Source organism: Winogradskyella ludwigii (genome assembly GCF_013403985.1).
GTDB classification, from domain to species: Bacteria; Bacteroidota; Bacteroidia; order Flavobacteriales; family Flavobacteriaceae; genus Winogradskyella; species Winogradskyella ludwigii.
Map to the genome: position 1 here is coordinate 115,343 of NZ_JABFDF010000003.1, position 115,343 is coordinate 230,685.

The 115,343-nt window shown below is 33.2% G+C and carries 73 protein-coding genes and 3 tRNA genes (2 of these 76 running past the window's edge); 41 read left to right on the top strand and 35 right to left on the bottom strand.

The features are described 5' to 3' along the window. The 11 genes from nhaA to HM981_RS09050 form a co-directional block, all read left to right on the top strand. Window positions 1–199, top strand: the end of a protein-coding gene (gene nhaA, locus HM981_RS09000) for a Na+/H+ antiporter NhaA (protein ID WP_179338458.1). Its footprint begins 1,106 nt before the window's first position; 199 of the gene's 1,305 nt are visible here — the last part of the coding sequence; the start codon falls outside the window, past its left edge; the stop codon is at window positions 197–199. A 63-nt stretch (window positions 200–262) separates the two neighbouring features. Beyond that, window positions 263–1,354, top strand: a complete 1,092-nt coding sequence (locus HM981_RS09005; protein ID WP_179338459.1) for a sensor histidine kinase — start codon at window positions 263–265, stop codon at window positions 1,352–1,354. Between the two features lie 9 nt (window positions 1,355–1,363). After that, window positions 1,364–2,692: a sigma-54-dependent transcriptional regulator gene (locus HM981_RS09010; RefSeq protein WP_179338460.1), complete on the top strand. Its 1,329-nt coding sequence runs from the start codon at window positions 1,364–1,366 to the stop codon at window positions 2,690–2,692. Window positions 2,693–2,881: 189 nt separating this feature from the next. Beyond that, entirely contained in the window at window positions 2,882–3,046 is a 165-nt protein-coding gene (locus tag HM981_RS09015) for a hypothetical protein (RefSeq protein ID WP_179338461.1), read from the top strand. Between the two features lie 175 nt (window positions 3,047–3,221). After that, on the top strand, window positions 3,222–4,526 hold the full coding sequence (locus tag HM981_RS09020; protein WP_179338462.1) for a Glu/Leu/Phe/Val family dehydrogenase: 1,305 nt from the start codon (window positions 3,222–3,224) through the stop codon (window positions 4,524–4,526). Between the two features lie 18 nt (window positions 4,527–4,544). After that, complete coding sequence (locus tag HM981_RS09025; RefSeq protein WP_179338463.1) at window positions 4,545–4,976, top strand: GreA/GreB family elongation factor; 432 nt, start codon at window positions 4,545–4,547, stop codon at window positions 4,974–4,976. 114 nt (window positions 4,977–5,090) lie between these two features. Continuing rightward, the gene (locus HM981_RS09030) at window positions 5,091–5,513 is read left to right on the top strand and encodes a hypothetical protein (RefSeq protein WP_179338464.1); all 423 of its coding nucleotides are present in this window, start codon (window positions 5,091–5,093) and stop codon (window positions 5,511–5,513) included. Between the two features lie 34 nt (window positions 5,514–5,547). Continuing rightward, the gene (locus HM981_RS09035) at window positions 5,548–5,913 is read left to right on the top strand and encodes a hypothetical protein (RefSeq protein WP_246286198.1); all 366 of its coding nucleotides are present in this window, start codon (window positions 5,548–5,550) and stop codon (window positions 5,911–5,913) included. Window positions 5,914–6,079: 166 nt separating this feature from the next. Then, on the top strand, window positions 6,080–6,910 hold the full coding sequence (locus tag HM981_RS09040; protein ID WP_179338466.1) for a universal stress protein: 831 nt from the start codon (window positions 6,080–6,082) through the stop codon (window positions 6,908–6,910). 933 nt (window positions 6,911–7,843) lie between these two features. Next, entirely contained in the window at window positions 7,844–10,420 is a 2,577-nt protein-coding gene (locus HM981_RS09045; RefSeq protein ID WP_179338467.1) for a T9SS type A sorting domain-containing protein, read from the top strand. A 319-nt stretch (window positions 10,421–10,739) separates the two neighbouring features. Continuing rightward, window positions 10,740–11,849, top strand: coding sequence for a formylglycine-generating enzyme family protein (locus HM981_RS09050; protein ID WP_179338468.1), 1,110 nt, complete (start codon window positions 10,740–10,742; stop codon window positions 11,847–11,849). 110 nt (window positions 11,850–11,959) lie between these two features. Here the strand turns inward: HM981_RS09050 and HM981_RS09055 are convergent, their stop codons facing one another. The 6 genes from HM981_RS09055 to HM981_RS09080 form a co-directional block, all read right to left on the bottom strand. After that, a complete protein-coding gene (locus HM981_RS09055) occupies window positions 11,960–13,798 on the bottom strand; it encodes an arylsulfatase (RefSeq protein ID WP_179338469.1) in 1,839 nt (612 codons plus the stop codon). Window positions 13,799–13,835: 37 nt separating this feature from the next. Then, on the bottom strand, window positions 13,836–15,224 hold the full coding sequence (locus HM981_RS09060) for a sulfatase family protein (protein ID WP_179338470.1): 1,389 nt from the start codon (window positions 15,222–15,224) through the stop codon (window positions 13,836–13,838). 7 nt (window positions 15,225–15,231) lie between these two features. Beyond that, on the bottom strand, window positions 15,232–16,782 hold the full coding sequence (locus HM981_RS09065) for a sulfatase family protein (RefSeq protein WP_179338471.1): 1,551 nt from the start codon (window positions 16,780–16,782) through the stop codon (window positions 15,232–15,234). A gap of 4 nt (window positions 16,783–16,786) precedes the next feature. After that, on the bottom strand, window positions 16,787–17,941 hold the full coding sequence (locus HM981_RS09070; RefSeq protein ID WP_179338472.1) for a putative glycoside hydrolase: 1,155 nt from the start codon (window positions 17,939–17,941) through the stop codon (window positions 16,787–16,789). Window positions 17,942–17,951: 10 nt separating this feature from the next. Continuing rightward, window positions 17,952–19,688, bottom strand: a complete 1,737-nt coding sequence (locus HM981_RS09075; RefSeq protein ID WP_218846366.1) for an alpha-L-fucosidase — start codon at window positions 19,686–19,688, stop codon at window positions 17,952–17,954. 177 nt (window positions 19,689–19,865) lie between these two features. Then, window positions 19,866–22,997, bottom strand: coding sequence for a TonB-dependent receptor (locus HM981_RS09080; protein ID WP_179338473.1), 3,132 nt, complete (start codon window positions 22,995–22,997; stop codon window positions 19,866–19,868). Between the two features lie 216 nt (window positions 22,998–23,213). Between HM981_RS09080 and HM981_RS09085 the strand changes: the two genes are divergently transcribed. From HM981_RS09085 to HM981_RS09145, 13 genes are all read left to right on the top strand, one after another. Next, a complete protein-coding gene (locus tag HM981_RS09085; RefSeq protein ID WP_179338474.1) occupies window positions 23,214–24,737 on the top strand; it encodes an alpha-L-fucosidase in 1,524 nt (507 codons plus the stop codon). 33 nt (window positions 24,738–24,770) lie between these two features. Beyond that, entirely contained in the window at window positions 24,771–25,955 is a 1,185-nt protein-coding gene (locus HM981_RS09090) for a putative glycoside hydrolase (protein WP_179338475.1), read from the top strand. A gap of 29 nt (window positions 25,956–25,984) precedes the next feature. Beyond that, window positions 25,985–27,877 carry a sulfatase gene (locus HM981_RS09095; protein WP_179338476.1) on the top strand — a complete coding sequence of 631 codons (1,893 nt, stop codon included), beginning with the start codon at window positions 25,985–25,987 and terminating at the stop codon, window positions 27,875–27,877. A 47-nt stretch (window positions 27,878–27,924) separates the two neighbouring features. Continuing rightward, on the top strand, window positions 27,925–29,853 hold the full coding sequence (locus HM981_RS09100; RefSeq protein ID WP_179338477.1) for a sulfatase: 1,929 nt from the start codon (window positions 27,925–27,927) through the stop codon (window positions 29,851–29,853). 117 nt (window positions 29,854–29,970) lie between these two features. Next, window positions 29,971–31,464, top strand: coding sequence for an arylsulfatase (locus tag HM981_RS09105; RefSeq protein ID WP_179338478.1), 1,494 nt, complete (start codon window positions 29,971–29,973; stop codon window positions 31,462–31,464). A 204-nt stretch (window positions 31,465–31,668) separates the two neighbouring features. After that, a complete protein-coding gene (locus tag HM981_RS09110; protein ID WP_179338479.1) occupies window positions 31,669–32,841 on the top strand; it encodes a DUF6786 family protein in 1,173 nt (390 codons plus the stop codon). Window positions 32,842–32,843: 2 nt separating this feature from the next. Next, a complete protein-coding gene (locus HM981_RS09115) occupies window positions 32,844–34,439 on the top strand; it encodes a sulfatase family protein (RefSeq protein WP_179338480.1) in 1,596 nt (531 codons plus the stop codon). Window positions 34,440–34,468: 29 nt separating this feature from the next. Next, window positions 34,469–36,328, top strand: a complete 1,860-nt coding sequence (locus tag HM981_RS09120) for an alpha-L-fucosidase (RefSeq protein ID WP_179338481.1) — start codon at window positions 34,469–34,471, stop codon at window positions 36,326–36,328. 8 nt (window positions 36,329–36,336) lie between these two features. Next, window positions 36,337–37,944 carry a sulfatase family protein gene (locus HM981_RS09125; protein ID WP_218846369.1) on the top strand — a complete coding sequence of 536 codons (1,608 nt, stop codon included), beginning with the start codon at window positions 36,337–36,339 and terminating at the stop codon, window positions 37,942–37,944. Window positions 37,945–37,976: 32 nt separating this feature from the next. Continuing rightward, window positions 37,977–39,473, top strand: a complete 1,497-nt coding sequence (locus tag HM981_RS09130; RefSeq protein ID WP_179338482.1) for a sulfatase family protein — start codon at window positions 37,977–37,979, stop codon at window positions 39,471–39,473. Between the two features lie 15 nt (window positions 39,474–39,488). Then, window positions 39,489–40,631 carry an alpha/beta hydrolase fold domain-containing protein gene (locus tag HM981_RS09135; protein ID WP_179338483.1) on the top strand — a complete coding sequence of 381 codons (1,143 nt, stop codon included), beginning with the start codon at window positions 39,489–39,491 and terminating at the stop codon, window positions 40,629–40,631. Window positions 40,632–40,700: 69 nt separating this feature from the next. Next, window positions 40,701–42,230 (top strand): sulfatase family protein, encoded by a 1,530-nt coding sequence (locus HM981_RS09140; protein WP_179338484.1) that lies wholly within the window; start codon window positions 40,701–40,703, stop codon window positions 42,228–42,230. 53 nt (window positions 42,231–42,283) lie between these two features. Then, a complete protein-coding gene (locus tag HM981_RS09145) occupies window positions 42,284–43,480 on the top strand; it encodes a putative glycoside hydrolase (RefSeq protein ID WP_179338485.1) in 1,197 nt (398 codons plus the stop codon). 101 nt (window positions 43,481–43,581) lie between these two features. Here HM981_RS09145 and HM981_RS09150 read toward each other — a convergent pair whose 3' ends face one another. The 6 genes from HM981_RS09150 to HM981_RS09175 form a co-directional block, all read right to left on the bottom strand. Then, on the bottom strand, window positions 43,582–44,733 hold the full coding sequence (locus HM981_RS09150; RefSeq protein ID WP_179338486.1) for an adenylyltransferase/cytidyltransferase family protein: 1,152 nt from the start codon (window positions 44,731–44,733) through the stop codon (window positions 43,582–43,584). A gap of 484 nt (window positions 44,734–45,217) precedes the next feature. Continuing rightward, the gene (locus tag HM981_RS09155; RefSeq protein WP_179338487.1) at window positions 45,218–47,962 is read right to left on the bottom strand and encodes a T9SS type A sorting domain-containing protein; all 2,745 of its coding nucleotides are present in this window, start codon (window positions 47,960–47,962) and stop codon (window positions 45,218–45,220) included. A gap of 57 nt (window positions 47,963–48,019) precedes the next feature. Next, window positions 48,020–50,836, bottom strand: a complete 2,817-nt coding sequence (locus HM981_RS09160) for a chitobiase/beta-hexosaminidase C-terminal domain-containing protein (RefSeq protein WP_179338488.1) — start codon at window positions 50,834–50,836, stop codon at window positions 48,020–48,022. Window positions 50,837–50,866: 30 nt separating this feature from the next. Beyond that, window positions 50,867–52,459, bottom strand: a complete 1,593-nt coding sequence (locus HM981_RS09165; protein ID WP_179338489.1) for a glycoside hydrolase family protein — start codon at window positions 52,457–52,459, stop codon at window positions 50,867–50,869. A gap of 25 nt (window positions 52,460–52,484) precedes the next feature. Further along, window positions 52,485–55,037, bottom strand: a complete 2,553-nt coding sequence (locus tag HM981_RS09170) for a PDZ domain-containing protein (RefSeq protein WP_179338490.1) — start codon at window positions 55,035–55,037, stop codon at window positions 52,485–52,487. A 38-nt stretch (window positions 55,038–55,075) separates the two neighbouring features. Next, window positions 55,076–56,599 (bottom strand): sulfatase family protein, encoded by a 1,524-nt coding sequence (locus HM981_RS09175; RefSeq protein WP_218846373.1) that lies wholly within the window; start codon window positions 56,597–56,599, stop codon window positions 55,076–55,078. 326 nt (window positions 56,600–56,925) lie between these two features. Here HM981_RS09175 and HM981_RS09180 point away from each other — a divergent pair, with 326 nt between their 5' ends. The 5 genes from HM981_RS09180 (at window position 56,926) to HM981_RS09200 (ending at window position 70,634) form a co-directional block, all read left to right on the top strand. Then, window positions 56,926–59,310 carry a glycosyl hydrolase family 95 catalytic domain-containing protein gene (locus HM981_RS09180; RefSeq protein WP_179338491.1) on the top strand — a complete coding sequence of 795 codons (2,385 nt, stop codon included), beginning with the start codon at window positions 56,926–56,928 and terminating at the stop codon, window positions 59,308–59,310. A 10-nt stretch (window positions 59,311–59,320) separates the two neighbouring features. Next, window positions 59,321–60,844, top strand: coding sequence for a sulfatase-like hydrolase/transferase (locus tag HM981_RS09185; RefSeq protein ID WP_179338492.1), 1,524 nt, complete (start codon window positions 59,321–59,323; stop codon window positions 60,842–60,844). Window positions 60,845–60,868: 24 nt separating this feature from the next. Next, window positions 60,869–62,707, top strand: coding sequence for a sulfatase (locus tag HM981_RS09190; protein WP_218846375.1), 1,839 nt, complete (start codon window positions 60,869–60,871; stop codon window positions 62,705–62,707). 374 nt (window positions 62,708–63,081) lie between these two features. Further along, window positions 63,082–65,034 (top strand): T9SS type A sorting domain-containing protein, encoded by a 1,953-nt coding sequence (locus HM981_RS09195; RefSeq protein ID WP_179338493.1) that lies wholly within the window; start codon window positions 63,082–63,084, stop codon window positions 65,032–65,034. A 224-nt stretch (window positions 65,035–65,258) separates the two neighbouring features. After that, the gene (locus HM981_RS09200; protein WP_179338494.1) at window positions 65,259–70,634 is read left to right on the top strand and encodes a sulfatase-like hydrolase/transferase; all 5,376 of its coding nucleotides are present in this window, start codon (window positions 65,259–65,261) and stop codon (window positions 70,632–70,634) included. A gap of 121 nt (window positions 70,635–70,755) precedes the next feature. Here the strand turns inward: HM981_RS09200 and HM981_RS09205 are convergent, their stop codons facing one another. The 4 genes from HM981_RS09205 to HM981_RS09220 form a co-directional block, all read right to left on the bottom strand. Next, a complete protein-coding gene (locus tag HM981_RS09205) occupies window positions 70,756–73,470 on the bottom strand; it encodes an outer membrane beta-barrel protein (protein WP_179338495.1) in 2,715 nt (904 codons plus the stop codon). A 225-nt stretch (window positions 73,471–73,695) separates the two neighbouring features. Next, window positions 73,696–75,039, bottom strand: a complete 1,344-nt coding sequence (locus HM981_RS09210) for a T9SS type A sorting domain-containing protein (RefSeq protein WP_179338496.1) — start codon at window positions 75,037–75,039, stop codon at window positions 73,696–73,698. Window positions 75,040–75,343: 304 nt separating this feature from the next. Beyond that, the gene (locus tag HM981_RS09215) at window positions 75,344–76,111 is read right to left on the bottom strand and encodes a T9SS type A sorting domain-containing protein (RefSeq protein WP_178984318.1); all 768 of its coding nucleotides are present in this window, start codon (window positions 76,109–76,111) and stop codon (window positions 75,344–75,346) included. A gap of 180 nt (window positions 76,112–76,291) precedes the next feature. Continuing rightward, window positions 76,292–78,205, bottom strand: a complete 1,914-nt coding sequence (locus tag HM981_RS09220; RefSeq protein ID WP_218846378.1) for a sulfatase — start codon at window positions 78,203–78,205, stop codon at window positions 76,292–76,294. A 382-nt stretch (window positions 78,206–78,587) separates the two neighbouring features. On the opposite strand from HM981_RS09220, the gene HM981_RS09225 reads away from it, so the two are divergent. After that, on the top strand, window positions 78,588–80,510 hold the full coding sequence (locus tag HM981_RS09225; protein ID WP_179338497.1) for a T9SS type A sorting domain-containing protein: 1,923 nt from the start codon (window positions 78,588–78,590) through the stop codon (window positions 80,508–80,510). A gap of 70 nt (window positions 80,511–80,580) precedes the next feature. Beyond that, window positions 80,581–82,614: a hypothetical protein gene (locus HM981_RS09230; protein WP_179338498.1), complete on the top strand. Its 2,034-nt coding sequence runs from the start codon at window positions 80,581–80,583 to the stop codon at window positions 82,612–82,614. A gap of 469 nt (window positions 82,615–83,083) precedes the next feature. Here HM981_RS09230 and HM981_RS09235 read toward each other — a convergent pair whose 3' ends face one another. The 6 genes from HM981_RS09235 to rhaD form a co-directional block, all read right to left on the bottom strand. Continuing rightward, window positions 83,084–83,434: a DUF4047 domain-containing protein gene (locus HM981_RS09235; protein WP_179338499.1), complete on the bottom strand. Its 351-nt coding sequence runs from the start codon at window positions 83,432–83,434 to the stop codon at window positions 83,084–83,086. A gap of 109 nt (window positions 83,435–83,543) precedes the next feature. After that, a complete protein-coding gene (locus HM981_RS09240) occupies window positions 83,544–87,668 on the bottom strand; it encodes a hybrid sensor histidine kinase/response regulator transcription factor (RefSeq protein WP_179338500.1) in 4,125 nt (1,374 codons plus the stop codon). A gap of 41 nt (window positions 87,669–87,709) precedes the next feature. Next, a complete protein-coding gene (gene fbp, locus HM981_RS09245; RefSeq protein WP_179338501.1) occupies window positions 87,710–88,711 on the bottom strand; it encodes a class 1 fructose-bisphosphatase in 1,002 nt (333 codons plus the stop codon). A 20-nt stretch (window positions 88,712–88,731) separates the two neighbouring features. Next, window positions 88,732–90,042, bottom strand: a complete 1,311-nt coding sequence (locus HM981_RS09250) for an FGGY family carbohydrate kinase (RefSeq protein ID WP_179338502.1) — start codon at window positions 90,040–90,042, stop codon at window positions 88,732–88,734. A gap of 65 nt (window positions 90,043–90,107) precedes the next feature. Next, window positions 90,108–91,895 (bottom strand): L-fucose isomerase, encoded by a 1,788-nt coding sequence (locus HM981_RS09255; RefSeq protein WP_179338503.1) that lies wholly within the window; start codon window positions 91,893–91,895, stop codon window positions 90,108–90,110. Window positions 91,896–91,909: 14 nt separating this feature from the next. Further along, a complete protein-coding gene (rhaD, locus tag HM981_RS09260; protein ID WP_179338504.1) occupies window positions 91,910–92,704 on the bottom strand; it encodes a rhamnulose-1-phosphate aldolase in 795 nt (264 codons plus the stop codon). A gap of 102 nt (window positions 92,705–92,806) precedes the next feature. Between rhaD and HM981_RS09265 the strand changes: the two genes are divergently transcribed. The 4 genes from HM981_RS09265 to HM981_RS09280 all read left to right on the top strand — a co-directional run bounded on the left by HM981_RS09265 (window position 92,807) and on the right by HM981_RS09280 (window position 98,115). Then, window positions 92,807–93,706 (top strand): AraC family transcriptional regulator, encoded by a 900-nt coding sequence (locus HM981_RS09265; protein WP_179338505.1) that lies wholly within the window; start codon window positions 92,807–92,809, stop codon window positions 93,704–93,706. A gap of 394 nt (window positions 93,707–94,100) precedes the next feature. Further along, on the top strand, window positions 94,101–95,540 hold the full coding sequence (gene aldA / locus HM981_RS09270) for an aldehyde dehydrogenase (protein WP_179338506.1): 1,440 nt from the start codon (window positions 94,101–94,103) through the stop codon (window positions 95,538–95,540). Window positions 95,541–95,632: 92 nt separating this feature from the next. Further along, window positions 95,633–96,931, top strand: coding sequence for an L-fucose:H+ symporter permease (gene fucP / locus HM981_RS09275; protein WP_179338507.1), 1,299 nt, complete (start codon window positions 95,633–95,635; stop codon window positions 96,929–96,931). Between the two features lie 32 nt (window positions 96,932–96,963). Continuing rightward, window positions 96,964–98,115, top strand: a complete 1,152-nt coding sequence (locus HM981_RS09280) for an alpha-hydroxy acid oxidase (protein ID WP_179338508.1) — start codon at window positions 96,964–96,966, stop codon at window positions 98,113–98,115. A 366-nt stretch (window positions 98,116–98,481) separates the two neighbouring features. Here HM981_RS09280 and HM981_RS09285 read toward each other — a convergent pair whose 3' ends face one another. The 4 genes from HM981_RS09285 to HM981_RS09300 form a co-directional block, all read right to left on the bottom strand. Then, the gene (locus HM981_RS09285) at window positions 98,482–98,742 is read right to left on the bottom strand and encodes a DDE-type integrase/transposase/recombinase (RefSeq protein ID WP_179338509.1); all 261 of its coding nucleotides are present in this window, start codon (window positions 98,740–98,742) and stop codon (window positions 98,482–98,484) included. 307 nt (window positions 98,743–99,049) lie between these two features. Next, window positions 99,050–99,123, bottom strand: a tRNA-Arg gene (locus HM981_RS09290). Between the two features lie 34 nt (window positions 99,124–99,157). Next, window positions 99,158–99,232, bottom strand: a tRNA-Pro gene (locus HM981_RS09295). A 54-nt stretch (window positions 99,233–99,286) separates the two neighbouring features. Then, window positions 99,287–99,375: transfer RNA gene (locus HM981_RS09300), tRNA-Ser, on the bottom strand. 210 nt (window positions 99,376–99,585) lie between these two features. On the opposite strand from HM981_RS09300, the gene HM981_RS09305 reads away from it, so the two are divergent. After that, the gene (locus HM981_RS09305; RefSeq protein ID WP_179338510.1) at window positions 99,586–100,179 is read left to right on the top strand and encodes a hypothetical protein; all 594 of its coding nucleotides are present in this window, start codon (window positions 99,586–99,588) and stop codon (window positions 100,177–100,179) included. 22 nt (window positions 100,180–100,201) lie between these two features. On the opposite strand, the gene HM981_RS09310 is transcribed toward HM981_RS09305, so the two are convergent. From HM981_RS09310 to tsaD, 9 genes are all read right to left on the bottom strand, one after another. Continuing rightward, the gene (locus HM981_RS09310) at window positions 100,202–101,380 is read right to left on the bottom strand and encodes a class I SAM-dependent methyltransferase (protein WP_179338511.1); all 1,179 of its coding nucleotides are present in this window, start codon (window positions 101,378–101,380) and stop codon (window positions 100,202–100,204) included. A gap of 7 nt (window positions 101,381–101,387) precedes the next feature. Next, window positions 101,388–102,476, bottom strand: a complete 1,089-nt coding sequence (locus HM981_RS09315) for an AI-2E family transporter (RefSeq protein WP_179338512.1) — start codon at window positions 102,474–102,476, stop codon at window positions 101,388–101,390. Between the two features lie 47 nt (window positions 102,477–102,523). Continuing rightward, a complete protein-coding gene (locus HM981_RS09320; protein ID WP_179338513.1) occupies window positions 102,524–103,030 on the bottom strand; it encodes a TrmH family RNA methyltransferase in 507 nt (168 codons plus the stop codon). Between the two features lie 206 nt (window positions 103,031–103,236). Further along, the gene (locus HM981_RS09325) at window positions 103,237–103,569 is read right to left on the bottom strand and encodes a hypothetical protein (protein WP_179338514.1); all 333 of its coding nucleotides are present in this window, start codon (window positions 103,567–103,569) and stop codon (window positions 103,237–103,239) included. Between the two features lie 50 nt (window positions 103,570–103,619). Continuing rightward, entirely contained in the window at window positions 103,620–104,261 is a 642-nt protein-coding gene (locus HM981_RS09330; protein WP_179338515.1) for a DUF4159 domain-containing protein, read from the bottom strand. A gap of 1 nt (window position 104,262) precedes the next feature. Further along, complete coding sequence (locus HM981_RS09335) at window positions 104,263–104,967, bottom strand: 16S rRNA (uracil(1498)-N(3))-methyltransferase (protein ID WP_179338516.1); 705 nt, start codon at window positions 104,965–104,967, stop codon at window positions 104,263–104,265. After that, window positions 104,967–105,599, bottom strand: a complete 633-nt coding sequence (locus HM981_RS09340; protein WP_179338517.1) for a peptidylprolyl isomerase — start codon at window positions 105,597–105,599, stop codon at window positions 104,967–104,969. The genes HM981_RS09335 and HM981_RS09340 overlap by 1 nt, the downstream gene beginning before the upstream one ends. Window positions 105,600–105,717: 118 nt before the next feature. Continuing rightward, window positions 105,718–106,314 (bottom strand): hypothetical protein, encoded by a 597-nt coding sequence (locus tag HM981_RS09345; RefSeq protein WP_179338518.1) that lies wholly within the window; start codon window positions 106,312–106,314, stop codon window positions 105,718–105,720. A gap of 1 nt (window position 106,315) precedes the next feature. Beyond that, the gene (gene tsaD / locus HM981_RS09350; protein ID WP_179338519.1) at window positions 106,316–107,338 is read right to left on the bottom strand and encodes a tRNA (adenosine(37)-N6)-threonylcarbamoyltransferase complex transferase subunit TsaD; all 1,023 of its coding nucleotides are present in this window, start codon (window positions 107,336–107,338) and stop codon (window positions 106,316–106,318) included. Between the two features lie 174 nt (window positions 107,339–107,512). Here tsaD and HM981_RS09355 point away from each other — a divergent pair, with 174 nt between their 5' ends. The 5 genes from HM981_RS09355 to HM981_RS09375 all read left to right on the top strand — a co-directional run. Next, window positions 107,513–111,913, top strand: coding sequence for a translocation/assembly module TamB domain-containing protein (locus HM981_RS09355; RefSeq protein WP_246286200.1), 4,401 nt, complete (start codon window positions 107,513–107,515; stop codon window positions 111,911–111,913). 137 nt (window positions 111,914–112,050) lie between these two features. After that, window positions 112,051–113,037, top strand: a complete 987-nt coding sequence (gene pfkA, locus HM981_RS09360; protein ID WP_179338520.1) for a 6-phosphofructokinase — start codon at window positions 112,051–112,053, stop codon at window positions 113,035–113,037. Window positions 113,038–113,066: 29 nt separating this feature from the next. Continuing rightward, complete coding sequence (gap, locus tag HM981_RS09365; protein ID WP_179338521.1) at window positions 113,067–114,068, top strand: type I glyceraldehyde-3-phosphate dehydrogenase; 1,002 nt, start codon at window positions 113,067–113,069, stop codon at window positions 114,066–114,068. A gap of 92 nt (window positions 114,069–114,160) precedes the next feature. Beyond that, window positions 114,161–115,024: an N-acetylglucosamine kinase gene (locus tag HM981_RS09370; RefSeq protein ID WP_179338522.1), complete on the top strand. Its 864-nt coding sequence runs from the start codon at window positions 114,161–114,163 to the stop codon at window positions 115,022–115,024. Window position 115,025: 1 nt separating this feature from the next. Beyond that, window positions 115,026–115,343, top strand: partial view of a methylglyoxal synthase gene (locus HM981_RS09375; protein ID WP_179338523.1) — the 5' portion only. 45 nt of this gene lie beyond the right edge of the window; the window shows 318 of its 363 coding nt (coding positions 1–318); it begins with the start codon at window positions 115,026–115,028; its stop codon lies off the right edge, out of view.

The window sequence follows — 115,343 nt, forward strand, 5'->3', positions numbered from 1 at the left end:
TACTTTTCGTCATATTTTGGGTGTTTCATTTATCGCAGGTATTGGTTTTACAATGGCTATTTTTATAGCGAGTTTAGCATTTGCATCTACACCAGAATATATAGATTCGGCTAAAATTGGTATTCTTATTGGGTCTTTTATCTCAGCTATTATTGGATATACAATTTTACGAATGGACTCTAAAAAAGAGATAAAATAAAAAATCGCTTAGCGTTTTTAGGTAGAAGTTACAGCATAGAATTTATAAGATTTCAAAAAAGAAATGAGCACAACAGAACAGGCTTTAAAAGAACGGATTAAAGAACTCACATGTCTTTATGAGGTATCGTCTATTATTGGTAATACAGATGAGAATCTTATAGAAGATACATTAACAGCTGTTGCATTTAGTTTAAAAAAAGCATTTCAGTATTCTGAAGATACAGAGATTGCGATTAGTACAAGTGGGTTTTTAATTTCAACTTGTAATGTCGTTGAAAACGCAGAAAGTATTCAATCAGAAATAAGTATTTTTAATGAAAACAAAGGACAATTTACGGCTTATTTAAAGCCTTCAAATGCTCTTGAAAAGGTGTTTTTAAAGGAAGAACAATTATTATTAGATAATGTTGCTATAAAAATAGGAAGCTTATTAGAACGGATTGAAATTCAGAAAAATGAAGCCTCTTTAAAACGACAGATGGAACGTGCAGATCGTTTAGGAATCCTTGGCGAAATTACCGCTGGTATTGCCCATGAAATTAATACACCTTTAGCTAATATTTTGGGCTTTGCAGAATTATTAAAAAGTGATTTAGAGGAAAGAAAAGAATCTATAGCTGATATTGATAAAATTATTCAGAATGCCATATTCTCTAGAGAAGTTGTTAAAAAATTAATGTTTTTTGCTTGCGAAATGCCTCAAGAGAAAAAACGCATTAACATTGTACCAAACATTAAAAATGCAATCAATTTACTAGATGCTACGTTTAGAAAAGCGCAGGTAAAATATATTGTAAAAATTGAAGAAGAAGAAATGTGGTTGCGAGCAGATCCCATTCAGCTTACACAAATTATTTTCAATTTATTAATGAATGCCATTTACTTTTCTCCCAAAGAAGGTTTAGTAACTGTAGAAGTCACAACCACTAAAAAAGATATTATTTTAAATATTTTGGATGAAGGAAAAGGGTTTGAAATAGACGATTTGGAAAAAATATTTCAACCTTTCTTTACCACAAAACCAACAGGAGATGGTTCTGGTTTAGGGTTAAGTGTGGTACACGGAATTGTAGCATCACATAAAGGACGGATTGTTGCCCAAAATAATAAAAACAAAGGGGCTATATTTACCATAACACTTCCAAAAGATTGATTTTTAACTATGCAATTACACAAAGAAAACATATTAATTGTTGATGATGACGTAAACATTCTCGAACTGTTACAACGTCATTTGCAATCATGGAATTACCATGTTTTCAAAGCTATTTCCGTAAAGGAGGCTGTTGTTATTTTGCGAGATACTAAAATCGATTTATTAATTACCGATTTAAAAATGCCAGAAGTAGATGGTTTTGAACTCATCCAATTTGTATCTGAGCATTACCCAAAATTACCAAAACTAGTAGTAACAGGTTATCCTTCAGTTCAAGACTCGTTATCTGCAATAAAGTCTGGAGTCGTAGATTATTTAACAAAACCCTTTACTAAAGAAGAGTTAAAATTGGCACTGACTAAGTCTATAAGTAGTCAAGATATTAAAAATGATGACTATAAGCAATCAACTAATTCTAAGGATAAAGCTTATGGAGAACTTATTGGGAATTCCGAAAAGTTAAATAACGTTATTCAAATTATAGAGCGTGTAAAAGATAATAAAGCTACCGTTTTTATAAAAGGAGAAAGTGGTACAGGAAAAGAATTGGTTGCAAGAGCTATTCATTATCAAGGTAAATTCTCTAGAGCACCATTTATTGCTGTTAATTGTGGTGCCATACCAGAAAACTTATTAGAATCCGAACTATTTGGATATTTGAAAGGTGCTTTTACAGGAGCAGAAACTAATAGAAACGGGTTTTTTCAGGCAGCAGATGGAGGGACTATTTTTTTAGATGAAATAGGAAACGCTTCGCTTGCTGTACAATCGAGATTATTACGAGTGCTTCAAGAAAAGGAAGTGGTAAAAGTTGGTGCAACTAAAGCAGAAAAAATTGACATTAGAATTATTGCAGCAACCAATAGCGACCTGCGAGAAATGATTCAGAATAAAACCTTTAGAGACGATTTATTTTACCGACTAACCGTTGTAGAAATAAACGTTGCACCATTAAGAGAACGTAAAGAGGATATAGAACCTTTGGTAGATAAATTCCTCTTTAAATATGGGGTAGAGTATAAAGATCGTTTTCTTAAAATAACACCAGACGCGTTAGCTATTTTAAAACGTTACAATTGGCCAGGAAATATTAGAGAATTAGAAAACGTTATTCAACGTGCTGTAATTATGTGTGACAAAGTTATTGATGTCACACATTTGCCAGAGCATTTAAAATATACGTTATCGTTTTCTTCAGAAAATCTTCAACCTTTAAAAGTTATAGAAAAAAAATACATCGAAAAAGTATTGAGAGCTACAGGTAATAATAAAACTAAGGCCGCAGAAATTCTTCAAATAGACCGAAAAACTATTCGGCAAAAACTCTCAGAATAGCCCTTTTTTTACTGATACAAATTTACTCAACCGGGTAATTTTGTACCACTTCATATATTACTTAAATTATATTGATTGTTATTGAAACCCTTTATTTATAAGGGTTTTTCTATTTGTAATAAACAATAGTATTTGTTTTGGCACAGCCATTGCCTTTTGGTAGGTGTATAACAGTAATACTTTTTTAATATGAATCAATTTAATATTTGTCCAAGTTGTATACATCTCCATAATTGTGTGTTAACAGCTCAAAAAGATAAAGTTTGGTCATGTAGTGAGTTTGATGAAACCCAACCAAGCAACGTCGATTTAATTAAGACAGAACAGCCAAAACGTACACTAGAATTAGTTTAATTTTTTAGAAATAGAATTATGATTTATAACGCATTAATGTCAGTGTTTAGGTCTCGCAGTTTAATAGAAAAAAAATCTGTATTGAGATCATCTAGAAGTAAATATATCAATGAGAAATATCAGGAAAGATCTATAACTAACCGTTATTTTAAATAAGAATTTTAATTATAAATAAATGACAACAATAACTGCGAATTTGAAAAAATCGGCAAAAAAAATGCCTTTAAAAGGGATGATGGATAACGTGATGGAGCAATTTAATAGTGCTGCAGATCATATTAATTTACATCCTAACATCCGAAAAATTCTAAGCATCACTAACAATGAAGTTTTGGTAAATTTTCCTGTAAAAATGGATAATGGAGACGTCGAAATCTTTACAGGCTATCGTGTACAACATAATAATGCATTAGGTCCTTATAAAGGCGGATTGCGTTATCACCCAACTGTAGATTTAGATGCCGCTCGTGCTTTAGCGATGTGGATGACTTGGAAAACTTCATTAGCAGGTTTGCCTTATGGAGGTGGTAAAGGAGGTATAAAAATAGATCCTTCAAAGTATTCAGAATCAGAATTAGAGCGCATTACAAGACGTTTTACGTTTGCATTGGCCGATAATATTGGTCCAGAACACGATATACCTGCACCAGATGTTAATACCAACAGCCAAACAATGGCATGGATTGCAGATACTTATATGAGTACAAGACCACCTGCACAACGTACTGCAAACCAGCATGTCGTTACAGGTAAGCCAGACGGAAGTGGAGGCTTAGAAGGTAGAGATAGAGCCACAGGATTTGGAGTCTATTTAACTATTAAGTTTTGGGCAGAGAAAAATAAGGTGAGTTTAGATGACAAAACATTTATTGTACAAGGTTTTGGAAATGTTGGTTATTGGGCGGCACATTTCTTAGAAAAAGATGGAGCCAAATTAGTAGCTGTACAAGATGCTCATGGAAGTATTAAAAACGCTAAAGGAATAAACGTGGAAGATTTATTTAATTATACTAAAGTTAACAATGGTAGCATTGTAGATTTTCCAAATTCTAAGTTGGTAGATAAGAAAGACTTCTTCACTTTAGATTGCGATATCTTAATTCCTGCAGCCTTAGGAAATCAAATTACAAAAGAAAATGCACCAAAAATTAAAGCAAAATTAATTGCAGAAGGTGCTAATGGTCCAACAAATGTAGATGGTGAAGCCATACTTTTAGAAAGAGGTATCGCTATTATACCAGATATTTTATGTAATTCGGGAGGTGTAATTGGTAGTTATTTTGAATGGTTACAAAACCGAAATGGTGAGATATGGCATTTAGAAGAAGTCATGGAAAAACTAAGTAAAAAGCTAAAAGGGTCATTTGATAAAGTCTTCGACTATTCTGAGCGTCAGGCGATAGATATGAGAACTGCTGCATTTTGTATCGCTATAGAGCGCATTGAAAAAGCGTATGTGCAAAGAGGAATTTTTCCATAAATCTATAAAGTATATAAAATGAAATACGGAAGTATAATTTTAGAAAAGAAAGAATACGTATACTTAAAACGCATACTTAATATATCTGGTTACGCAGGAGATCTCGAAACACAAAAATGCTTAATGTCTCTGGCCAATGAGCTTAAAACAGCTCATATTGTAGATGAAGACGAAATGCCTAAAGATGTCATAAGATTTAATAGTACAGTTACTTTGGTTTTAGAAAATGGAGTAGAGAAGGTGCTGCAACTGGTAATTCCTTCAGAAAGAGACATAAAGCAAAGTAAAATTTCAGTGCTAACTCCAATGGGTTCTGCTTTAATTGGCTATTCTGTAGACGATACTGTTCAGTGGGATTTTCCTTCGGGAAAACAGAATTTCAGTATCATTAATGTCGTACAAGACTGCACTTATAGAGAAACAGAGATTACGGAACAATTCAAAACCTAATTTAAGTAATAGGTATTAATTGGATAAATAAACACAATGTAGAGTTTAAAATTCAGCATAGCATAAAATTTTTGTTATGCTGAAATAAACGGATACTGTATTAATATTAAAACTATGGATACAACTCATAACACCGAAATATTTCACCATGATTCTGACGTCGATGTCACGCATAAAATCAACACTATGGAACTAGATAATTGGATTAACCATTTAAAATATATAAAAAAGGAATTGGTTAATCTAACTAGTATATGCTCGGAAGGTTTTAATGCAAAATTAGAAGACATTAATGTTGAAGAACGTTTTCAAAAAAAGAAAACCCAAAATAAAATATTGCTAGAAGCACTTATTAAATATTCTAATTCTAGAGTCCATATAGTGGAGTGTGAAGATACACAATGCGATATGGTATATATAAAAGAACATGAGAGTTACCGTAGAAGCTATTTGTACCATTTGGATAAATACAGAAGGTTAAAGGATGAATTCTTTAATAAAGTACAAGGAAAGTTTACACTTTTAAAAGTTAATTGATTTTAGATCATTGGACAGAGCTTTAACGTACAAAATGGAATCTTACAGAAGATTATCCATTCAAAAAGATTTAGCGGAATTGTGTTCTTGGATCAACAATCTAGAATATTTTAATACAGAGTTAGATAATTTTAAAATTGTAGAAAAACAACTTTTAAAGGACACCACCATAGCATTAAGTATACAAGCTATACGAAGAAAGAATATTCTTAATATGGCAGCTTTATGCAAATATGAGCAAGAATTAAAAGCCGAATATGAGTATGGAAAAACGGACTATGATTTTAGCAGAGCAAAGGTGCATGAGTTAAGACGAGCAAATTACAGTAAGCTTTTAAAGGATTACCAACTTTTTAGAAGTCAATTTTATACAGCATTAAAAAGACTTCATCGTAAGTAATTAGTAAACCTTCAAGTTGATTTTTTAAACTTGTCTAGGACCACAGCGACACCACAACTTAATAGTAGAGTAGAGTGATTTTTAGTTATTGCATCTGAAGCTGAAACCGCAACTGTTTTCATGGTTATTCTTAAGAGATAAATATCAATTTTAAAAGTATAGAAATATGAAGAAGATTTTAATTCCCACAGACTTTTCAATTAATAGTTTACATACAATAGATTATATCATTGATTTTTTTAAATATGAAGAGTGTCAATTTTACTTTCTTAATAATTACACCTATGATTCTAGTGGCTTAAATGCTATTGAATTACTTCAAGCAGATGATGACTGGTTCGAAAAACCAAAAAAAGAATCATTACTGCAATTAGGTAAATTGGTAGAACAACACACGTTGAATTCTAATAACTCAAAGCATGAGTTTAATGCTATTTCCAAATGTATAACTCTAGTTGATGGGATAAAAAATAGTATTGAAGAGATCGCTATAGATTTAGTGATTCTTTCTGGTAGCGTAGGGAAATCGATTAGTAAACATAATGAGAGCATATTAGAAAAAATAAGATCCTGTCCTTTTTTAATTGTGCCACCAAATGCAGCTGTTAGTAATGATGTTTATATAACTATTGCTTCAGATTTTAAACAAAAAGTTAATACAATTGAAATTGATAAATTTTGTAAAACGCTAACAAACACAAATTATAAAATAGGAATTTTAGTGCTTGAGGAATCTAACACCTTAGATATAGATGCAGCTAATAACTTAGAAATATTTACTGCTTACCTAAAGATCTATTCAGGAAAAAAAATAGACATTGAATATATACATTCATCTAAAGAGCTTAAAAACTATGCGGTTTCTCATCATGATGATATAATATGTGTGATAGACCAAAAACCGAACCTGTTCAGAATAATAGGACTTTATAAATCTAAAGTTATTTCTAAAATAGGTCAATTACGTCATAATACGGTTTTAACCATTCATCAATAAAAAAAGAGACTTATGAGTAATCGTAAATATTATAGTATTGCTATTCTCTTAGGAATTTTAATTATTGTGTTATTGTCTTGGTTGGTACCAGCACCAATTTTTAGTAATTAAAATATAAGTAGAATATATCATTCTAAGATACAAAAAAGCCTCACTATTTTTTGTAATCGCACTAGGATTCGAACCTTGGATAGCCTGCTTAGAAGACCAAAAAACTGACTAGTTTTATTAGTAATATTGTTTGTAAATAATTGATTTTGTGTTGTTTATTTGGGGTTTTAAATTGTTTGATATCAATTGTACTCAAACAAAAGTGTACGTAAAGTATGCGTGATTTTTACTGCTTATATATTTAAAGTTACGGAGAAATGGCACGAGCAAAATTAATTTTGGATACTAGTACTAAGTCAAAAACTGCGAATGAAGGGTTGTTTCCAATCCAAGGGTAAAGTTTCATAAGATTACAGGAACTTTTTTAACTGAATTTGAGATAGAACTTTAGTCAATAGGAAATTCTAAAAATGGTATAAGGTCATACGCTAGAGCAATTAGAGCTATTTATTATAGTGCAATTAAAGAAGATGTATTTATAAATATCTTTTTTATAGTTACAAAATTCCATTTACAGCGAGAACAAAAAAAAGCATTATCTAGAGAAAAAATAATTGCTATTCGAAATTTGAAGAAAACAATTCTCTGTGGTTATAAAATTTCAAAACCTTATAATCATTTTTAGGAGTAGTCCTTGGTTAACCAAAAAATAAATCTTTTTTTTTATTTTTAATAAAAAAAGTAAGATTTTTCGTTAAAAAGCATAATAAAATCGTTAAATAAATCATTTCACAAGAAATGAGTATGTTTTTGGGTCAAAAAAGCAAAGCGCAATCGTTTTAAATGCTTATTTTTGTTAAATCTTATAAATCTACTTATATTATGAAAAAACAACTACACTTTATTATGCTTTTAGTCCTCGCAGGATTAGGAAGTTCTCAACTAAACGCACAAGATGCTACTTTTGCTGAAACTACAGATGATCTTTGGACTAACAACGCAAACTGGACACCAACTACACCAGCAACAGGTATAGCGACCATGACAACTAAAGCGGACTTAAACGGTGGCACTTTTTCTTTAGATGAAATAATAATTTCAGGTACACCAATAACCATTTCCAATGGTACTTTAACAATTGGAAGTGCTGCTACAGGTAGTAATTCTATTGGTAATAATGCCAATACAGCAATAACTACTTTTGACTGTAACATAAATTTAAATACTAATAAGAGAATTAGAAATGCTAGTTCGAGTAAACTAATTTTCGCTGATGGAAATACATTGGCATTAGGAGCATCTGCTGTTTATTTCCATAACCTATCTACTGTTAATCCTATAGAATTAAATGGAATTGTTACAGGAAGTAATAGTATTAGATTCAGAAATGAATTAATTTTAGGAACTACTTCAGATTGTACAGACTTTACTGGTAGTTTTAATTTTACAGGAGGCAACGATGCGTTATTAACTGTAAATGGAGAAAACACTATTGAAGCTTCCATTTCAAATAATCAAAATACAACATCTGAAGTCGCATTCAATGCCAACCAAAACAATATGGCTAACCTCAATCTTAACTCAAATACGTTAGCGTTAAACTTTGATTCATCAGTAACAACAGTTCAGTTTTCTGGAGCTTCAACAAATGGAGGTATCGTTGATTTAAAAAATTATACATCTGGTGTTCTTAGAATAGGAACAACAGATACTAGTGTTTCTCAAACGGAATTAGATACGTGGCTTATTGATGGTGTAGAACCTGAAAATGGTACTCTTGTACAAGATGCTTCTGGCTATATTACTAAAATTATCCCAGTAGGTGTGACGTATACTTCAACAACTGGTCAGAGTATGGATTGGGAAGATGCTACCTCTTGGGTAGGTGGTGTTGTACCTAATGCGATTAATGATAATGTAATAATACATGGCCTTATATCAATAAATTCAGACGTTATTGTAAATGACTTTACCATTGTAAATATAGATGGTACGGACGTTGAAAAAGAAAGAGTAATAGTTACTCCAGGAAACTCTCTTACTGTAAATGGAGATACCGTAACAAGAAATGGTCAACTTTTTGCTCAGAGTCAATCTGATAGTTTTGGTAGTTTAATTTTTAACGGTGCCGTAGATGGAGATATTAGATATTATAGATATGTAAATATATTCTCAGATAACGATTTAATATCGACTCCTGCAACGAGAGTATTTAGTGATTTTACAGCAGAAAACGGTAGTCTTTACGAGAACCCAGCAACAACGACTGAAAAATTGTTTGGTCCTTTTGACAATACCGCTGGTGAATACCTAACGTGGGATGAAGTGGATGATGGAGCTGAAAATATAATCCCTGGAATAGGTTACAGAACAGCAACTAATGCTGGAAGTACTCTTTTAATTAGAGCTGAAGTCGCTTCACCAGCAGTAGATGTACCTGTTTCTATTTCAGATGGAGGTCACGCTACTTATGGTAAATGGAATTTAATAGGAAACCCTTTTCCTTCATATTTAGATTTTGATGCTTTTTTCACAGAGAACTCAAGTCAATTCGATACAGGAGCTTTTCAAGCCATTTATGGTTATGATGCTGATGATTCTAATGGTAGTAATTTCACTATCTGGAATGCATTTAATACGACTGATAAAATTACACCAGCACAAGGTTTCTTTGTAAGAACTAAGTCTGGTGGAGGAACTGTAACTTTCAAACCAGAAATGAGAACTATTGGAAATTCAGATGATTTTATTGTTGGTAGAACAACACCTGACTTTGTTTTATCTGAGTTATTTTTGTCTAACGGAACATCTAATTTTACTACAAAAATATATTTTGCAGACAATCAAACTCGTGGATTAGACCCTGGTTATGATGCAGGTGCTTATGCAGGGTCTGCAAAAGGGATCTTTACACATTTAGTTGAAGACAATACAAATATTGAAATGGCTATACAAGCATTATCATATGACGATTTTAACGATGTAGTTGTGCCACTTGGTGTTAAAAGTGAAGCAGGTGTGCAATTAACATTAGGGTTAAATGCTACAACGGCTACTATACCTTCAAGTGTTAATGTTTACCTTGAGGATAATGTCACTAACACTTGGACGTTATTAAATACTGGTGATTACGTATTTACACCATTGAGTACATTAAATGGAACAGGTCGTTTCTATATACATTTTTCTGCATTAACATTATCAATAAAAGACGACTTGTTAAACGGATTAAATATTTACTCAGAGCAAGTAACAAAAACAGTTGTAATTAAAGGTCAATTAAATACTAGTACAATGGCTACAGTATATGATATGCAGGGCAGAATGGTATTACAACAAGCTTTAGATACTACTAGCACTACAAATACTGTTAATGTGAATGCAATAGGAACAGGAGTTTATATAGTTGAATTAAAAAGTGAAACGCAAAACAGAACTCAAAAAATTATTATTAAATAAATCATATAAAATCAACACTTTAAATTGTTGAATATACATATCATTTTGAATTAATCAGTACCAAAAAAAACCGCAATATTTGAAAAAATGTTACGGTTTTTTTATAAGATAGAATATTTCTTTGTGCTGTCTTAGGGGTAAATTCATAAGCAAACTCAAATTATTTGGGAGCATAACTAATAAAATTAGTAGCAATAATCATAATGTTATGGCTTAAAATAGTTTATTTACAATAGGAATACTAAGTCACGTAAAGAATAACTATCAATTTGCACATTATTTAAATAAAGAAAAATAGTTTAATAAAAATTAAAACAACATGTATCATCAACACTTAACAAAACAATGGGCTTATTTAGCTTTCGTTGTATTACTGTTTTCATCAGTGAGTAGCTGTAAAAATCAAGAGCAGAAACAAGTCAGTGAGCTCGAAGTTAAAGCTGAACCAGTTTCAAAAATAGAAGCACCTGAAGGTATGGTTTGGGTGGAAACAAAAACCTTTTTACAAGGAGCAAAAGATACTGATCAGTATGCTATGTCTAGAGAAAAACCGGCACATTGGGTTACTGTTGATGGCTTTTTTATAAACATTACTGAAGTTACAAATAAGCAATTTAAGGCGTTTGTGGATGCTACAAACTATATGACCATTGCAGAACGCGAGATTGATTGGGAGGAAATGAAAAAAGAATTGCCTCCAAATACACCAAAGCCTCACGATTCTATTTTACAACCAGGCAGTTTAATTTTTAATAAAGATGTAAATGCAGTGGTAAACATGGAAAATTATGGACAGTGGTGGACATGGAAAACAGGAGCTGATTGGAAACATCCTGACGGCCCGGAAACTACTATTGAGGGTAAAGATGATTATCCTGTAGTTCATGTGGCTTACCAAGATGCTTTAGCGTATTGTGAATGGGCCAAAAGACGTTTACCAACAGAAGCAGAGTGGGAATCTGCTGCTCAAGGTAAAAACTCAAATACCATTTTTACATGGGGAAATGATGCTACTAAATTAGATGCCAATGCTAATACTTGGCAAGGTGTATTTCCTACAGATAATGAGTCTCAGGATGGATTTGAATTCATTTCACCTGTAAAATCGTATCCGCCAAATAGCATTGGGTTATATGATATGGCTGGGAATGTATGGGAAATTACGAGTGACTTTTTTAGTGTGAAATATTATAGTGAATTAGACACCTCTAAACCTATTGTAAATCCTATAGGAGCAGATACACATTTTAACCCTAATAATCCTTATCAGGTAGAACACGTAATGAAAGGTGGCTCTTTTTTATGTCATGCTTCTTATTGTGCAAGTTTTAGGATTTCGGCGAAAATGGGTGTTTCAGTAGATTCTGGGTCAGATCATATGGGCTTTAGAACAGTAGCAACACCAAATATGTTAGAGTCTAAAGAATAAGGATTGTATTTTATATCTATAAATAAAAAAAGGGAAAATTAATTTTCCCTTTTTTAGTTCTTAAAAACTATTTATAACACTTGCTTACTGTAGTAACTCTATAGAGCTGTTTAGTCTATCAAAGAGAATTCTTTAGACACTCTAGTTACTCTAATGTAGAAAGCTCCCCAATCTTCATCATCATTGGTTGTAAACCAAGCACTCATATCAGTTTCACCTTTAGTAAAATTACCTTTAAAGTTTATAACTTTTGCGTCTTTTTCAATAGCTTTAGTTTGTTCCCAAGCTCCAATTTTTACACCACCAGATTTAAAATCCATGGTTCTACCTTCACTAATGGCTTCAGTAGATAGTGTACCTTCTCTTCCGTCTGCAGTAGCATTAATAGCTAAATCAGATTCAAAAGGCCATCTGCTTAACTCAATGGTATAGGTGCCAGATTGCTCAAAGGCTACGGTAAATTCACCTCCTATTGGATTCTTTTGAGCTTCTCTAATGTAATTCTGATTCCATGGAATTTTAGAATCGTGAACATGCGTGTCATGACAAGTTAATTCTATAGGGTTTTGTGCATCTGAACCTAAAATAATAATAGGAAACTGATTAAACTCTGTAGATACAGAACTCCACCATTCATTATAGTAGCCTCGCATTTGTTCTACTTTTTCAGGAAACTGTACGGCTAAGTCATTTTCTTGACCTGGATCTTTAGAAATATCATACAATTCTGTACCATTTACCAATCTCATTTTGTCTGACATCACTGCGCTTTTTCTCCATTTTATAGGACTTTGCACACGCTGAGAATCTGTGATTAGATAATCTCTACCAATGGTTTCTTCAGTTCCTAAAAGCAGTGAAGAAATATCTGAACCATCAATTTTCTTTTGTCTTTCTGGTAATTCTAAATCACACAACGTCGCTAAAGTTGGTAAAATGTCTAAATGAGCTGTTAAATCCGTAACATCTCTACCACCTTCAATATGCTGTTCTGGATACGATATAAAAAATGGTACTCTGTGTCCGCCTTCATATTCACTGTTTTTTGTTCCTTTCATTCCTGCATTGAAACCGTATTTTTTACCTCCTACAGTTTTATACCCAGAAGCAGTTCCGTTATCCGTCATAAAAATAACAATCGTATTATCTGCAATATTTAAATCTTCAAGTTTCTTTTGAAGTTTAGCAAAGTTATCATCCACATTGGTAATCATTCCATAAAATATTTTTTGAAACTCCGGAATGTCTAAATCTTTGTATTTGTTATAATAGTTTTCTGGGACATTATAGGGTAGGTGAGGTGCATTTGTAGAAATATAAGCGAAAAACGGTTCGTCCTTTTTATCTTCGATATATTTTATAGCCTCGTCAAACCAAACATCTGTACAATACCCTTCATACTTCGTTGGTACTCCATTTTTAAAATACGTATCATCAAAATAATCATTATCCCAATAATCTGGAGTCTGGCCAACACCACCACCACCATGAGATATAGTGTATTTAAAACCTTTATCTTGTGGTCTAGAAGGGTAGGTGTCTCCTAAGTGCCATTTACCAAACATGGCTGTTTCGTAGCCGTTTTCTTGAAACACATCAGCCATAGTCACTTCATCTTCTCGTAAAATAGAAACTCCACCTATCGTATGCCAAACACCAACTCTATCTGCATATCTTCCGGTCATTAAACCAGATCTTGAAGGCGCACAAGTTGGACCCACATGAAAGTCTGTTAAACGAACAGATTCATCATGAAATTTGTCTAAAGCAGGAGTTTTAACTAAGGTGTTACCATGAGCTCCTAAATCTCCATAGCCTTGGTCGTCTGTGATAATCACAATGACATTAGGCTGCTTTGTTTTTTTAGTTGTAGCTGTCTTTGTTGATTGAGATGTACATGAAATTGTAAGTCCCACAAGTGCCATTAATACTATTATTTTTTTATTCATTTTGATGCTATTTTATTTATGCTAAACTATTTTCAATCTATTTAGGTAATTCTTTTTTCCAATCTTTCCACAAACCTTTAAGTTCACTTACAAGTTGCTCATTGTTTTCTGCTACATCAGTTTTTTCAAACGGGTCTTTAGAAATATTGTAAAGTTCTTCTTTATTAATTTTTTCATTAAATAAAAGTTTCCAATCTCCTTTTCTAACGGCTCCTTGTGCCCAGTGATTTGAATTCTCTTTTGTAAAACGCCATTCCCAAAATAATGGTTTTGTTCTTTTAAAGCTATTATTTTCCAAAATAGATCTTATATTTTCACCATCTATATTATAGCCTTTTTGCAATTCTGTTTCTGCTAGACTTGCAAATGTTGGTAATAAATCTACCGTAGATAGTACACTTGTAGAATCTACTTTGTTTTCTTGGACGTGATTTTTCCATTTTACAATGAAAGGCACTACCACACCACCTTCATAAATATCTACTTTTCTTCCTTTTAAACCTGCTGTCGATCCTGCTTCTAATGATGGTCCGTAAGCTGCTGGTCCATTATCACTTGAAAACACAATTAATGTATTGTCATCTAATCCCATTTCTGATATGGAGTTTAATAAGCGTCCAACATGAAGATCAGCATCCTTTAAAACCGCATAATACGTTTCTTTACTAGGTGATAAACCTTTAAAGGATTCGCGTTGCGCTTCAGAAGGCCATAAAGGTGTATGTGGATCTTTTAGCCAAAGGTTCACAAATAGGGGCTGTTCTCCTTTATTTCGTTTTATAAAATCTATCGTTTCATCTACAGCTATTTTACTCGAACTTTGTACCCATAAGGTGTCGGTATCCATAAATCGGGTAGTTGGCCATTTTTGATCTCCTTTCCAAGTTGGACCATTGCCGTTCCAAACTCTAGCCTCATCATAGCCATAAGTTTTAGGTTCTGGTGCTGAAGGATCTCCATGAGGTTTGCCACCACCTCCTAAATGCCATTTACCAAAATGTGCTGTTTTATAGCCTGCTTTTTGCATGGTTAGAGGTAAATAAACAGGTAAGGAATCATTTAAATAATTAGGCATGTTACGTCTGGCATTCACTTCATTCCCTGCAAAATGACCATGCACGCGATGTCTGGCTGGAAAATGACCTGTGATAACCGAAGACCGACTTGGAGAACACACTCCGCTTGTAACATGAAACTGTGTGAAACGTGTGCCTTCAGCTGCCATTTTATCTATGTTTGGAGTCACTACTTCGGTGCTTCCATACACTCCTAAATCTCCAAAACCCCAATCATCTGCAAAAATGAAAATGATGTTTGGCCTAGTGTCTTCTTTTTCTGCTACAACTTCTTTTTTAGTGTAATTGCAAGAAAGCATCGCAATTACAACGACGCCTAATGTGATGTGTTTTAATGGGCTTATTCTCATTTTAATATTAATTATTAAACGTTTCTGTTTTTTGTTCTTTCAGTAATACTGTTGCCAACTCATTTACTTTCTTTGGGAATTGACTTGCTAAATTCGTCGTTTGCCCAATATCGTCTTTAAGATTGAAGAGTTGTACGGTGTCTTTAGCCGTTTTAAAACGTTGTCCTTCAACAAACCATTCTGGTATTCTGGCGTGATAACCATCTTTATTATTGATATACAGCCAATCTCCTTTTCTAACGGCATATTTGGATGTAAACGTATTATGAATAATATTCGCTCTTACAACCTTGTTATTTTCTTCTAGCCACAACTTAGAAAAATTATAACTATCGTGTTGAAAGCCTTTTGGTAAATCGCTATTTGTAATAGTGACTAGCGTATTTAGAATATCTATTTGACTAAATAATTGAGAACTTGTAGTCCCTGGTTTTATTTTGTGTGGCCATTTTACAATAAACGGCACATGGTGTCCGCCTTCGTAAACGTCTCTTTTTACACCTCTAAATGGGTGGGAACTATCGTGATTGTAGTTTTTAATACGATCATAAGCATAACGCTCTGAGCCATTATCTGAAGTAAAAATAACAATGGTATCTTCGTCTGCATTTATAGCTTTTAAAGCTGCTAATACTTGTCCGATAGCATCATCTGTTTCATACACCCAATCTCCATAAGGACCTGCTTTACTTTTGCCTATAAAGTTTTCATTCGGAATTATAGGTGCGTGCGGAGACGGAAACGGGAGGTACAAAAAGAAAGGTTTATCTGCTTTTTCTTGATTTTTTATAAAAGTTACTGCCGAGCTTGTTATTGTAGGTAAAACGTTATAAAAATCCCAATCCTTAACTGCTGGTCCTGGTCGTAATTCCCAATTACCTTCTAAAGGCATATCTTCTCTTGGAAGTTTTAAGGTTTCTATAGGCGCTTCTGTGACCTTATCATTTTCAATCCATGTATAAGGGGGGAAATTAATAGTGCCATCTCCAAAATAAGAATCAAAACCAATAGACAAAGGTCCATTAGGAATACTTTTAGTCCAATCATAAGCCTGTGCTGGCCAGATTTCTAATTCCTTTTTTCCACGTATGACTGTTTCTTTTTGTGTAAAGTCTTTTTTTCTGATGGCTTCCCAATTCCAGCCCAAGTGCCATTTACCAATTGCAGCCGTATGGTACCCATTCTCTTTAAGAATTTTAGGTAAAGTCACCTGATTTTCTTTAAAAACAGATTCTCCCATAGAGTGTACAATATCATTGAAATCTCTCCAATGATAACGACCAGATAATAAGGCGTACCGACTTGGCGTACAAACACCAGAAGAACTATGAGCATCTGTCATGAGTAGACCTTCTCTAGCAAGTTGGTCTAAATTAGGTGTTGGAATTTTAGATTGTGGATTTTGAATTGCTAAATCTCCATAACCCATATCATCAGCGTAGAATATAATGATGTTGGGCTTATCAGACTTTACTGTTGGGTTAGTTGGTTTTGTTTGTTGATGACAAGCTGTTAAGAACACCAACATTACAAGATAAAAGTAGGCGCTTATTTTCATGGTATTAGATTTGTTTTTTCCAGTCAATGGTTGCTTTCTTGTTTTCTAAATCAACCCAAATACTAGCATGCTCGTAATTTCGGGTCAAAATCCAATCATTAACTTGCATCTCATTTAAAGGTTTACCTAAAGGTTTATCGAATTCTGGATACCATGAAAGTGATCCCATTTTTAAGCGATATCCCCAATTATAAATAATATACGAATGTTTTTGTGCACCAGCTAAAAAAGAGGCCAAAGCAAAAGTTATATGTTCTTTAGAAATTTCTTGCTTTTCTTTGTCAGATTTAGCCAAAAACTTTTTGTTAACCCAAGCATTTTCTGGCCAAGTCTTAAACACTACAATTTTTCCGCTCTTACCTGCTTTTTCCATTTCTTGAATATCTTGAAGCATACTTTCTTTAGTTTTGCTATTGAAAAACCCAAAATGTTCAATCATTATGGCATCTGTGAAATCTGGAAAATTATTTCCTACATTTCTAAGTGGAGTGGAGCGTATGCCGTTGTATACAATTAATTTATCATTACCAATTTTGGCCCTGGTTTCTTTAATTAAATCTTTTAAGCCTTGCTGAATGGCATCAAATTTTTCAGTTCCCCACAATTGTTTGTTGCCTGGGTTTGTAACCTGAACTAAAGCATCGAAGAAAACACCGTCTATGTTTTCATTCTTTAAATTATTTAAAGCAATATTAGACCACCAATCTCTAAGCTCTGGATTTGATAAATCATAACGCTTTAATTTACCATCTTTTAAATCTAAATCTCCTGTTTTTGTTTTAAGCCACCAATCTGATTTTGTTTGATAATCTTCATGCGCTTTATACATATTATAATCTAAAAAGGCATTCCAATAGAATACCACTTTCATGTCTGGATTTAAATCTTTTAACACTTTTGCATCAGCTGCAATAGCTTCTTCTGAATATTTGTATTTTGGAAAACCATGCGCCTTTTCTAACACAGTGAAATTAGAATGAGACGCTATAAATTTTGCTTCAGATTTAGTTAAGAGGTCTCCTTTTTTACCAAAGTGAAAAGCTACAGGAACTTTGTCCCAACTAAACTTTGGATAATGCTTATCGCTTTGTGAAAAGGCTGCTTGAGCAATTACCAAACTCATTAAAAACAAACTTTTATGTAAAAAGGTTAACTTCATTATGCTCACATTATTTTATTGGTAAAATTTTAATAGATTTTAGACTAGATGTTTGCGCATCACCCTCAACCAAAGACGTTTTTATTATATGATTACCTGCCGTTTTAAATTCTAAAATTCCCATTCTGCGATATGCATATTTATCGGTTGCTGCTTGCTGGTTTTGAACTTTTATACCTTCATCTGTTGTTGTTTTCCAAACCAATCGTCCTTCACCTTTGTATTCTAAATCTAGATAATAATAACCTGGTTCTTGAACATTAACCTCCCAACAAACCATGCCGTCTTCTTCCCAATTGCTTACTTGATTGGCGTGTTTCCATTCACCAAATTTTTCCATCCAACGTACGTTTTTTTGTTCTGCGCCTTCAGCTTCTCCAAATTCGGTTAATAATCTAGTCGGCAAATTTGGATAGATGCCTAAGTTTGTTTCTACAATCGGTTCTGCGTCTTTTAGCTTAACTTCAATTACAGAGATTAACTCTTCTGGAGCTTCGTAAGGCACATTTATAACCAACCAATCGTTTTCTATTTTATATGTTAAGTCACTGCTTTCTGATCCATTTAAAAGCAACACGTCTTTCACTTTAGATTTTAAACCAGGTAAATATAATTTACCATCCGTTGGCCATTCACTTACAGATAAATAAAGAGATTCATCGTTTGTAGTGACATCTCCCCAAGGCAATGCAAAACCCCAAGGCGAACTGCCTGCGTCATAAATAACTTGTGGATATTTTTGTATCCAACGACCAGATTCCTGTAAAAACTCTATCCCTATACTTGGAATCGCGCCGCTACTATCTGGACCAACATTAAATAAATAAGTACCTCCTCTAGCAACCGTTTCAATAACGCGACCTAGAATTTTTTTAGGACTTTTAAAATTGTTATCATACCAAGCATAAGACCAAGAATCGTTATTTGTGTCTGCTGTTTCCCAAAGGCCTTCCACATTTCTGGTAGGCACTTCCATATCTCCAATGCTGGCATAGTCACCCATACCATAACCAACTCTACTACACATCATAGCATTTGGTTGTAATTCTCTCACCATATCGGCTAATTCTACCACATATTCTTTTGGCATATCTCCTGGTGTATCGAACCACACAAAGTCTATTTGTCCATAATTGGTACAGATTTCTTTAACTTGAGGTTTACACTTATTATAGAAGTAATCTTTAAAATCCACTTTATTTCCTTTTTCGTCTACTTCAGGACCTCTAGTGCCTCCTGGTGCTGTCCAGTCTTGATTATGAGAATAATAAAACCCGAATCCAAGTCCTAATTCTTTACAAGCTGCAGATAACTCGTGCATTGGGTCTCTACCAAATGGAGTTGCTTTAACAATATTAAAGTCACTCGCTTTAGAATCGAACATGGCGAAACCTTCATGATGTTTACTGGTAATGATAATGTATTTCATCCCAGCATCTTTTGCAAGTTGCGCAATTTTTTTTGCATCAAATTCCGTAGGATTAAACGTTTTGGCGGTTTCCATATACTCTTTTGGAGAAATATTTGCAACACGCTTGCTCATTAGCCATTCTCCAATGCCGTAATAGGTTTTATCTTCCCATACACCACCTAGATTTGAAAATAAACCCCAATGAATAAACATGCCGTAATTTCCTTCATCAAACAATTTTGCTTTTCCACTTTTTAAGGCATCACCAGTAACACTAGTTTCACCCCACATTTCTTCCATTCCTTTTTTATCCTTCTCTTGAGAATTTATGTCCAAAACACTAATTAAGATTAGTAAAACGGAAACTATAAAACATCTATTCTTAAACATATACGTACTATTATTAATTTTAAAACTTTTAGAAGTCTTTTCTAGACTTTTAATATTTATGGCATTGATATAGTCTTGAGAGTCATTTATATTTATCAACCTAATGATCATCAAGAATTATTATTAAAACTTATATCTCATCGTTAATTTCCAAATAGGGTTTCTGCTATAGTAAGCTGAAAAATTTCTAGTATCACCTCCTTGATACCTTCGAATATCCTCACCTGTAAGGTTAGATACGCCTGCACTAAGTTGTAATTTCTTATTTAATAAACTCTTTCTAAGGGTAATCCCAAGGGTTGTGCTTCCTTCAGTATAGTGTGGTTCATCTGCACGTGTATTTCCACCGATAGCGCCTAAATTACTAAGGTAATCACCTCTATAAGCAGCAGTAAACCTTAGAGAAAAACCAGATCGCTCATAATACAAAGTTCCATTAGCGTTATGCTTAGCTGTTCCAGGAAAACCATCAGCTTGCTCCCCTAAATCTCCATCAAATTCACTTTCTACGTAAGAATAATTAGCTTTTATACCAAAATCTTTTGCAAAACCAGGTAAAAAAGAAAGGTGTTGATTAAGTCCCACTTCAAAACCATAAATTCGGCCATCTGTAATGTTTATTGGCTTGGTTATATCAAATAACAAACCAGCCAAATCATCAGTACCACCTGTGCCATCAGGTAATGCTATCCCTAATAATTCTTCTCCGGGATATGTTTGATCTGGTGTTACTGCTTTTACTATATAATTTTTAAGATCTTTATAAAAAACACTAAAAATAAAAGCACCTCCGTTATTGGTATAAACCTCCAAAGTGGTATCATACATCCATGCTGTATAAGGTTTTAAGTCAGGGTTACCAGAAACAATAGTGCCTCTTAATCCCGAATTAGCTAAGTCTGCTGCATCTACAGGATCAATATTGGTAAGAAAAGTAATCTCATTGTTTGGAATTAGATCAACAAACTTTGGTCTTGAAACTCCTCTATAAGCACTTAATCTTAACTTTACATTTCTTTTTAATGATAAATTAGCATTAAAGCTAGGTAATACGTCCCATCTTGAAGTTTCTACTTCGTAGTAAAAATTCTCTGTTGAAAACTCATCAATATCATCACCAGTATCTGCATCTTCAAATGTTACTCCACTAAATCCTCTTGATTTATTTTGTGTTCTTACAGCTCTAACTCCAAAATTTAAACTTACAGGTAGCTTAAAAATCGCTGTCTTAACGTCCATTTGTGTATAAAAATCGGTACTAGCTTCATTCGCACCATAAGATCTTCTAGCATCAAAACCTAAATTATTTTCTTCTGCCTCTACGTCTTTTAAATCTATATCAAAATCAAAAATACTCCCTCCATCAATATCAGCATACCCTGGTAATAAATCTAATACAGCTTGTCCAGGGACTTTAACCCATCCGTTTTGCAAACCAGCAACATTACCTTCATTAAAACCTTCGCCTGTAATCTCTCCTAAAAGATCACTGTAAGCACCACTTTCATTTAGTTCCGCTACAATACCTCCATACAGACCACTTAATTGATCACTATCAGTATGTGAGGAAGTTGTTTGTCTAGCTTCAAAATCAGTTACCGCATATCTCGTTCCAAAAGTTATTTTTGCATTTTTATTTAACTCATATTCAAAATCAAATTTTGTAGCATAATTATACCCTTTAGTTTTAATAAGTCTACGTGAAACTCTATTAAGGTCGAAAGAAGCTGGATCAAAAGCCTCTGCGGGTAATCCATAACTAGGAAGTTCTCCTCTCAAATCAATATCTAAACTTGTTTGATCATATCCTCCGTTACGTCCTTCAACTCTGTGAGTTATTTGTGTTAAATTTTGAAAAAAATCTAAATCTGAATACGAAATATCTGAAATGATTTTTAATTTATTTATTGGTTTAAATGTTGTATTTAAACCAACTATATTATTGGTTGACTCATTATCATAAAATTGATTTGCATTCGTAATGGTAGTCCTAGCATTGTCCTCTGAAGAAGGACTTATATACGTTAATATATTTCCATTAAAATCAAGATCTCCTTCATCAAAAATATGGTTTCCCCCTAACAATTGAGTACCTCCTGTACTACCCAAACCTATCTGGAATTGCTGTCTATTCGAATTAGCTTCTACAGTTGTTCTGGTATAGTCTAATACCATATCTATTTCTTTTATTGGTCTCCATTGTATAGCTGCAGATGTTGCAAAACGCACTTCATTTTTTCTTAACAATGAATTATTAATGGTTCTTCCAACAATTACATCAGAATACTCTGTCCCATTTTCATCCGTAAGAGTAAGACCCTGTGTAATTCCTCTTAATGAGGTTTCATCTTTAATATTGTCTTCATCCGCATAAATAACTGAAACAGCAACACCCAGTTTATCATTTATTTTCGTTCCATAAACACCTGAAAACCTTTGACCAAAATCAAGTTCATCAATTGGTGTATTAGATGCACCTCTAGCATTTATACTGGCAAAATAATTCTTCTTTCTATATTTTGCTTCTAGCGGTCTTATAGTTTGAAAATCTACAGAACCTCCAAGATTCGTTGTAACTTCTTTAGCCTGCGTTGTCTTATGAATTCTTGCGCCCGAAATAATTTCGGTAGGGATAACATTTAAATTAAACTTTCTAAAATCAGACTTACCTTCATTACCTGCAGATAAAGGTGTACGACCATTCACTGTTACACCAACAAATTGTGGCCCTATACCTCTAATAGAAACTCTGTCTCCAGAAACCCCATCAACATCTCTTTCTATTTGTACTCCTGCAACTCTTTGCAAAGCATCTGCTGCGTTGGTGTCTGAAAAATCCCCAATATCTTCTGGTGTAATAGCTTCTATAACAGTAACAGCATCTCTTTTAGCTCTTACTTCAGCTAAATGCGAAGCACGTATTCCTACATTAATAACGACTTCATTTAAAGACTCAGCGTCAGTTAACATCTGAACATTGATAATAGTTTTTCCTGTTGTAGAATATTCTACAGACTTAAAACCTAAATAGTAAAACTCTAATACAGCATCAGCATTCTTTAGTTGTATAGTATATTCACCCTCCATATTAGTCGTTGCACCATTTTTTGTGCCTTTTTCTATAATACTTGCTCCTGGTAAAGGGATATTATTTTCATCTGTAACTTTACCTGTAATAATTTGTTCTTGAGCAAAACCAATAAAGCATTGGAGCAGAATCAAAAACAATAAGCCTTTAGTTTTATTTTTTTTCATGACATGATGAGTTAGTTTGTGTTATTACAAATATGTATCAAATAAGATAAATCAGCTTGCTCAGTTCGCTTTAAAATTTTCTCAATTCAACCACACCCATTAAGAATCAGGCTATATCAGTACGTTTGAATTTTTACAGCAAAAAAATGACGGAATAGAGAAGCGTTACTAAATTAGTAAATGGTTACTTTGTATGTATACGATAAATGAACACAGATGTCTATAGAAAAGCTTACAATCATCTTTTTTTTTACATTAAGTACTTGTTTTGTTTTCGGTCAAACTAAGTCGGCTGAAAAAGTAATTGATGCGAATTGGAAATCTATGGCTGAGAACTATCAGGTTCCAGAATGGTTTCAAGATGGTAAAATTGGTGTTTGGATGCATTGGGGAATTCCGTCTTCAATTGATGAGAATAGACCAGATGATGGATCGCACTACGGAAGACGAATGTATGGTGATGAAGATTATGATGCTAGAAATGAACCAGACAGACTTAGAACGGTAAGATTAACAAAATGGCATACGGAACGTTATGGATCTCCTTCAGAATTTGGTTACGAAAAATTTATAGCAGACTTTAAAGCTGAAAATTTTAATGCCGATAAGATTGTACAGTTTGTTAAAGCTTCTGGAGCACGTTTTATAATGCCAGTGGCCACGCATCACGATAATTTTGATATGTATGATTCCTTCTTTCCTTGGAATTCGGTTAAAATGGGCCCAAAGAAAGATATACTTAGAGAGTGGAAAGATGCGGCATATAAACATGATTTAAAATTTGGAGTATCTACTCACTTATATTGGTCGCCTCGCTTTTTTAGAACGGCTCGGAAATTTCAAAAAGAAGGCACACCAGAATGGGAATTCTTTAATATGGATTATGACACTAAGGAATTCGCTAGTCAAGATAGTTGGAACGAACATTGGTACAAGCGATCTTGGGATTTAATAGAAAAATATGATCCAGATATGTTTAATAACGATTCTCCTTATCCGTCTATAAAAACCGGAAAAGGATTAGGTGTTAAACTATTTTCAGAGTATTTAAATAGAGATTTAAAAGAGAATAATGGCAAACAAACCACTGTTTTATCTTTTAAAAACGCAAAAGAGAACAAAGCTGCATTTACTTATAATTTAGAACGAGGGATGTTTGGTGAACAACAAAAACAGCCGTGGATATGGGCAACCGATTTATCTGGAAGTTGGTTTTATAGAAAAGATGCTTTCACCAAAATGTCTTTAAATGTTTTAATTGGTAATGCTATTGATGCCATCAGTAAAAATGGTATTGTAATGATTAATTTGGCGTTAAAAGGCGATGGTACGATTCCTGAGAATCAAATAAAAATGCTCAGCGACTTTGGAGCTTTTGTAAAGATTAATCAAGACGGTATTTACAATACCAGACCTTGGGAAACTTTTGGGGAAGGTCCTTTAGAAATTGTGACAAAACGCGCTGGTGAGAATTTAAAGCCATTCTCAGAAAAAGACATTCGTTTTACCACAAAAGATGGAAATCTTTACGCTTTTCTATTAGCACCACCAACAGAAGATATTTTGATTAAGTTGTTAAAGCAAGATGGGCTTTTACAAAAGAATATAAAAGAGATACAGTTGTTAGGTAGCGATGAAAACATCAGATGGAACCGAAACAAAGATGGTTTGGCTATTACATATGATTTTAAAAACATCCCAAATCAATCTGCTATTTGTTTTAAAATAATTACAGAATAGTTAAAAATAAAATTAAATTAACTAGAGGTAACTATGCGTTTAAAATCGTCCTTTTTAGTAGTTTTATTAGCCGTTTCTTTAAGTGCGTGTTCAGTACAAAAACAAGAGACACCTGTGGTAAAACAAAAATTACCAGAATTTTCATGGGATAAAATGCCTTTGTATATGCATCTGCGTAAATCTGAAGCATTTACAAAAAAAGAGCTAACCTATCTTTCAAAATTTCCTCTAATAACATTTGAAAAAACAACAGGAAGTAAAGCATATGGATCCACAGAAATAGGTACTATTAGAGCTGCTAAAGCTGTAAAAAAAATAAATCCTGATGCTAAAATATTATACTACAAAAACGTTATTGTAAACTGGGGAGGTTATTCTGAAGATGAAGAATTTTTATATAAACATCCCGAAGCTTTATTAGTTAACACTAAAGGACAAAAAGCGTTGATGCCAAACGGTAGAACGGGCTTCTTTGATATCTCTGAAGACTATGTTCGCGAATATTGGTTAAACCATGTGAAAAAAGTTACCGAAAGCCCATTTATTGATGGGGTGTTTTTAGATGCTAATATTAAAGTTTTAGTCCCTATGTTTTTTAACAATCGTGTTGGAGAAGAAAAACGAGAAGCTATTAAAACGGGCTATTTATCCATGATGGCAGATTTAGACGCTCAAATAGGAAAAGACAACTTATTAATTGCAAATATTCTTCGTGTGCGACCAGAATTTGAAGATTCAGGAAGGGAATATTTGAAATTCTTTGATGGTTCTTACATAGAAGGCTTTGAACATGAAAGTTTTGGCATGACTTATGAAGATTACCTAGCAAAAGGTATTGAGGCTGTTCAAAAATCAGCAAGAGAAGGCAGTGTCATAGCGATGTCTCTTGGTATTGGTAAAGGATTGGAAAATGCTGAAGCAGGTATTGATGATGCTAGAAAAAAAGTAACCATAAATGAAAATTTTACAAAACGCTTAGATTATCTATTGGCTATTTTTCTTGTTTGCGCTGAGGAATACAGTTATGTCTATCCACATGATGGTTATGATATTCAAAAATCTGCGGTTTGGCTTAAAACGTTTCCGCAGTATGAGAAAAACCTAGGAGCACCAAAAGGCTATGCCGTACGTGAAGGCTACATTTACACAAGGTCTTTTGAATATTTAGACGTTACCTTAGATATACAAAACAAAACAGCCCAATTAGATTGGAAATAAACTAACACTAAATTATTTATACATATAAAATGAAATCACTTTTAACAACTCTAGCAATTTTATTGTTCTTTTCTAATTATGGAATTAGTCAAGAAAAAAAGGATTTAGTAAAACCCAATATCATTATTTTTTATGCTGATGATTTAGGTTGGCAAGATACAGAAATAAATAATTTGGATGAACCAAGCCCATGGGAAACGCCTAATATTTCAAAATTAGCCAAAGATGCTGTAAACTTTACCAACGGATATTCTCCTGCACCTACTTGTGCTCCATCTAGATGTGCTGTTTTAAGTGGATTACATCCTACCAAAACAGGAGTAACACACGTTGCTGGAGGTCAAATGCCTACTGCAGAACAAAGCGCTAACTATATATCGCCTTTTTTTGAAGGAGGGTTGTTTTCAAAACATTTTACAATTGCGGAAGCCTTAAAAATGAATGGATATAACACAGGACATATTGGAAAATGGCATGCAGGACATGACGATTCTCAAAAATCAAAAAACCAAGGTTTTGATTTTGTTCATGAATCTAGAGGAGCACATCAAGGACCTAAAAAACCAGACAATCGTTTAAGTAAATTTGCGACAAAAGCAAAGAATGATCCTTACCGTTTAAGTGATGAAAAATATCCTCCTTTTACCAAAGAATCTCCAGAAGGAATTTCATATCCATATGATGAAATTACTGAGAATGCTCTTAAATTTATTGGTGAAAGTAAAAACGAGCCTTTCTTCTTATATTTAGCACATTGGATGGTTCATTCTCCAATTCATACTAAAAACCGCGAGTTATTACAATACTACTGTGATAAGTTAGGAATTGATTTCCCAACAAAAGATGTCCCTGTAACTACAGAAGGTCAAACAAACCCTTATTTTGGATCTATGGTAACAACCTTAGACTGGAGTTTAGGACGTGTTGTAGACTTACTAAAGAAAACAGACGACCCTAGAAATCCTGGTAAAAAATTATACGAAACTACTTATATCTTTTTTTCTTCGGATAATGGAGCCGTTGAACATGTAGGCAAAGAAATAGTTACAGATAATTTTCCATTAGATGAAGGAAAAAAATATGCTCAAGAAGGTGGTATTAGGGTACCAATGCTAATTTCTGGACCAAGCATACCAAAAGGAAAAGTATATGATGGATTGGTAAATCAACTAGATTTTTACCCAACAATATTAGGTTTAACAGATAGTAAGATACCAACGAAGTATAGTTCGGATTTAGATGGATTAAATATTTCAAACGTATTATTAAATACTGATGCTGTTATTAAAGATGAAAAGGGAATAGAAAGAAAAGATTTATGGTGGCATTTTCCTCACAATCGTGAATTTCAAATGCAATCTGCAATAAGAGCGGGAGATTATAAATTGTATAAAAACCATGTAAAAGGTAATTATGAATTATACCGCTTGTACAAAGATGGTAAAAGAGCAGATTTAGAAGAGAAATTTGATATTGCAGAACAGTCTCCAGAGATTGTTAAAGATTTATCTACAAGATTAGAAAAGTATTTAAAAGATTACGATGCTAAATTCCCTTATAAAAATCCTTTAAAAATAAAAGGAGAACCAGAAAATGTAGCTGCTATTCCAAAAATTAAAACAGATTCTTTTGACTCTTCATCACGTAAAGTTACGGTTACATTAGAAAAAGGGAGCTCTAAAGTTATTGAGTTTTATGGATTGATATCTTACAAAGATTTACATGCCGTTAAGAAAAATGGAAAACATAGAAAAGTTCACGAACCTTTTACAAAATTAGAAGGAGAATTTAATAAAAAGACCTCAGAATATACCTTAACGCTTCCAGTTGGAGTAACAGAAGCAGGTGTCATTTTTATAGATGAAAATAGATTTATGGTTAAAAGTAAATTTCATGCTTTAAAATCACCTAAAAAAATCTAAAAAAAAATAAGAAATAAGAAAAACAAATAAAATTTAAAATACTTAAGATGAAAAACAAAACAAATCTTTTAGGTTTATTGTTCTTATCACTATTTGTATCCAATACAATGTATAGTCAAAAGAATTCTAAATTAATAAAACCAAATATCATCATTTTTTATGCGGATGATTTAGGTTGGCAAGATGTACAATTAAACGATTTAGACGAACCTTGTGCTTGGGATACACCAAATATTGCGGCATTAGCAAAAGATGCCATCAATTTTACAAATGCATATTCTCCAGCTCCAACTTGTGCGCCTTCGAGATCTGCACTTTTAAGTGGATTACATCCTGCTAAAACAGGCATAACAAATGTAAGTGGAGGAGGAATTCCTAAGGCTCAGAGAGCTGAAAAATATATTAGTCCTTATTTTCCATCAGGATTAATGCCTGAAAACTTTACCATAGCAGAAGCTTTAAAAATGAATGGCTATAAAACAGGACATGTAGGGAAATGGCACGCAGGACATCTTGAGATTCAAAAATCAACGAATCAAGGTTTTGATTTTGCACATGAATCTAGAGGTGCACATCAAGGTCCTAAAAAACCAGACACTCGTTTGACGGCGTTTGCAACAAATGAAGCTAATGATCCATACCGTTTAAGTAAAGAAAAATATTTTCCTTTTACAAAAGAGTCTCCTGAAGGAATCTCTTATCCAACTGATGCAGTCACAGAAAATGCACTTAAATTTATTACCGAAAGTAAAGAGGAACCTTTCTTTTTATATTTAGCGCATTGGATGGTACACTATCCAATTCACACAAAAAACCGTAAATTATTAGACTATTATTGTGATAAATTAGGAGTAGAGCTTCCAGAAGTAGATGCTGAATGGACTAAAGAAGGCCAGAATAACCCTTATTTTGGTGCTATGGTCACCACTTTAGATTGGAGTTTAGGTCGTGTTGTCGATTTATTAAAGAAAACAGACGACCCTAGAAATCCAGGAAAAAAATTATACGAAACGACTTATATTATCTTTTCATCTGATAATGGTGGAGCGGAAACTCGTAAAGCAGAAGTAATGTCGGATAATGCTCCTTTAGATAAGGGGAAAAAATATAGCGAAGAAGGTGGTATTAGAGTCCCAATGCTTATTTTGGGACCAAATATTCCAAAGGAAAAAACAAAAGATGTTTTAATCAATCAATTAGACTTCTATCCAACTATTTTAAGCCTTACCAATAGTGAAATACCTTCTAAATATAGTGATGATTTAGACGGATTAGATATTTCTAATGTCTTGTTAAATAACGAAAATGATGTAAAAGACAGCAAAGGAAAACCTAGAGAAGATTTATGGTGGCACTATCCTTATGGAGACGATGTTAAAAACCAATCGGCTATTAGATCTGGAGACTATAAATTGTATAAAAACTTTAATTCTGGTAAATATGTATTGCATCGTTTGTATAAAGATGGAAAGCGATATGATTTGGAAGAACAACATGATATTGCAGCAGAATCTCCTGAAATTGTTAATAAGTTAGCTGCTAAACTAGAAAAGTATCTAAAAGATTACGATGCTAAGCTGCCATATAAAGATCCTTCTAAATTTAAAAACGAAGAGGATGCAGTCGCTATTCCAGTTATTGTGAATGATGTTTTTGATGCAAACTCTCGTAAAGTTTCTATTCAATTAGAAAAAGGAAAATCTAATGTAATTGAAAGTTATGCGCTTATTAAAATCTCTGATAAACCAAGTGCTACTGGAAAGAAAAAATTACACACAACATACATAGAAGTACCTTTAGAGTCTAGTAAAGATAAATTAGAATACACTTTTAATGTACCAAAAGATGCACATGAATGTGGAGTTATTTTTATCGATGAAAATAGATTTATGGTGAAAAGTAAATTTCATGAGTTAATAAAGACTCCTAAAAAAGGAAAGAAAAAAAATAAAAAGAAAAAGAAAAAAAAGAATTAAGCTTTTAAAGGAAGTGAAAAGATATAAGAGGTCTTTAATAGAGTTATAATCTTTTTATGGAAAAAGTCGAGTTTCAAAAAGTAAAGTAATTAAAAGTTAAATATAAAAATAGGAATCATGAAAAATGTAGTTATCAACTGTTGCTTGTGTTTCCTGTTTTATTTTCAAATTAATTACGCACAAGAAAATTTAAAAAATCTTAAAAACAGTAAACCTAACATCATTTTTGTAATGACGGATGATCAAGGTATGGGAGATTTTTCTTGTATGGGAAATGAAGTTGTAAAAACTCCAAATATTGATGCTTTTTATCAAAAATCAACACGTTTTACAGAATACCATGTAAGTCCTACTTGCGCTCCTTCTCGAGCTGCTCTAATGAGTGGTCGTCATGAATTTAGAGTAGGTGTTACTCATACCATTTTAGATCGCGAACGCATGGCTTTAGAGGTGTACACGCTGCCTCAAGCGTTGCAGTCTGCAGGTTACCAAACCGGACTTTTTGGTAAATGGCACTTGGGAGATGCAAAGGAGTATTTACCACAAAACAGAGGATTTAATGAAGTACTGATGCATGGAGCTGGTGGTATTGGACAAGTGAGTTTAGGTGATTTTCCACCTAATAAAGACAATGTTTATTTTGATAATATTTTACTTCACAATGAAACGATTGTAAAAACCAAAGGCTTTTGTACCGATGTTTTTTTTGATGCTGCCTTGTCTTGGTCCAAAGAAAAGATAGATCATAAACAACCCTATTTTACCTATATCTCTTTAAATGCACCTCACGCACCTTTGGTTGCTCCTGAAGCCTACAAAAAACGATTTTTAGAATTAGGATATGATGAAGGGACTGCAGGCAGATATGGTATGATTGAAAATATTGATGACAATTTTGGAAGATTGATGCGTAAACTTGAAGAATGGAATGCTTTAGAAAACACCTTAGTTATTTTTACTACAGATAATGGAGCAACACATTTAAGAGGCACTTTAAATGGGGAAAACGTAAAGCACTTTAATGCCAACCTTAAAGGTGGAAAAAACTCGCCAAATGAAGGTGGAAATCACGTGCCGCTTTTCTTTTATTGGAAAGGTGTTTTAACGGAAGGCAAAGATATTAACCAGCTTACAGCGCATGTAGATTTATATAAAACTTTTACGGAATTGGCAGGAGCTAAGTTACCAGAAGATATACAACCTTTAGAAGGCTTATCCTTATTGCCATTGTTAGAAAATACAACGACAACTTGGAAAGATCGTTTGATGTTTACACATTGTGGACGTTGGAAAACAGGAATGGTTAATGAAGCTAAATACACTAAAATGGCGATTAGAAGTCAGCAATGGCGTTTTGTAAATAACAAGGAATTGTATGATGTAATTAGCGATCCTGGTGAGCGTGAAAATGTGGCTGCACAAAACCCTGATGTGATTACTAAATTTGAACAACCTTATAATGAATGGTGGACCAATTCTATTCCACTTATGGTAAACGAAAACAGAAAAAGAGTAAAGGAACATCCGCTTCACATAAGGTATTATAAGCAACTAGATACAAAAGGGATACCTTATTGGAGTCCGAAAAGTGGGATTGCTGAAAAAAACTAAAAAAGTAAAATGTAATGATTTCTAGTTCATCTAAAATGATCCATTTATTTAAAAGAGATATCTTTTAGGTTGAATTAGATATGAGGTTAATCTAAAAGAAATTGCAAATTAGTAATCTTTAAAAATTTCTTTTTCGTAGAAAACGATTTTGAGATTCTAATGAATTTACAAGTACACTGGTATTCTAAAACTATGATTAATATTATGAAAAAAGAGCACGGTTTTTCTAAAGATCTTAACTTTCTTAAAAAGCATACAAATATTATGGTCTTACAAGAAGGTCAGAGTGCTGTAGTTATTGCACCTCAATTTCAAGGACGTGTTATGACGAGCACTACAAATGTAAATGAAGGCGACGGTTTTGGTTGGATTAACAAAAAAGTTATTGAAGCTGGTTTCTTATCAAAAGAAGAACGTAAAGGACGCTTAGAAAATCAGATTTATGTATTTGGAGGTGAAGAGCGTTTTTGGTTAGGTCCTGAAGGCGGTCAGTTTTCGCTCTTTTTTAAACCCGAAGACGATTTTGAATTTTCAAACTGGAAAACTCCAGCTGTTATAGATACAGAGGCTTTTACCTTGGTTTCTCATACAGATCATTCGGCGACGTTTGAACACCGTTGTGAACTCATAAATAAAAGTGGAACAATTTTTAAAATGGGTATTGGACGTTCCATTTCTATTTTAAATAAAGCATCCATTGAAAACATAATAAAAAAGAAATTTTCAACAAATGTTGAGTTTGTTGGTTATCAAACCAATAATCAAATTACAAATATTGGTGATCAACCATGGATACCAGAAACGGGCTTACCTTCTATTTGGATGTTAGGGATGTATAAACCATCGTCAGAAACGACTATGATTATTCCTTTTAAAGATGGAGAAGAAGCTATTTTAGGACAAACAGTAAATGACACCTATTTTGGTAAGGTGCCTAAAGACTATTTAGAAGTAAAAGAAAATATTTTGTTTTTTAAGGGAGATGGGACCAAACGGAGTAAAATTGGAGTCAACTCAAAACGCTCAAAAGGAATTGCAGGAAGCTATGATGCCTTAGGTAAAGTTTTGACTTTAATTACTTATAATACCCAAGAAGCGCCTCATGGATATGTGAATTCAGCATGGGAGCACCAAGAAGAACCCTTTGCAGGAGATGTATTAAATGCTTATAACGATGGTTCTCCAGAACCAGGAGTTCCACCGATGGGACCATTTTATGAGTTAGAAACGTCGTCGCCAGCAGCAGCCTTAAAACCAAATGAAACGATGGTTCATATTCAAACCACTATTCATTTACAAGGAGAAGAACAAGAATTAAGTAAAATCGCAGAAGCAACATTAGGCGTTAGCTTAGATGCTATTATAAAATCATTATAGCAATGAAGCGATTAAAAAATATATTAATACGATGTTTAATGTTGGTGTCTTATGTAAGTTTGACATTTATAGCAACAGCTTGCGCACAAGAATCTAATAAACCAAATATCATTGTTATTTATACAGATGATCAGGGCTATGGAGATGTAAGCACTTTAAATAAAGATGCTAAATTTAAAACACCAAACATGGACCGTTTAGTAAATGAAGGGATTGCCTTTACAAATGGGCACAGTGCGTCTTCAGTATGTACACCTTCTAGATATTCCTTGTTAACTGGTCGTTATAGTTGGAGAACAACACTTAAAAATGGTGTGATGAAATCTGAAGCCACATGTTTAATAGAAGATGGAAGAGAAACATTGGCATCACTTTTAAAAAATCAAGGTTACCATACAGCAATGGTGGGCAAATGGCATTTAGGAATGGATTTTCCTGGAACTCCTCAAAACAGAGATTGGTCACAGCCTATAAAAGATATGCCCTTAGACAAAGGTTTTGATTATTTTTATGGAGTACCAGCCTCATTAAATTTTGGTATTCTGGCTTGGTTTGAAGGTAGATTTGCCAAAGTTCCTCCAACAGAATATACGAATAAAAAGAAAAATGATAGGCATGTAGATTATCGAATCATGCCACCATATGATACAACTCCCGAACAGACAAAAGAGAAATTAGGAAAACCTGGTTTTGAGGTTGCTCCAGATTTTACGGATAACCAATGTCTAACTCAATTTACAGAGAAAGCCATTGATTGGATGAAAACAGTAGAAGGTGATGCTAAAAATGATAAACCTTTTTTCTTGTATTTACCATATACATCTCCACATTATCCTGTAGCTCCATTACCAGAATTTCATGGTCAAGGAGATTCAGGTGCTTATGGTGAATTTGTAATAGAGACGGATTATCATATTGGACAAATTTTAAATTATTTAAAAGAGTCAGGACTAGATGATGATACCTTGATTGTTTTTACCAGTGATAATGGTCCTGAAAAATCTTGGAGTAAACGTATCGAAGAATTTAATCATGACAGTAGAGGAGGATTAAAAGAAGGAAAACGTTCGGTTTACGAAGGCGGTCACCGCGTACCATTTATAGTGCGTTGGCCAAATGGAATTAAAGAATCTGGTCGTACATGGAATAAACCTGTAGGACAAGTTGACTTATTAGCAACTTTTGCGGATTTATTAGGAGTTGATATTTCAGACAATGCAGGTGAAGATAGTCAAAGTTTTGCTTCAGTTTTAACAACAACTCAAAGTACATATAACCGCTTACCTCTTATAAATAGAGGAGATAATGGTAAAATTGGCAGGTATGCTATTACCGAAGGCAACTGGAAATTGGTTTTACCATCTAAAAAGAAAGAAGAAGGCATTGAATTATATGATTTAGATAATGATCCAAGCGAGGAGACAAATTTAGCAAAGAAACACCCTAAAAAAGTAAAGGATTTGACAGCTAAAATAAATGTCATTATTGCTAGCGGACGCACAACTAAAGGGGTTTATCAGAATAATGATACTGGGTATTGGGATGATTTAACTTGGATGACAGCTGAAGCGTATAATACCATAGCAACAGAAAACTAGAAAGAAAGTAAACAACAACTATATTTAAGATGAAAACTAATTTAAGAATTATTTGTTTACTAATTGTACCCATTTTGGCACAGTATGGATGTGTACAAAAAGAAAAGACAAATGAATCTGAAAGTCAGGTTTTTGACCAAACTACGAATTGGGCAATATTGAATAAGGCAGATGGTGTAAAAGAAGCAAATACATACAGTTGGGATATTGAAGTCACACACCCAATTGATTATTCCGTACAAGTTGTTTTTGATGCTTTACCAACAAATTCATCCGTGGCTAAAGTTACGATAGATGATCAGGAGTTAGAGGGAGACTTTCAAAAAGATTACACCACTTATGACCATAAAATAGTTTCAGAATTCAAGAAGCCAATTAAAATTAAGGATCTCTCAGCTAAACATGTTTTAACTATAGAGACAGAAGCCAATTTTAATCAAGTACGATTGGTTCCGCATTATAAAAATTTAGTGGGTTCTGGTAAATATCACAGCGAATGGTTAACCATGCATCAATCTAATGAAAAACAAGAAGCGCTTAAATGGTTTAAAGAGGCAAAACTGGGTATGTTTATACATTGGGGATTATATTCTCAGGCAGGTGGAATTTGGAAAGGGACTAAAATTAACGATGCTCCATATCCAGGACCAAAAGTAGCAGAATGGTTAATGCATGCGTTTCAAATTCCTAGAGATGAATATGCCCAACTCGCAAAAACGTTTAACCCAGATAAATCTTTTGCGCAAAACATAGCCAAACTTGCCAAAGATGTTGGAATGAAATATGTAGTGATTACCTCTAAACATCACGACGGTTTTGCATTGTTTGATTCTGAGAGTTCAGAATACGATATGGTAGATGCAACGCCTTACAAAGCCGATGTTGTAAAAGAATTATATGAAGCTTGTTTAAACGAAGGTTTAGATTTTGGTGTTTATTATTCACATGGAAACGACTGGAATGATGGAGGTGATGGTAACTACGCTAACGTAAAAAAAGTAAATGATTCCTTAGGAATCTATACTCATAGTTCTGGTAAAAATTTGTGGGATCCAAGTCCAAATACACATGCCGAATATTATGCCTCTAAAAGTTATCCGCAAATTAAAGAGCTTATTGCGTTATTACCAAAGTTACGTTTAATTTGGTTTGATGGTGAAGGATTTACAACTGAAGAACAATCCTTTACGTTTTACAAAATGGTGTACAATGCAAATCCAAATATATTGGTAAACAGAAGAGTTGGCTGGGAGTTTGGAGATTATTTAGATGCTGGAGATAATAAGATTCCTTCGGCTTCAGAAACCCTAGAAAAGTATTGGGAAACTTGTGGTACTACGAATAATTCTTGGGGTTATAAATCTTATGATGAAGACTGGAAAAGTCCAAAAGAATTGCTGTATTATTTTGTAGATATTCTATCTAAAGGTGGAAACTACCTATTAAATATAGGTCCTGATGGAAAAGGACACGTACCAGAAGCTAGTGCACAAAACTTGCGCGACATGGGCAAATGGATTCATCAAAATGCAGATGCTGTTTACGGAACAACCCGTTGGAAAACACCAAACGAAGGACAAGAAGAAACATTATTAGATGGCACAGGTCATAGAGCTGCCAAAGGTTTCAAAAGAGATTTTACATCTAAAGATTTTTGGTTTACTGCTAAAGAAAATAAAGTTTATGCTATTTCACTCACCCAAACAGAAGGAGATATCTTAATAAAATCACTAAAAAAGGGTGAAGGAGATATTGAACAGGTAAAACTATTAGGAAGCGATAAGATCCTTAATTGGAATCAGAATAAAAACGGATTACAAACCACAATAACAGGAGTGCCTAAAGACGCACTTGGTTACGTTATAGAAGTGACTTTAAAAAATAATTAAATAAAATTATGAAAACTAAAACAACTCAAATACTTATAATTAGTAGCTTATTATTGGCATCACTTTTTATGCTTACCAGTTTTGATAATAACTATACTACAGAAGAACCAAAACCCCAAAAGCCAAATATCATATACATTTTGGCAGATGATTTGGGTATTGGTGATTTAAGTATTTATAACGAAAACAGTAAAATACAAACCCCTCATTTAGATCAAATGGGTAAAGAAGGCATGCAGTTTACAGATGCACATACCTCTTCTTCTGTGTGTACACCAACACGATACGGCATCTTAACAGGAAGATATAATTGGCGTACGCCTTTAAAAGAATTTGTGACTTGGGGAAATTCACCTAGTTTAATTCAGAAAAACAGATTAACAGTGGCACAGATGTTAAAAAATAAGGGCTATAAAACAGCAAGTATTGGAAAATGGCATTTGGGTTTAAACTGGACGATGAAAAACAACAGCAAAGAGTTTGATCATTTTTCAGATACATCAGATCGTTTAAATTTTAAGGCTATTGATTATAGTCAACCTTTAAAGTTTGGACCTAATGATATGGGCTTCGATTATTCATATATGATTTCAGCATCCCTAAACATGCCACCTTTTGTGTATATAGAAAATAATAAGGCCACCATGGTACCAACAGGAATTTCGGCTCAAACCAAAAAACAATCACCATATGCCACTTGGATTAGAGGAGACATTGCGGATGATTTTAAACATGAAGACGTACTACCAAATGTTGTAGATAAATCTATTGCTTTCATTAAGGAAAATGCCAATAAAGACCAACCTTTTTTTATGTACATTCCTTTGCCTTCTCCACATAATCCCGTGTTACCAATTGCACCATGGAAAGGTCAAAGCGATATTAAAAGTCCTTATGCCGATTTTGTAATCATGATAGATGATTTAATGGGTCGTATTTTTGAAACATTAAAAGCGCAAGGCATTGACGAGAATACATTAGTCATCTTTACTAGCGATAACGGTTTTGCTACCACTAACGATTTAAAAACTTTAAAAAAGGAAAAACACAGTCCAAGTTATATTTATAGTGGTTATAAAGGAAGTTATTTAGAAGGAGGTCACAGAGTCCCATTTTTAGTAAAATGGCCAGGAAAAATAAAACCAAATTCGGTTTCAGAGGCCACCATATGTACTACAGACTTTATGGCAACATGTGCAGACATTATCGATTATGATTTTAAGGATAATGAGGCAGAAGATAGTTTTAGCATGATGCCTTTATTAACCAATGAAGGAGATTATTTAAGAGATGCCACTATTCATCATGACAAGTATGGTGTTTTTGCGATTAGAAAAGGAGATTGGAAATTAATTGTATCTCCAAACTCAGGTATTATGGCTTCTGGAGAAACAAAAATACATAAAGATGTTACTGCGGAAGAAATTCTATACAATTTAAAAAAGGACGTCAAAGAGAGAAATAACGTTGCCGATCAATTTCCTGAGAAAGTTAAGGAATTAAAAGACATACTGATCCAACAAATAAAAGAGGGCAGAAGTACGCCTGGGAAAGTTCAAGCAAACGACCCTATTTTAGGAGAATGGCCTCAAGCAAAGTTTGCTTTAAAAAAATAATTTAAGCAACAATAATTATATTAAAAGAACGAATGAACGTATTAAAATTTCTTTTCATATCAGTTTTAGTAACATCCTGTAAGTCTAATGCGACTGTCCAAAAGCAAGAAGTTCCTATTAAAAACACAACTCCTAATATCGTATACATTTTAGCCGATGATATGGGTTATGGAGACCTTTCGGCTTTAAATTCAGAATCCGGAATTCAAACTCCACACATGGATAAAATGCTATCAGAAGGAGTTCATTTTACAGATGCACACACAAATTCTTCAGTGTGTACACCTACTAGATATGGCATCATTACAGGGCGTTATGCTTGGAGAAGCTCACTAAAAAGAGGTGTTTTAAACGGTTATAAACCTGCCTTAATAGAAGAAAGCAGGCCAACAGTAGCTTCTTATCTTAAAAATAATGGCTATACAACAGCATGTATTGGAAAATGGCACATAGGCTTAGATATGCAACCAAAAGATGGAGATAAGACTATAAAAGCAAAAGACGGAGTTAGTAATGTCGATTTTAGTAAACCCATAAAAGACCCTAGTTATTTAGGCTTTGACTATTCGTATATCATTCCTGCATCATTAGACATCCCTCCTTATTTATATATCGAAAATGGAAAAGCTGTAGAATTACCTACGGAATATACAAACGTAAAAAGAAAGGGGCGCGGTCTTAGTTGGAGGCCAGGGGAAAAAGCACCTAATTTTGTTTTTGATCAAGTCTTAGACAATTTTACAAAAAAATCGGTTTCTTTTATTGATGATCAAAAAAATACAGACCAACCTTTCTTCCTTTATTTTGCGTTAACAGCACCTCATACACCTTGGTTACCAATAGGTGATGCTGTTGGTAAATCTGAAGCAGGCGATTATGGTGATTATGTTACTATGGTAGATGATGCTGTTGGTGCAGTTGTTACTGCCTTAGAAAAAGCAGGAAAACTAGATAACACCTTAATTATTGTGACTTCTGATAACGGCTCTAATTGGACAGAAAGAGATAAAGAAAAATTTGCGCATCGTGCAAATTATATTTATAAAGGGCAAAAAGCCGATATTTATGAGGGAGGTCATAGAGTCCCTTATATTGCAAAATGGCCAGGTGTCATTCCTGAAGGATTGGAATCGAATCAACTCATGTGTACAACAGATTTGTTTGCTACCTTATCTGGTGTATTAAATCGACCTAACTTAGAAAAAGGAGCTGAAGACAGTTACAATCTTTGGCCTGCTTATACATCTAATATAGAGACACCAATCAGAGAAGCCGTGGTACATCATTCAATTTACGGCATGTTCTCCATAAGAAAAGGCAAGTGGAAATACACTCCCGAATTAGGTTCAGGTGGTTTTACAAAGCCAAAATCTATAGAACCAAAACCTAACGAAGCTCCTGGGACTTTATATGATATGATTAATGACCCTGAAGAAAAGAATAATCTCTATAATGAACATCCTGAAGTTGTAGCAGAATTAGAACAACTTTTAGAGACCTATAAAAGTCAAGGGTATAGTAATAAATAGGAATACAGCAGAGTTATGACAAGATTTAGAAAATTTAATTTTTCATTAGTAATTCTAGGTATCACATTTCCTTTTTTACAAGGATTTGCGCAATCAGAGGATCAATCCAACGGAGCGTATCGTGATATTTACATTAACAAAACTTGGGAAAGATTAGATGTAAACAAAGACGGTCAATTTACAGAGGAGGACAACAAACGCCTATGGAAAAATTTAAATAAATTATTGGACAGTAACGGAGATGACCTAATTAGCTTTGAAGAATTTTCGGCTAAAAAGCAAGTTCCGTACTTAAAAACAGAAGGAAAAAGAAAGTTAAATGTGCTTTATAAAGTTACCGAAGAAGAGGATTTATACTTAGATATTTATTATCCTAAAACGTCAAAGGAAGGAGAGAAATTACCCGTAGTGATATACACACATGGAGGTGGCTGGACAACCGGTAGCAGACACGGCGCAGCTAATGCTTCTTTTAAAACTGTACATACAGCACTTTTAGAAAAAGGATTTTGTGTGGTATCCGTGAGTTATAGACTTTGGAAAAAAGACGGAAATACGACCATGAGAGACTGCGTAATAGACAGTAAAGATGCTATGCGTTATTTGTCTAAACATAGTGAATCATTAGGCATTGATGCCAATCGGTTTTTCTCTTTTGGAGACTCTGCTGGTGGTCAAATTTCCCAAATGCTATTATTAAGCTCACCTGAAACTTTAAAAGGCGATCCTGATTTGGCTTCTTACAAATATAATATGGTCGCTGGAGTATCTTGGTACGGTCCTTGCGATTTTGAGAATACAAGTTTATTTAATCATGATGATAGCCCCAATTTTAAAGATCGATTTGGTGCTAGAATAACAAAACTAGATACCAAACCTAAAGATAAATTAGCGCTGTATAAGGAAATGAGTCCGATTAATTATTTAGAAAAAAACAGCGCTCCGTTATTAATGATTCAAGGCGATAAGGACACCACTATCCCTGTTAAACATGCTTATTATATGGCAGAAAAAGCGAATGAGGTTGGTGCACCTGTAACCACATTAATTGTGAAAAACGCAGGTCATAATTGGCGAAAAGTTGGAGCTGATATTAATCCAACACGAGAATCGATAATCAAAACAACAATAGACTATTTTAATTCATATTTAAAATAAACGGAATACAATACTATAAAGATTCCTTTAAAAAAAAATATTTCACAACAATACTAAATTAATATAACCATGAAAAAACAAAAACGTAATAGCCTTAGATTAATTGTTTTGCTATTAAGCATCTTTACTTGGTCTTCTAATGCCCAAAAAAATGCAAAGAAACCTAATATTGTTCTAATAGTCTGTGATGATTTAGGCTATGGTGATGTACAAAGTTTATCACCAGAAACTAGTAAAATTAAAACCCCTCATATAGATCAATTAAACCAAGAAGGGATGACATTTACGGATGCACATGCTGGAGCATCTGTTTGTACACCTACGCGATATGGTATTATGACCGGACGTTATAGCTGGCGTACAAAATTACAAAGTGGCGTCGTATCTGGTTTTGCTCCAGATTTAATTAAAGAAGACCGACCAACAATTGGAAATTTTCTTAAAGACCAAGGGTATCATACAGCTATCATTGGAAAATGGCATTTGAATTTTCAATATATAGATCCTGTTTCGCAAACAACCATTCGCAAAAAAGGGAGAAACTTACCACCTGTAGGTGCAACGATACCAGATGGACCAATTCATAGAGGATTTGATTATTATCATGGTTTTCACCACGCTGGAAGTATGAAAGCAGTTATAGAAAACGATAAAGTAATTATTCATGACGAAGTAATTAATATGTTACCGCGTTTAACAACAAAATCGGTAGAGTATATTAACCAACAAGCAAAAAACAAAAACGAAAAACCTTTTTTCTTATATGTGCCTTTAGGATCTCCACATACACCAATTGTACCTTCAAAAGAATGGCAAGGAAAAAGTGGTCTTGGTAATTATGGCGATTTTGTAATGCAAACAGACGCCACTGTGGGAGCTATAACTGATGCGCTTAAAGCTAACGGATTGTCAGAAAACACATTAGTAATTTTCACTAGTGACAATGGTGCCTCTAAAGCTGCAAATATCAAAGGACTTGCAAATAAAGGACATTTAGTAAGTGCAGGCTATCGTGGTTCAAAATCCGATTTATGGGATGGCGGCCATCGCATACCATTTATTGTAAAGTGGCCCAATAACATAGAGCCTAACACCACAAACAATGATTTAATTTGCTTAACCGATATTTTCGCTACGTTTTCTGAAATAACAGATATTGCTATGCCAAGCAAAAGTGGTGAAGATAGTGTGAGTTTTTTACCAGCATTACACGGGGAAGCTATTAATAGTACTAGAGCTGGAGTTATTCATCATTCCATAAGTGGCCATTTTGGGTATAGACTAGGAAAATGGAAATTGTTATTAGCTAGAGGTTCAGGAGGTTGGAGTACTCCTAAAGAAGATGACCCTACATTAGATACTATGCCTGTTGCGCAATTATATGATATGGAAAATGATCCTGCCGAAACCACAAACTTATATACAACACATCCTGAAATTGCGGAACAACTTTTAAAGCAATTGGAATTGGATATAAAAACAGGAAGAAGTACAAAAGGGGAGTTTTCTGAAAATGATATGGATGATATTATTTTATGGAAAAAAAGAACTGTTAATAGGAGTAAGAAAGCAAAAAATAAAAAGAAAGCAAAAGATTAATAATCTAATTTATTCACCTTAAGTATTATATATAGAACAAAAAAAATTTTTTAATGAAAAGCAGTTTTGTTATCAACGGCGTATTATCATTTTTTTTATTGTTTTGTTCATGTGTAACAGTTCAACCCCCTTATAAAATAAGTGATGGTAGTACTTTTGAAACAAAACCATTTTATCCCAAATTTAATTGGAAAACGACACCAATGTATTATATGTTTGGTGACCCAAAAAGGATTTTACTCCCAGAGGAAGTAGATTATATTGCGGAAAGATCCGATTTTATTTGTATTGAAAAATCGCATGGACAAGGTGAATTAGGAGCTGCAGAATTAGGAGCAAAACATGAGGTAGCAGCTTTTAAAAAGGTAAAGCCAGATATTAAAGTGCTTTTTTATTTTAATTCGGCTTATGCCTGGCCTTTTACATCGTATAATAAGAATTTTACAAATGAAGATATTAATAATTACCCAAAACTTAAGGCTTTTTTAATAGAAAATCCTGAAACTAAAGAATTAGAGGAACGCAAAAAAGTGTTTTATTTTGATGTTTTAAATCCTGATTTTCGGGAATGGTGGGTAAATACAGTAGCAGAAGGTGTTGAATTTTCTGGTGCAGATGGTGCTTTTATAGATCAAATGCATGGTTTTGCATGGTTACGCCAAGATAAAGGGCAAGATGTTCAAAAAGCCATGGGAACTATGATGAAAGCACTAAAAGAAAAATTAGGTCCTGATAAAATATTGCTTGGTAACAATGCAAACGCTAAGCTTGCACAACATGTTTTCCCTTTTATAGATGCCAATATGTTTGAACATTATGGAAATGACTTACTAAGTAAAGAAAAACTATTGAAGGATTGGGAAGATATGCTTAGAATTTCTAAAGAAGGAAAAATGTCTATATTTAGAATTGGTGTGGAGTATGATAGTGTAGCTGTTGCAGATCCTTTATTTTATAAAGGGAAAAAGAGAAATGAGCGTTTTGCGAAACTCTCTAAAGAGAAATTAGAGTTTTATCATGCTTGTTATTTAATAGGAGCGGAGCCATATTCTTATTTTCAATATGGTTGGGGTTGGCAATTGTCTCATGGTTCTTTAATGGATTATCCCGAATTGCAAAAACCACTAGGTGCTCCCAAAGGTGCATATCATAGAACATCGAGTTCAGGGTGGGAGTTTACTCGCGAGTTTGAACATGCTTCAGTTTGGGTTGATACCGAAACTAGAGAGGCAAAGATAACCTGGTATTAAAAATTACGCTAATAGAATTTCAAATCAAAAAAAATATTACTGAAGCAAAAAAAAAAAATAAGATACTAGAAGAGAGGACTTTATTGGTAATTAATAATTATTTACAAAACTTCCTTTCTACGAATATTAATTCGCATAGTACCTTCTATTGGTTTTTCAGAGACCAATATTAAATAGCCACCGCCTCCAGCACCAGCTAATTTCCATGCAAGTGCTTTATCTTTATATTTTGCAATCTCTGCATTTATTTTCTGATTAACCATTTCAGGAAACATTTTAGTTTGCGCATTAAATGATTCTAGAAATGATTCAGCAAATTTTTCCAAATCTTCACTTTTAATAGCCTCCCAAACGTTATCAGCCGAATCGGTAAGTGATTTTACATTGGCTTCATTTATATAGGTTTCTTTTAGCAGGTCCAATCCTTGTTCTCTTGGCCAAAGTAGTACCATACAAAGATGTTTTTCTAACCACGAAAGCGTAGCTTCAGAATGAATGGATTCGAATTTTGTTGGCCAATACCCATTATTATAATGATGTCTAACTACACCAGGCATACATATTCCTATGGCATCTTGTGCGCCTGAAATTAATGTTGATCCAGGTGTGTTTTCAAATTTAAAAAGTATTTCAGCTAATTTTTCTGGTTTATCAAAGGGCAAATAATGAGGCCATATTTTTTTTGCTGCATTTCTAGTTGAAGTAGACATACCACAACGTTCATTATACTCTATAATTGGTTCTAGGGATAAAGTTATAGCCCATCCAGGATGATACTTTGAAACGTAAGGTTGGTCTATCCATGTACCTGCTAAATCTATTCTATACGGCAATGAACAATTACCGGAAGTTCTAATTGCAGTGGTTGAGCGAGCTGGAAGGTCTGCATCTGGCACGCGTCTTAGAATTTTCAATTCAATACCTAAAGAATTGCAAAACTCTTCTTTCATAGAAGAAAAACCATCTTCATTAACAACAAAAACATCTGGATTTAGTTGTACTAATTCCTCCTTGAAATCTAAAATTCCCGAGCCACTATTAACGAAAACCTCTTTTACGTACTTTATAGAATCAATCATATAAAGTCTTTCTTGTTCTGAAGTTATGGTGTTACGACCCTTCAATTTTTCTATTGTCGCGTCTGAACCTATTCCTACATATAAATCTCCATAAGTTGCCGCTTCTTTAAAAAAGGCAACATGCCCACTATGTAGCATATCAAAACATCCTGAAACAAATACTTTTTTAGTCATTCTTTTAATCAATATTATGAGGTGAGTATCTAGAAAATAATAGGTTTAAAGCACCTAACTATATAAGATTCCAAATTTCATACATTTTTTGTTAAATAAAGATTAATCTTTAAAAAATCTAATTATGCCATTTTAGGGCATCATTTTTAACAGTCTATTTACCTACATCATTTGCTTTTAAAATAAAAAACGTTTTCCAGTTGATGTCTCGACAGTTTTACTTCCTGCTAAGGATATGCTAAAGGTTTTAAGAGAAAAGACGTTTTGTAAGGTATAATTAAGATGCTATTTTTAAGCCTATTTACTCTGATTCAATAGGACTTGTGCCTCTATATAGAAATCATTTAAGGAATTCTTACCTCAAACACTTTAGTACCATAATCTCTTACCGCAGTAATCTTTATTTTTTTTTCTGAATATTTTAAGAAACTTATCTAAAAGTGAAATATTTCAAATTCTATATTGTTACTTATTTTCATCTTACTCACTGAATAATTACTTTTTGAGATTTTAAAACTTTATTACCTGAATAAATTTTCATAATATATAGTCCACTTGAAACTTCTAGTTTTATTTCTTTGTCACTAGACGTCTCTAATTCCAAGTTTTGAACAGCATATACTTTCACTCCTTGTAAATCATAAATTTCCACAGAAGTAGTATAGTTTTCTGCCGTTGTTTTTAAATTAAAAAAACCATCTTTTGAAACTGTTGGATATATAATAATAGAATTATTACTTAGCTCATTTTGATCTATTGATAAATCACTATCTGCTGTGAAAGTACTTGTAAATAGCCCTCTGCCATAAGTAGAAGCTAACACTGTATTATCTGCTTCTCTTAATTCAAACGAAGTTACTTTTACACTAGACATTCCGTTTTGAGAATGTACCCATTCAGGATTATCATCCGTAAAATTATCTGTTTGCCAAACACCATAATTTGTCCCTATAATTACTTCATCATCATCCATTGGATTCATCATTATTGCTTTTACAGGAATGTCTGCAAAATCTCCATCTTTTACAGCCCAATTAGTACCTCCATCAGAAGTGTAATAAATATTATTTACACCATAATTATGCAACGTTACCAATATTTCATCTTCGTTCTCACCTAATTCTATACTAGAAATTGAACCTGTATTGATTATTCCATTAACATCTATGTTTGTATAAGTAAGAGTATTACTACCAAAACTATCGTCATCAGCATTTTCTATCTTTGCAATTGACCCTGTAGCAGAACCCACAAATAATGTAGTGCTACCTGTAGTATATGGTGAAACTTTGATAGCTGTAGGCTCACTATCTATAAAATTACTATTTGCAAAACTACCTGCCCCAGCATTACCGGATGTTAAATCTGTAAATCGAGAAACTCTATAGGTGCCATCTGATGAACCATTCACATATAAAATATCTAAATTGTCATCTAAATCTGCAATATTTGCGAAAGAACCTCTAGAAGTATCAAATCTAATTGGTATACTTTCACTATTAGCAGTTATTGGTAATAAATAAGATTCATATACATTATATACAAAAGAAACAATTAAATATTCTTCCTCTTTATCTATAAAAGTAGCCACTCCATCACCTGTGAAAATTTTAGAAAATGAATTAGTTCCACTTGTAGCATTACCAACATATAAAGAGCCATTGTCTTGTGCTCCTCCTAATAATATCTCGTTTTCAGGATCTGGACCAATAGCTCCTGAATAAAATTGTGTTATATTGTAGTTGTTATTTTTGGCAACTATTGCTGTTTCGCTTGATGAAGCACTTGACAAATTAGATGAATAGTAAACACCTCCATCATTGGCAAATATTCCTTTATTAGAATCAGAAGGATCAAAAACAAGTGCATGATGATCGGCATGAACCAATGATACATTTAAATTTGCTAAATTATTATTGTTAGACCATTTAGAAATTTGATTCCAAGAAAAACCTCCATTATCAGATCTAAATAAATCTATTCCTCCTACATAAACAATATTATCATTCGTAGGATCAACCTCTACCATTAAATTATAAAAAGCCTGACCTCTTGTAAAGTGATCTGCATCAATTCCAGTATCTGCATCTGCTGGTTCTGGAAGCACAGTAAAGTTTTCTCCATCTGTAGTTTTAACAATTCTAACACCTGTAGAGTTCCCTTCTTCTACCAGCGCATATACTAAATTAGGATTTGTTTTAGATGCAGAAAGTTCTACTCTATCTCCTCCTGTTAAAGAATACTTCTGTGTAAAATTTTCTCCGTCAGTTGTTCTATATATCTCTCCACCACCAGTACTCCATCTATTCTTTTTTGTAGCGCACCATAAAGAATTATCTGCTGCTATCTCTACGTCACTAAAAACATAGGCTCTTGTATCTCCATCAACATCAAATTCTATTTGATTAATGTTTCCATTTTCCATTTTATACCAGCCAGAGGCATTAAAACCAACATGATTATAGTCTAACCAACCATCTAATGAGAAAAACACTTCGGTTGTACCATTATTATCCCATGCTACAATTTCATTAAAAAAGTAAGGGCGTCTGCCTCTTCCTTGATTTAGGTTGATGGACCATAATACAGACCATGTATTTCCTCCATCTGTAGTATACCATGCTCCATTTCCTGTGCCATCATTATGCGTATATGCCTCTCCTGTACCTACATACCACGTATTAGAATCATTTGGGTCTATAGCAAAACATGTAATCGCTAGGTTTTCGTCTATTCCTACTTGAGTCCAAGAAGAAGATGCATTACTAATATCATCGTTTACCCATAAACCTCCACTTACTCCTCCTGCAAATACTCTTGTTCCGTTTATGTCATTAGGGTCATAAAAAACAACTCTAGTTCTACCTCCAATATTATTTGGACCTCGATCTACCCATGCAGTTTCTGTATCTTCACCTGGTGACCTAGCAGATCCCCCTAAAAAATTTGAAGATCTTTCTTCTTCTATAATTGCTTGAATATTTTCAGGATTTGTTTTTCCTGTAGCAGGATTCATCTCTAACAAATATTGATCATCGAAATACCTATTTGGGGGAATCCCTGATTTTTTTCTCTCCGATTTAGACAGTTTTAATCTTTCTTGCATTGGATGATTGTCTATCATCGTTCTAAATTCTTCTTTTGTTACACCTTTATTTTCTTTAAAAAAAAAGGTTAAAAACGCAACAAAAGCTGTCGAAATGATTAAAAATATAGTAATTTTTTTCATGAAAATAAATTTAAATTTATTGAGTTTTTTATCTTAGATGAAACACATTGAATTTACTTAAGGAATGATGACTTCAAACACTTTAGAACCATAATCTCTTACCGCAATAATCTTTACTGTCTGTCCCGAATATGTTTTAAGGAACTTCTGTAAATGGGCAATATTTAAAATTTTATGCTTGTTTAATTTTTGAATCACCCAATCTTTGTTCAATCCAGCATCCAACCACATTTGCGCTTTTTTATTATCTAATGACTCAATATAACAACCAAAATTATAGCCTCCTGTAGCATCTATTAAATCTGGATCATCTGCAATGTTAATTAACAAAGCTCCATGCACTTCTTTTTGAAGTGCTTTTTTAATTTTTGTAGTCTTATCTTCAGTAACAGTTTCTCCTGTATACTTACCAGTAAGTAATGTAGCTAACCAACTAGGGTAGGTGACTTCTTTAACTTTTGTGAATTCAACTTCGTTTGTAAAACCAACTGGAATTCCATTAGAATCAAACGTTCTAGCTCTCAACAATGTTGATTGGTTAATTTTAAATGGCTCTGAATATTTTAACGAATTCATCGTTGGTTCTGAACCATCTGTAGTATAATAAACATTAGATTTTTTACCTGCTCTAATATCAGCCTTTAAACGTACAATAGTTTCGTTTTCAAAATCACCTCCAAAAGGTAATATACGAGTCATTGTATGACCGAATTGATCCATAGGGAAGTTTTTAAACCCTGTCTTTAATGCTGGAGAATTCTCTTTAACTTGATAATTTCCATTAATAGGGTCTACAAAATTTGGATTTGCTGAAACAGAGTTTAAATCATAGCCTTCCTTATTCCAAGCTTCCATTTTCTGATTAGGTGACATGTGAAAATTATCAGGATAGTTAACGTTCCAATAGGTATTATTATCATAGTTTTCACTCCATTTAACTTCTTTAGACAATCCTACACCTCGAATAAAGTTTTGAGTAGGTACATTTTTACCAGGCAATGTACCAGCGATCACAAAAATGTTTTTATAAATCTCGTCTTCCGAATTCTCTGGCCATACATGCCATCCTGAAGGTACTGCACTTACTGTAATATTATTGTACACCTTACGTCCCATACCATCTCTAAGTTTGATAGTAGAACCTAAGTTTAAGTTGTTGTAGATTTCGTAATAACTAGAACCATCATCTAAATCAATCGTCCAATTTCCTGCACTAATAGATTTTCTATAATTGGCTATTTTGTTATTTCGTAAAATTGTGTTGTCAATAGCATCCAATCTTGTTAATTCCTTAATAAAATGCTCATCCGTTCCTCTACCTCCTTTCCATTGTCGCTCTCGTCCCCAAGAATTAAAAGGGCCATGCTCTCCGGTCTCTCTTACCGTTTCCCATATATCATTAAATTCGATAAGGTGTCCGCCCCAAGTACCATCATTAATACATATACCTGCACGTGGACAATTATAAATGGTATTGTGAGACGCTGTAATTTTATGACTCATAGAAATATAAACGCCTGCCACTTGTTTACCAACATCACCAAAATCGTGCATGATACTATTTTCAACAATGCAATTCTTTGGATAATCTGGGGTTTTAGGACCAGCTTCTAAGTCCATATTCTCACGCATGTGATTCCAGTTTTTTCCGTCCATTAATCTATCATCCCAAGTTTGATAAAACCGAACAGCTTCCGGCGAACCGACAAAACAAACCGCACTTTCTCCGGTGTGCACAAACCGGCAACCAGTTACTTTATTATTACGATTGTAAGCACTCATAAAAACGCCATTTCCACCTACATATTCAAAATTACAATCTGCAATTAACAGGTTTTCTGTACCTTCCATAAAAATAGCACCACCTCTATGAATAGCCCAATCTCCGCGCGCAACCGGCTCATAAGACTCCATAAACGTGTAGTTGGTTTGTGTAAAATGAAAGCCTTTAAACTGAATGTTTTTTACAGGTGCTTCTTTAGTACCCTTCAACTGAATCATATCTTTTATAACAGGAACTTCAATTTTAACGTCACTTAATTTTACGCCTTGCATCGGATAATAGTAAAGCGTATGGGTTTCTGTATTTAAGAACCATTCCCCAGGAACATCCAATTCCTCAAAAATATTTTCAACAAAATAGTAAGACGCATGGCTTTTTTTTCCTCCAATACCATGTGTTCTTTGAAGTTGCCAACCACCTTCGTTAAGGTATATTCTACTTTCTTCTTTATGGATTGATTTAAGTCTGTACTGCATATTTCCCCAGTTATGACTTTGGAAACCATGCACAATTCCTGTTTCTGGATGCTCCCATGTTTTATTTGAAAAAGTTTTAGGATCGTATGAAAACCATTTATCATAACGCTTATCTGTACCACCTGTGACTTGAAGGTATCCTTTCCCGTCGCGAAGTGGATTCTCATAATCATAATTAGGGAATCTTGCTCTAACTTGGCGTTCTTCATTAACAAATAATTGATCCATAGACAAGCCTTCAGGAACTTGCGTTTGATAAATACCATTTTTATAGGCTTTCCATTCTAGATGCTCTAATCGCTGAGAGCCTTTGATAATTACTTTTGCTCCAGGTATAACTGAAAATACAACGGGATATTTTTCCGTTCCGGAATAAGCACTACCTATCTCAATGGTTTTATTAAGATAATAGTCTCCAGAAGTAAACCAGACCGTAACGGCTTCGTTACCTGCATATTTTTTTACCTCTTGTAAGGCTTTTTCAAAACTTAAATAAGGACTGTTTTTTGTTCCGGAATTAGCATCGTCTCCTTTAGATGATACATAAATATCTTTGGCAAAAGCGTTTCCAAACACGAACAGTGCGATAAGAACGGTTAATATATTTTTCATCATCTTATGAAACTTAAATTCGGTTTTAATTTTTTATTTCTTAAACGACACAACTACCTTATCTAAAATTGGTTTTGATTCATTTTCTGTAGTATCCGTCATTTTAACCTCAAATTGAAAACCATAGCCTTTAGGTAAGTCAGAAAAATTCAACTGTGCTGGTGTTTTTTCAACCTGCTTAGAAAACCCTTTTATATAATCATACTCTTCCTTTACAACTTGCCAGTTACTCCACTCATTAATTTGTCCGTCATTGGTAGTGTCCACTCCCATGCGCACTTCTACAGTTTCTACCCAAGGACCAGTACTTACATAATCATTTCTAGTTTGCGTAAGCAAGTAATATTTACCTTCTGCAAACATGATATCTGGATCTGGATGTCCTTGACCTATATTTCCACAAAATTCAAATTGTTTATTAATATCATCAGACGTAAACCAAGCAACACTCATGTGTTTACCACCTGTCTTACCTGCTGGATCATAATCTGCGAATAAATAATATTGACCACCAATAGAAATAGAAGCCCAATCTCCAAAAGAATTTTGTTCTGGCTCATGGATTTCGTATTTACCAAAAGAAACGACGTCTCCTTTTTTGATTCTTTGTCTAGGTATATCAACAGGTGACGCTTTTCCAGGATAGTTATCAGGATCTTCCTTAAACCAATGTGGATGTGCATATTCCGCAAATTTACCAGTTGGTTTGGTGCGTTCATCTACAGGAGGATTTAAAATTTTAAAATCATTAAAACCATCTTTACTTACAGCATGAGTTGCTAAGGGCGAATCCCAAGCATGCGTAGAAGCATCAATAGGCGACCAATCTTCAGCTATAATATGAAAATTACCATCTAAATCTCTAATGACTGCACAATCAGAACCATCTGAGGGATCTTTAAAAGCCATGCCCATCTTTTTCCCAACAAGACCATCAGTTAAGTTTTCATCAATAAGTAAATGCGGATCTTGATCGTTTGGAAAATCGTAATAAAAATAAAATTTTCCATCAATATATTCTGCAGAAGTTACCCAACGTGAAGACATGTCTGATATAGGTCCATAATGCACCCAGTTTTTCATATCGATACTATGCCAAGCATGATAGCCCTTTAGCGATTTTTTTAATCCTGATGGAGCATCAAATTGATTTTTAAGATGTGTGGTTTTTAATACCACATCATAACCTTTTAAGATGGTATCCTTACTTTTAAAATCATTCGGTCGTTTATTATTCTTTCGAGTATCATATTTGCCAAACATCCAGTAATTTCCATCTCCTAACTGCAATGCGACAGGAGCATCACCTAAATTTGCTGGTGCTGCAGTAGGAATTTGTTCCCAATTTAACCATTCTGTTGATTGAGAAAATGTAATAGATTTTGCAGCTCTTTTTTTTGTAAACTTTTTCATGGCGCTTTGAAAAACAGCTTCCTTTTCAGTAGGAATTACTTTTCCATTGGTGATTTCCAAATTTGATTTTGTTGCTATATTCGCTTGCCAGTCTTCTTGAGACTCAAGGGTCCAAGTATCTTGTGCGTGTAGCATTCCGCTTGCTGTAAATAATAAAAATGCAAGTGACAGAAATAAGCCTTTATTTACTTGTGTTCTATGGTTTGTTTTCATGATATTTTTAGATGAATTATATGATTTATTTTTCAAAAGAAAATGTTTTTGATTCTTGATGTCTCCATACTTTCACGGTATGTTCATGGTTCGCTAATTGCTTCATTTTTTTAATAAAATCTTGTTCATTTGCTATTTTTTCCGAATTTAATTCAAATACGACATCATCCACTTTAAATCCCATTTTAGCCAATTTACTATCCTTAGGAACAGAAACCAATAAAACGCCATAGGTGTCAAACATTCCTGTTGCTGTAAGTTCGGCTTCTGTTTCTAGCGTTTTAAACTTAGCTCCAAATAATCCTTTCATCTTTTTCTCCACATACACATTAGATGCTACCTCTTTTGGTGCATGTATTTGTGGTTTCATCGCTAAGCGCTTCAATTTATCTGAAGTAACACCAAAACCAGACATTGGAAAGTTTTTAAATCCAAGTTGTAATGCTTCTGATTGATTTGAAACTGTAAAATCGCCATGTTGAGGCGCTGTAAAAAGAACATTTCCATAGAGACTTTCTGCATCATCTAATGTTTGCTGCTGTACTCCATAAGCAGGAACAACGTCTATAGCATCTGGATTGTGAATGAAATTTTTATTGCGTATACCTCCCCAAAGCGTTGGATTACTAGATTTGTATACTGTTCCACCCCATAAAATGTTACTTTCAAAAATATCGTGCGTTGGTTTAGGGTATGGTACATTACAGGTATATCCTCTACCTAAGATTACATTATTAGTAACATTACGATGATAGCCTTCACGTGTTTTAATACCACCTGAAAGACTGATATTATTATAGATTTCATAATTAGTGGAACCATCATCTAAATCGATATCCCAACCATGATCGCATTGCATTCTGTTATTTCTAATTGTAGTTGTTTGATAAGCATCCCATAAAGGCATATTTGGATACTTTTCTATATAATTACTAATCATAGGCTTTCCATTTTCATCCATTAAATCTGGTCCTGATGGGCCAGCTCTAAACCAAAAACGATCTCTTCCCCAAGAATTAAATGCGCCATGATCGTGCGTTTCTAGTACAGTTTCAAAACAATCGTTCCATTCTATAATATGACCTCCCCAAGTACCATCACAAATATTAATGGCAGCTCTTGGTGTATGACTAATAGTATTGTGAGCAATTGTAATTCTTGATGACATAGAAATATTGATTCCTGAGGCTTGCTTTTCAAAACGACCACAACGCATCATTAAATTATTTTCAACTATACAATCTGCTGGATATTCTTCAGATTTTGGACCAATTGTAGTGTCTATTTCATCTATTGGTGGTGGAAGATGTTGAAAACTAAATGAAGGATCACGAACCGCAGCAAAGGAACCAACCAAGTTAACATCCGTAGAACCATTATTCTGAAAAAAGTTGCTTTTAATTTCTATATGACGATTATAACTATCTATAAATACAGCGTTTCCTCCCAATTCTTCGAAAGAACAATTTTCAACAATAATATGCTCCGTACCACGTATATGAATAGCACCTCCACGATATACACACCAATCACTTCTGAGTAAAGGCTCAATGGTTTCTTTTAAGGTTCTTTTTGTTCCCGTAAAGTGAATACCAGAAATCTGAATATGTTTTACCGGCTTAGTCGTTTCGTAGTTTTTAACAACGGTTTCTTTTTGTGCATTACCACTTTTGTGAATAACCATTTCTGCAACAGGTAGTTTATGCTCTCCGTAAATTTCAATAAGGTGTTTAATTTGAAGAACGGCTTCAATCTTTGTGTCGTTAAGATTTACATGGGCTTCTGGCATATAATATAACCAACCGTCCTTGGTATTGTGATACCATTCTCCCGGAACATCTAATTCTTCAAAAACGTTTTCAATCATGCGATAGCCTTTGTGAGGTGGAGCAGATCGGTTGTTTTGCCAACCTCCTTCGTAAACCAATTCTCCTTTATCGTTTTTGCCCGTCACAAAATAATGCTGACTTCCCCAAAGCCCTCTGTGCATTCCATTTAAGATGGCGCCTTCAGGATTTTCCCATTCTGCCGCTTTTTTAGCATCCCAAGCGTCTGGCGTCGCTCCTGAAAAAGGAACTGTTCCTGCTTTTTTTCCACGTACAGAATCATCACCATCTGTAGGTATAAATCCAGCGTTAAAATTAGGATACCTAGCCATATGTTGTCTGGTATGATCTACAAAAAGTTGATCGATAGCATTTAAATCACCAACGTTAGTTCTATAGATGCCATCCTTAAATAATTCCCATTTAGAGGAAATTAATTGCGCTCCAGTAATTACGACCTCTTCATTTTTAGCTGCAGCATACATAACAGGAAATTGTTCAGTACCACTATCTTCTGTTGTAATCCTTAGAGGCGTGTTTAATCGATAAGTTCCTTGATGCATGATGATTTGACAGGGTTCTTTTCCTAAACGTCCGCTAGCTCTTAATTTTTTCTGAGCAGCTTCAATAGTTAACAAAGGCTTAGATGCCGTTCCTTCATTAGAATCTGAACCATTTGTAGCGACATGGATATCTAGTGCATACATTGGTACAATAGATAAGATTAATAATAAGGTAATTAAGTTTTTCATTCGTTTAGATATTTTTTTATTCCTATTTAATCTGTAATTTATTTTGCTTTATCTTCTGCATAAATATTGACATCTCTATCATTTTTTTGAATTTCCCCAGGTGTACTTCTTCCTTTATCAACATAAGATTGAAGTAATTGAGTTAATTCTTCTACTTTTTCAGGGTATTTATCCTGCAGATTTGTTGTCTCAGCAATATCGTCTGATAGGTTGAATAACTGCACACTAGGTGATCCTTCTGGAGTTTGCCCTGCTCTTGGCGTACTCCAACCACCAGACCCTGGACAAAGTGCTAGTTTCCAATCTCCTTTTCTGATAGAAAAAGAACCATTAATACTATGGCTAATAATATCTTCTCTATTTGTTTTCTTTGGATCTTTTAACGTTGGTAAAAAAGAAATGGCATCGACACCAGATGTATCATCTAATTTTATACCTGTAATATCAGAACAAGTAGCAATAAAGTCAGTCATACATGTTAATCTATCTGTTTGTGTTCCTGCTGTTATAACTTCTGGCCAACGAACAATAAAAGGTACGCGATGTCCACCTTCGTAAATATCGGCTTTATTTCCTCTTAGATTTCCACTAGGTGAGTGTCCTTTCTTTTTTAAAGCAGGAATTTTTGCAGCAGGCGAACACCCATTGTCCGTAGAAAATATAACAATGGTGTTTTCGGATAAATTATGTTTATCCAAAGCTTTTAAAACTTCTCCTACAACCCAATCTGTTTCCATTAAAAAATCACCATAAGGTCCTAATTCAGACTTTCCTCTCCATTTTTCACTAGGAACAATAGGCGTATGTGGTGAGGTTAATGGCAAGTATAAAAAGAAAGGTGCTTTTTCTTGAGCTCTCTCATTTATATAATCCACTGATTTTTCTGCAAAAACTTGTAAACATTCACCTGATTTAAAACTTGGAGCAGAAGGCCCTTTTCTAGAACGTATCTTTGGGTCATTCATAACAGAAGGAAGTTCTGTCACTTTTTCATTTTCAATATATACATAAGGAGGCATATCTAATGAAGCTGCTATGCCATAAAAGTAATCAAAACCATTACTTGTTGGCGTTATCGCTGGTTTAGTATAATCGATATTCCATCCGCCACCAATTTGCCATTTTTCCTTTTTATAATTAGGTAACAGTTCCCAACCGATACCTAAATGCCATTTACCAATCATTGCGGTATGATAATCTGCTTGCTTTAACAAACTTGCTACGGTTGTTTCATCTTTTTTAAGCAAGGGTTTTGTAGTCGGTTTATGGATGACCCCTTTAGATAAACTTGTTCTCCAATTATAACGACCCGTTAAAAGTGAATAGCGAGACGGAGTGCAAACGGAAGATGAGGTATGTGCATCTGTAAAACGAATCCCTTCTCCTGCCAAACGATCTAAGTGTGGTGTCGCCGCTTTTCCTGTAGTATGAGAAACATCACCTATTCCCATATCATCGGCAAAAATAAATATGATATTTGGACGACTAGTATCTACTTGTTCTTGTGCTCGTATATGTTGGCTAAAACATAATACAAAAATTGCAATTATAGATTTATACATTTTGATCTGGATTGGATATTGGAATTAATAATGTAAAACTATGCATTAATGCTACAATGTGTTTTCTGTTATCGACCATTTTCTTACTCAATTTAAACTTGAGCAAATCATCGCGCGTCATCATGGACGTTCTTAGGGTCAATTCAATTTTTTTTCCTATACGGATTAGTAACCAAAAGGGTGTCATATTTCATATTTAAAATTTGGTTTACGCACTATATATTTACTGAATGCTGAAATAAAGAAAGTAATTGCAAGATTAGAGAACAACTTTCTTTAGTTAATAAAATATATTTGTTATTCATTATCTAAACAAATATTAGTCCATGTTTCGATTAAAATTAGAAATACGTATTCTTTATCTTTTTATTCTTGTTTCGAGCACCTTATTTTCTCAGAATAATCAGGTGGATTTTAAAGTGGATTATGAATCCTTTTTATCCAAACACGACCTGCTTTGGGATCTTGTTCCAGACAAATGGCAAACCGCGCCTTATTCAGGAAATGGTAATGTTGGCTTTTTATTGTATCAAAGTCCAGAAGAAAACGACAATGTGATTTCGCTGCATATTGGTAGACATGATTATTACGATCATAGAGAAGCTGAAACAAAGGCGGATGAAATGCTTTGGATTAAACGAAGCCGTTTACCATTAGGTCATTTTAAACTGAGATCTAAAGGAAAGATTACTGATATTGATATGCGTTTAGATTTATGGGACGCAGAATTAACAGGTACTATCACAACGACTAAAGGAAGTTACAACATTAAAGGGTTGACGCATAGCACCACTGATATCATTTATTTTGAAACAGAGACAAAAGATGAAGACGTAGAAATCACATGGCATGCTGAAGATCCTATTCCACCAGTTTACGAAGTTTTAAAAAGTGGTGGAGGACCAAAAGGAGGTACATGGGATAAAATGAGGGCCGTAACTTTAGAAATGGCACCCAAACCGACGTTCAGTGAGAAAAACGGTTACAAATTCTGTTACCAACCGTTATACGACAATAGAGGAGAAACTACTACAGGTTATAAAATAACAGGTAATCCTTCCGGAAAACAACAATTAATAGCGAGTGTACACCATTGTTTTCCAGATCATAATTCATTAGAAATAGTTACAGAAAATTTAAAAACGGCTGATGTTCTAATCCAAAAAAACAACTTTGTATCTACCCATCAAAAATGGTGGCACGACTATTATCCATTAAGTTTTTTAACCATCAATGATGCGGAAAAAGAATCGTTCTATTGGATACAAATGTATAAACTAGGCTCTGCTTCTAGAGGAAACGGACCCATTTTAGATTTAATGGGACCTTGGTATAACCGAACGTTTTGGCCAATGGTTTGGGGCGATTTAAATGTGCAACTCATCTATTGGACGCATTTAACAGCCAATAGAATGTCTATTGGAGAATCTCTACCAAACAATATTGACAAATATGCTAAAAACCTAGAAAACAATGTGCCTGGAAGTTGGAAAAACAGTGCTGCCGTTGCTGCTTTAATGCCGCAAGACCTCATCGCTTTCAACGGAGCAAAAGTGCCAGATATGTTAGCATGGATGTTAAACGATTATTGGTTGCATTGTCAATTTGCAGGCGATGATATTCGTATGCGAGACAACCTATTTCCAATCTTAAAAAAGACGGTGAATAGTTATTTAAATTATATAAAAGACAATCCTGTAGAAGCCGAAGACGGCAAAATTCATATTAAATACAGTTGGTCGCCAGAATACAAACCTGGTCGTGGGCAAGATATTAATTTCACGTTAGCCTTAATTCGTTGGAGCTGTCAAACCTTAATTGATATTGATGAAAAGCATGAAATAAATGACCCGCTTAAAAAAGAATGGCAACATTTATTAGATAATTTAGTGGATTTTCAAATTGATGAAAATGGTCTTATGGTAGGAAAAGATAGACCTTTTGCCAATCCGCACAGACACTATTCGCATCTATTAGCCTATTATCCTTTGATGGTAATCACACCAGAAAACGAGGAAGATAAAAAATTGTTACGTACGTCTTTAGATCATTGGTTGGATGTTACGTTTAATAGTGGTAAGAAAATCAAAGCCATGCCAGTTACAGGTTATACAGCAACTGGAGCATCTTCTATGTATGCCAATTTAGGCGATGCTGAAAAAGCGTATTATTATTTAGATTTTCTAATTAAGCATAAAAATATTTCGTCTACTACGATGTATTCCGAAGGAAAAATTAATCCGGTTATTGAAAGCCCGTTGTCTTTTGCCACAAGTTTACACGATATGATGTTGCAAAGTTGGGGCGGAAAAATTCGTGTATTTCCTGCGAGTCCGAAAAAATGGAAAGATGTGGCGTTTCATGATTTAAGAACACAAGGTGCCTTTTTAGTCAGTGCCAAAAAAGTAGAAGGAGTTACCGAATTTGTATCTATAAAAAGTTTAAAAGGAAATGCATGTGTCGTTCATGTAGATTTTGAAAATCCTAAATTTTATATCGATGGGAAGTCCGTTTCTATAAATCAATCCAAAGATGGTTCTTATAAAATTGATTTAAAGCAAAATGAATCGGTTATTATTACTTCCAAAGAAATAAACAAAACAGATTTAAGCATAAAAGAGTTACCAAAATCGGAAGCAGAGCAAAATCTATTCGGTTATGGTGAAAAAACAAAACGATTACCTGGTCATAAATACTACAGTTCTTATTAAATATAAACTCATGAAAAAATCTATTCTATACAGCATTTTTATATGCGCTTCGTTTATAGCGTGCAAAGCACAAGAACAACAAAAGAAACCGAATGTCATTTTTATTTTTTCAGATGACCAACGGTATAATTCTCTGAGCATGACGGGAGATCCTATTGCCGATACACCAAATATAGATCAGTTAGCAAAAGAAGGTATCTTTTTCAACAACGCCTATATTACCAGTCCTATTTGTGGACCAAGTAGAGCCAATATCTTTACAGCACAATGGGAACGAAAAAACAAAATTGGGTTTACCTACGTTTCTAAACATGTGATTTCCAAAGAAACCTATCAAAACAGTTGGCAAGCACAATTAAAAAAAGCTGGATATTCCACTGCTTTTATTGGGAAACATCACACCAAAATTGGAGATAAAAAAAATACACCGTTAAATAAAGATACTGACTTTGCTTATTATGGTAATGGTCATTTGGGGTTTTATCCTGCAAAAAGACACAAACAGTTTGCTAACCTTAAAAACAAAACACAAATAGAAGGGTTCTTAGAAGCGACCAAAGCTTATTTGTCACAAGATGAAACCTATGATTACTTTTATAAAAACGCAGACCCATCTATTAAAAATCAATTGAAGAAAAGAGATCCTAACAAACCCTTTTCGGCATGGATTAATTTAAATCTTCCGCATGCCTCTAGTATTGGTGGTATGGGATCGCAAGACACAGATCCAGAATATTATAAAACAAAATACGATGATGTAAAGCATAAAATGGAATTACCTGACAACTATCCTCAAGATATTAGTTTGCCTAAAGAAGTGTATGCGACCTCAGATTTAATGAAATATTATGTAACTGCTAATAAAGGCAAATTATTAAATGAAAAGCTAAAAATGGATCGTGCTAATTATGCTATCGATCTAATGGTAGGGAATTTACGTACCTTTTTAAAAGAAATAGGAGAAGCAGACAATACTATTATTGTGTTTTGTTCCGACAATGGTTTGTTTTTAGGCGAACACGGATTAGGCGGAAAAACCATTTTGTATGATGAATCGGTGCATGTGCCGATGATTGTGTATTCGCCATTTTTCAAGGATAAAACAAAAGGAAAAGTGATTGAGGAATTGGTTGTTGGTCAAGATATTCCTGCAACTATTTTAGAAATGTGTGGTGTAAAAACACCGGAATCCTATCAAGGTAAAAGTATGCTTCCATTAATTGCCGGTGAAAATACAGATTGGAGAGAAGACATCTTTTTAGAAAACTTATTTACAGATCAAGGTTACCCTAGACAAGAAGGAGTACGCAGTAAACAGTTTAAGTACATTCGTTCGTTTGGTAAGGAAAACGACCGAAATAAATATGTTCCAAATCAATCTACGGAAACGAATGAAGCCCCAATTTACGAAGAGCTATTCGATATTATAAACGATCCTAAAGAACAGAATAACTTGGTTGGGAATAAAGACTATTTAGAGATTTTAAACGTGTACAGACAAAGATGTAAAACCCTTGTATCTGAACTAAATTAGTTTTATAATTAAGTAATAATCATCATGAAAAAAGTATTTCTATTAGGAATGGCTTGTTTAGTTATGTCAAGCAGTTTTGCACAAGAAAGACCAAAAAAGCCAAATGTAGTATTAATTTTAACCGATGATTTAGGTTGGCAAGATGTAAAATGTTACGATATTGACGAGCCTTCTCCATTCGAAACTCCAAACATTGACAGATTAGCTAAAGAAGGAGTTTTATTCTGGCAAGCGTATTCTCCTGCAACGACGTGTTCTCCGTCTAGAGGTGCAATCTTATCTGGCCAACACCCAGTGCGTTTAGAAAGAACTAGCGTAAGAGGAGGTCATCCACCATTGCCTTTTAATCATAGATCTACCTTGATTAGTCCTTGGATGCGCGGTGCTTTAGATGCTTCTAAAGTAACGATTGCCGAATCACTTAAATCAAATGGCTATAAAACAGGACACTCAGGAAAATGGCACGTTGGTATTGCTGTAACAGACTATCCTGAACCTAAAGATCAAGGATACGATTTTTCAAAACATGGTTTTGGACCTCATAAAAGAATGACCGATCGTACAAAAGGATTTGCAACGACGGATCCTTCAGATCCATTTACACTAGACGAAGATGGTTTTCCTTTTGATGATATCACTCAAGACGGTATTGATTTTATGAACCAAAATAAAAAAGATCCATTTTTTCTTTACTATTGCTCTCGATTAGTACACACGCCTATACAAACACGAAGTGAAGCTTTATTGCGTAAATACTATGAGAAATTAGGATTAGAATATCCTAAAAAGAATGACATGTGGGACAAAGCAGGTCAAAAAAACGCCTATTATGCTGCCATGGTAGAAATGATAGATCATTACACTGGTCAACTGATTACATATCTTGAAGAAACAGAAGATCCAAGATGGCCAGGGCATATGTTAATCGAAAACACCTATGTTATTTTCACCTCTGATAATGGAGGTATGGAACAACATACAAAAGAAATTATTACAGACAACTATCCTTTAGACAAAGGAAAGATAAATGCAAAAGAAGGTGGTGTACGAGTACCACTAATCATAACAGGACCAAATATTGCTGCAAATACGGAATCTAATGTTATGGTAAATGGTGTGGATTTCTATCCTACGATACTAAGTTGGACAAACACTCCAAAAGATGCAAATCAAATATTCGATGGTGCTGATTTATCTACATTACTAGATAAAGACCCAACAGATGCTAAATTAGTTTTAGATCCTGAAACCGGAAAACCAAGAAATACGATGATGTGGCACTTTCCAAACAGCGCTATGCAATCTACATTACGAATTGGAGACTTTAAACTAGTGCGTGACTATACGGCTACAGAAAAAAAGACCGATTTGGCCTTATATCAATTGTACGAAAATGGTTCAAAACGTGTCGATATTGAAGAATCTCAAAATCTAGCAGAAAAAATGCCAAAGAAAACAGAAGAGATGAATCGTCTTTTAACAGAACGATTACAAAAACTAAATGCGAGATATCCTTATTTAAATCCAACTAGTAAATCTGCGTTACCTAATAAATCTAAAATACCTACTGTTGTTGAGCATGGCATAGATGGAAAAAATGTTTGGTTAAAATATCAAAACAATGGAGCTAAGGTGGTAAAAGCAGAATTAATTTATACAACTAATGGTGGTGTACGTGGTGAAATTTGGTTTCCTGTTTCTATGAATCTTAGGAATGATAATGTTTCTGTAGCATTGCCAAAAGGAACTACGCATTACGTATTTAATTTAATTGACGAAAACAATTACTTAATAGGTTATCCTGATGGAGGCTACCAAAAAACTACTAAAGTATTTGCAACTAAAGCAATTGCCATCAAATAATTAAAATTATTTCATATTTAAAGAAGCACAATAGGATTAAATTCTATAGTGCTTCTTTTGTTATATATACATATAACCTCAACTATATCATTACTAAAACGCAATTCAGAGGATATTGAAACCACTATGTAAATCTGCTTAATTTAAATAAGTGGTCGATTTAAGTCTCGCTTTGGTTAAAGGGTTGAATTAAAATACTATATATAAATAATAGCACTATTCCACTGTATAACGTGAAATTGGTAGTATAGAGCAATGATTTAGTGAATGAGAGAAAATGTAGTTAAGTCTCTAATCTTATTTTTACATGGTCTTCAAAATATGAAAATGATGATTTATTTGGAGGCTATTAAATAAATTAAGCAATTACCGTTATGCCAAAGATTTTATATTTTTTTTTATTTTCAATATCATTTGTACAGATTTCTAATGCACAATTTTTGTGGTTAGAAGATCAAACGAATACGCGTAAAATTGAGTTTACAGCCGAAGAAGATGTACCGACTAATTTAACAGGAAACATTCCAAACCCTAATACTTTAGGAATTAATACACACACTATTGTCTCTAAATTTAATAGAGTTGAAGGTACACAAGATTTTTTGAAATTTAATTTATTCAATTACGTAACAGATTTAACCGATTATACAGTTACGTTTAAAGCTTATATTGATATACCTACTGATGAGCTAACTACAAACAACTCAAAATTAAGAGTGTTTTTTGATAGTTCTGATGAAGGACAACGTGTTTATGAACAATTGAATTTTACAGTTGGACAAGAATGGGAAACGTTTACGTTTCATTTTGAAAATGTTGTGGTTCCACATGTTGATGGCTATGACCTTATGACAATAGGTTTTGCTAATGGTAGTATAGAAGAACCAGCCATGACTTATTATATAGATGAGATATACGGATCAACAGATCAAACCGCTACCGTAGGAAATCATCCAGCTGCTTGGTTACAGGGTTCATGGGGAGTTACATTTCCTGTTTTTGGTGGTGAAAGGTTAGATGCAGAAGTTGCTACAGGCCATGACCCATTAGGAGGTGCACAAGAGGTTGTTGCAGAACTTCCAGCTGTAGGGCACGTTATTACAAACCTTAGTTATTTTGCACACTCTCATTATTTTACAATGAGAGATAATACTAATGTAGATGTCGCTACAGAGATACACGAAAGTTTAGTTCCTAGTGCAGAGAATCAACAAATCATGCTGGACGTCTTGCAAACATTTAAAGATGCAGATAAGAAGATTATTTTGTATATATCTTCTAACTATTTAGATAGAGCAAGTGATGAAACGAAAGCGGCTTGGGTAGATTATTATACAGCTAATTTTGAAGGAGATGAATATTTAGCTTACAGAGATTTAGTTCAAGGATTTATTCCTGCGATAGCAGAGTATGCTGATGGATATTGGTTTGATACAACAGGAGTACTTCTTGACGATGGAAATTTAGAAGATTTTGTTCAAATGTTTAAAGATGCCGATCCTGGAGCTGCTATGTCAGTGTCTGAGTTTGGTCATAAACATTATATAGATGGCGTATTAGTTGCCGTTGATTCTGATGGAGTTGATGATGAAGATGATAGAGACTATGATGTATCAAACTTTAGAGGAAACAATACTTCTCAAGATTTTACAAGAGGACATGTCTCTGCGTTAGCTGGTGGTGCTCCGCCAAATTCTTGGGGATACGAAGAGTTTACATTACCTGCTATGGTTGGTAACCCTTGGTCAATGTATGAAAAAAAACAAGTATTAAAACATGCATGGTTTCCTATTAGAGATAAATGGCATGTTAGTTCCGCAAATTTAATATTTGGAATAGAAGATGCTTACAGATTTACTAAAATTCTAATAGATGCCAATGCTGGTGTTACCTTTGCAACTACGGTATCTAATGCTAATGCTGATGAAGGCCATATAATGGCTGATGAAATGCTTATTATGAAAGCAATTAACGATAGACTTCTTTCTAGTCCTGTACCCGATTTTGAACCATATGTAAGACCAGATGGGGCTTATCTAGTCGGTGAAACGCTAAGTACAAATTCATATGAATTTACTAATCAATCAGATGTTAAGTTGTATCCCAACCCAGTAGCTGATCGACTCACAATTTCTAGAACAACTACAGATATAAATAACATAACGGTCCTAAACGTACTAGGAACTAAAGTACTGAATAAAACATGGACTAATGGCACGACGACCACACAATTAGATGTGTCTACTTTAAAATCAGGAATTTACCTTATTAAGCTTTCGAATGGTAATAATTATAGCATCACTCGAAAAATAATAGTATCCAAGTAAAAATAAGTAATACCAAATGAATTATAAAATGAGACTAAAATAATTTGGATTATAGCGTTCACAGACGACTAATAAAATCTAAGCATAGCCATAAGTCTACGGTTCTATTTTATTATGAAGTATGTGAGTGATAGAAGCAAATTATTAGGCTTATTTTATGGTTTATTTGGTATAATCGCAACTAATGTAATTTTTGATAAAACTTTTTTAAATAAACTAATTTTATGATGAGAAACACAACACTACTTTTATTATTCAGCATTCTTTTTTTACCACAAATAAATGGTCAAGAGATAATTAAACCAAATATTGTTTTTATTTATGCAGATGATCTAGGCTGGCAGGACACCCAGTTAAATGATGTTGGAGATGTTGTTCCTTGGGAAACACCTAATATGTTAGCATTGGCTGAGGATGGAGCTAATTTTTCACAAGCCTATGCTTCTGCACCAACTTGTGCACCGTCAAGAGGAGGTACAATGAGTGGTAGAATGCCTCTTAAAACCAAAATGACTCATGTCGCAGGAGGGCAAATACCTAAAGTTAAACTTTCAAATAAAACTATAGAGTCATATTATCCTGGTAGATTACAACTAGATGAAGTTACCATAGCTGAAGCATTAAATCCTTTAGGATATGTATCTGGTCATGTTGGTAAATGGCATATGGCAGCTAATCACAATATTTATCCAGAAGCTGTAGACCAAGGGTTTGATTATCAGGATACTGATAGAGGAATTACGCGATCCATGGGAGACCGATCAGTGGACTTTGCTACAGATGCTGTAGATGATCCTTATCGATTAGATGCAGATGGAAGACCTTATGATGCTGTAACAGAACTAGCATTGGATTTTATGGATGATAACAAAGAGGAACCCTTTTTTCTATACATGGCTCATTGGTTAGTTCACTCACCAATACAAACAAGAGATTTAGCATTACTAGAATATTATTGTGATAAATTAGGAATTCCTGTGCCTACAACCGATGCAAATATTACGACTTCAGGCCAAACAAATCCCTATTACGGAGCGATGATTGCGAGTTTAGATTGGAGTTTAGGGAGAGTAGTAGATTATTTAAAAGTTACTGATGATCCAAGAAATCCAGGGATGAAATTATTTGATACAACGTATATCATATTTGCTTCAGATAATGGAGGTGCAGAAAATCATGGGTCAGAAATTATTACAGATAACTTTCCTTTAGATTTAGGGAAAACACACACCAAAGAAGGCGGTTTGCGTACGCCATTTGTTATAACTGGACCTGGTATTGTAGAAAATCAAGTATATGATAACATAGTTTCTCATTTAGATTTTTATCCTACAATTATGGAGGTTACTGGAGCAGATGCCGTTCTTGATGCCAATGTTCTGAACAATTTAGATGGTGTAAGTTTATTTCCTTTTTTAAGTGGCACTGAAGCAGAAATAAAAAATAGTGACAATACTGAAAGAACAGATCTTTTTTGGCATTACCCACATGGACAAGATGAAAGAGCATCTTCAGCAATTAGAAGTGGAAATTATAAATTGTATAAAATCTATGATAACGGAGATTATTATAAAGCTTACCAATTATATAATACCGATGGATCAGACAATGATATAGAAGAGATGGTGGATGTTATAGATACGATGGATACATCTCTTAAAAATGAAATGATCTTAAAACTAGAGACGCTTTTAGCTGAAAACGATACAAGAATACCACATTTTAATCCAGATTATAATGGTGATCCATTAGTTAATCAAGATATTGTTCCGTCTGTTACTTCAACAGTTTATGATCATGATACAGATGTAGCCACAGCAACTCTTACTATTAATGCTGGAGATGCAATTATTGAAACGGCTTATTTGCTTTATAGAATAGAGGCTGTAGATTCATCAGAAGAAGAATGGTTTGAGCTTCCTGCTACTATAAATGGTAACGTGATTACAGCCGATGTGCCAGAAGTAGCTACAGGAATTGTATTTACGTTAATAGATGAAAATAATTTTGTGGTTATAACGGATGACATCTCAACAGTTATTGATCCTATAGATGGAACTTATACTAATGCAGTTGATCTTGGAGATGAAACATGGGATACAGCAACTAACTGGACAAATAGCATAATAGCGAATGAAACTGGTATAGCAACTCTTGAAAGAACTATAGACTTAGAAACCAATAGTTATACTGTTGGTCAACTTCAAATAACAGGTAATAGTAATACCAAAACATTTTCTAATGGTACACTAATTCTAAATGGTACTACGTCTTTAAATCCTGATCAAATTATAAGGAATCGGTCTAATAAAGCCATCACCATTACATGTAATGTAACAGTAGATGTTGATGATAAAGAAATTCATATTAGAGAAAATGCTACCACACAACTTATTTTTAATACTGGTACATTTGCATTAGGTAGCAATACGATTAATGTAGATAATAAAAGTACTGCCACTACTACTATTCCTGTGGAATTTAATGGAGCTGTAACAGGTGATTCAAGTAGTCGTATTAACATCATAAATCAAGATGTGTCTTTAGGAGCTTCATCTGATTTTTCAGGTTTTACTGGCAGTATAACTTTTGGAGGTACTAATGGTGTGTTAACCGTAAATGGTGTAAATACTATTGAAGGTTCAATTGGAGTATTAGCTGCATCAGATGGTAATTCTATTATAGAATTTAATGCTAGCCAAAACGGTTTAGCTAATCTTTCAGTAGATACACAGGCATTGGCATTAGATTTTGATGCTGCAGCAACCGCTGTAGAATTTGCAGGATATACGACATCAACTACAGAAGGCGTTGTAGACTTACAAAATTATGTATCTGGTTCTCTTAGAATAGGAACCAATGCTACTACTATTTCTCAAACCATATTAAATACTTGGCTTATTGATGGTGTAGAACCTGCAGATGGTACACTTGTACAAGATGCATCTGGATATATTAATGTACAAACATCTGTACAAAATATTAGAACTTTTTTAGAAGCAGCACCTAATGGAGAATGGCAAACTACTACTAATTGGGACACTGGTACATTACCATTAACAACCGACCAAGCATTAATATTATATGCTGGTGATTTAACTTTAGATCAGGATCGTACAATAGGAAATCTTAAATTTCAAACAAATACAGCTAGGTCTTTTCTTGATGCTGGTTCGACTATATTAACTGTTGATACTCAGTTGGCGTCGAATTCGCGTTTAATTGATAATTCTACCAGTAAAGCAATTACCATTTACCCTAGTATAAACTTTACGACTTCTGGGATTATTTATAATAGAAATAAAACTGGTAATCAACTTACTTTTACAGGTGGTACAATTTATATAAATTCTAATACAATTACTACCGATAGTCGATCGACAAATTCAAGTAATCAATACATAGTGTTTAATGGACCTGTAGTCGGAGATGGTATAATCAATGTAGATGATTCACAAGCTGCTGGTGCAACACAAGGAATTTCTTTAGGTGCTGATTCAGATTTTTCAACATTTACAGGTACAATTAATGCTAAAAATAATCCAATTGTTTCGTCTACAACGAATGCATTTGGTAGTGCTTTAACTTTAGACGGTATAGCTTCATTTGAAATTAATGTTGCAAGTACTTTTACAGGTTCAATTTCAAGATTAGCTACAACTGCTGGCGCTGCAACTGTAACATTTAATGCAAACCAAAGCATGGGTGCTCTTACAGTAGATACACAGCCATTAGCAATAGATTTTGATGCTGCAGCAACAGCTGTAGAATTTTCGGGATATACGACATCAACTACAGAAGGTGTTATAGACTTACAAAATTATACAGCAGGTATTCTTAGAATAGGAATAGATAATACTGGAATTTCCCAAACCATTTTAGATACTTGGCTTATTGATGGCTTAGAACCTGCAGATGGTACGCTTGTACAAGATGCATCTGGATTTATTATATTTCCAACGACGTTTACGTCAACCAATGGTCAGAGTCTTAATTGGGAAGATGGATCTTCTTGGGCAGGAGGAATTGCTCCTACAGATCCTACTGAAAATGTAATAATACATGGTTGGATTACCATAAACTCAGACGTCACTGTAAATAATATAACTATTGTAAATGCTGATGGCGCAAGTACTTTAGAAGAAAGAGTAGTTGTAGGACCAGGACATTCTCTTACTGTAGAAGGTAATGCAGTGACAAGAGGTCAAATTTTTGCATCCTCTAATTCTACTAGTTATGGTAGTTTAATTTTTAAGGGAGTTGTAGATGGTCAAATTAGACTGCAAAGATTTGTAAACGGAGTAGCAAATGGCAACGACCTAATAGCGTCTCCTGTCACTGAAACTTTTGCTTTTTTTGCTGGTGATAGTCCTAATCTTTTGGAAAACCCTAGTAATACTACAGAAAAGGCATTTGGCCCTTTTGATAATACTACTGGTGCATTTGTAAACTGGGATACGGTAAATGATGGAGGAACAAATATCGTTCCTGGTCAAGGTTATAGAGCAGCTTCTAGTAGTGGAGATTTCGTTACATTTAGAGCTGAGCCAGAATCACCAGCAGTCGATGTACCTGTTTCTATTACAGATGGTGGTGACGCTACTTATGGACTATGGAATTTAATCGGAAACCCTTTTCCATCATATTTAGATTTTGGTGCCTTTTGGACTGAAAATTCAGGCGTACTAAATGGTGGAGGAGGAGTCTACCAAGCGATTTATGGTTATGATGCTGATGATTCTGATGGTAGTAATTATACGATTTGGAATGGATTTAATACGACAGATAAAATAACACCTGGTCAAGGTTTCTTTGTTAGAACTATATCTGGTGGAACCGTAACTTTTAAACCAGAAATGAGAACTGTTGGTTCTTCTGATGATTTTATAGCTGGTAGATCATCGACAACTGGTTTTGTTTTATCGGAGTTGTTTTTATCTAACGGATCATCTACTTATAATACAAAAATATATTTTGCTGAGGATAAAACAAAAGGGCTAGATCCAGGATACGATGCAGCAGATTTTACAGGTGCTACTAATGGTATTTATACCAATCTAGTAGAAGATAATGAAGGTGTAGAATTTGCTATTCAGGCCTTGCCTTATAATGATTTTAATGATGTTGTAGTGCCACTTGGTGTTAATAGTGATGCAGGTATACAATTAACTATTGGTTTAGATGCAACAACTGGCACTATTCCTTCAAATATTAATGTTTATCTTGAAGATAATGTAGCCAATACATGGACATTATTAAATAGTAGTGATTATGTGTTTACACCATCTGCTTCCATAAATGGAACGGGACGTTTCTATGTGCATTACTCATCTACAACATTAACAATAAAGGATGATTTGTTAAACGGATTAAACATTTATACCGAACAATCATCAAAAACAGTAGTTGTTAAAGGAAAATTAACCAATGATACTACAGCTGTAATTTATGATGTACAAGGTAGAAAAGTATTACAACAAGAATTAGATAGTGCTCATACAACAAACACAATTAATGTGAATGCTTTAACTACCGGAATTTATATTGTTCAGCTAGAAAATAATTCACAAGTTAGAACTCAAAAGGTTATCTTAAATTAACTATAGAAATATCAGGTTTAAAAAGAGGTTTATACTTTTTAGAAGTGATTAATCTAATGTAAGTAAAGCAACTTTAAAATTGTTAAAGGAATAAGATAGACGTGCTACAACGATTAGATATCTAACTTTTTTGTTTCTGACGGCTACCTAATCTATAGGTGTAACTCAATATGATGTAGCGTCCTAAACTTTCTGATGTGGTTTCTTCAAAATAGTTGGTGGTGCTTCGTCTTTCAAAATCTACATTTCTATCTAACAGATCTATTAAAACCAGTTTAAGACTATTATGGCTATTTCCTATATTGTAAGAAATAGCCATATTCCATATAGGAAGCTGAAGGTTACTATCAAATTGATTATCTGAAAAAGCGAAATAATCAAATTGCGTATTAAAATTCAGTTTTTCTGTGAAATCATAATCCACGGCAGCATAATAATGTTGCTTTTTATACCTTCGATTAAGATCTTTTTCTATAGAAAATGAGGTGTTATTAACACTGTAATTGGTTCCAAGCTTTAAATCTATAACATTCTTGTTTGCGTTCTCTATTGACAAACCCATTAGAATATCTTTTGAAACCACATCGTTAAGTTGAAGGTTAATTAATGATGTGGAAGAATTATAAAAACTACTGTTCTTTATAGCATAGCGAATTCCTAGGCCCTTTATTTTTTTGCTAAAATTAAAAAAGGCGGAAAACCGTTTTCGCTCTCCACTATTGATATAACTTCTTGTTTTAACAAAGTCATCATCAATAGCAATGTTTTGTATAATAGCATCTCTAGAAAACTGATATTTAATTCTACTTGTAAAATTTAGCGATGATTTGTAGTTGTATATATTAGCTATTAAAGAGAAATCGTCAGTTTTTTCTGTTTTCAAATTAGGATTTCCTTTTCTTATAAAAAACGGATTTAAATCATTGATAACTGTTGAGCTTTCTGCAGTGCGAGGGCTGCGTATTTTTCGGTTATAGACCAATCTGTATTTTACACCATTTTTAGGTTTGTATTGCAGTGTAGAAAATGGATTTAAGTAAAATTGATTGCTATTAAAAGGATCTTCTGTAATGACACCAAAAGATCTATCGAGCTCTTGAAGTTCAACTCCAGCAAAAATGTTCAGTTTTTTGGTGCTGTAATTGTATGCCAATCGGTTTTGGTAACTGCCTTCTCTGTTGTTGTATTTGTAAGTAAAGAGCTCTTCGGCATTATCATTCGTTATTGTGGTTTTAAGTTGGTATATGTCTTCATTTTGATTTAAAACTTTTAAAAAGGATTGAAATTTAAAATAATGATTATTACCTAAAGGTTCTGTGTATTTAAAATTGAAATTGTATAAGCCGTTATTAAACGTTTCGTCTCGTAGCGCAAAAATCTCAGTATTTGTAGGGTTGTCACTATCTATATTTCTGGTCACAAAGGTGGTTTGTTCATTATCCTTTGCTTGTTCGCTTATATTGGTGTTAAACCCAACACTAAAGCTACGACCAGCTTTAGCTAATTTCTGATAGAAGTTAATATTAAAATATAATGATTTTTTAGTGTTATTATTACTGTAGTTTTGACTATTTGAAGTTACTAAATCACCATCTTCAGTATAATAAAATCCGTCTCTAACTGAATTTTGTATCACCTCATCCGAATTTAAACGCCCTTTAATGGTTAGGCTATTTGTACGATTTGATTTGTTTATGTAATTAAAATTGAAATTGTGATTTTTTGAAACCTTGTCAAAATTATTATCTGCTTCGTAATCAAAGTTATTGGTATTTGAAAACGAAATTCTTTTGGAGAAGGACGTTCCTCTGTTGTCCGAGAGATTGTAAAAATAGTCGGCATTAAGAGATTTTTTCTTTTTAAACTCATGTCCAATATTTATGCCGCTTACTCCCGTTTTTAAATAACCACTTAAGCTTTTTGTTTTTTTTGAATTGGAATTGTCATCATCAGATTCATCAGCAATGCCATCAGCATTTTCTAGAAATCCTTGAATGTTAGATCCCGTAATATTGATGTTGTTGTATTTACCAATAATTGCCAATTGTGTTTTTGGCGAAAATTTGTTGTAGTTAACGTTGCCAAAGTAGCGACTGTCTAATCCTATACCTGCTGACGCTTTTCCGAAACCTTGATTTTTTTTCGATTTTTTCAAAGTAAAATTTATCACAATCTGTTTATTACCGTCATCTACGCCTGTTAGTTCTGCTTCATCACTTTTTTTATCGATGACTTCAATTTTTGCAATGGCATCTGCTGATAAATTTTTTAATACAAGTGCCGGATCTCCTCCAAAAAATTCTTTGCCATCGACATATATTTTAGTGACTTGGTTACCTTGAGCAATTACTTTTCCATTAGACTCAATCTCTAAACCAGGTAATTTTTTTAAAAGCGTTTCTAGATTATCACTTGAGTTTACTTTAAAAGAATTGGCATTAAAAGCAATAGTATCTTCTTTTATTTGAATTGGTATTACAGCAGATATCGTAACGGCATCTAACTCATAAGAATCCTCTTTAAGAATGACGTCGCCAAGGTCTATAGGTTTGTTTTTATAATAGACATTCTCAAAATGCGTGACATATCCTAAGTAAGAAAATTGTAATAATAGAGAGTCCTTAGGTGTATCCAAAATTACAAATTCACCCTTAATATCAGTAATGGTGTTATTAATAAATGTAGAATCCTTTTGTCTTAAGAGAGCTACAGAAACAAATTCTATAGGCGCTTTATTTTCGGTTATGACGATACCTTTAATTGGAGGTGAAGACTGACTAAAAAGAACATTAGACAGAACTAGAAAAACTAATATTAAGAATTTTGATGGATTCATGTCACAGTTAAATCACTTAGATTTTAAATTAGAGCATTTTTATAATTGAAAAAGACAGTGTCTTTATGCCTTACTTTTAAGTTCTATATAATTGTAAACCCTATCGCTTAAATAGCTTGGTTTTCATTTATAGATAAAAAAAAGGTAGCAATTTAAATTACTACCTTTATTTTTTACAAAATAATTTAAGCAACGTCTATTACTTAAAATGACCATATTAAATTTTTATTCTTTTACAATTCTCAAGGTTTTAGATCCTAATTCCGTCTTGATATTTGCAATATAAATCCCTGTTGATAAATCACTAATGTCATAATTAGCTTCTTCTTTAAATGTTTTTATCAAACGTCCAGTAATATTATATAATTTAAGACTCTCAATACTTCTATTAGAATCTATTTGAAAACTGTTAGTTACAGGATTAGGGTAAGCAACAATAGATGCATTATTTAATTCAAAGTCATTTACAGGTAATGTGGTTGCAGATGGTCCTTGAAAAGCATCTAAATAATATACATTTCCTGTGGCGAGAAAATCAGCATCTGGTTGATCAAATAATAGGTTTACAGTACTATAAGATACACCATCTGTAAGTGTAACTCCTGTAAAATCAAAGGTGTATTCTTCCCATTGATCATAAACAGTAACATCAATTGTTACGTTCTTTTGGCCTGCAGTTTCAATTCCATCTCGCAAAAACAATCTTAATCTTCTACCAGAACTGCCATCTACATTGGTTGATGGTGCATAGGCTCTTATTTTAAAAATAGCAGCTGATTGATTTGCTGAAGTAATTATAGCCGGTAATTGAAACTTTAATTGTGAGTGTACTTCTTCTCCTTTTGTAAACTTGGCAACTAATGGACTGCTGTTTCCAGTAGTTGTTGGTGTAGCCACTGCTGATGCTTGTTCTAAAAACTCACCGCCTAGCACCTCATTAAGTGTTACGCTAAATGTATCTGGGCTATAGTTATGATACCATTCATTTCCAGATTCTAAAACGGCTTCTGCATCCAAAGGTGGTTCAGGCACGTCTTTATCGGTAACGTTAAATTTATACAATCTTGATGCAGTAACTGATGGTGCAGTTCCTAAATCTAAATCTGTAATTTCAAATGTAATAGGCGTTGGTGTAGTTGAAAATGTGACAGCTCCAGCATAAGTAGCAGATAATACTTGATATGTACCAGTACCACCATCAGTTTCACTATATGTGAATGTTTGTGGTGTTTCAGACCCAACCGTAATTTTTATAGCCAATGTATTTCCTTCTTTTTTTCTAAAATCAAATGAAATAGTACCGTCAATAGTACCTGATGAAGTTTGAGCAACAAGGTCAAACGTACCAGCAACATCGTTAGAACCAGCTTCATCAGCCACTATTTGAGTACGATTTGGTGTAGCGGGTGCTTCTGAAATAGTAGCAGCCGTTCCAGTAGAAACAGAAGTTACTAAAGGTGAAATCATAGTAAAATCTTGATCTGCTGCATCCACTGTTATAATAGCTTGTGCAAATGCCAACGTCGTGGCAAATAAAAAGGACATGATAAAAAGTAATTGTTTTTTCATATTATAAAGTTTTAATTAGTTAATCAAAGTTAGTTATACAAGGTGTTTTTTCTTTGCTTATTTCAACCAAAAATTTTTCTATCACAACTATTATACTTAAATAATGTAATGAAGGGCATTCTCAAAATGAGTCTTAAAAGCATAGACATTTCACAGATTAATTAATGGTTTAAACTGAGATAACACTATTTTGTAATGTTTTGAGAAAACAAAAAAGTTCCTTAGTTAAATTTAACTAAGGAACTTTTTTTAATCAATTTATAACAACAACGTTTGTTGCATTAAATACTTGAATACCGAAATCTTATTCTTTTACAATTCTCATTGTTTTAGAACCTAATTCCGTCTTAATATTTGCAATATAAATACCTTTTGCTAAATCACTAATATCATAATTAGCTTCTTCGCTATATGTTTTTAATAATTGGCCAGTAATATTATAAAGTTCTACACGCTCAATACTGTTGTTAGCATCTATTTGAAAGCTATTTTTTGTTGGGTTAGGATAAACTTTAACACTTGTCTTTTGTGTTTCAAAATCATCTACACCTAAAGTTTCATTAGAAAATCTAAGCCAATAGAATCTAATTCTAGCGCTATTAGAAAGGTCTTGTAAAATATTAATATCCAATGTTATCGTTTTAGGAACAGATGTAATAGTAACATTTTGGGAAAATGTTAACGTATCAAATGTCTCAAAGCCATTAAGGTTGCTTGCACTAGCGTCAGCAGCTAAAGTAATCGGTGCGTCAGTTGTGCCATCAACAGTCATAGTTACACTCCCAGAATTACCAAATAATTTTCTTACGTGAAAAACAATTGATGTTTCGAAATCTGCTCCAGAAGAAACTACATCAAAACTAATAGATCCATTAAGAGTTTCTGGTATAGTTGCATTAAGATGAGCACCATTTCCGTTTGGCGCAAAAGGTCCTCCAGTTTGAGTATAATCTGTACTTGCTATACTGATCTGCTGTGTTTCAGAGTCTAATGGATCAAGCACTGTTGCTTGCCCAAATGTAACACCTGTAGCAAAAAGTAAAATTGCTGTAAAAAGTAATTGTTTTTTCATAATTTATATGGTTTTAAAATTAGTTAGACAAAATTAGCTCTATTATTTTATTTTTCTTTGCTAAATTAACCCAAAAGTATGCTCATTTCTTGTGTAAAAACTTAAAATTACTAAAAAACAATGGTTTATAGTTTTATTTTAGAGCTAAAGATAATTGTTGTAAACTCAATTGAAACTTTATTATTTGCTACTTAGAGCATAGTTAGAATACTTTTTTTTCTTCATTTTAAGAGATTTAATCGTAGGTATTTCAGGATAACTTACTAAGAAATTATTCGCATCAATTAAGTTAATAATATAATGGGTAGTACCTTTAGGTAAATTGGCTGCTATAGTACCATCAGTATTTATTTTGGCATCGGTTTTAAACCATTCTTCGTATTGGTGCCCTCCGTTAGTTGTATAAATCAAATCGGCCTTTATCACCTTAGCTCCATTTTCTTTATATTTAAAAGTAACTTGGTTATTCTCTTTTGATTGAGATAATACAGTGGGAACCGTTTCTTTATGCTCCATATCACTTTTGTAATAGGGATTGTAAGACGGATAACTCGCTTTCATTTCTGTTAAAATAGAAGTCAATTGCGCGTTCATTTCTTTTGTTTTTTCAGGATAAGACGACGCTAAATTATTTGCCTCCTCAATATCCACACGTTCTGCGACTCCATTATTGGTGGTATATAATTTATATAATTCATATTCTGGTGTTCTAGGGTTATTTTTATAGTCATAATTTCTAATGAATTTATAATCACCTACACGTAACGTACTTTGGTAAGACGCGTGTGGAAAATGCCACATCATAGACGTTCTTTCTTTGCCATTTTCATCTAAAACTAATTTAGAATCGGTAGGATCTTTTAATAACAACGTCGATAAATCTGCACCATCCAAATGTTTGTCTTTTGGTTTCTCAATTCCTAATAAGGATAGGATAGTTGGGTAAAAATCAAGTCCGTTTACTACAACATCAGATTCTATTCCTTTTATAATGCCAGGTCCTGAGATCAATAAAGGCACTCTTGTACCACCTTCTTTAGCATTTATTTTTCCTTTGTCTAATGGATAATTGTCAGTAAAAACTTCTCCTGGATGACCTTCCATTCCTCCATTATCTGAAGTAAAAATAATATAAGTGTTTTCACTTAGTTTATGACCTGGCCAACGTGGATCATCGGTAGTTTCTAAATAATCAAAAACTTGTCCTACATAGTAATCTAACATTTCTACCATGGCTGCATAATACGGATTGTTCTGTCCTTTTACGTCCCAATGATCAGGATCCGTTGGAAAAGGCACACCTAACTTTTTACAATATTTTTCTAAGAGGGCTTTACTCCTTGTATGTATTGGTGCATGTACAAGAAACGTAGCATAGTACAAGAAAAAAGGATCTTGTTTGTTTTCTTTTAAGAAGTTTAAGGCATCTTGACTGTTTTGATGGTATGGAAAACCGTTTTCATCCAAGCGGTAAGGATCAGAAGCTTTAGTTGTTGCAAAATCGGTTAAACGATGTGGTTTTTGTGGACTCGTTGCTCCACGATTTGCAGTAGACACATCAAAACCTTGATCCGTAGGTTGCGGGAAAGCAAAGTGGTTAATAGCCATATGCCATTTTCCAGCATGCCCTGTGGTATAACCTTTTTGCTGCAATACTCTTGCTAGAGTCATTTCGTTTTCTGGCATTCGTCCACTATACCAAGGATCGATAATGCGTTGTGTGTCTTTGTTTGCATAAACGGTAGGAGGTGCACCACCAACAACATGTGTTTTTTGGGCTCTTGCTGGATGGTTTCCACTCATTATAGCACATCTACTCGGTGCACAAGTTGGAGCAGGTGAGTAGGCTTGCCAAAATTGAATACCTTTTTTTGCGAAGGCATCAATGTTTGGTGTTTCGTAAGGAGAAGGTTCATCAATATCATAAACCTTTACATCTTGCCATCCTAAATCATCAGTAAGTAAAAGAAGAACATTAGGTTCTGGTCTATCAGTATTTTGAGTTTTTTGGTTCGATACTTTTGGGTTTTGTGTATTACAGCTAAAACATAACATAGCTGCGATAATACATATCGTAAATTCTTTATACCTCATTTCAATTTTATTAAATTATTCCTTTGCTCTTAAAATTTTTATTCATTGTTACGTTTTATTGAGTTCACTTTAAAACGATTTAAATCCTTTGGCTAAATAACAAAACTATATAGTTATACGATGTCTTATAACGTCTAAAATTTTGCTTTAATCAATCAATTCAAATATCAATCAGAAATTAAGTATTTTGGTTCCTCATAATATTTCCATAATAAAAAGAGTGAAAAACACTATCAGATAATCAGGCATTTAAGGTCGGCTGCAATATATAACTTAGCTTTCAATTAGATGATAACCATTTAGATGGATTACAGTAACAAATGGATTGATTAGAGAAATCACAATAATAACAACCTTATTATCTTTATGAAAAATAAAAAGCATGATTAACAAAATAAATTTTATAGTTCTATTTTCATTTTTCTGCTTAAGTACCATTGCTGCGCAACAGACTTGGTATGAGAATTCAAGTCAAACAAATAACATCCAGTTTTCTAATACGCAACAAGGACTTTTTACTACAGATGAAACAAATCCTGAGACCAATGGTATAAACTCAAATGCAACTGTTTCTAAATTTGTAAGAGATGGGCAAGAAAATTCAAGAATTATATTTAATTTATCAGTACCTATAACAGATTTGTCTTCAAATACGATAGCGTTAAAAGCATTTACATCTATACAAACTTCTGATTTGAACACCACAAATAGTAGAATCCGATTATTTTTAAAAAACTCAAGTATTGGAGGTTCGAGCAACCTATACCAACAAGCAAATTTTTCTGTAGGGGAAACCTGGGAATCTTTTTCTTACGATTTTGATCAAGAAACAATTCCTTCCGATGTTTTAATTGCTGGAGGTTACGATCAAATTATGATTGTATTTGCTTCTGCAGATACTAGCGGATTAACATCAACCTATTATATTGATACTATTTCTGGGAGTTTTGAGCAACCCTTACGAAATGCATTATTTTTATCTAGTTCTTGGGGTGTGCGGTTTAATTTAGATGGAGGTTATCGGTTAGACAACTCTAGTAATGATGATTGGGTTGCTGGCGCACAAGAAATTGTAGATAATTTGCCAGCTGTTGGACATGTTATTACAAATTTCACACATCCAGCACATGGTTATTATTATACCTTAAGAGATAATCCATATGTAGATATTGCCAATGAAATTCATCCAGATATGGTACCTACTTTAGATAATGAACAAATTATTCTTGATGTTATTGATGTTTTTAGAAACTCTGGAAAGAAAGTTATTTTGTATCTAAATGGTGCAGGCCCAGGACATCTTCAAGGGAGTAGTGATAGAGAATTTGAAATTTTAGCAGCATGGGAAACGTATTACAATACAGAATTTGGAGGAGATGAAGGTTTGGCATGGCGAACTTTAGTCAAAGGATATGTAGAGCGATTTGAAGGCTTAGTAGATGGTTATTGGTTAGATAATTTATCCAATTTACCAGGAGAACTAAGTGATTTTGTCGCTATGATTAGAGAAGTTGATCCTGATGTGGCTATTGCTACCAATTTAACGAAGTCGTATGTTGAGGATGAGAATGGTGATGATATATTTGTAGATTCCGATGCAACAGATGATGATGATCCGACAGATTATAGAGTTTTCTTTTTAGAAGCAAATGACCCTTATATGGATTTTACTGCGGGTCATCCTACACCACTAGGTCAAGGAGCACCGCCAAATTCATGGGCTTATGAAGAGTTTTCTTTCCCTTTAATTACTGAAAACCCTTGGTCTTCTTATGATGGTAGCAAGCAAACATTAAAACATTATTTTGCACCTATTAGAGATCGTTGGAGTGTGGCTAGTGCTGATTTAGTTTTTGAAGTTGAACAAGCCTACCGTTTTATAAGAACGTTTACAGATGCAGGTGCAACGATTACTTGGAGTACAACTATTACCGATGGTTTAATTACGGATGATGAAATGGCTATAATGCAAGACTTAAATGATAGAATGATGCAGTCTCCAAAACCAGATTACGAACCTTATGTACGACCAGTGGGAGCTTTTTTAGTAGGTGAATCATTAAGCATTGATTCTAATGATGATTTTAACAAGCTTGCTTTATTTCCAAATCCTGTAAAGCAAAACTTTAAATTATCAAAAGAAATTGCTTCTGCAGTTATTTACAACACTAACGGAAATAAAATTTTAGAATTTAAAAGCAATCAAACTTCCTTTGATGTTGCATCACTAACTGAAGGTGTTTATTTTATAAAAGCTTATTCAGAGAACAATGAAATTCAAGTTTTTAAATTTATAAAACAATAAAACAACAGTTATTATTATCTAAATAAAAAGAACAATAAATTTGAGAAAATATATAAATATCCCTCCTTGTATGAAAAATAAATTAGTTAAAGAAAGAAAAGTGCGTCATAGAAATATTGTTTTTTATGCCTTATTATTTATGGCCTCTTTTTCCTACGCACAAGTTGGTGTTGGAAACACAAATCCACAAGCCACTTTAGATATTACAGCATCTAATCAAGCAACACCTTCAAATGTAGATGGCATCTTAATTCCTCGAATTGATACCTTCCCTGCAACAAATCCTACTGCTGCCCAAGATGGAATGCTCGTTTACCTAACCACAACGGTTGGTTTAAATTCTAAAGGTTTTTATCATTGGGATCAAGTAACAACAGGTTGGATTCGGTTTTCAAGTATTGAAAAACTAAATGATCTTTCTGATGCAAAATCTGATGTAGATGGTACTAATGACGGTTCTTCTATTTTTATTGGGATTGATGCAGGATTAAATGATGATGCTGATCACAATCAAAATGTTGGCGTTGGTTATAACGCATTAATGACAAATGTAGATGGTGATGCCAATTCTGCTTTTGGATTTCAAGCCTTGAGTTTAAATACAAGTTTAAATAACTCTGCTTTTGGCTTTAGAGCCTTAGCTAGTAATTCCACAGGACGAAGAAATTCTGCTTTTGGAAGAGGTGCTTTAGAAGAAAATACGACTGCAAATTATAATACTGCAATAGGAACACAAGCATTGGCTAAAAATACAACTGGAGCTGACAATGTGGCGATAGGTAACTTGGCTTTGTATGAAAATTTAACTGGAGCTGGAAATACCGCAGTTGGTACAGAAGCTTTAACTAATGCTACAGTAGATTCCCTGACTGCTGTTGGTTATCATGCTTTATTTAAAAATGAAGCTGGAACATCTAATACAGCAGTTGGTTACGAGGCGCTTAATGAAAACGTTAGTGGAAGTAGTAATTCTGCGTTTGGTCATGGTGCGCTTAGATCTAATACATCAGATTCTCTGACTGCCGTTGGTTATCATGCTTTACACGCAAATACAAGTGGTGCACAAAACACAGCTGTAGGATACAAGGCACTTAATAATGTTGTTACTTCTAATAACAGTTCTGCATTTGGTCATGCAGCACTTAGTGCTAACACATCTGGTAATAATACTGCCTTCGGTTCATTTGCAGGAGATGAGTCTTCTGGAAACTCTAATGTACTATTTGGCAATAGAGCTGGTAGTCAATTAGCAGGAGATTCGAATGTACTTGTTGGTCAACATTCTGGTCGTGAATTAGAAGGAGATAGCAACGTGTTTATTGGAAAAAGTACTGGTCGCAGAACAACTGGGAATAATAACGTTTTTATTGGCCATAATGCTGGTTTTACTGGTACTCAGACTGCGGTTGACAATACGTTACTAATTGAAAATTCAAGTAGTGCAACACCATTAATCTATGGAGAGTTTGATAACGACATATTAAGAGTAAATGGTGAGTTACAAATTGCGGAACCAGGTGTAACCAATGGTTACGCTTTCCCAATTGCAGATGGTACTGCAGATCAAATTTTGGTTACAGATGGTGCTGGTCAGTTAACTTTTGAGGATCAACAAACCATACCTGTTGTACCAGATGTTTCTACGTTTACGGTTATTAGAGCTACTTTTGACCAAACAACACCGCTTGTTCACCAAGTTCTCGATGATTCTGGATGGCAAAAATTAGATTTTGACACGGTAGATTTTGATGCTACTTCCTCTGGAGAATTTAAAACCAGCACTAGTAGATTTGAACCTAATAACGGAGGTGTTTACAGAATAGATGCTAGTTTTCAAACTACAACGTCACAAACCAATACAGAGTATTATGGTGTTGCGGTATACATAAACGGCAATCTATATCAAGAATTTTCTGCAAATCACTATTATAATCTAAGCGATTCTAGTCAAGTCGCTAGGCAGATTTCGTGTGTGATTCAACTTGTTGATACTGATTTTGTTGAAATATTTGCTCTTAATACTCAGAATGCAACATCACCTGATGTAGTTGCGATAGAGGCTGCTTCTAATAAAACACATTTTACAATCGAGCGTATTAGATAAAACGTGTTATAATACATATAAAAAAAGCTTCTTGTCTCCAAGAAGCTTTTTTTATATGTTATTTAAGTAGAAAAGCATGTTTTTCAATTATCTATTAATTAGTCTAAAAAACGTAAACCAAAAACTTATAATGACGATAATTAAAGCTCATACGTTTTAGTTGCGCTACGGACATAAATTAAAGAGTAGACTAAAGTTGTTGCCATTAAATATTACACCAAAAGAAAATGGTTACAACAAGCATTAGAAGAGGTCATCTATTCAACATCTTAAATAATTATAGTGAAATCAAACTTATTACCACTTTATAGATATTCCAAATAATTATAAAGTCTCTATTACACTACTTCATAATAGATCTTTATTATATAAAAAGTCATGCCCTTTAAAAGTATTCGCTAGGGGAATACTTTTAAAGGGCATGAAATCTAAAGTCTAATTTAATAGGAATTTCCTATTAAAACAGAATTTACTTTTTCTTCTTATTCTTTCTGGATGCCAACTTTATTTCTTTAGCTCTGTCTTTTCCAAATGCCTTATTGAGAGACTTAGAAAATTCTTTATTACTTTCTTTTCTTTTTTCTTTTAGCTCTTCAGAACCTTTTTCATACTTAGCATTAATTTCAAAACTAGCCTTCACCTGAGCTTCTTTTATAGTTATTAATGTTTCCTTTTCTTCACTCGTTAGTGTTAACTTACTTTCTACAGCTTCTACATATGCACTAACTTTTTGTTCTATTTTTTTATCTGCATTTTTTTGAGCAAATACTGAACTACACATTGCGATACTAAATACGAGTAGTAAAATTGTTTTTTTCATAATTTTAAAAATTGTTTAAGATTAATTATTTATTTGAATAACAAACTTAATTAATATTAACATTAATGGCGTTCTATCATTCATCATTTCGTTGCTGAAAACTATCATCTTATCGTTTTGAATACTCAGAAGGGGACATACCGTGTAATTTTTTAAACGAGGTAGAAAAGTAAGAATTAGATTCTATACCGATTTGATACATCACTTCCGCAACGTTAAAACCACTATTACTATCTAATAATTCCGCTGCCCTTTGTAACCTAAAATTACGTAAGTAGGCATTTGGAACTTGGCCTGTAAGTTGTTTCAATTTTCTATAAAAATGAGAGGAACTTAAGCCTGCTTCTGTAGATAATTCTTCTACTCCAAAATTTGAATTAGATAAGTTCTTCTCGATGATTTCGGTGATGTTCTCTAAGAATTCGAGATCCCTTTTAGAGAACCCTAATTCCTTTTTATCTTTTGGGGGTAAACTATTCTTTGAAAAATAGTCCTTTATCTTAACATTATTCTCTATCAATTTTTTCAGTCGAAGCTCAAGATGCTTTAAAGAAAATGGTTTACTAATATATTCATCGGCACCAAACTCTAAACCTTTAATTAAATCCACATTATCCCCTAAAGCGGTTAATAATAAAACAGGGAGTTGGCAAGTTTCAGGGTTGGCCTTTATTCGTTTACACAATTCAAAACCATCCATCTCAGGCATCATGACATCACTTATAACGGTACTGAATTCAGTCTTTTTAATTTCTTCTAATGCTTCAATACCATTATTTGCTATGGTGATATTGTATTTGTCTGACAATGCACTATTTAGAAAGTCTTGAATATCTATTTCATTTTCAACAACTAAAACATTATGCTGTTTCTTGCTTTTTTTGATATTATCAGTCTCTTCAAAGGTTTTGCCTTGCAAGGGCACCCAATTTTTTATGAATGATTTTTTTACATGACTGTCTTCAATGTTTACTTCTTCAGTTGGGGAAGATGGAATCACAATCGTAAAACGGGTTTCTTTATTTGGTCTACTTTTTACAGATATACGACCATCAAATAAATCGACTAAAGACTTACAAAAGGATAAGCCAATTCCACCACCACTAACATTACCATCTTGATTTCCTAATTGATAAAATCGTTCAAAAATATTATTCAAACTTTCTTTTGGAATGCCTTTACCAGTGTCAATAACATCAATTTTTATCTTTTTAATATCACCTTCATATATTATAGAGGCATCGATACTAATAGTTCCTTGAACAGGTGTGTTTTTAAAAGAATTTGAAAGCAAATTAAAAAGTATTCTTTCAAGCTTTTCTACGTCAATAACAATCTCTTCATTTGGAGAACTAATTTTATAATAAAAATTAATATTCTTTTCTAATGCATAATTTTCAAAAGCCTCTGTTGTTGGATATAAGAAATCTCCTAAAGTAGATTTAGTAAAGTTCAAATTTAGATACCCTTGTTCTGCTTGTCTAAATGTTATTAACTGGTCTATTAAACTTAAAAGTCGATGTGTATTTCTTTTAATAATAGCTAAGAATTTTTCACTCTCTGGGTTACTGTTGTTTTCTATAACTCTATCTAAAGGCCCTGAAATTAATGTAAGTGGTGTTCTAAACTCATGAGATAAATTTGTGAAATATTTAAATTTACCTTGGTTAATAACTTCCATTTTGTCTTTGTCCAATTGCTCATAGATGAGTTTTTGTTTTAACTTTTCATGTTGAACAAAATAGAAAACAATTCCAACACCAATGCCTAAAAATATAAGAGCCAACAGTGTGTAGCTCCACCAAGTTTGATACCACAGTGGCAGAATTACTAATGTTAAGGTCTTATTTGAAGCACTCCAAATACCATCTCCATTAGCAGATTTTACTTTTAGTGTATAAGTACCAGCTGATAAATTGGTATAAGTTATCGCAGATTTCCCTTCATCTGTTTCTACCCAATCTTTATTAAAACCATCTAATTTATATGCTATTTTATTCTTCGCTGGTGCAGAGGTATGCTCAGCAACTAAATTAAAGGAAATGATGCGCTGACTTTTAGAGACTTCAACAGTATCTGTTTCTGAAATCGATTTTTTAAGGATTGTAATGTTATTTAATTTCTCACCAATTTTTATCGATTTATTATTTATTAATAAAGACGATATTAAAACTTTTGGTGCTTGCTTATTTAGGGCTATTTTCTGCGGATCGAAAATAGTAAGGCCATTTAAACCTCCGAAATACATATATCCTGATTTACCTAGTGCATATGCTGATTGTCTAAAGTTATTTTGCATTAAACCATCACTTACATCAAAGACATTTAATTTGTTCGTTTCTGTATTAAATCGAACTAATCCCATATCTGTACTCATCCATAAATTAGAACTATTTTTTTGTGGCAAAATTCCATAAATAACATCATCTGGTAGGATCTCATTTTTTCGGAAGTATTCTATTTTTGATGGATTGCTAGCACTGTCTAAATTTAATTTATTTAAACCACCACCAAAAGTACCTATCCAAATATTCTTTTTGTCATCTTCATGAAGCGTAAAAATATTATTGTAACTTAGTTTGCCACTTCCTATTTTACTATCGTTATATTCTCTTACAATTTCAATTTTTCCTTTTACATATGTGCATTGTAATAAACTAACATCTGTACCAAACCATAATTGATGATTACTATCTTGCAAGAAACATTGTACTTTATTAGCTGTTATTTTTAATGTCGATTTAATAGATATTTGGGGTTGTTTTGATTGGTCAATTGCTTTCCATGGGTTTTCTACAACTAAAATTCTATTACCAGCTAAAACAAAATCTGTATCATTTATTTGCGCAATTTTTCGGGTTAAGAATAAAGAAGCCTTATCTCCATTTGATAAAAACTGAATCTCTTTAAAATCTTTTCTTATTGGACTATAAACAATGACTTTTTTGTCTGTGCCAAACCAAATATAATTTCTTTGGTCTTGATAAATACACCTTATAACATCAGTATTTTCAATAGGTAATTTACTTTGTAAATCTTCAAACTGAATTTTATGTAGATTATTTTCGTTTATAACATCTACACTTCTAAATAATTTTTTATTGTAACCAGAAACCCAAATCTTACCATTGTTGTCCTCTAAAATTGAGGTAATTAAATTGTCAGCAATAGAAGACTTATCATAAGGGTTGTTTGTGTAAGAATGAAATGGTTTTTGAAATAGGTCTAATTTATTTATTCCTCCTTGTGCTGTACCTACCCAAAACACATTGAAACTATCTTGATACACTGCATTAATTTGATGGCTACTTATACTATTTGTATTCTTTGAATCATAGTTAAAATGCTTAAAAGAATTTAGAATTGGGTTAAATTTGTAGAGTCCATCACCTGTCGTTCCTATCCAAATGGCATTATCATTATCTTTAAAAAGGCTATTAACATAGAACGTAGATTCTTGATTTGGAACTTTTATTTTCTTGACCAGGTAATCGGAGTTTGTATCTAAATTGGAACTATACAAACCTTCTGTTGTACCAATCCAAAAGATATTATCCACTTTTATGATTTCAGTAATTTCTTTTTCATTAAAAAAATCAAAATCCTTTAAATCTGGAATTACTGATTTTAATATTTGGTTTTCAGATTTAAAATCAATTTTTTTCAACCCTTCATTTGTTCCTAGAATAATAGAAGAATTATGTCCAAATGTAAACGTGTTAATTATTATCGATTTGCCTTTTAAATCAAGAACATTTTCAGACACCTCAAAAACACCATTACTTATATCTTTTAATTTGCATCGTATTAATTTCTTTGTAGACGTTATCCACAGATAGCCGTCATCCTGAGAGGCAATCTTATTGACATTGATGTTATAGTTAAGTGGCACTGTGAAAAACCGTTCTAACCAAGGGACATATATATTAACACCTACATTAGTACCTATCCAAAGAATACCATCTTTATCGTTAAACAAATAAGTGACATTATTACTAGAAATGGCATTCTCATCTTTAGATTGTGTACTAAAGGTTTTAAACTCATAGCCATCATAACGAATTAATCCGTTTGGTGTCGCATACCATAGAAAACCGTATTTATCTTGTGCTATGGAGTTAACAGTATTTTGATTAAAACCTTCTTTATTAGAAATTCGTTCAAAATTCTGAGAATAACCTTGTTGAGTAAATAGTGTAATTACAACACTAATAAAGCATATAATTCTATGCATATAAAATATTTAGTTTGGCTCAAGAATATACATTTTTAAATTTATTGTCTAATAAATTCGAGTAATTTTTTTACCATAGAACGACTTCCACAATAAAAAGGGGCACGCTCATGTATATGGGTAGGAATAATATCTAGTATATTTTGCTCACCATCAGTAGCTATACCATCCGCTTGCTCGGTTAAAAATGCTATTGGATTACATTCGTAGAGTAATCTTAGTTTTCCATCTTTATTAACGGTACTATTTGGATATAAATAGATACCACCTTTTATCATATTTCTATGAAAATCGGAAACTAAAGATCCAATATAACGCTGTGAATAAGGTCTGTCTGCTTCGATCTGCTGACAGTATTTTATATACTGTTTTACCGCTTCTGGAAAATGACTATAATTTCCTTGATTAACAGAATAAATAGAACCATTTTTAGGAAATTTCATATCAGGGTGTGACAAATAAAACGATCCAATAGCTGGGTTAAGTGTAAAGCCATTAACGCCATCTCCTGTGGTATAAACCAACATGGTAGATGTACCATACACAATATAACCGGCTGCAACTTGATCTCTGCCTGGCTGTAAAAAGTCTTTTTCTTCTACGAGAGTTCCTGGCGGAGTTAATCTTCTGTAGATAGAAAAAATAGTTCCAACAGAAACATTTACATCAATATTAGATGAGCCATCTAAAGGATCCATAAGTACCACATATTTACCATTAGATTCTTTATCGCGTCCTTCGATGGTTATAAACTCATCATTTTCTTCAGAAACAATACCACAAACAATATTTCTATTTTTTAAAGATTGAATAAATGTTTTATTGGCAAATACATCTAATTTCTGCTGATGCTCTCCTTGAACATTAACATCTCCAGAATCTCCAAAAAGATCTACTAAACCCGCTTTGTTCACCTCGTGGTTAACCACTTTGGCAGCTAAACGTAAGGCATTTAAGAGACTCGATAATTCTCCGCTAGAAAAGGGAAAAGACGCTTGATTTTTTATAATGAATTCTCCTAAAGTAGTTTTTTGATGACTCATAGTTATTGTTTTTTATTTCTTTAGATATATGATTTCATCATCAATGCAGCACCTAAAGCACTTTCATTTTTACAATCAGAAATTTTTATTTCAATATCATTTTTTAATAACTTTAAAAAGTGAATGAATATTAAGTTCTTATTAAATCCACCAGAAATATAGATGTCTTTAATTGCTGAATTTTCATCAGAAATTAAATTAATACCATGAATTACTTTTTTACTAATTTCAAAAATTAATTGATAATAAGCCGTTTCATAATCGGTATAATTAGCTAATAACTCAGGATGTGCTTCAAAATCACTATCGATGCCTTCAGATAAAAACACACGTGCATTTGTATTAATCAGTTCGCTGCACAACGTTTCATTCAGCTCGAGTTGTAAATGTGTATCTATGTCAATGTTAAAATGAGTGCTTAAAGCTGTAATATACACTTCATGAATTTTCCCTAGAAACTGCATGGACGATTTTATCTGCTGTTTCTGTGGAGTCATAAAACACAAACAGTTGTTTTTTAACTGGTGTTGTGTCAACGTTTCCTTGCTAAAAGGATTCATCGCTATAATCCAAGTCCCTGTAGATAGTAAAATAAATTCTTTATCTTTTTCGGATTCTAACAACGGAATAATAGACGAGGAACTATCATGCAATCCTGTTCCAATGGCAATTTCTTGTCCATTAAATATAGTCAATATAGCATCTTTACCATTTTGTGGAGTAGGTAAGTTCAATTTATAATCAGAAACCCACTTATGATATTGCATCGTATCAAAATCCCAGGTTGCTGTATGTGCGCCTACCGACGTAAAATCTGCAGTTATTTGTTTAGTAAAAAGATAACTTAAGTATTGTGGGTAATGCAGAATAGCATCTACCTTATTCCAAAATTGTGGTTTTTCTTTTTGTAATTTTAATATTTGAAGTCCTGTATTTAGCATACCATAAGCTGGAGATGCTGTTTTTCTAGAGAATTCTTCTTGACCTCCATTAGCCCCATAAAACTCTTGATGTTCTTCTAAGTTTAATGGCTTTAAGTAATTATATAAAGGTGTAATTCTATGGCCTTGAGCATCTAAATAGATAAGACTCGCTCCATGCGTAGAAAAGTTAATCGCTTTTATATCGTACTCACCTTCGACTTGTATTCTTTTTATCTCATTTTGAATCCAGTTTTCAATAGATTCTATATCATCACAAGGGTAATCATCTTCATCAGAAACCTCATCAAACCGTATTGAATTTCGGTATACAACGTCAAACTCTTCGTTAAATAAGAGTATTTTTTTATTCGTTTTCCCTATGTCTATTACAGCAATTACATTCACCATCACAGTTCAAAAATTAAAAAAAGGGTGTTAGTTATTAAGCCAAGCACCCTTTTGAGTTATTCTAATTAGTTTTTAAATCCGTACAACGGACCATAATTTTTACAAGCTCTATAATCAGCTCCTTCTAAGCCTTCTCCAAAAGCAGACCATGCACTTGGTCTAAATACGTCATCTTCACTAACATTATGCATGTTAACAGGAATACGTAACATGGCAGCTAAAGAAATTAAATCGGCACCAATATGTCCATGAGAAATAGCTCCGTGGTTTGCTCCCCATTTTGCCATTACTGTATACACATCTTTAAAGAAACCTGTTCCTGTTGTTCTTGGTACAAACCATGTTGTTGGCCACGTTGGGTTTGTTCTTTCATCTAAAACTTCATGAACATCTTCTGGTAACTCAACACTCCATCCTTCTACAATTTGTAAAACCGGTCCAATGCCTTTAACCAAGTTTATTCTACACATGGTCATTGGTAACTCACCTCTAGTTTTAAACTGAGACGAAAATCCTCCACCTCTAAAATATTCAGCAATAGCTGCTGGCCATTTGGTGTTGTCTAAACAGCGTTGAACTTCTTCTTCTGTAATATCCCAAAAAGGTTTCATAGTTGGGTTTCCATCAGCATCTTCTTGTTGTGCCGTTGCATCTAACGTTGTAGAACCAGAATTGATTAAATGAATAATTCCATCCTTAGCAATACCCGTTAATTTTTTACCAGTTACACGCTCTACAGACTCAGGACTCCAGTACGTACGTACATCAGAGAATAACTGAGCTTTGTTAGTTAACAAGTGTCCAAATAACATTGAAATAGCATTTAAACAATCGTTTTCTGTTGCGAATGTGTACGCTTGACGAATTCCATTCCAGTCGAATGAAGAATTTAAAATAGATTCTGTGTAATCTGCGTTGGGTTGGTAATCTGTCCACTGACGTTGCCCTTGGAATCCTCCCATAATAGCATTTCTACCTTTAGATTCTTCACCGAATCCCATGTCTTTCAACTTAGGGTTTCCGTTCATTAAATCTTTACAGATTAAAGTCATTTTTACAACTTTTTCCCATTCAGCATCTTTTACTTCTGCTGATTTTTGTGTTTCTGGCGTATTATAATCTTTACCTTCTATACAGTTTTCTTTGGTCCAAGCTAATGCTTTTTCAAATTCGTCATGATCGTAAATACCTTCATCAATACGTCTTAAAAGCTCTACAGATTCTACAAACTCAGCTCTTACGCCTAAATAATCTTGTAAAAAGTTAACATCTACCATAGATCCTGCGATACCCATAGAACTGTATCCTATAGATAAATAAGATTTACCGTTCATTTGCGCCACAGCTAAACCTCCTTTTACAAAACGCAATATTTTTTCTGAAACATCTTGAGGAATGGTTTGGTCACCACCATCTTGAACTTCCTTACCATAAATTCCAAAAGCTGGTAATCCTTTTTGAGAATAGCCTGCTAAAGCTGCCGCTAAATAAACAGCTCCTGGTCGTTCAGTTCCATTAAATCCCCAAACGGCTTTAGGTGTTGAAGGATCGGTATCCATAACTTCTGTTCCATAACACCAACATGGTGTCACTGTTAATGATACTTCAACGCCTTCTCTATTAAATTTATCTGCACAAGCAGCGGCATCTGCAACACCTCCAATAGTTGTGTCTGCAATTACAACTTCTACTTTTTCTCCACTTGGAAAACGTAAGGTGTCTTGTATTAATTTAGCTGCCGCTTTAGCCATATCCATGGTTTGAACTTCTAAAGACTCTCTTACACCTAACTCACGTCCATCAATCACCGGACGAATTCCTACTTTGGGTAGTCTACCTATTAATCTACTCATGATTATATTTTTTATTATGTGAATTGCTCTAATTCTGTTAATTGATCGTTTGAAAGTCCTGCTGGTTGAAAACCTGCAGCCCAACACATCATTAACATTTTAGCTCCTTTATTTGCTACATCTAAAAAGTCCCATGCTTTCATTACATCTGGCGCTGTTGCTGTTGCTCCATGCTTTTCCCATAATGAAACATTTCTTGTTTTAAACGCTTCCATTGTTACTTCTGCTAGAGCTGCTGTACTAGATAAAGCATACGGTGTACAGTGAATGCCTTTAGGAACAAATACTTTTACTTCAGGACACATCATCCAGATTTGTCTGTTTAATTCTTCTTCATTATCAAATAATTCGTGATGACTCATACAGATTAATTCTAATGGATGTGTATGTACAACCGCTAAATTTTCCGGATGATAAATAGAGTTAAATAAATGGATACTTGCATGAGAAATTAACTCACACGTTGGTCCAAAGTTTTCACGCTTACCTCCCCAAATAATTGAATAGGCTGTAGCATCTTCATTGATATATAAGATACAAGACGCTTCTTCAAGCTTATCTACTAAATCTCTCAAATAACAACCTGTACCAGTAATGTAGATTACAAATCCTGCAGCTCCTTTTGGGAATTCAAATGGGATTTCAGTTCCAATGCCTTGTACTTCTTCTTTTGTAAAGTAAGATGTTAAGTTCATTGAAATATTTCCTGCATTTCGCTCTGCCCATTCACGTTGCCATAAATAACCTGCGACTTCAGATACTTTTTTTAATTCTGCTTCTACCTGTACTGGGAGTTTTATCGTTTTCATATCGTTTTAAATAAAATTATTGTAACAAAAATAGAGACCAAATACACCTTATTAAATATTCAAAATCTGTATTTTTGTATCTAATTCAAACATTAGTGTTCAATGAAGTTTGTAAAAGAAATTGAATTAGGCGATCCATCTGCAAATCATCAAAATTTTATTGACCTGAAATTAAAGATGTTATGTTGTAGATATTGGTTATTAGATTTATGGGATTGTCATGAAATGGTATTTCCGTTTTGGAGACTATATTGGAATAAAAACACAGGTGGCCAATTAATTCATCAGGATACTGTTTTTGAAATGGATCCGAATTATATCTACATTATTCCTCCGTTTACTTCGTTTTCGTCACTATACACTAAAAATCACATTCACTCAGAAGGTATTCATGTTTCAGGAAAACAGTTGAATATTAATCATAACGAAGCGGAATTAGAAAACATGTTCTTAATTCATTTCTTCGCTCACTTTAATTTAGGAGTGCCATTTGATAGTGTTTATCCTGGTATTTTAAAAATAGAATTAACAGATTACTTAAAGGACAGATTAAATTATTTAACCAATCGTTTAAAAGTTGAAAACAAAGATTTCAAACTCACTTTTAATTTAAAGTTACAAGCCTTCATAAAAGAAGCACTTACCAACATTGGTCCAGAATTATGGAAAACCATTAATATAGATGAACGTGTTTTAAAAGTGATCCGCTATATTGAAGTCAATATTGATAAAAAATTAAGCAATACTAAAATGTCATCGCTGGTTAATATGGCACCAAATTCATTTTCACGATTATTTAAAGATGAAATGAATGTCACGTTGCATCAGTTTGTTCAAAACAGAAAAATCGCAAAATCTTGTGAGTTATTTGAACACACTAATAAATCTATTGAAGATGTTGCTTTTAATTTAGGTTTTTCAGATCGCTACCATTTTTCACGGGTGTTTAAATCGGTTACAGGATTAACTCCGGCATCATACAAATCTGGAAAATACACCTAGACTTACCTTTCAAAATGTTTAGATCTTAAGCCTAAATATGAGTGTTTTTAGCACTATGAAGATTTTGAGCAAGCAATTGACGGATTTGAGAAACGTACTCTATCTTATTATTTCATTCTTTGTAGAGGCCAATACCATTAGGTTGTAGGTCCACAAATTTCTATAACAAGATTTATGTTTTTCAACACCAAAAACTGTTGGTGATTTAAACATAGAAATTATTCGATGTTTAAATTATACATATTATTGATTAATATGGATAAATGCCAAAATCACATTGTTATATAAGTTTGTCAACCACATTGGCAAATAAGGATTCGAACTATTGTTTATTTATAATAAAACCATCGAATTTATTAAACATATCAAAAATATAAACTAAACGTAAACACTCATGAAACAATTTAATCAATTTATAAACGGAAAGTTTGTAAAATCTACTTCTTCAGAAGTAACAAAAGTACTTAACCCTTGTACAGAAGAAGTATTGTCAGAGATATCTCATGGTTCTGTTGAAGATGCAAATAAAGCATTAGAAGCTGCAAAAGAATCACAACATGCTTGGAGATCTCTAACAGCGATTGAACGCGCTGGCTTTTTAAATAAAATGGCTACTGTAATTCGTGAAAATCGTGTGTTTTTAGCAGAAACTTTAGCAGCAGAACAAGCTAAAGTAATGGGATTAGCACAAGTAGAAATTGATGTTACAGCCGATTATTTTGATTATTACGCAGGTTTTGCGAGACGAATAGAAGGTGAAATTATACAAAGTGATCGTAAAAAAGAACACATCTTTTTGCATAAAGCACCAATTGGAGTTGCAGTAGGTATTTTACCTTGGAACTTCCCATTTTTTGTAATGGCAAGAAAAGTTGCAGCTTCATTAATCACAGGAAATACTTGTGTAATTAAGCCTAGTTGTATTGCACCAAATACGATTATGGAATGGGTAGATTTAATTCAAAAAATTGAATTACCTGCTGGTGTCTTAAATTTTGTGTGTGGTTCTGGCCCAATAGTAGGGAACGCTTTGTCTAAAAGTCCAGTTACAGGTATTATCAGTTTAACTGGTAGTGTATTTGCTGGTCAGAAAGTTATGGAAGCTGCTTCAGAAAACATTACAAAAGTTTCTTTAGAATTAGGAGGTAAAGCCCCTGCAATTGTTTGTGCTGATGCAGATCTAGAATTAGCTGTAAATGCTGTTGTTGGTTCTAGAATTATCTATAGCGGACAAGTATGTAATTGTGCAGAACGTGTTTATGTAGAAGAATCTATTCACGATCAATTTCTAGAGATGGTTACTGCTAAAATGAATGCTTTAAAAGTAGAAGATGCTTTTTCTGATAACAATCCTGACATGAGTGCATTGGTTTCTAAAGCGCAATTAGATAAAGTAGCCGAAATGGTTGAGTTTGCTAAAAAAGAAGGTGCAGAAGTTCTAGTTGGAGGACAAAAATCTAGTCAGTTTGATAAAGGTTATTTCTACCAACCTACATTGTTAACTAATGTAAGACAGGATATGCAAATTATCCAAGAAGAAGTTTTTGGACCTGTATTACCAGTAATGAAATTTAGCACTTTGGATGAGGCAATTGCAATGGCAAATGATTCTGAATATGGTTTAACATCATCAATTTTCTCAGAAAACTTTAATAAAGTAATGCACGCTGCAGAAGAATTAGAGTACGGAGAAACTTACATCAACAGAGAACATTTTGAAGCAATTCAAGGGTTCCATGCAGGATGGAAAAAATCTGGACTTGGTGGAGCTGACGGAAAACATGGTATGGAAGAATACCTTCAAACCAAAGTGATTTACGCACAGTACAGATAAAAATTAAGATTAGATTATCAAAGCACTATTCATTTTTGATTATAATTTGAATGGTGCTTTTTTTTCATTGACACTAAAAAAACTAAGACTAAATGACAAATTCAACAAAAATACCAGTAGTATCCAAAGAGGTCATAGTACCATTTGTACTCATCACATCTTTGTTTGCACTTTGGGGTTTTGCTAACGACATTACCAATCCTATGGTAGCTGCATTCGGAACCGTAATGGAGATTTCAACAGCGAAAGCAGCTTTGGTACAATTAGCCTTTTATGGTGGTTATGCTACTATGGCTATTCCTGCAGCACTTTTTGTTAGAAAATACAGTTATAAAAAAGGAATTTTATTAGGCTTAACGCTTTACGCTTTTGGGGCTTTATTATTTTATCCAGCAGCAAAATTTGAAGTTTTTGGATTCTTTTTAGGGTCACTTTATATATTAACATTTGGATTAGCTTTTTTAGAAACCACTGCAAACCCGTTTATATTATCTATGGGAGATGAACGTACGGCAACGCAACGTTTAAACTTAGCGCAAGCTTTTAATCCTATTGGTTCATTGTTTGGAATGTTTGTGGCTTCAAAATTTATATTGATTGCTTTAGATTCTGATATACGAAATGAAGCGGGTGAACTTGTTTTCAATACGTTAAACGAAGCTCAAAAAGCGGTTATCAGAACACACGATTTAGAAATTATTAGAAATCCTTATGTTATTCTTGGTTTTGTTGTTATCGCTATGTTAGTGGTAATATCTATTACTAAAATGCCTAAAAGAACAGTGAGTGATAATCCTACAAGTGCAGGATCTTCATTTAAAAGATTGTTCAAAAACGGAAAATATAAAGAAGGTGTTTTAGCGCAATTGTTTTATGTGGCAGCTCAAATTATGTGTTGGACATTTATTATTCAATACGCAGGAAACTTAGGGATACCCAAAGCAGAGGCACAAAACTATAACATTATTGCAATGACTATATTTTTATGTAGTCGCTTTATTAGTACCTTTTTAATGAAATACGTTAACTCTAGAAAACTGCTAATGATTTTTGCATTGTGCGCTATGGGAACGATGTCTGGCGTTATCTTAATCGAAGGAATTGCAGGACTCTATTTATTAGTAGCGACTTCAGCCTTTATGTCTTTAATGTTTCCAACTATTTACGGTATTGCGTTAGACGGTTTAAGAGCAGACGATACTGCTATTGGTGCAGCTGGTTTAGTAATGGCAATTGTTGGTGGTGCTTTAATGCCAATCTTACAAGGATTAATGATAGATACAGAAAAAATAGGGCCTTTTTCTGGTGTTAATTTCTCTTTCATTCTACCTTTTATTTGTTTTTGCTTTATCGCAATTTATGGTTATCGAACTTTAAAGATTTATAAATAAGAAAGCGCAATTAAAACTTTAGAAATTTTAATATGGAAATAAAAATAAATCCCAAATATCCTTCAGTAACAGATTTAAGAAAAAGAGCGATGGTTAAAATGCCAAAATTCGCTTTTGAATACTTAGATGGTGGATGTAATGAAGATATCAATTTAGATAAAAATCGTACTGATCTTCAGAAAATAGAATTGATGCCACAATATTTATCAAAATTTGATAAATCTAATTTAAAAACAGAATTGTTTGGTCATACTTACGATGCTCCTTTTGGAATTGCTCCAGTGGGTTTACAGGGTTTAATGTGGCCAAATTCGCCAGAGATTTTGGCAAAATCAGCTTTTAATCATAACATCCCTTTTATATTAAGTACAGTAACCACTTCTAGTATTGAACGTGTTGCAGAATTAACAGAAGGAAAATCTTGGTTTCAACTATATCATCCTGCTGAAGAAAAAGTAAAAAGAGATTTATTAGATAGAGCTGCACATGCAGGAACTGATGTTTTAGTCATTCTAGCAGATGTACCAACATTTGGTTATAGACCTAGAGATGTTAGAAATGGCTTAGCAATGCCACCATCTATGAGTCTAAAAAATATTATTGAAGTTTTTAGAAAACCAGATTGGGCTATTCAAACTTTAATACACGGACAACCTGCTTTCAAGACCATGGAAAAATATATGCCTAAAGGACTTAATTTGAAAAAATTAGGTGAATTTATGGATGTTACTTTTTCTGGTCGTCTAAATGAAGACCGAATAGCTTCTATAAGAGACCAATGGAAAGGGAAATTAGTTATAAAAGGTGTTGTAAATGAAATAGATGCTCAAAAAGCGATTAATTTAGGTGTTGATGGATTAATTGTATCTAATCATGGTGGGAGACAGTTAGATGCTGGTCAATCTTCAATTGTACCCATGACACATTTGGCAAAAAAGTTTAAGAATGAAATAAAAATCATGGTGGATTCTGGTTTACGTGGTGGTCCAGATATTGCAAGAGCAATGGCAAATGGAGCAGAATTTACATTCATGGGACGTAGTTTTATGTATGGTGTTGGAGCATTAGGAAAAGAAGGAGGAGACCATACCATTTCTTTAATGAAACGTGAATTTCAACAAGTCATGGAACAGCTATGTTGTGAAAGCGTAGGGGATTTACCACAACATCTAATTATAAAATAAGTAACCGTTAATATTTAACCTTATAAGATAGTTATCAAAATAGTAATTGTTTTTATAGCAATTATTTAGTTAAGAAAAAGTCGCTGTAGGGAGCGGCTTTTTTTTTGTTATTATTTAGATGTTCAAAAGATGTTTTTTAGTCGTTTAGAAGTCAAAAAAATAATTTGAACTAAGCATGTTCTTAAATCGTAAGCTCAGGTAAATTCACCTTATTTTTTCGATATGATTTGTATTTGATGTTTGGATTAAAATGCACTTCAGTTGGTTTTCTTAAATCTTGGCTAAAATACGTTCTTAAATTATTATAAATATATACAGCTTGCTTTGTGATTTTTTAAGCAATATCAGTGTTTTTAAACGTTTCTTTTAATTCGTATTCATATTTAATTGAAGCTTGCAATTAATCCGTTCTTCAATTGCGTTTTCATATGGGGCGTAAAGTTCTGTCATACTCACGGTAATGCCATTAATTTTAGCAAATTCTTTGTGTTTAGGATTGCAGTACAGAAATCCACTACCGGAATGATGTATAAGCTTCTGATTAGGATATTTTCTATTTTTAATAGCTATAGCGAGTGCATCTGTATAAAGCGATGTTCTCGTGTGGTTATCGAGTTTATAGCCCATAATTTACTTAGAATAAGCATCTGTTACTAATGCTAAGTAGTTGTATCCATTTTCTGTTTTAATGTATGTGATATTGCTGACCCATAGCTGTTCAGGTTGAGTAGAGGGACTAGGTCTTTAACAAGCGCACGTAAACGGGAGATTTGATAAAAATTAATTCAAGTAATTATCATTATTTAATCATAACTATTGTTCTATTCAGACTTATTTTTATTAAAGTTAAAAATAGTTATTTATTTAAAATGCAGTATATTATGTTTGTTTCTTAAACACAAAAAAGCCTCAACATAAATGTTAAGGCTTTTTGTGATCGCACTAGGATTCGAACCTAGGACCGCCTGCTTAGAAGGCAGGTGCTCTATCCAGCTGAGCTATGCGACCATCTTAGAGTAAAACTCTAAAAATTCAATAAAAGTCGGGGTGGCAGGATTCGAACCTGCGGCCTCCACGTCCCAAACGTGGCGCGATAACCGGGCTACGCTACACCCCGAATTGGTTATCAAAAAAAATTAAGCACAGCGATAATTGCTGTGCGTAATCTTAGCGGAGAGACAGGGATTCGAACCCTGGGTAAGTGTTTCCACCTACGACGATTTAGCAAACCGTTCCTTTCGGCCACTCAGGCACCTCTCCAATATTTAAAAGAACATTCTTTTATTGCGGGTGCAAATGTAAGTTACATTTTTAAAAAATGCAACATTTCTTTTGAGTTTTTTTATGTTTTTTTTCGAATAATCATACTCTTTTATTTAAGTGTATATTTATCAGGAGTATATGAATTTAATCAATTCTCATTTTGTGTATTACGTTTTGTTTTAATCTTAAGTAATTTCTGAATTTAAAATGTCTAGTTATAAAAATGATAGAGCTTTTACCGATTATGTGCATAAAAATATTGCACTACCCAACATTTATGCACCAATACAATGGCAAGAGGTTAAACTTAAAAAAGAGTATGCCAAGCATATTGACATGATGGATGGGATTGATTATGTCTTTAGAACGGAAAATGCCATAAAGAGCGTTCAGGAACGTTTTAGAGAAGAAAAGTATAAGGTGTTTACAGATTTTACTATAAGGTATAGACGAGACGAAAACAAGCATGAAGAGCGTCATGAGTCCGAGTATTTTAAAATGAAAGCTCACTATTTTACCTATGGTATTTTAGATAGTTCGAAAAAAGAGATAAATAACGCCTCTAAATTTTTGAAGTATGCTATTATAGATTTAAAAAAAGTTTATGATAAATTAGATTCTGGATATATCTTTATTTCTGATAATGGTAAAAATAAATGTCAGATCGTAGATGGGAATCGCATCGAGTGTCCCGTAAAATACAATACGGATGGTTCTTCGTCATTTTTTCCTATTGATATTACTTATTTGGTAAAACTTTGGGGAGACGATATGCTAATTGCTCAAAAAGGATTTCTGTAATTAATACATTTTTTTAAGCTCACTATAATTGTGAGCAGACTAGTATTATTTTTGAATTGTCACAGTCTGTGGTAAAAAAGAGGTAAGTAGTTCCTCCATCTTTAACTTTTAATTTTTTTCTGATGTCACTCACTGAAAGCGGAAAGTTTCGGGTTGTAATATTGGCCTTCGTTATTTTCTCTTTTGAAAATATTTTTTTATTGAAAGGCAGTATCTTTTCAATCTTAAATCGTCTTCCTGGAAAATCCAAAAGTGTTTCAGAAGTATATAAATGAGAATGTTTGTGCAGTTTGTCTATATTGAGAATTTCACTAACAGAATTAAAACCACCAGACTTTAATACTGCAGCGTTGGGTTCGTACAGATAGGTGAGTGGCTTGTTGTAGTTTACATGAGCTTCAGATTCATCTTTCAAATTAAATTCAAAATTCTGTAAATTATCTTTTTTTAAATTCACCGTTTTAGCAATAATGGTTCCTTCAAAATCACGCTCTAAAATCCATAATAATTCTTTAACTTCATTGTTAAGCGCTACAATATGAATTTCCTTAACATGTTTTAAATCGGCAAGTGTCGCTGATAAATCTAATAATGGTGACGTTTTAACCATTACATTTTTAGCGTATTTTAAAAATAAATCCTGAAACGTTTTTATGTTAGGCTCGCAGTCCGCCAATAAAAACACTTTCTGTTTGGCGCTGTCTCTTCGAGATGGGTCTATATAAACCCAATCAAAAGGTTTATCAATGCGTTTTAAGGCTTCAATTCCGTTTTCATTAAGGCAAGTAATGTTTGAAATATTCAAGGCCTTAAAATTATGATTTACTATTTCAGAGAGTTCTGTGTTAATTTCGCAATGCGTTACATGTTCTACTTGTTTAGAAAAATAATAAGCGTCGATACCAAAACCACCTGTAAGGTCAATTATGGATTTTTCAGAGATTAAATGGGCTTTATAGTCTGCTGTTTTTTCAGAGGACGTTTGTTCTATATTTAACTTATTTGGAAAGTATATATTTTTAGTATTAAACCACGTTGGTAGCTTTTTATGACAGCGTTTTTTTGCCTCAATCTGTTCAATTATTGATTTTGAATCAATAGTCTTAAACGGAACACCTTTTAGTAATAGATCTGAAATATCTGAATTTAAATTTTCTTTTATATAGTTCTGTATATCAATATGTAATAAGTCTTTATTCAAATTAAAACTATAAGCCTTTGGTTAGTTTCTGAACGATGTTGTAATCCGATAAAAACTCCTTCAAAATCACTTTAATAGCGGTATAAGTTGGTATCGCAACAATCATTCCTACAATGCCGAATAAGATGCCTGAAATAATGATCACTAAGAAGATTTCTAAAGGATGTGATTTTACACTTTTTGAAAAAATATACGGCTGACTAAAGAAATTATCTACCAATTGTGCAACGATAAAACCAATCATCACATAAGTCGTTTTTGGTAAAATAACATCGCTAAAACTTTCTCCTAAATTGCTAGACATACTTAATAATAACATTAAAAATCCACTAACTAAAGGACCAACATAAGGCACTAAATTAAGGAGCGCACATAAAAAAGCAATGACAATAGCGTTATCGATATCAAAAATTAAAAGCACTATGGTATAAATAATAAATAGAATTAAAATTTGAAATATAAGCCCAACAAAATAACGAGACAATAGATCCTTTATAGCTGTAATTGATCTGCTTGAGCGTTCTTCATTTCCGTTTGGTACAAATGTCATAATACCGTCTTCAAATAGTTTACTGTCTTTTAAAAAGAAAAAGGAAATAAATAACACAGAGAACAAACCAATACTAAAACTACCTAACCCACTAATAAAACTGTTTAGAAAGTTGGGAATTAAAGCAAAATCTAGTTTAGATAATAAATTAGAATCTTTAATAGATTGTTCTACATCAATATTATTAAATTGAAAATAGGTGATAATTTGATCGTAGAGATCTTCGATATTAATTTGTAATTGTTCAATATTTAATAGGGCTAGATTATGACCTTGTTCAACAATAAGTGGAATAAAAAGACCAACTAAACCTACTAAAAGGCTTAAAAGTAAAACCATGGTTACTACAACAGCTAAGGTATTACTGAGCTTTAATCGTTTTCTTAAAAATAATATTATGGGACGACCAATTAGTGAAATAACTGCTGCAACGGCGATGTAAACAATAACGGATTGAATTTTAAAAAGAAAAAACAACACTAAAATAATAGCGAGGACAACGCCTAATGCTCTTAATATGCCGTTTGCTAAGGTTTTTGAATTCATCACTATTATTTTCTCAAAGATGCTGAAATAAACTCAGCAAGACAAATTTAGGAATTAAGTTGCTTAGTAATTTCATAAAGCGCAATGCTTGTAGCTTGCACGACATTCATACTGCTATTATTTCCAAACATGTTGATGTGTACAATAGCATCAACTTGTTGTAAAATGCTTTCTGAAACACCAAAATTTTCATCACCTAAAATTAGAGCAATTGGCTGCTTTGTGTTTAATGTAAAATCAGTTAGAGGTTGGCTGTTTTCTGAGATTTCTAAAGCAATAAGATAATAATTGTTTGCTTTTAGAGTTTTTATTTGTGTTTCTATATCAGCTTGTATACTGTGATTAACATACTTTTCAGTAGAGCGCGATGTTTTTGTCATTCGTTTGCCTAGCGGAATATCAGAACCGCAAAAAATGAGCTCTTCAATACCAAAGGCATCAGCTATTCGGAATAAACTTCCAATATTTGGTGCGTTATTTACATTATCGCAAACCACTGTGATTGGATGTTTTTGTTTCTTAAAGTTGGAATTATAGTGGGTGAGTTGGCTCAAGAGTTATTAAAATTAGTGGTATTTATCAAAACTGCAAGTTGCAGATATGTGCGTTGGGTAACATCCAAAACAGCCACACTGATAATGGTAATTGTCAACTCCAACTTTGTAAGTATGGCTATTTATAGATTCCATAGATTGAAATGTAAAAGCCAAAACTAATAACAAAGCAATTATTTTATATTTTAGACTAAGCTTTTTCATATCTATTTCACTAAAGTTTTATTAAAGGTACTCGATTTCTTTTTCATTTCTGTCCAAAAATAGAGAGGAATGGCTCCTGTTAATGTTGAAACCCAGCCTAAATCCCATAAAAAAAATGTAGCAATTGCAGAAAGAGCAAATCCAACAAAAACTAAATTATAATCGTCGTCTGCATATAATCTATTAATATGCTTTTTTGTAAAGTGACCACAATGTTTACAGCGCTCATTAAACTCGTTTTTACCCATTTCCATAAGTAAGCCGTGCCTGTCTGTTGCTTTGGTTTTAATGGTGTTGTCTTTTTTGCACGACTCGCAACGGTAACTTAATTTCATAGTAACAAGTCTTAGATTCTTGGTTGTTTTATCTTAATTCTAATTAAAAATTAATTTTCAAAAGCATACTTTATAATATTAGAACCCATTTTTAATGCTTTTTCTCTAACGTCTTCAGGATCGTTGTGTACTTCTTGATCTTCCCAACCGTCTCCTAAATCGCTTTCAAAGGTAAATAGTAATATTAGTCTGCTCTCATGAAAAATACCAAAAGCTTGAGGAGCTTTGCCATCGTGCTCATGGATTTTTGGTAAACCATTAGAAAACTCAAATGCCGAACTGAAAATTTTATGCTCTTTTGGGATTTCAATTAAATCACTATTAGGAAATACTTTTTTGAGTTCTTTGGTAATATATGGTGCCATGCCATAGTTGTCATCAATATGAAGAAAACCTCCAGATATAAGATAGTTTCTTAAATTTTGGGCATCATCGTCACTAAAAAACACATTACCATGACCTGTCATGTGTAGAAAAGGAAACTGAAAAATATCAATACTTCCGGCTTCTACAGTTTGGACACTTTCATTAATGTGAGTGTCAATATTGTCGTTACAGTATTTTACCAAATTAGGCAAAGCAGTAGGATTACTGTACCAATCTCCACCACCTTTATACTTTAAAACAGCAACTTCTTGCGAGAACATGAGTATTGAAAAGAGGATAAAGAAAAAAGAGAATAGAGTCTTCATATTATTCATTTGTGTATGCCACAGAATGGCATGCAGCAATAGCAGCGGTTTCTGTGCGTAATCGTGTCTCACCCAAAGTTACAGGAATAAAATGGTGTTGCAAGGCCATTTCAATTTCTTTAACGCTAAAGTCTCCCTCAGGTCCGATTAAAATAGTACAATCGGTTGCGGTTTTCAATTGTGATTTTAAGGATTTTTTATCGGTTTCTTCGCAATGAGCTATAAAAATTTGATCCGTGAAATCTTGATTAACAAAATCTTTAAATGAGATTGGTGCATTTAGTTTTGGCAAGTAGCATTGTAGCGATTGTTTCATAGCAGACTGAATAATCTTTTCAAAACGTTCTGTTTTTACAATCTTACGTTCGCTATGCTCGCAAATAATAGGTGTAATAGTTTCAATTCCAATTTCTGTAGCTTTTTCTAGAAACCACTCATACCTATCGTTCATTTTGGTAGGTGCAACAGCTAAGTGTAAATTATAATTCCGTTTGGGCTCTAAACGACTAGAGATAATAGAAACGATACATTTTTTTTGCTCTGCAAATGTAATTTCTGCTGTAAAAAGCCAACCGTTACCATTTGTTATATGCAGTGTGTCCCCAGTTTGTTTTCTTAGGACTTTTGCAATGTGTCTGCTTTCGTCTTTGTCAAAACTAAAACTAGTATCGTTTTCAGAGATGTTTGGATTATAAAATAGCTGCATTAGTCAATGTTTTCAGAAAATTTTAAAACTGTAATTTCCTCTATAGGTGTTTTGTTTTCGGTTTTAATTACCAAATAGTATTTTTTGTTTTCAACATCATCAACTAAAAATATAGTGTCTGTAGCATGGTTTTCGCCAAAAGCAATCTCATCAAATGCAGTAGACATTTCACCAGCTTTTATCCAACCTGTATCACCACCCATTCTTGCAGTAGGACCAGATGAATTGTGTTTTGCTAAATCCTTAAATTTATAACCTTCATAATACTGATCGAGGATTTTAGTACGTTTTAATTTTGCTTCTTCTTCGGATGTTTTTGAAGCATTTATTACAATAATGTTGAATTTAGCATAGTTAACTTCAGCCTTATCTACCACTTTATAATAGGTTTTCTTAAAATCAGTTCTAGTGACTTTTGTTCCACCTTTAGATAAACTAAATAAGTCATTTGCTAGCCTAGTTTTGTGTTTTGCTTTGTTAAAAGTGAATAGTTTACCTTGTTTTGGTTTGTTCTCTTTTAAGAATGCCGTAGCGTCTTCTGGTGACGAAATAGAATCTAATTGCTTTTCTAGTGATTCTTGAGAAAAACATAATAATGGTAATAAAAATAATAATGTAAATAAATACTTCATGTTAAGTGGAAATTAATTTGGGTGAATTACAAAACAACTAAATTTTAAGATACAATGGAAGTAAAGCTTTAAAGATGTTAACAGATGTTTTAACAATTTTGATGATTTAAAAGAATATCTACGCATTTTTATAATTCTTAACTTTTTTAGAAATAAACATTGTAATGAATACAATGGACGAAAAAATTATAATCTTCTCAAAAACTAATAAAATAATACTCTTAAATATTTTAGATTCAATCCCTGTAGAGTTAGATGTTTCGGGTAAAAAATCTCTATAAAAATCCATGCTAAGTATTATGTATTTCTCTATAATATAGGTTGCAAACATTCCTAAAATAAACAGAAATAAGATGAGTATGCTTTTTACATATTTTGATTTTTTTATTGATGAAAGCCAAAAGAGTTGAGAGAACAAAACAATGAGTAAGGCTCTAAAAATGAAGAATAAAGTAATGAAAAAATCTTCATCAGTCTCTAGAAAGCTTTTAATACGAGAATAATTTTTTATAGTTATAAAAATCAAGTAAAACAGGTAAATAACTCCAACATTTTTAATGACACTAATGGATGCATCAAAGAACTTTAGGTGAAAATCAATAAAGAGTTTTCTTTTAGTTAGCGTAAGTAGAAAAGTAATAAATATACTTAATCCAAAACCTAAAAATAGACCTTCAATAAATATATCAAATATGTGAATCCACGAGTATTCCATATTAGATCTTCAATCTCGCAGTAGCCATCACATCAAATCTCGAAAAATCTTTTTCTAAATATTTAAAATACCCAACAATAGCAATCATGGCTGCATTATCTGTAGTGTATTCAAATTTTGGAACATAGCTTGTCCAGCCAAATTTCTGTTCAGCATCTTTTAGTGCCTTTCTTATGCCTGAATTAGCAGATACACCACCACCAATTGCAATGTGTTTTATACCTGTTTGTTTCACGGCTAATTTTAATTTATCCATTAAAATTCCGATAATGGTATACTGAATAGAGGCACAAATGTCATTCAGATTCTCTTCAATAAAATTAGGATTCGCTTTTACTTCACGCTGAACAAAATATAGAATATTAGTTTTTAATCCCGAAAAGCTAAATTTTAAGCCATCAACTCTTGGTTTAGTAAACTGATAAGCTTTTGGGTTTCCAAGTTGCGCACGTCTGTCAATTTCTGGTCCAGCAGGATAACCTAGACCTAATACTTTACCACTTTTATCATAAGCTTCACCAACGGCATCGTCAATAGTTTCGCCAAGAACTTCCATGTTAAAATAGCTATTTACCTTTACTATTTGTGTATGACCACCAGAAATTGTCATTCCTAAAAAAGGAAAAGGAGGTTTGTTATGGTTGTCTTCGTCTATAAAATGAGCTAAAAGATGTGCTTGCATGTGGTTAACATCAATTAAAGGGATGTCTAATCCGTAAGCTAAAGATTTAGCAAAAGAAGTCCCAACCAATAAAGACCCCATTAAACCAGGACCACGTGTAAAGGCTACAGCGCTTATTTGTTCCTTTTTAATTCCAGCTTTTTCAATAGCTTGGTGTACCACAGGAACGATATTTTGTTGGTGTGCACGCGATGCTAATTCGGGTACAACACCACCATATTCTGCATGTATTTTTTGATCAGCAACAACATTGCTTAAAATCTTGTCGTTACATAGTATTGCAGCAGATGTGTCGTCGCAAGACGATTCAATTCCAAGGATATAAATATTTTCTTTTTCCATAGTCGATATTAGGCACAATAATTGTTAATTTTACGAGTTATAGCCCATTCCTTTATTTAACAATATTATATTGAGCAAAGGTAGTGAAGATTTCAAATATTAAAACGTAATAATTCTATCAAACGGATACTCAAAATAGTAGGAAAAATAATAGGCATTATACTGCTCTTGTTTTTGATTTTCTTTCTAGTGCTGTCAATTCCTGCGGTGCAAACCAAGTTAGGACGGTATGTTACAGATAGACTAAATGAAGACTTTAAAACAGATATAAATGTTGGTCGTGTTGGTCTTCAGCTCAATGGTGATATTGAATTAAAAGACATCCTGATAAGAGATTATAAAAAGGATACACTGATTAGCGTAGGGGAATTAAATAGTTCTATTATTAGTTTCCGTAATCTTACTAATGGCAAGCTTAACTTTGGTGATATTGATCTTCAACACGTGGTTTTTAACTTAAAGACGTACAAAGATGAAACCGATACTAATCTAGATGTGTTTGTTGCGAAATTTGATAGTGATAACCCTAGAGAAAGCCCAAGTGAATTTCTGTTTTCTTCGAGTGATGTTTCTATAGAAAACGGAATTTTTAGATTAATAGATGAAAATTTAGAAACACCTAAAATTTTTGAATTCACGCAACTTAACGCCAATACTACCAATTTTTTAATTAATGGTCCCGAGGTAAGTTCTCGTATTAATAAATTCAGTTTTTTAGACAGTAGAGGTATTGCCGTTAAGAATTTAATGGCAAATTTTGAATATACACTAGACCACATGACGTTTGGTGATTTAAATATTAAAACAGAATTATCAGAATTAAAAGGAGATTTAAGATTTAACTACAAACGTGAGGATTTAAAATATTTTAAAGACAAAGTAAATGTTGTGGCCAGTTTTAGGGATTCAGATATTTCGTTAACAGAACTTAATGCGTTTTTTGATGAATTTGGAACAAACCAAAATGCTGCATTTAATGCCGATTTATCTGGAACATTAAATAATCTTGTAGCCACAAACCTAAATGTTAGTACTTCAAATAATACAAGAATCATTGGTGATATTACATTTAAAAACTTGTTTAGTAGAGAAGAAGATAGTTTTGCACTTCGTGGTGAATTTCAAAATTTAGCTTCAAATTATAACGATTTAACAGCATTATTGCCAAGGCTTTTAGGGAATTCTATTCCAAGTGTAATTTCTAAAGTTGGTAATTTCAAAATAAAAGGAACCTCTTATATTACTGCAAAACGTGTTGAAGCTAATATAGAAATCGATACAGATTTAGGTTTTATAAATTCAGATTTACAACTTACCAATATAGATAATATTGATAATGCCAATTACATTGGAAATATAGTTTTAGATGAATTTAATATTGGAGAACTGATCAATGATCCTTTGGTTAAAACCACATCTTTAAATCTAGATGTAGATGGTAAAGGATTTACTATAGACAATTTAAGAACTAAAGTAAAAGGCGAAATTTATGTTCTAGATTATAACGGTTATACGTATCGCGATGTAACACTTTCTGGAGATCTTGGGAATAAAATATTTAACGGAATTGTAAAAGCCGAAGACCTTAATTTACAACTCGATTTTAATGGATTAGCAGATTTCTCAGAAGATCTTAAGAAGTTTGATTTTAAAGCTAATGTAGGCTATGCAAACTTGAGCAAATTGAATTTTGTAACACGAGATAGTATTTCAGAATTTAGAGGTTTAGTAACCATGTCTGCAAAAGGAACAACTTTAGACAACGCTATAGGCGCCATAAATATTAAGAACACAACGTACAAGAATCAAGATGAGAGTTACAATTTTCAAGATTTTGATATTGTGTCCTCTTTTAAAGATAACGAAAGAACGATAGCCATTAACTCTCCAGATATTATTGATGGTAAGATTACAGGAAAGTTTAAGACTAAAGATATTTTAGGTTTAGTTGAAAATTCCGTTGGAAGTATTTACACCAATTACATACCAAATAAGGTTAGTGCAAATCAGTATATAAATTTTAGATTTAATATTTACTCTAAAATTGCTACTGTATTTTTTAAAGATTTAATTCTTGGTAAAAATACCTTTATTGAAGGACGAATTGAAACTGATGAAAAAGGATTTGAACTCACCTTTAATTCGCCCGAAATTAAGTTTAAAGATTATTTTGCTAATAACATCAACGTTAATATAGATAATAGTAACCCATTATATAATACATATATAGAAATAGATAGTTTAAGTGCTGGTATTTATAATGCATCTCAATTTAGCCTTATTAATGTCACAAAAAGAGATACGTTATTAATAAAATCTGAATTTAAGGGTGGAAAAAATAATGCAGATAAGTTTAACTTAAATCTTTTTTATACCATTGATGAAACTAATAAATCAGTAGTTGGTTTTAGAAAATCTGATGTTAAATTTAAAGGCTTCGAGTGGCTTTTAAATGCGCAAAAAGACACACTCAACAAAATTCGTTTTGATAGAGATTTTGAAACATTTGATATTTTACCTATTAAAATCACACAAGGCAATGAAGAGATTTTAGTTTCTGGTCAGGTGTCAGACTCAATTAATAAAGATTTTAATATAGATTTTAAAGAAGTTCAACTTGTAAAAATCACACCTAGAATAGATAGTTTAGCCTTAAAAGGTATCGTAAATGGAAAGTTAGATGTTTTTCAAAATGATGGTGTTTACCTTCCAAAAGCAGATGTAGAAATAAGTGGTCTATTTGTTAATGACTATGATTTAGGGAATCTTAGTGCTAAGATTGAAGGCAATAATTCTATTACCAATTACAATGTAGATGTCACTTTAATTAACGATAATTTAAAATCGTTAGATGCAAAAGGCACCATTGATGTTTCAAATAAAAACCCAACAATAGATTTAGATATTGTTTTTGAAGAGTTTATGTTAGATCCTTTAAACCCGTTAGGAGAAGGTGTTATTAATAATATTAGAGGATTGGTTTCTGGTTATGCCAATGTTGTAGGAAGCTTAAATAAACCCGCTATTTATGGCGAGTTATTGCTAGATAGAGCTGGTTTGTCCATTCCGTATCTCAACGTAGATTATGGTTTCGATTTTGATTCTAAAGTGTCGTTAAGGGGACAGCAATTCATTTTTAATGATGTGTCTATGACAGATTCTAAATACTTTTCTAAAGGAAGTTTAAATGGTTTTATTGCGCATAATAATTTTTCAGATTGGAAACTAGGGCTCGAATTAAATACAGATCGACTTTTAGTTTTAGATACAGAAGAAACGGAAGATGAGCTGTATTATGGAACAGGTTTCATTTCAGGAAAAGCAGAGATTAAAGGACCAACAGAACAATTAGTTATAAAAGTAATAAATGGGAGAACAGAGTCTGGAACTGAATTTTTTATTCCACTAAACGATTCTGAAAGTTTTGGAGATAACTCATACATTCATTTCTTAAGTCCAGAAGAAAAAGCAGCAAGAGTAAAAGGCGAGATTTCAGAACAAATAGAAGTAAAAGGTTTGGTGTTAGATTTCGATTTAAATGTAAATGAAAATGCATTAATTGAAATTGTAATAGATAAAGAAGCAGGAAGTACCATAAAAGGTAGAGGAGTAGGCGGATTAAACTTCTTAATTAATACCAACGGAAAATTTAATATGTGGGGAGATTTTGTGGTTTATGATGGGGTTTATAACTTTAAATATGGTGGCTTTGTAGAAAAGAAATTTAAAGTTGAGCAAGGAGGAAGTATCGTTTGGGAAGGAGATCCGTTGGATGCAGAGTTAAACCTAAAAGCCATATATGCAGGAAATGCAAACCCTTCGGTTTTATTAGATAACCCAATTAGTCAAAGTATAGATGTAGAAGTTGAAATTCATCTAACAGGAAGATTAGAGCAACCAGAACCGCAATTCGATTTTAGATTTCCAAATGTAAGTTCAACAGTAAAGTCTGAGCTAGAATATCGATTATCATCAAAAGAAGAACGCGATAACCAAGCCTTAATCTTTTTAATGTCTGGAGGATTCTCTAGTGGAGTAACAGGAGCTAATTTCACAGGAACCATCTCAGAACGACTAACAGGTATTGTAAACAACCTCTTTGGATCAAGCAATGGGAATTTAGATGTTGGTTTTGATTTTGAATTGGGCCAAGACACACCAGATCTTCAAACTAATAATAAAGTAGGTGTTACACTTCAAACTAAAATAAGCGATAAAATATTAGTAAATGGAAAGGTTGGTGTACCATTTGGAAGTGCAAGTCAGACCGTTATTAGCGGAGATGTACAAATAGATTTATTGCTAAATGAAGATGGAACACTAAGAGCTAAAGTTTTTAATAGAGAAAATAGTATTAGAAACTTTGGAGAAGAAATAGGGTATACACAAGGAGTAGGTTTATCATATAACGTAGAATTTGATTCTTTTAAAGAGTTGCTTCAAATTATTTTTTCAGGCGAAAATAGACAAGATAAAAAGGCTAAAAAAGCACAGGAAAAGAAGAAAAATGACGATTCTGATATGATGCCTGAATACATGAAAATCAAGGAAAAGAAGTCAAATACTAAGTCTTAAGATTAAAATCTATATAGAGTTATTAAAATACTTATTAACGAAAACGTTTGAATTGGTTTTTTGTATATTATTTTATGATAATAGTCACATTTTTATATATATTGTTTAGTAATTTTACTGAAAATTGAGTGATATAAATGGTACGTACAATTAAAAAAATAGGAGTTATGACTTCTGGAGGAGATTCTCCAGGGATGAATGCTGGTATTAGATCTGTAGTAAGAGCTTGTGCTTTTCACAACATAGAATGTATCGGGATTTATAGAGGTTACGAAGGAATGATCGATGGAGATTTTATCTCAATGGATGCTCGTAGTGTAAAAGGTATTATAAATAAAGGTGGTACCATTTTAAAATCGGCACGTTCAGTGCAATTTAGAACAAAAGAAGGAAGAGCAAAAGCTCATGAGCAACTTGTAAAAGCTGGTATCGATGCTTTTGTAGTTATCGGTGGAGATGGTAGTTTTACTGGAGCAATGATTTTTAATCAAGAGTATAACTTTCCTGTAATGGGAATTCCTGGAACTATAGATAATGATATTTTTGGAACTACACATACTTTAGGTTACGATACTGCATTAAACACGGTTGTAGAAGTCATTGATAAAATTAGAGATACAGCCAGTTCACATAACCGCTTATTTTTCGTAGAAGTTATGGGAAGAGATGTTGGGCATATTGCTCTAAACGTTGGTATTGGTGCTGGTGCAGAAGAAATCTTAATTCCTGAAGAAGATTTAGGATTAGAGAGATTAGTAGAATCTTTACGTCGTAGTAAGCAATCTGGAAAATCTTCTAGTATTGTGGTTGTGGCAGAAGGTGATAAAATAGGTAAAAGTGTTTTTGAACTTAAAGATTATGTTGATGAAAATATGGCAGAGTACGAAGTGCGTGTTTCTGTTCTTGGCCATATGCAACGTGGAGGATCGCCATCTTGTTTTGATCGTGTATTAGCGAGTAGAATGGGAGTAAAAGCAGTAGAGAGTTTAATTACAGGTAAAAGTAATTACATGGTTGGTTTAAAAAATGATGTTATGGATTTAACACCATTTGACCAAGCAGTAAAAGGAAAATCAAAAATTAATATGGAACTTCTTAGAGTTTCAGAAATAATGTCAATTTAATAACAAACGAAAAATTAATAAATAGAGATATGGCAAATTTAAAATTGGGAATCAACGGATTCGGTAGAATTGGAAGAATTGTATTTAGAGCAACAGTTAAACGTAGTGATGTAGATGTAGTAGCTATTAATGATTTACTAGACGTAGAGCATTTAGCTTACTTATTAAAATATGATTCAGTTCACGGAAGATTTGATGGAACGGTAGAGGTAAAAGATGGGCACTTAGTTGTAGACGGAAAAACAATCCGTGTAACAGCAGAAAAAGATCCAAAAAGCTTAAAGTGGGATGAAGCAGGAGCAACAGTTGTTGCAGAATGTACAGGTATTTTTACAACTTTAGAAACAGCACAATATCATATTGATGGTGGTGCTAAAAAAGTAGTAATTTCTGCTCCAAGTAAAGATGCGCCAATGTTTGTAATGGGTGTAAATGATAGTAAATTAACAGCTAGCGATACTATTGTATCTAATGCATCATGTACAACAAACTGTTTAGCACCAATAGCTAAAGTTATAGAAGATAATTTCGGAATTGAAGAAGCTTTAATGACTACAATTCACGCAGCAACTTCTACACAATTTACAGTAGATGCACCTTCACGTAAAAATTACCGTTTAGGACGTTCTGCTCTTAACAACATTATTCCTTCTTCTACAGGTGCTGCAAAAGCAGTAGGAAAAGTAATTCCTGAATTAGACGGATTATTAACAGGTATGGCATTTAGAGTACCAACTGTAGATGTTTCTGTAGTAGATTTAACAGTGAAAACTAAAAAAGACACCACTTTAGCAGATATTAAAGCAGCTATGAAAAAAGCAGCTGAAGGATCTATGAAAGGTGTTCTAGGATATACTGAAGATGCTGTTGTATCTCAAGATTTTGTAAGTGAAGAAAGAACAAGTGTTTTTGATGCAGATGCTTCAATTGAACTTAACTCTAAATTCTTCAAATTAATTTCTTGGTATGATAATGAATTTGGATATTCTAATAAATTAGTTGATTTAGCTCAAAAGGTTAATAACTTATAATAGTTAAACTGAAATAGTTTTTAGTATTAATTCTAAAATTCCGTAGGTTGATGAATTAGTCATACCTACGGAATTTTTAATTTATAAATATTATGATTTTAATAACAGATGGTGGTTCTACAAAGTGCGATTGGATTGCAGTAGATGATAACGGAAAACAAGCCGTTGATAAAATTAGAACTAAAGGTTTAAATCCTGCGATTGTAGCAGAGAAAAAGTTAAACAAAATTATTCGTAAGAGTAAAGAATTAATGGCAATTGCAGACGAAGTAACACATATCTATTTTTATGGTGCAGGTTGTGGTACAGATAAGCCAACGTTGTTATTAAAATCAATATTACAATATTATTTTAAAAATGCAATAGTAGAAGTTAGAGAAGATACTTACGCTGCAGTAAGAGCGTGTATTGATTCTAATGAAGAAGCTGCTGTAGTTTGTATTCTTGGTACAGGATCTAATTGTAGTTATTTTGATGGTAAAGACTTGCACCAACGTGTCTCAAGTCTTGGTTTTATTTTAATGGATGATGCTAGCGGTAATTATTTTGGTAAACAATTAATTAGAGATTATTACTTTAATAAAATGCCAGACACCATTAGTGTTGCATTTGCTCACAAGCATAACTTAGATGCAGATTTTATTAAATACAATTTGTATAAGCAAACCAATCCAAGTGCTTATTTAGCAGATCATGCTGAGTTTATGTTTATAAATAAAGACTCAGAATATATAAGTAACATTATTACAAATGGTATTCGTTTATTTACTGAAAACATGATCCTTCAATATAAAGAAGAATTAGCACAAGGAATTCCGGTGCATTTTGCTGGTTCTATTGCCTTTTTTGGACAAACAGAAATTAAACAAGTCGCAAAAGAATATGGTTTTAAAGTTGGTAATTTTGTAAGAAGGCCAATTGAAGGCTTAGTAGATTATCATGTAAAAAATCTTTAATATGGAAATAGCAATCATAGCTCATGATGGGAAAAAAGCTGAAATGGTTCAGTTTTTAAATCAACATAGTGATATTTTACAGCAGAAGAGTATTACTTTAATTTCAACTGGTACAACAGGAGAAAAAGTAAACAAAGCAGGACTTGAAGTTCATGCTTTGTTATCAGGACCATTAGGAGGAGATGCGCAAATTGCAGCTAGAGTAGCTGAAGGTAAATGTAATATGGTGTTATTTTTTAGAGATCCATTAGACCGTCATCCTCATGAACCAGATATTTTGATGTTAATGAGGCTATGTGATGTACACAATGTTCCGTTA

What these genes read in the sequence shown, in the direction of transcription:
- HM981_RS09115 (WP_179338480.1), top strand. Translation starts at nt 32,844, where the DNA reads ATGAAGCGATTAAAAAATATATTAATACGATGTTTAATGTTGGTGTCT.
- HM981_RS09215 (WP_178984318.1), bottom strand. Translation starts at nt 76,111, where the DNA reads ATGAAAAAACAATTACTTTTTACAGCAATTTTACTTTTTGCTACAGGT.
- HM981_RS09015 (WP_179338461.1), top strand. Translation starts at nt 2,882, where the DNA reads ATGAATCAATTTAATATTTGTCCAAGTTGTATACATCTCCATAATTGT.
- HM981_RS09060 (WP_179338470.1), bottom strand. Translation starts at nt 15,224, where the DNA reads ATGAGAATAAGCCCATTAAAACACATCACATTAGGCGTCGTTGTAATT.
- HM981_RS09155 (WP_179338487.1), bottom strand. Translation starts at nt 47,962, where the DNA reads ATGAAAAAAATTACTATATTTTTAATCATTTCGACAGCTTTTGTTGCG.
- HM981_RS09135 (WP_179338483.1), top strand. Translation starts at nt 39,489, where the DNA reads ATGACAAGATTTAGAAAATTTAATTTTTCATTAGTAATTCTAGGTATC.
- HM981_RS09080 (WP_179338473.1), bottom strand. Translation starts at nt 22,997, where the DNA reads ATGAAAAAAAATAAAACTAAAGGCTTATTGTTTTTGATTCTGCTCCAA.
- HM981_RS09205 (WP_179338495.1), bottom strand. Translation starts at nt 73,470, where the DNA reads ATGAATCCATCAAAATTCTTAATATTAGTTTTTCTAGTTCTGTCTAAT.
- HM981_RS09330 (WP_179338515.1), bottom strand. Translation starts at nt 104,261, where the DNA reads ATGAAGACTCTATTCTCTTTTTTCTTTATCCTCTTTTCAATACTCATG.
- HM981_RS09305 (WP_179338510.1), top strand. Translation starts at nt 99,586, where the DNA reads ATGTCTAGTTATAAAAATGATAGAGCTTTTACCGATTATGTGCATAAA.
- HM981_RS09370 (WP_179338522.1), top strand. Translation starts at nt 114,161, where the DNA reads ATGATTTTAATAACAGATGGTGGTTCTACAAAGTGCGATTGGATTGCA.
- rhaD (WP_179338504.1), bottom strand. Translation starts at nt 92,704, where the DNA reads ATGAAAACGATAAAACTCCCAGTACAGGTAGAAGCAGAATTAAAAAAA.
- HM981_RS09145 (WP_179338485.1), top strand. Translation starts at nt 42,284, where the DNA reads ATGAAAAGCAGTTTTGTTATCAACGGCGTATTATCATTTTTTTTATTG.
- HM981_RS09265 (WP_179338505.1), top strand. Translation starts at nt 92,807, where the DNA reads ATGAAGTTTGTAAAAGAAATTGAATTAGGCGATCCATCTGCAAATCAT.
- HM981_RS09250 (WP_179338502.1), bottom strand. Translation starts at nt 90,042, where the DNA reads ATGGTGAATGTAATTGCTGTAATAGACATAGGGAAAACGAATAAAAAA.
- fucP (WP_179338507.1), top strand. Translation starts at nt 95,633, where the DNA reads ATGACAAATTCAACAAAAATACCAGTAGTATCCAAAGAGGTCATAGTA.
- HM981_RS09165 (WP_179338489.1), bottom strand. Translation starts at nt 52,459, where the DNA reads ATGAAAACAAACCATAGAACACAAGTAAATAAAGGCTTATTTCTGTCA.
- HM981_RS09200 (WP_179338494.1), top strand. Translation starts at nt 65,259, where the DNA reads ATGATGAGAAACACAACACTACTTTTATTATTCAGCATTCTTTTTTTA.
- HM981_RS09100 (WP_179338477.1), top strand. Translation starts at nt 27,925, where the DNA reads ATGAAAAACAAAACAAATCTTTTAGGTTTATTGTTCTTATCACTATTT.
- HM981_RS09345 (WP_179338518.1), bottom strand. Translation starts at nt 106,314, where the DNA reads ATGGAATACTCGTGGATTCACATATTTGATATATTTATTGAAGGTCTA.
- HM981_RS09050 (WP_179338468.1), top strand. Translation starts at nt 10,740, where the DNA reads ATGTATCATCAACACTTAACAAAACAATGGGCTTATTTAGCTTTCGTT.
- HM981_RS09035 (WP_246286198.1), top strand. Translation starts at nt 5,548, where the DNA reads ATGGAATCTTACAGAAGATTATCCATTCAAAAAGATTTAGCGGAATTG.
- tsaD (WP_179338519.1), bottom strand. Translation starts at nt 107,338, where the DNA reads ATGGAAAAAGAAAATATTTATATCCTTGGAATTGAATCGTCTTGCGAC.
- HM981_RS09095 (WP_179338476.1), top strand. Translation starts at nt 25,985, where the DNA reads ATGAAATCACTTTTAACAACTCTAGCAATTTTATTGTTCTTTTCTAAT.
- aldA (WP_179338506.1), top strand. Translation starts at nt 94,101, where the DNA reads ATGAAACAATTTAATCAATTTATAAACGGAAAGTTTGTAAAATCTACT.
- HM981_RS09055 (WP_179338469.1), bottom strand. Translation starts at nt 13,798, where the DNA reads ATGAATAAAAAAATAATAGTATTAATGGCACTTGTGGGACTTACAATT.
- HM981_RS09175 (WP_218846373.1), bottom strand. Translation starts at nt 56,599, where the DNA reads ATGTATAAATCTATAATTGCAATTTTTGTATTATGTTTTAGCCAACAT.
- HM981_RS09045 (WP_179338467.1), top strand. Translation starts at nt 7,844, where the DNA reads ATGAAAAAACAACTACACTTTATTATGCTTTTAGTCCTCGCAGGATTA.
- HM981_RS09220 (WP_218846378.1), bottom strand. Translation starts at nt 78,205, where the DNA reads ATGAGGTATAAAGAATTTACGATATGTATTATCGCAGCTATGTTATGT.
- HM981_RS09315 (WP_179338512.1), bottom strand. Translation starts at nt 102,476, where the DNA reads ATGAATTCAAAAACCTTAGCAAACGGCATATTAAGAGCATTAGGCGTT.
- HM981_RS09040 (WP_179338466.1), top strand. Translation starts at nt 6,080, where the DNA reads ATGAAGAAGATTTTAATTCCCACAGACTTTTCAATTAATAGTTTACAT.
- HM981_RS09280 (WP_179338508.1), top strand. Translation starts at nt 96,964, where the DNA reads ATGGAAATAAAAATAAATCCCAAATATCCTTCAGTAACAGATTTAAGA.
- HM981_RS09325 (WP_179338514.1), bottom strand. Translation starts at nt 103,569, where the DNA reads ATGAAATTAAGTTACCGTTGCGAGTCGTGCAAAAAAGACAACACCATT.
- HM981_RS09225 (WP_179338497.1), top strand. Translation starts at nt 78,588, where the DNA reads ATGATTAACAAAATAAATTTTATAGTTCTATTTTCATTTTTCTGCTTA.
- HM981_RS09005 (WP_179338459.1), top strand. Translation starts at nt 263, where the DNA reads ATGAGCACAACAGAACAGGCTTTAAAAGAACGGATTAAAGAACTCACA.
- fbp (WP_179338501.1), bottom strand. Translation starts at nt 88,711, where the DNA reads ATGAGTCATCAAAAAACTACTTTAGGAGAATTCATTATAAAAAATCAA.
- HM981_RS09030 (WP_179338464.1), top strand. Translation starts at nt 5,091, where the DNA reads ATGGATACAACTCATAACACCGAAATATTTCACCATGATTCTGACGTC.
- HM981_RS09110 (WP_179338479.1), top strand. Translation starts at nt 31,669, where the DNA reads ATGAAAAAAGAGCACGGTTTTTCTAAAGATCTTAACTTTCTTAAAAAG.
- HM981_RS09160 (WP_179338488.1), bottom strand. Translation starts at nt 50,836, where the DNA reads ATGATGAAAAATATATTAACCGTTCTTATCGCACTGTTCGTGTTTGGA.
- pfkA (WP_179338520.1), top strand. Translation starts at nt 112,051, where the DNA reads ATGGTACGTACAATTAAAAAAATAGGAGTTATGACTTCTGGAGGAGAT.
- HM981_RS09065 (WP_179338471.1), bottom strand. Translation starts at nt 16,782, where the DNA reads ATGAAAATAAGCGCCTACTTTTATCTTGTAATGTTGGTGTTCTTAACA.
- HM981_RS09010 (WP_179338460.1), top strand. Translation starts at nt 1,364, where the DNA reads ATGCAATTACACAAAGAAAACATATTAATTGTTGATGATGACGTAAAC.
- HM981_RS09255 (WP_179338503.1), bottom strand. Translation starts at nt 91,895, where the DNA reads ATGAGTAGATTAATAGGTAGACTACCCAAAGTAGGAATTCGTCCGGTG.
- HM981_RS09130 (WP_179338482.1), top strand. Translation starts at nt 37,977, where the DNA reads ATGAACGTATTAAAATTTCTTTTCATATCAGTTTTAGTAACATCCTGT.
- HM981_RS09180 (WP_179338491.1), top strand. Translation starts at nt 56,926, where the DNA reads ATGTTTCGATTAAAATTAGAAATACGTATTCTTTATCTTTTTATTCTT.
- gap (WP_179338521.1), top strand. Translation starts at nt 113,067, where the DNA reads ATGGCAAATTTAAAATTGGGAATCAACGGATTCGGTAGAATTGGAAGA.
- HM981_RS09240 (WP_179338500.1), bottom strand. Translation starts at nt 87,668, where the DNA reads ATGCATAGAATTATATGCTTTATTAGTGTTGTAATTACACTATTTACT.
- HM981_RS09170 (WP_179338490.1), bottom strand. Translation starts at nt 55,037, where the DNA reads ATGAAAAACTTAATTACCTTATTATTAATCTTATCTATTGTACCAATG.
- HM981_RS09125 (WP_218846369.1), top strand. Translation starts at nt 36,337, where the DNA reads ATGAAAACTAAAACAACTCAAATACTTATAATTAGTAGCTTATTATTG.
- HM981_RS09070 (WP_179338472.1), bottom strand. Translation starts at nt 17,941, where the DNA reads ATGAAGTTAACCTTTTTACATAAAAGTTTGTTTTTAATGAGTTTGGTA.
- HM981_RS09340 (WP_179338517.1), bottom strand. Translation starts at nt 105,599, where the DNA reads ATGAAGTATTTATTTACATTATTATTTTTATTACCATTATTATGTTTT.
- HM981_RS09185 (WP_179338492.1), top strand. Translation starts at nt 59,321, where the DNA reads ATGAAAAAATCTATTCTATACAGCATTTTTATATGCGCTTCGTTTATA.
- HM981_RS09120 (WP_179338481.1), top strand. Translation starts at nt 34,469, where the DNA reads ATGAAAACTAATTTAAGAATTATTTGTTTACTAATTGTACCCATTTTG.
- HM981_RS09105 (WP_179338478.1), top strand. Translation starts at nt 29,971, where the DNA reads ATGAAAAATGTAGTTATCAACTGTTGCTTGTGTTTCCTGTTTTATTTT.
- HM981_RS09085 (WP_179338474.1), top strand. Translation starts at nt 23,214, where the DNA reads ATGTCTATAGAAAAGCTTACAATCATCTTTTTTTTTACATTAAGTACT.
- HM981_RS09020 (WP_179338462.1), top strand. Translation starts at nt 3,222, where the DNA reads ATGACAACAATAACTGCGAATTTGAAAAAATCGGCAAAAAAAATGCCT.
- HM981_RS09195 (WP_179338493.1), top strand. Translation starts at nt 63,082, where the DNA reads ATGCCAAAGATTTTATATTTTTTTTTATTTTCAATATCATTTGTACAG.
- HM981_RS09140 (WP_179338484.1), top strand. Translation starts at nt 40,701, where the DNA reads ATGAAAAAACAAAAACGTAATAGCCTTAGATTAATTGTTTTGCTATTA.
- HM981_RS09235 (WP_179338499.1), bottom strand. Translation starts at nt 83,434, where the DNA reads ATGAAAAAAACAATTTTACTACTCGTATTTAGTATCGCAATGTGTAGT.
- HM981_RS09190 (WP_218846375.1), top strand. Translation starts at nt 60,869, where the DNA reads ATGAAAAAAGTATTTCTATTAGGAATGGCTTGTTTAGTTATGTCAAGC.
- HM981_RS09150 (WP_179338486.1), bottom strand. Translation starts at nt 44,733, where the DNA reads ATGACTAAAAAAGTATTTGTTTCAGGATGTTTTGATATGCTACATAGT.
- HM981_RS09025 (WP_179338463.1), top strand. Translation starts at nt 4,545, where the DNA reads ATGAAATACGGAAGTATAATTTTAGAAAAGAAAGAATACGTATACTTA.
- HM981_RS09285 (WP_179338509.1), bottom strand. Translation starts at nt 98,742, where the DNA reads ATGGGCTATAAACTCGATAACCACACGAGAACATCGCTTTATACAGAT.
- HM981_RS09090 (WP_179338475.1), top strand. Translation starts at nt 24,771, where the DNA reads ATGCGTTTAAAATCGTCCTTTTTAGTAGTTTTATTAGCCGTTTCTTTA.
- HM981_RS09335 (WP_179338516.1), bottom strand. Translation starts at nt 104,967, where the DNA reads ATGCAGCTATTTTATAATCCAAACATCTCTGAAAACGATACTAGTTTT.
- HM981_RS09230 (WP_179338498.1), top strand. Translation starts at nt 80,581, where the DNA reads ATGAAAAATAAATTAGTTAAAGAAAGAAAAGTGCGTCATAGAAATATT.
- HM981_RS09210 (WP_179338496.1), bottom strand. Translation starts at nt 75,039, where the DNA reads ATGAAAAAACAATTACTTTTTATCATGTCCTTTTTATTTGCCACGACG.